This window comes from Micromonospora costi (genome assembly GCF_003626655.1).
In the GTDB taxonomy this organism is placed as follows: Bacteria; Actinomycetota; Actinomycetes; order Mycobacteriales; family Micromonosporaceae; genus Micromonospora; species Micromonospora costi.
This window is the reverse complement of the sequence record NZ_RBAN01000004.1, coordinates 56,829-171,241: the sequence shown is the minus strand read 5'-3', so window position 1 is coordinate 171,241 and position 114,413 is coordinate 56,829. Positions and strand designations below refer to the sequence as shown.

The following is a 114,413-nucleotide window of genomic DNA, read 5'->3' as shown; positions in this document are numbered from 1 at the left end:
TTCGCCGCTTCCGCGAGCAGGTCGTCGTCAACGTCCAGGATCGTTCGGGCCATGGTATGGACCTCCCTGCCAGCAGCCGGTCGACGTCGATGACATCAAGACGTCCTGTCGTTGGTATCGGAGGAGGAGGACTGGTTCAGGTGAGTGCGTCGTAGTCGGCAACTGGCCACGGCACGGTGTAGTAACGCTGCTCCTTCGCCCGCTCTAGCAACTTCTGGAGGCGTTCGCCCCCGATCATCTTCAGCGTGAACTGGCGTGGATCGCCTTGGCGGACGTTCTCCACTACATAGATCCAGAAGTCGGAGTTCCGGAGAGCCTCCTCAATCTGACGCACTTCGAGCCAGAGATCGCTGCCCCTGGCTGACCCTCCGTAGGCTTTGACCTCGATCACCCGAGGCGGACTCGCCACGTCGCCTGCGGCCCCGGTGCCGCGCACGTCGCGGGCGACCCGTCGGGCTGCATGTTCTCTCGCGATGACGTACTCGATCGCAGCCGTCTCAATTGCGCGATTACCGACGATCTCCATAGCTCGCCCTCTATCGGAAAACCGTGCGGGCAGACTAGTTCCTGGCCATCAGCCACGGGAAGGGCCGATAGCATTCGGACATGACGACGTCCGCGCGGGAGCGTGTTGCGGCCTTCTGGGACGACCACACGGCGAGATGGCTGCGTGGCGAGGATCCAATGCCGACGCCGCTGGCGGCGTGGTTCGACTCCTACCAGGGTGTCGGGTCGGGGACGCCGACCCGTGACGGATTTCCGGAGCCGTACCACGGCGACCTGCTCGGGCGAGAGCACACGCCACGGATGGTGGTGCTCGGCCTGAACCCGGGGGAGTACCGCCCCCAGTTCCAGTCGAGAGACGGGATCTTCGCACGGGAGATCAAGGAAAAGTATGGCTCCTACAGCAGGTGGCAGACCACCTACCCCTACAACCGTCCGCCCTGGACGGACATTATCGGCCGCAATCGCTACTACCAGGCGCGACTCACGTTCACCCGCAACTGGCTACAGGACCCGGAGGCCGATCACCGGGACCTGCTGATCTTCGAGAGCTACCCGTGGCACTCGAAGTTGATCACCGGACCTCTTCGGCCTCCGGCCGAGATCATCGACGCGTTCGTGTGGCAGCCGATCGCGGAGTTGCCCGTCGGGGAGGTGTTTGCCTTTGGCCGCCCCTGGGACAGCCTGGCTCAGGCGCTGCGGCTTCCCGTCGTGAGCATGCTCGGCGCCGGTGGACGCCACTACGGTTCAGCCGTGCCGAGTCGTGCGGTGCGCGTCTATGGGCTGCCGTCCGGGCAGCTGTTGGTCGTCGAGTGGCATGCGGGGTCGGCGGGGCCGCCGAGCGCCAAGGAGACAGCTCTCCTTCGCAGTGTGCTCACCGGCGTGCTGAATTCCGCCGATGATGCCCCGCCGCGTCCCAGGGTGGCAGGCTCCAGCGGTGCCGCCCCCACTGCCGCGACGGCAGGGAGGTCGTCCTCATGATGGTCGCCAGCGACACGGCCGCCACCGCCGGGCGTGCCCGACGGCTGGCTGAGTACATGGGTCAGCACGTGCTGGCCGTCTCCGGAACCTGTGTCTGCCGACGGTTGGGCAGCTGCCAGCGCGCGGTCCTGTTCGACCGGCGCGGTACGTCCCGACCGGAGGTGGACTTTGCCGCGGGCCAGCTTTCTCACGTCGGCCGCCACTACGACCTCATGCTGGACGGTGTGCCGTGCCGCATCCTCGTCATCGCCATGGAGACGGCGCGGCTGAGAGAGAGCGTGACGCTCGACCAGCGGTACGTCGAGGTCATGGATTCCGCGAGACTGCCGTACAGGGACCGGAACCCGCACATGAAGGGTGTCGCCAACGCGCTCAGGCTCGCTCTGGGCCGTGAGCCGGGAGACGATCGCAAAGGCGAGCACCTCCGCGTGGACGGCCTGGGAAGACCCGTGCACATCTTCGACGCCTTTGCTCTGGGAAACCTGCGGCTCTGCTCCGCCACCGTCGGCGGAGACATGAAGTCGTTGAGCAATCCGACGATGAGCCGTAACTGCCTCCCGCACCTGGCGGCGACGATCAAGATCCTTGAGCCGACTCTGTGCATCGTGCAGGGAGTCCAGGTGCACAAGACCCTGACCGAGGTCATGAGCTCCCGCCGCTCGCTTGCGCCGCACCTGGAACAGGTGCGACTGGCGGGCGTCGACACGCTCGTAGCGGATTTCACCAGTCCCTCTGCCTGGGGCACCCAGGGCTGGGGCGGCCTCACCCACTCCTACCTCCGTGGGACGGTCGCACCGGCCCTCCGGGTCGCACACCAGCTGATGCGGGACCCCTCCGCACCGGCCGGTAACCCCACCGTGCAGCGGCAACGACGGCACACAGCCGCGAACGATCAGGTTCGTCGGTAGGTACATCTGCACTGCCACCCTGGCCACGCCATCAGGGACCAACCCGAGCAGTCGGCTGGGCGGTCGCGAGCTGTTTAGCCTGTGTGCCGCTCCCGGGACGGGAGCGAACGATACGGGATCGGCCCGGTGCCCCGGCGCTGGCGGCGCGGCGGAGGCCGGCGAGCTGGACGTAGATCTCGCGCTTGGCGGTCGCCTCGCCGCGACGGTTCAGTACGTAGCCCGTCAGCCAGACCCAACCGGGGTACGTCTGCCGGTCCGGCACCGAGACGACGCGGAAGGTCAGGGCACGGTCGCCGGCGAACTGCACCGAGGCGCGGCCGTCGATCCGCAGGAGGTCGCCGGGCTTGGGACGCACCGCTACCAGTGGCCCTCGTTGGACCGGCACTCACGGGCATGCATGGTCTGCCAGTCACGCAGCGCCCGCTTGATCCGGTCGTTCTCCTCAGCGAGCAGCTGTACCGTCTCGTTGAGCGCCGCCAGCTCGTCGGCCACGCGGGCCTGGAACTCGCGCACCTCGACCGGGTCGACGCCGCGCCGGCACGCGGCGAACTCGCGGGTCCGCACCTCGTGCGGCGTCAGCCGACCCGGATATCCCGCCGGGTAGGGCCGGCCACCTCGATACAGCTGAGCCACGACGATCCTTTCCGAGGGCAGGCGGGAGCGCGATAGGTACCGCTGGTAGGCGCTGGGTGGGGCGGGTCGTCCGCGCGGGGGCCGCGGACGACCCGCCCGCCCCGCCGCCGCAGCTCCCATTAGCGGTACGACAGCAGAGCAGTCCGGCTGGTCGGGACGGGCACACACACCCGCCCCGACCAGGGGGATGAGCCGAACCCGTTGCCACGCGAGAAGCGGCTCGGGAAGAACATAACTAGGGACCACAGGGAAGTAAAGCCCATTGTTTAGGTGTTCAGGTTGTGATCGAATTCGGGGTGCCACGCGAGGAGTGACATGCCCGAATCAGCCGAATATCTACGCATCGCCGACGACGTGATCGCTGACGTCAGGGCGGGCAAGCTCAAGCCAGGTGACCGACTTCCCTCGGTCGCCGAGACGCGCGCGACCTATGGGGTCAGCTATGGGACGGTGCAGTTGGCCTACGTCCGGCTGGAAGCGCTGCGGGTCATCCGGCGGCAGCAGGGCAAGGGCGTCTTCGTCACCGATCCGAAGACCTGGATGCGGGAACCGTAGGTAGCGACCCGGAGACGGAAACGGGCCTTACGGGTACCTGTGTCCGGTCGGCGGGGCGACTAGAGTCTTCGCGTGATCGACCGGAAGTTGCTGCTGTCCGACCTGCAGAAGCAGGTCAAGAACCTGGAGAAGGACCTGCGGGAGCAGGCCGAGTCGGTCGAGGAGGTGCGCCTCAAGCTACGTGGCGAGTACGACCACGCCTTCACGGTCGGGCGTACCGCCGCCACCTGGGTGGCCTGGCGCGACGAGCGGGTGACGCAGGTCGCCGTCGCGTGGGTGCTCGGCACCGTCTTCGTACGCTTCTGCGAGGACAACGGCCTGCTGCCCGACCCCTACCTGGCCGGGCCGGGGGACCGCCTCGTCCTAGCCGAGGAAGCCGAGGCGCAGTTCTTCCGCGACCACCCTGACCAGACCCTTCGGGACTGGCTGCACCAGGGCTTCGACGCCATCGCCAGCACCCAGGCCGGCAATTCGCTGTTCGACAAGCGGCACAACCCGCTCTACCAGATCCCGCTGTCCCACGACGAGGCGAAGAATCTGATCGCCTTCTGGCGTCGACGCGGCGAGACCGGCGGCCTGATCCATGACTTCGCCGACCCCGAGTGGGACACCCGCTTCCTCGGCGACCTCTACCAGGACCTCTCCGAGGCGGCCCGCAAGACATATGCGCTGCTCCAGACCCCGGAGTTCATCGAGGAGTTCATCCTCGACCTGACGCTCACCCCGGCGATCGAAGAGTTCGGCCACGACGTCGTCAAGATGATCGACCCGACCTGCGGCTCGGGCCACTTCGTCCTCGGCGCCTTCCACCGCCTGTTGAAGGAGTGGGAGCAGCACGCCCCCATCCGCGACCCCCACGAGCGAGTACGCCTCGCCCTCGACGCCGTCCACGGCGTCGACATCAACCCGTTCGCGGTAGCCATCGCCCGCTTCCGCCTCCTCGTCGCGGCCCTCCGCGCCTGCGACTTCAAAACCCTCCTAGACGCCACTGGTCATGCCTTCCCCGTGAACTTGGCGGTCGGAGACTCCCTCATCAGGGATCGGCAACTCGATCTCCTTGCCGAGACGGATAGCTTGGCGGGCTTCAAGTATGCAACCGAAGATGTGCAGGAGCACCCCGGGATCCTTGAAGAAGGCCGCTATCACGTCGTGGTGGGGAACCCGCCATACATCTCGGTGAACGACAAGAGCCTCAAGGAGCTGTACCGCCAGATCTACTCGAGCTGCATATCTACCTACACTCTTTCAGTGCCCTTCGCGCAGCGCTTCTTCGAGCTAGGCAAACGTGCCCAGCCTGACCAAAGTGGCGCAGGCTACGTTTGTCAAATTACTTCCAACGCATTCATGAAGCGCGAATACGGCGAAGCCCTGATTAAAGAATTCTTCGGGCACAAGGTCGAGCTGACGCATGTCATCGACACGTCCGGTGTCTACCTTCCGGGGCACGGTACTCCGACTGTCATTCTCGCAGGCCGCAGTAGAAGCGTCGGTAACAGCTCGACGGTGCGAACGGTTCGTAGTGTTCGTGGTGAGCCTAAGCCCCCAGCCGATGCCGCAAAGGGGCTGGTGTGGCAGGCCATTGTCCGACAATTGTTCTCGCCTGGCTCGTCGAGCGAATGGGTTACTGCGGACGATCTCGATCGTCAACGGTACTTCCGGCGTTTCCCCTGGATTCTTCAAGATGGCGGTCTTGAGCTGGTGGAAATGCTTCGAGAAGCATCAGCCCGACGACTTGAGGACGCCGTTGAAGTAATCGGCAGGACTACCCACACGGGCTTGGATGACGCCTTTTTCCTTCCCCGACCTGCTGCTCGAACGGCTGGAGTCGAAGCCCAATGCGCACCGCTGATCCGCGGCCCAGGTGTCCGGGATTACGTCGCAGAATCGGATATGGTGGCCATCTTTCCCTACGATGAGGCGGGTAATCGGACCGAGCTGAATGCGGCAGCCTCACAGCTACTATGGCCGAGCCGGACTGCCCTTCGAAAGCGAGTCGACTTTGGAAAGTCTCCAGAGGAGCGGGGTTTGCGTTGGTTCGACCACAGCATGTTCTTCGCTTCGCGGTATGCTGCTTCTTTGTCGGTCTGCTTCACCGACCTGGCCTCTCATGGCCACTTCGCGCTTGACTTCGGTGGGAGCCTTTTCGACAGGACTGCACCTGCCATCAAACTGCCTCGACAGGTCGGGGAGGATACTTACCGAGGATTGCTGGGAGTTCTGAACAGCTCGTCGGCCTGTTATTGGCTTAAGCAGCTCTGTTATCCGAAGGGTGGGGACCCTATAGGAGATGACGGAGCACGAGTTAGCGCTGAACAATGGCACGATCGTTATCAGTTCACCGCCACCAACGTGCAGCGCCTGCCGCTGCCGGCGGCGTACCCCCTTGAATTGAGCCGTGAGATCGATGGCCTGACGCAGCGGCTCGCTACGGTGAGCCCGGCGGCGGTCGCAACCTCCGGGGTGCCCACCCGCGAGCAGTTGGCTGCCGCTCGGAACGAGTGGCACTCGGTCCGGGCGCGGATGATCGCGTTGCAGGAGGAGTTGGACTGGCAGGTCTATTCGCTCTACGGGCTGCTGGACGAGGAGTTGACCGCCCCGGCCGCCTCGGTGCCGGAGTTGAAGCTGGGGGAGCGGGCGTTCGAGATCGTGCTCGCCCGCAAGATGCGCGACGAGGGCCTGGAGACGCAGTGGTTCGCGCGGCACGGGTCGACGCCGATGACCGAGCTGCCGGCGCACTGGTCGGACGAGTACCGGGCGGTGGTGGAGCGGCGGATCGCGGTCATCGAGGCTAATCGGAACATCGGGTTGATCGAGCGGCCGGAGTGCAAGCGTCGCTGGGCCACCGACGGCTGGGACGCGATGCAGGCGAAGGCGCTGCGCGGCTGGCTGCTGGACCGGTGCGAGGCGCGGGAGCTGTGGTACCACCACGTCGACGGACTCGAACAGCCGCGTGCGCTGACCACGGCCCAGTTCGCCGACGAGCTGCGCCGCGACGCCGACGTGCTCACCGTCGCCGGCATTTACGCGCCCGGTCAGGATCTCGGCAAGGTGATCGCCGACCTGGTCGCCGACGAGCACGTGCCGTACCTGGCCGCGTTGCGCTACAAGGACTCCGGCCTGTCCAAGCGGGCCGACTGGGAGCACGTGTGGGACCTGCAGCGGCAGGAGGACGCCCTGCCCGACGAGGCGGCGAAGCGGGAGTTCCGCAAGCAGATCCCGGTGCCGCCGAAGTACACCTCGGCGGACTTCCTCAAGGGCAGCTACTGGAAGCACCGGGGCAAGCTTGACGTGCCCAAGGAGCGGTTCGTCTCGTACCCGGGGGCCAGCCGCGACGGTGACCCGTCGCTGCTGATCGGCTGGGCCGGCTGGGACCACCGCGAGCAGGCCCAGGCCCTCGCCACCCTGATCGTCGCCCGCGAGCAGGAGGACGGCTGGGCCGCCGACCGGCTGCTGCCGCTGGTCGCGGGGCTGCGCGAGATCCTTCCCTGGGTACGCCAGTGGCACGGCGAGTTCGACCCGGAGTGGGCCGCCTCGCCGGCGGACATCTACGACGGCTTCCTCGCCGAAACCACCAACCGCCTGCACCTCACCGACGAGGCGCTCACGTCCTGGCGCCCGCCGAAGGCCACCCGCGGACGCAAGGCCAAGGCATGACGATCGAACCGGTGTCGACCGCCTGGTGGTCGGCGGACGACGTCGAGGAGCTGACCGAAATCCTGGCGGCCCGCCGGTCCCGGCTGTGGCAGCTCACCCAGCCGGGCGACGTCTCGGCGTGGGTGTTCGCCGATCCGGAGCCGGCACCGCTGGACCCGCCGCCGGCTGGCGTCGATGGTGACTGGGACGACGGGCTGGATGAGCCGCAACGCGCGGCGTGGGCCCTCGCCGGATGGATGGCCAGGATGACGGTGCCCGAGGCGGCATCGACCGCCGGCCGGCACTGGTTGCTCTCGCGGGTGAACGATGGCCACGGTCCGCTGCTGCGGCTGACCGTCGGAGTGCTGGAAACCTTCGGCGCGTACGAGTCCGGCGAGGAGGTGTGGCTGCGGGTGGCAGGCGCGCCGATTGGGCTTGCGATGGACATCGGCGCGGTCAACCTGGAGGAGTGGGGCCGGCGCGGCATCGAGCTGCTGGAAGACCGCACGAAGACGCTCGCTGAAGAGAAGATGCTTCTCACCTGTCCGGACATCGACACGGCGCTGTGGTTGCTGCGGCAGCCGCCGGTCATGGCCGCCGCCCGAATGCTCAATGCCTGGGTCGCGGCCGGCCCGTTCTCGTTCGAAGGCCGCTACCGGGCCGAGGTCGTCGGCCGAGCCTGGCGAGCGGCGGAGACCCTGCTCGCCGGTGCGGCCCCCGTCGAGATCGGCGGGGGGCGGGGCTTCGACCGGGAGTACGTGGCGCCGGCGGCGCCGGCCGACCCGCCGGCGCAGCGGTCGTTCGACGCGGACGCCTACCGGGCCGGAGTGCGTGAGCACGATCGGCTGTGCCGGGCGCTGATCAACCACCTCATTGCCGAGGGTGTACGTGTTGGCGCGGGGTTGCACGGCGTACCGGTGGATCTGGCCTGGCGGGACGCCGACGGGCGGCAGTTCATCGCCGAGGTGAAGAGCGTGGCGGAGGTGAGTGAGGTCGAGCAGCTTCGGCTGGGCCTCGGTCAGGTCCTCGAATACCGCCACCGTCTCGCAGCGCGTGGAATCGATGCGACGCCCGTCCTGGTCGTGTCCCGATGCACGGACCAGGCTTGGCAGGCCATCTGCGGTGATAACCACGTCATCCTGCTTGACGGTGATGGCACCGCGGATTGGAGGGCGGCGCTGACGAAAGGCCGCCCACCACATGCCCTGAAAGCCGGATAACGAATAGCAGTGACAGTGCGGGCAGGGGCAAAAGGTCTGCGGCCTGAGGTTCTAGGGTGTCGCTACCGCCGTCCAGGTGGACGCCGATTGGGGGAGGGGCAAGACGTGACTGCTGATAACGAGGCACCGGTGCCAGTATGGACACTCGCCACCGAGGCCGTGAGCGTGCCGAACGTGCTGAGTGATGAGGGCGTTACCCCGGCCAGACTCGCCGAACTGAGGACGGTCCTGGCAGCGCTTGCCGATTCCCCGATCGTCACCCTGGAAGCGCATCCGATGCGAACCAAGCGCGATCGGAACGGCGGGCTTCCGCTTCATGCAGCCAGTCCGCTCGCTCAGCAGTTGTCGCATCTCGTAGCCCAGACGGCGAAGTCGGCGCCTCCGACGATGAACGTCGCCGCTACCGGTGACGTGCTCTACCGGATGGTGGTGCCGGCAAAGGTCGCCGCGCAGGTCGGCAGAGGACTTGTCCAGCCCATGGCTTCGAAGGCAATCGCGGGAGGCATTCGCGGCGCGCTGGTCAATTCCACCGGCCGCATCGCATCCGGCGCCACGTTTGTGCCCGTGGCTGGCAAGGCCGCTGTTGCGGGTGCCGCGACCGGCTCGGCCACCACAGCTGGCGTGGCCGCGGCCAGCGCCGGAGCGTTGACGGTGGCCGCGCCACTTGTGCTGATGGCTGTCGCGGTCGGCGTCAGCGCCTACGCCGATCAGCAACGTCAGAAGGCGATCGAGCGAATCACCGACCTTTTGGAGCAGTTGCAGGAAGACAACCTCGAGAGCGAACGCAGCGAGCTGGACGGTTGTCGTGATGCGATCGACAAGGCGACATCGGTTCTCCTCGACCAGGGCAGAATCGGCCTGTCGTTGGGGCTTGATTCCTCGTCGTACGCGATCAGCACGGCGATCGAACGAGCCAAGCGTCGGCTCATAAAGTGGCAAGCTGCGCTAGCGGCGCTGCCCGAGGGCCCGGTCGAAGTCAGTGCATTGACGAAATCCTTCCCCGGTATCAACGAGGAGGGCGGCGCATTCCGTGCGCACCTGGAGCTTGCCCGGCTCGCCATTGCTCTCAAGCGCCGGGTGCTCGTGCTCCAAGCAGTCGAACACGCTCAGCAGGAGGGAACGAACAACCCGTTCAAGAGCTTCATCGGGACGTTGCAGGACGACGAGCGCCGCGTCGACGAGTTGGAGTCAGGCATCAGCTCGGTTCTACTTCGACTGTCAACTCTCGAATTGCGGCGCCACGGCGGCTTCCGGAGCATCATGTTCACCCCAGGCGAGGTTGACGACCTGCTCAAAACCGCTTATCGCCTTCGCGCGTTGGGTGATGGTCTCAATGTGGGAACCTCTCAAGCTGACGTTGCGATCGAGATCGAACGAGGCAGCGATGGATCGCTCGTAGTTTTCCCTGCGGCCGCTGCCTGACTGGACGCAGCGCAAGCTGACCGGTTCCGATGTCCGGTCCCGCCATTCGTGCAGGACGTCCGGACGTCGGGCGCGAGCGGCACTGAAGTGACGGGTACCTGACAATCGGCGCTCGTGCATGTGATTTGTCGGACCCCGCTACGAGACTGAGGCTCCTCGACCCGAGAGGTGCCCCGTGCCGTACGTCAGATCGCACACCAGAAGGAATGGGGCGCGGGTCCGGGCGCACTACCGTAGGCGGCGCCCCGGCAGTGTTCGGCGGAGATCGACGACCCGCCGAGTGTCCCGTGGCGGCAGTTCGCGCAACGGCGGAGTTCTGCTGCTGTGCGCGATGGCCGTCGTCGTGGTGCTCGGTGTGGTCGTGGATTTCGCGGTGCGGCATCCGTACTGGGCGGCCTTCCTGGCGATTCTCGTCGTGGCGGCGGTGATCGCCGTCGGCTGCTTCTTGGCAAGGCAGCGTGCCCGCCAGCGGGCCGACCAGGCCCAGCGGGACAGGCTGATCGCGGTGACCGATGCGATGAGCGGACCAGAGTTCGAGCAGTGGTTCGCACGGATCCTGGTCGCGTCGGGCTTCCGGCATGTGCAGGTGTGTGGCGGCTCCGGCGATCGGGGAGCGGATATTACGGCGGTCGCCCCCGATGGTCGCCGCGTCGTGGTGCAGTGCAAGCGGCAGAGCATCAACAACCGCGTGGGCAGCGCCGCGATCCAGCGGTTCGCCGGCACCTGCCGGGAGATCCACCGCGGCGAGATCTGCATGCTCGTCACGAACAGCTTCTTCACGGCGGGCGATGGCGTACAGCTAGCTAAGCGGCTCAACATAACGCTGGTCGACAGGCGCGCACTGGAGATGTGGGCGTGGACGGGAAAGCCCACGACGGGGAGCGTCGCGGGCTGACGCGTTGACCGGCTCGCAGCCGTGAACTCGATGGAGGTCACCGGTATGCTGCCAGGCACTTGCCGTACTCCCACAACCTCCGCTCTACGACGTCCGCCTCCGTTTCCACACCCCACTGGCTCGCTTTCTCGCGAGCCCAGGCGAGGTATTCGGCGTACTGGTCGGCCGTCCACGGGCCGAACTCGGGCCAGTCCACGCTCCCGCAGCGCTTCAGGCCGATGACCACGTACCGATCCAGGATCAGCGGCCGTTGGCGTCCGGAACATGAGTTCCAGCCGAGGAAGTACAGGAGCTTCGTGAAGAAGGAAGGGCCTAGCCGCTTCAGCTTGCAGCGGCCCCCATGATCGAGGGCCTCGTACGCCGCTCGGGGACCTTCGCTCCGGAGGATGCTGACGGCCTCACCCAACCAGCGGTCGGTGTCGCCGCCGTTGAGGTCGAGCACTCTCTGTAGGCGAGCAGGTCCCCGTCTGCTGGGTAGTCCGTGGCCCCAGACGTACGCCGCGATCAGTATGTCCCTAGCCGCGCGGCCAGTGTGTGCTTCGGCGCCCGCCCGCAGCAGGTCACCTCGACTGATTCTCGGCCAGGGACCGTTGAGGGGGAGGCCGGAGAGGAAGGTAGGTAGGTCTATCGGAGCCGGCAATCGCCGTCGCCACGTTGTCGGGTTGAACGAAAAGCCGTGATCGAGGACGTACCTCTCCCGCGTCGGTGGTTCGTCGTCAAATGGCGAACACGTTGCTGTCACCGTCACCAGGCATGCCCCTGCATGGGAACGAATCTGACGGTGCCACGGTCAAGATCAGGATGGGCGGTGAAGCCGGCGTCAGCCCACGATCGGCTGTGCGAATGCGTCCCGTCACCGTTGGCCCACCATGCTTCGTAACGGTAAGCCGAGGGAGGCAATCCACCTGGGACGAGGTCCGATATCTCCGCGAGCGTGTACCGCACTTCGCCCGTTCTTCGCCGAAGGTGGTCGCGTAGGGCGTCGTACTTGGGCACGTGACCTCCCACGGCTGCTCTGAACTCCTGAGTGGACGTGAAGCCTATTGGCGGGCTGCGTCTGCTGGCCTCATCCAATCGGCTCGACCGGTACTGCGGACAGCACCCGAGAGTGAAGCCATCGGCGGAGCCCAGATGAAGGTCGAATTCACTAGTGTCAGTGCGGGGGATCGAGGTGGAGGGAAGTCGACGTGGCAAAGCCGGGTGGTGTCTTCTGTGTTGAAGGGCTGTGGGACAACGACCTGGCGCAGCGAGGCTCTGTGTTGCCGACCCTCGAACTGCTCGAGCGGCTGGGCACGATCCGCTTCATTCACCGTGACACGGCGACTCCGGAGGAACTCCACTACTTCCTCGACCGGTGGCTGACCCGCAAGTACTCCACCTACGAGGTCGGCTTCTTCGCGCTCCATGGATCGCCTAGTGAGGTGCACCTGTCGGATTCTCACTCGGTCAGACTCAAGGAGATCGCGAGCTGGATGTCGGGCCGTTGCGAGGGCAAGAGACTCTACTTCGGCAGTTGTTCGGCGCTGCGCGCCTCCGAAGGCACGCTCGCTGAGTTCCTCCGGGAGACGGGAGCTGCCATGGTGTGCGGATTCACCAAGAAGATCGACTGGATCGAGTCCGCGGCGTTCGAGACTGTGGTCCTCAACCGGCTGGTCAACGGCGGCAGGGTCAACAGCGTCGAACAGTTGGCCCGCTCAGCGCGCTGGGCGCCGTTGGCGCAGCACCTCGGCTTCCGGGTCTTCTATCGCAACGGCGACCCTGCTCGGCTTCCGTCGATGCGGACACCCCAGGAGTCCGCTGTCCGCACCTGATGCCGGCGATAACTCAGGAGGCTCGGCTTCTAAGCCGGCGCGCCGATGCGGGCGGCGAAGCCTTGGAGCCCGGGAAGCGCCTGCCGGCGGTCGGCGTGCAGAAGGGCGGTGGTGAGCTGCTGCGCCCACGGCCGGTACCGGACTTCCTGCGGCGCATTTCGCTCCGCGGACAGCAGCGCCCGGAACGACTCCGCGTACGCCCCGCGGCCGTGCAGCGCGAGGGCGTAGTCCTCCCAGTAGCGGGCGCGCCGTTCGACGCTACCCAGCTGGTCGGGTCGCAGCCTTTGGGCGTACTGCACCGCCGCGCCGAAGTCGCCGAGCACGCGAGCGACGCTGATCCGGTAGAGCGCCACGTCGGCGTCGGCGAACCCGTGGGCGGCCCCGCATCGCCGCCGTGCCCCATCGGCTTCGTGCAACAACTCCGCCGCGACGTCCCGGCGATCCGCCAGGGCAGCCGTGTACGCGGCAGTGGCCAACAGCCGTCCGTACATCGCCGCATCCCCGGCCGATCTGAGACCGGTGGACGCGTCGAGGGTCTGCGCCGCGTCGACGAGGGTCTGCTGTGCCCGCTGTCCGTGGCGGGTACGCCGTAGCACGATCGCCGACATGCGGGCTGTTTCGGCGTACAGCAGGGGGTCGTCCGCGTCGCGAGCCGCCTGCCTGGCACGGTCCATCGCCGACCATGCCATGCCGTCCTCGTGCAGCTTGACGAGAACCTGGGTGGTCAGGTGGTACGCCCGAGTGAGATTCGCCGCTGCTACCGCCCGCGTGCCATCGGTCGCCGCCGCGTGGTTCGTTGTCGCCGCCGCCACCAACTGCGGGAGTCGGGCAGACACGCGTGCGTATCGGCATGCCCGGAAATCGGACCAGGCGCTGGCGAGCGAGGCCCGGAGGCTGGCGGTGTCGACCGGGATGGCCGGTGTCGGGCAGGTCCCGAGAAGGATGTCCTCGAGGCACACGACCACCCGAGGCGGTACGGCCAGCTTCGGTGTGCTGCCCGCGAGCGTGGTGCCGGCCAGGCCTGCCAGCCCGCCGAGTACCTCGCGCCGTCGCACCGGATCCTCTCCCACCTCACGTCGTGGTGCCTCACCACGAACCCTATCGACTGCGATGCCGGATTGGTGGAATGCCAGGCCGTCAATGTCCGCAAGCCCGAAGAGTTGAGGTGGAATGTCGAAGATCGCTGACAGCCTTCGCAGCACCATGACGTCCGTGATCCGCTGCCGGCCACGCTCGATGCGCGACAACGTCGCCGCTGAATAGCCGCACCGCTGGCCGGCCTCGACGAGGGTTAGTCGAGCGGCCGTACGTGCCACGCGCAGGAGCGTGCCGAAGTCGCCGACGGCGGCAGCATGCCTGGCCTCCGGTAGCTCGGACCAGCGGTGTCCGACGTCCACGGCAGCCTCCCCGAGACGTCCCCACTCAAGGATCGGCCGTGAATCTCATGTCACGCAAAGTTCTTTCATCTCGTGTACCGCCGGGAGTCAGGGTGCCTCGGTGTCTGCTGTCCTGGTTCTCAGGAACGAGAGGGGAGAAGCAGATGGGAAGGGTGGAAAAGGTCGTCGGCACGCGCGCGGAGTCGATCGTGAACAGGACCCTCGCCATCGGAGCTGGCGCCCTCGTCTGCGTGTTCGGAGTCGCGATGGTAGGCGGGGAGACGGCAGCGACGGCAGCCGCTGCTGCTGCGGGCACGATCGTCGCCGCCCTCGTCAGCCTTGCAAGAAGCTACCTCAGAGGACCTGGCCGTAGCGGAAATGCGCTCACCCCGAGACAGCGCCCGCCTCGATGACTGCGCGAGCGGCCCGTGACCGTGACGTGACAGCGGGCTGGGTTTCCGGGGTGCGACTCGCTAGGGTGACCGGCGAGGTGGAGCGATCGTGATGGATGTTCCTTTCGGTGCAACGGCCGACGCGGCCGAGGAGTGGATGCGCTCCTGGAGCGCGTCCGTATCCGAGCGGGCGGCGCAGACGCAGGCGATGTCGCAGCGGGTGGCTGAGTTGTCGGTATCTGCCACCGGAGCTCGTGGCGCGGTGGAGGTCACGGTTGCCGGCTCCGGCGCCGTCACCAATCTGTGGCTCGACGAGCGGGTTCGCGCCTGGCCAGCGGATCGGATCGCGGCGGAAGTCATGGCCACGATGCGGCGAGCGCAGGGCCGTCTCGCCGGGGCGGTGGCGGAGGCCGCCGCACAGACTGTCGGTGCCCACTCCGAAACCGCCCGCGCGATTGTAGCCAGCTACGCCACCCGCTTCCCGGAGCAGCCGGACGATCCTGACGAGCAGCGCGAGCGATCCCGGCGGGGTCGGGATGGCTGGTGAGTCGGGCTTCGAGGTCGAGAGCCAGGCGCTGCGCACACACTCCGGGACCGTCGACGGCGTCGCCGACGCAGTTGACCAGTGCCGCCGTGCCGCGGCATCCGTGCAACTGGGTCGTGAGGCGTACGGCCGGCTGTGCCAGCTCATCCCCTTCCTGTTGAACCCGATTCAGGAGGCCACCACCGACGCCCTGAGCGGAGTCGCTGTTGAACTGCAGCGGGCCGCCGATGACCTCCGTGTGGTGGCCAGCCGGTACGACAGCGGCGATCAGAAGGCGGCCGCGCTGTTCGGCCGCGGAGCCGGATCGTGAGCGAGGCGGCGAATCCGCTCGTCGCACCGCGCCAGGACAGCACCATCGCGTACAGCGGGGTGTTCATCGCCGAGGACATCGATAACCTGCTGGCGAGCTATTCCAGTGGCGGGTGGATCGATACGGCGATCGGCGGGTTCGCCGTATCGATGGACGCCCTGGCCTTCGTCACCGATCCGCTGGGCCAGCTCGTCGCCTGGGGCGTCGGTTGGCTGATTGAGCACGTCAAACCGCTCTCCGACGCCCTCGATGAGCTGGCCGGTGATCCTGATCAAATTGCCGCCTACGCCCAGACCTGGCGTAACGTCACGACCGCGATCGGCGATGCCCGCGTGACCCTGGACGATGCCGTCACGCGGCAGATCGCCGACTGGGCCGGTCCTGCGTCCGACGGCTATCGACGACAGAGCGGCGAACACGGCGCCGTACTGGACGCACTCGCGAGGGCCACCAACGCGATGGCCGAGATCACCACCGGGGCCGGGCTGCTGGTCGCGATGGTGCGCGGGCTCGTTCGCGACCTCATCGCCGAGTTCGTCTCCGTCCTGGCCGTACGCCTATGGGAATGGCTCGCCGAAGCAGGCGTCACGCTCGGCCTGGCAACCCCATGGGTGGCCGCTCAGGTGACGGCCCTTGCCAGCAAGTGGGTCGCGCGAATCATCCGCCTGCTGCACGGGCTCATCGGCAGCCTGCGTCGCTTGTCGCCCATCCTGGGCCGTCTCGGGGAACTCATCGGGGAGCTGAAGTCCCTCCTCCGCGGTTCCACCGCCCCGGGCGCAGTCTCGCGTTCGACGCCCACCCGGCAGACGCACTTACTCCACTCCGACGCGGATCCCCTCCGCAAGTGGGGCCCGGCCCAGCAGACCCACCCGGAACAGTGGGAGGCGGCGATCCGGGGGGCACGCGAGCTGGGCGTCGAGGTCACCTTCCGAGAGGGCGCTCTCGCCTACGGGCCCAGCCCTTCACCCGGCCAGCCCGGACAACTGGTGCTCGACCCCGACGCCTCGTACGGCGCGCAGCTGCACGAGATGCAGCACCTGCGCGATGACCAGGTGGCTGGCTGGGCCGGAATGAGAGGCTGGTTCGAAGACCCGGTCGTGCGTTATGAAAACGAGGTGCGCGCCAACCAGCAGGAGATCAACTATGCGAAGTCCATCGGGGACGAGGAGTCCGTCAAACGCCTGAACCAGCTGATCCGCGAAGAGTACGCGAAGATTTTTGGAGTGGAACCGTGACAGCACCGCCGCCGCCGCACCTCCCGGCGCCGCCGGTTCGCACCATGCGCAACGAGGAACTGGCGGACCTGGTCAGGCAGGGCGGGCCGTACCGGGGCAAGGCCGTCTTCGAACTGATCGACCGCGCCCGGGACGACACAGAGGCGGCGACCAGGCTGGGCGAGTTGAGCAGGCTCCCGGCACTGCGCGAGGACCGGATGTTTCATATGGTCTCGCTCGCCTGGGCCGCCATCATCGGCCTGCTGTCCGCCGAGACGCCGCACGCGCGAGGCCTTGCGTACGCCGCCTTCGCGTCGCTGGACGCCAGTGATCAGGCCGACTTCCTCGCGTACGTGAAGGCGCAACGGATCGAGGACGCCCACCCCCACCTCTGACTGCGTCAAAGGAGGGGCACCGAACGGCGTGTCCGAGCGTGGAGCGACAACCAGCAACCTCGCAGACTTGGCACCAGTTGTGCGCGACGGCAGTGGGGAACGTGCGGATGAGTCTCGTCGAAAGCATGGCCGCGCAGGTACCGGCGTTGCTCGGTGTGCTGGTCGGCACGGCCGGCACGATAGTCGCCACGACCGTGGGCGAGCGGGTGCGCTGGCGGCGGAACCAGACAGTCCGGTGGGACGAACGGCGCCTCGAGGCGTACGTCGACTTCACGCGGGCGGTCAAGGAGATCCACGCGGTGGCGACCCAGATGCTCGCCAGCCATCGTCCTGAATCACTGCGGCCGTCCCTCGATCGGGAGACCGGATTGGCTCGACTGGCTGAAGGAGACGTCCGTCACACCCTGACGTGGGAGGAGGTTCTCCTGCTCGGGGACGAGGAGACCGTGCGCGCCGCAGCGGCCTGGCGGCGTGCCGTACGGGACATCGAACGGGCTGCCCGTGCCCTGCCGAACCCGCCGACCGATCTCCCTGAGCTGATACGCCGTGCCGACGAGGGCCGTGATCGTTTCTACCGTGCCGCCCGTGCCAGCCTCGCCATTCTCGGCGGCTCGGTCGAGCAAGCCCGACGCGTCGCCCGGGATTCGAGCAACGGTCGGCTCGTGCCGGTCAGCCGACGTAGGTCGGATCGAGACCGCCGGCAACCATCACGCCCCGACTGACGAGACTCCGGGCTCTCGTCGGGTCGACGCCATGACACGACGGTTGGGGGACACCGCAGGCAGGAGGGCGATCGGTACGGTAAGGACCATGTCATCGCCCACCCCTGCGCCGCTGCTCCGGGACTTCATCGACATCCCGGAGCGCACGAGCGTGAGCGACTTCGTGCTCAAGCTCTCCGACAGTGTCGCCGACGCCGACGCCACCCTCCGCGACTACGTCGTCACGGATCGGTTGCTGGCGAACTTTGACGAAGCGCTCGGGCTGATCCGCTCCGCGGTCGAGGGGCACGCCTCCAAGGCCGCCTACCTGCACGGCTCCTTCGGCTCCGGCAAGTCGCACTTCATGGCGGTGCTGCACGCGCTGCTGCGGGGCGAGCCCGCGGCCCGCGGCCGGGACGAACTGGCCCCGCTGGTCGCCAAGCACAGCGTCTGGCTGGACGGCCGGAAGTTCCTGCTCATCCCGTACCACCTGCTCGACGCCCGCTCGCTGGAGCAGCGCGTGCTCGGCGGTTACGTCGACCGGGTGCGGGCGCTGCACCCCGACGCGCCGATCCCGGCGGTGCACCGCACCGACGCGCTGCTCGATCAGGCCGCCGCGCTGCGTGAGAAGATCGGCGACGATCAGTTCATCGCCGGCCTGCCGGGCGGCGACGTCGAGGACGAGTGGGGCGAGACCGAGGCGTTCTGGACACCGCAGCGACTCGATGCGGCGTTCGCCGGCGCGTACTCCGACGAGCTGCGGCGCAAGTTGGTCAACGACCTGTTGACCACCTGGAACAAGGGCTTCTTCAGCAATGCTCGGGAGGACGCCGAGGCCTTCGTCTCGCTCGACCGGGGCCTGACGGAGATCAGCCGGCACGCCAAGGAACTCGGCTACCACGGCCTGATCCTCTTCCTCGACGAGCTGATCCTCTGGCTGGCCAACTCGATCGGCGACCAGCAGTTTGTATCCCGCGAGGTCCAGAAGATCACCAACTTCGTTGAAGGTGGCGACACGCGACGGCCCATCCCGATCGTCAGCTTCATCGCCCGCCAGCGTGACCTGCGCGAGCTGGTCGGGGAGGAGGTTGTCGGCGCGAACGAGCTGAGCTACCAGGACACCCTCAACCTGGCCAGCGGCCGGTTCGACGTGATCAAGCTGGAGGACCGGAACCTCCCCGAGATCGCTCGCCGGCGCTTGCTCAAGCCCGTCACGACGGAGGCCGGCGAGGCGATTTCGCGTGCCTTCGACGCCACCACGAAGGTACGCCGGGAGGTCTTCGACACCCTGCTCGGCACGGACTCCGGCAGTGGTGCCGACATCGACGCGTTCCGGTCGACGTACCCGTTCAGCCCGGCCTTCATCTCGACCCTCGTGCACGTCTCGAGCGCCCTGCAACGGTCCCGTACCGCGCTCAAGCTGATGCGGCAACTCCTGGTCGACCGGCGTGAGACGCTGCGGCTGGGGCAGCTCGTCCCGCTCGGTGACCTCTACGACGTCATCAGCAGCGGCGGCGACCAGCCCTTCACCGAAAAGCTCAAGGCCGAGTTCGAGATGGCCCAGAAGCTGTACGAGCTGAAGTTGCGCCCGTACCTGCTCGGCCAGTACGGCCTTACCGAGGAAGACCTTGATGCGGCCCGGCGTGGTGACCCGCTGCCCGCGGAGGCGGCCGGCCGGACCCGCGCCTTCACCGGCGACGACCGGCTGATGAAGACCCTGCTGCTCGCCGCCCTGGCGCCCAGCGTGCCCGCACTGCGCAACCTCACCGCACGCCGGCTCTCGGCTCTCAACCACGGCAGCATCACCAGCCCGATCCCTGGTGGCGAGGTCGCGCAGGTCGCTCGGAAGCTCGCCGACTGGGCCGGCCAGTTCGCCGAGATCCGCATCGGTGAGGGTGACGACCCGGTGGTGTCGCTGGAGCTGGTCGGTGTCGACGTCGACAGCGTCCTCGCCACGGCGAAGCACTACGACAACGAGGGTGCCCGCAAGCACATCGTTCAACGATTGCTCTGGCAGCAGCTCGGCGTGCCGTGGAGCGACTCGTTCTTCGCCGAGGCCGGGCTCACCTGGCGGGGCAGCCGGCGCACAATCGAGCTGGTGTACGGCAATGTCCGCGACCCCAACGACATCCGCGACGAGGCGTTCCACCCCGACGCCCCCGACGGATGGCGACTGATCATCGACTATCCGTTCGACGACGGCAGCCACGGGCCGGCCGACGACCGGCAGCGCGTGCAGGAGCTGCTGAACAGGACCAACGCCCGGACCGTGTGCTGGATCCCCGCCGCCCTGACCGTCGAGCGCCGCAACGAGCTGGGCAAGCTGGTCATCATCGACAAGCTTCTCGAGGGCCAGCGCTTCGACAGCCACGCCGAGCATCTCAACCCGGACGACCGGCGGCGGGCGCACGCCGCGCTCACCAACCAACGCAGCGCGCTCCTGGCCAAGATGCAGGGCGTCCTGCGCCAGGCGTACGGGTTGGCCGCGAAGCAGGCGACCGACGTGCAGCTCGGTTTCGACGATCACCTCCAGTCGCTGACCCGGGCGCTGGAGCCGAAGCTTCCGATGGGCGCTACGTTCAACGACGCGCTGCGGACCATCGGCGACCAGATGCTCACCCAGCAGTACCCGGCCCACCCGGACTTTGACCCGGACCGCAAGGGGGACCCCGTGCGGCTGCAGGACGTCAAGGTCGTGCTCGACTACGTCCGGCGCGCCGTCGAGTCGCAGGAGGGGCGCGTCGAGGTCGACCGGGCGCAGCGCCAGACCATGCGCCGGATCGCCAACCCGTTGCGGCTCGGGACGATGCACGAGGCGGCCTTCGTCATCGAGGGGGAGTGGGTCCAGCACTTCCAACAGAAGGCGGCGAGCGAGGGCATCACGGGCGAGCTGCGGGTGGCTGACCTGCTGCGTTGGATCGACGAGCCAAAGCCGCGTGGCCTCGACCCGATCGTCGCGCACCTCGTCGTCGCGACCTTCGCCGAGCAGACCGACCGGGCCTTCTACCTGCACGGCAGCCAGGTAGTCCCGGCTCCGGAGCTTGGCAAGATCACGGGAGATCACGCGCTCCGCGAGGAGAGCCTGCCCAGCGAGGAAGACTGGGACCGGGCGCGGGCGCGTGCTGCCGCGATCTTCGGATTCCAGCCGCTTGCCCTGCGCCGCGGCCGGCTGGTTGCGCTCTTCGGGCGGGACCTCAGCAGCCAGGCAAGCCGGCACCGGGACGCCGCCCACACGCTGGTGAGCCGGCTCGAACAGCACGCGACCCGGCTGGGGCTCGACCGGGAGAGCGGTCGGCTCGCCACCGCGCGTGCCGCCGCCGATCTCCTCGAAGCGCTGACGACCGCACGGTCGGCCAAGGAGTCGATCGAACGGCTGGCGAGGTCAGAACTGTCCGGACCGGCCGACCGTGCCGGCAAGAGCATCGCCAGTGCGGCAGACGTGTCCGCAGCGCTCGTGTCCGCGCCCTGGGACACCTTCGAGATCGTCGCCGGCCTGCCCGAGCCGTACGCGAGGGAAGCCGAGACGCTGCTCGCGGATCTTCGCCGAACCGCCGAGGCCGATGAGCTGACGGCGCCATTCGCGCCGGCCCTGCGGCGCGCCCAGGCCGGCGCCACCGCCTTGCTTCGACGAGCGACCCGCAAGCCCGAGATCGTCTATGTGTCGAAGCGCGACCATGAGAAGCCCGAGACCGTCGTTCCGTCCCGAAGTGACGACGAGGTTCGTGATCTACGGCCGGATGGTGGCGAACGGCCCCTTGGCCGGGTCTCGGTCCGGGTTGAGGAGCTTGAGACAGCGGTGGAGCAGTTGCGGGCCGTCGCCAGGGACCATTCTGGTGCCACCATCGAGGTGACCTGGAGAATCGTGTCGTGACACGGGCACCCGCGGTCTCGCAGGCGCTGCGAATCAGCCCCGTGGCGCTCGCCCAGAAGGTGGCGCAGCAGCTCGACCGGCATCGAAACGGGAACCCGTACCCCGTCATGGTGGTCAGCGCGGAGCCGGAGTGGCCGCACGACCCGGTGCTGCTGCTGCCCGGCGGCCGGCAGGCCCGTGTCGTGCCGTGCGTGTCACCGCTCGCCGTCTGGGAACACCTGGTCGCGGAGCGTAACGACGAGGTGCTCGTGCTGCTCACCGACATTCCCGAGTCCGCCCTCGGCCACGGGGTGCGTAGCCGGATCTTCCGGCAGCAGGTGATCGGCCTGGAGCCGTGGGGCCTGGTGGTCGACGCCTTCGGCGCTCAGGTGCCGGACACGGCGCTCGAGAGTGAGCGGTGGGCCGGGCAGGCCCTGCTCGACGCGATGCCGCCCGGTGGTTGGCCCAGGCTCACCACGAGGGTGCTGACCCGGGACGTGGCCCTGCGCCACCTGGCCTCCGTCCGGCTCGGTCTGGATCGGTGGGGAGCCGGCGCTGACGACCTGGACGTGACGGCGCTGCTGCGGTGGAGCGTCGAGCCGGGGGCGGTCGAGGCGTTCGAGCTGCTCCGGCAGGAGGAGCGGGACGGCCTGGTGCGCTGGCTCGTCGAGCAGTTCGGCCGGCCGGCCCGGGCGCTCTTCGCACTCGTCGACGCCGGGCGGGGCGCGGACGCGTTGCCGTTGGGCCTGGTGTGCGACGGGCTGTGGACCAGCGACAATCCGGACGCCGTGCGCGCCCAGGGTCGCATCGACCAGTACTTCGGCAAGCTCGACGACGATGCCGCCGTCCGTGCGTTGGCTGAGGTGGCCATGCAGGTCGTCGGCGGGTTGTTGGCCGACCGGGACGCGGATCTGCGGCGTCAGGGGCACGCCGTCCTGGATCGGGCCGAGCAGTTGCTCTTGCTGTTCAACGCGGTCGGCAGCGCAGGCCACAGCCGCATTTTGCGTACGAGCTTCACGCAACGGCTGAGGGACGCGGGGGCTGCGCTTGTCGCCGGCCTGGCCGATCCCACCGATCCCAGGCTGGACGTGGCGGTCGACAGCCTGGCCGGACACCGGTTGGCCGAGGCGGAAGCGGAGCGGGTCCGGCGGGTACAGATGGCCCAGCGACTCGTCCGGTGGCTTCGCACCCCGATAGAGCCGCCTGCCAGCGTCGCCGACGGGGTACAGCGACAGATCGCCGAGTGGGGCTGGGTCGATCTCGCCCTGAATCACGTCTGGGCCGGCGAGGACGTGCACCCCGAGTTGCAGCAGGCCTTCCGCGCCGTCCACGACCGTGCGCAGCAGCGGCGTCGGGACCTCGACGCCGCCTTCGCCAACCGGTTGGCAGCCTGGGCAACCGCGGGCCCGGGTAACGACGGCGACCTGCTGACCGTCGAGAACCTTCTCCCTCGCGTTATCGACCCGCTGGTCCGCACGCATCGTCCAGTGCTGCTGGTCGTGCTCGACGGCATGAGTGCGGCGGTGGCCATCGAACTGGCAGACGAGTTGTCCCAGCACTGGGTCGAGTATGACCCGCTGGCTCGGGAGGGAAACGGACGCCGCCGGGGAATCGCGGCCGCCCTGCCTACCCTGACGGCGGTGTCCCGGACCTCTCTCTTCGCCGGCGCGCTGCGCGCCGGCACCCAGGCCACCGAGCAGCAGGTGTTCAAGCAGGGGCGGTGGGGCGACGACGCCCGGATCTTCCACAAGGGCCCAGCCCGCGGTGGGGCGGGAGAGGTGATCTCCGGCGACCTCACTGACGCACTCGCCGGTCCGGCGCGTCTGGTCGCCGTGGTGATCAACACCGTGGACGATTCGCTGGCCCATGGCCGGGAGGGCGAAGAGGCCGGCTGGCAACTCAACGACCTCGGCGTGCTGCGTAGCCTGCTGGACCTCGCTCGGAACGCGGGCCGGGCCGTCGTGATCACCAGCGATCACGGCCATGTGCTGGAGCGTGGCGGCGAGCATGTGAGGGCCGCTGACGCTGCCTCCGCTCGCCATCGCACCGGGCCGGGACCCGCCGACCATGGCGAGGTCGAGCTGAGCGGTCCGCGTGTCGTGGCCGAGGAGAACCGGATCATCGCGCTCTGGGACGCACTGCGGCGCTACCGTCCGAGCAAGGCCGGCTACCACGGCGGGGCATCGTTGGCCGAGGTGACCATCCCGCTCCTGGCGTACCTGCCGCCCTACGCCGACGAGGTGCCACAGGGCTGGGCGCCGGTCGAGAGCCGCCCGCCCGAGTGGTGGGCGGCGAGCGCAGCGGCCGTCAAGGTCGCACCCGCTCCGGTGTCCCCGGCCAAGCCACGCCGGAAGGCGCCGGTCGTCGCAGGCGACGCGCTGTTCGACGTACCCGAAATGCCGCCGATGCCGGGAGCGACGTCCGCGGTCGGCGGCATTGATCTGGTGAACGTGCTGCTCGGGACCGAACTCTTCAAGGCGCAGCATGGCCTCACCCCGCGCAAGGTCGACCTCAAGAAGATCGAGGCGGCGATGCGGGCGCTCCTCGAGGCGAAGGGCGTGCTGTCGGCGGCCGTGCTGGCGCAGCGGGCCGGGGAACTGCCGGCCCGCGCGGTCGGCTTCGTGAACACACTGCAGCGGATCTTCAACATCGACAACTATCCCGTGCTGTCGCTGATCGACGACGCCCGCACCGTCCGGCTGGACGTCGCGCTGTTGCGGACCCAGTTCGGCCTGCCGGACGGGACGGCATGAGCGGCGTCAGCCCGGCGCGGCGGCGTGAGGTCATCGACGCCCTCCGGCGGGGTGCCGTGCCCTCGGCAGGATTGGACCTGTTCGCCGTCGGTCTGGACCGGTTCGTGGCTTCGGTGGATGAGGATCTCGACGCCATCTCCGCCGGCGGTTCGGTGTTCAAGGCGATTCGTGGCGAGTACGGGTCTGGCAAGACCTTCTTCACCCGATGGCTGGCCGAGCGGGCGAAGCGGGCGAACCTCGCCACCGCCGAGGTGCAGATTTCCGAGAACGAGACGCCACTGCACAAACTGGAAACCGTCTACCGGCGGCTGACCGAGCGCTTGACCACCGCCACGTTCCCCCCGAGCGCCCTGCGGCCCGTCGTCGACGGCTGGTTCTATGCGCTGGAAGAGGACGTCCTGGCGGCGGGTGACGTCACGCCAGACGACGCGACCGCGCTGGATCGCGCTGTGGGGACGCTGTTGGACCACCGACTCGCGGCAGTCAGCCGTAGTGCACCAGCCTTCGCGGCAGCGCTGCGCGGGTACCGGACCGCCAGCCTCGACGGCGATTCGGCGACGGCGGAGGCGGTGCTGGCATGGCTCGGCGGTCAACCGCACGTCGCCGCCTCGGCCCGCCGGGCCGCCGGCGTACGGGGCGATCTCGACCACTTCGCGGCGCTCAGTTTCCTGCAGGGCCTGCTCGCGGTGCTGCGCGACAGCGGCCACCCCGGCCTGCTGCTGGTGCTGGACGAGGTGGAGACGCTGCAACGCGTCCGGTCCGATGCGCGGGACAAAGCGCTCAACGCCCTGCGGCAACTCATCGACGAGGTGTACTCCGGGCGCTTCCCGGGGCTGTATCTGGTGATCACTGGCACTCCAGCCTTTTACGAGGGACCGCAGGGTGTGCAGCGACTCACTCCGCTGGCCCAGCGCCTCGCCGTCGACTTCACCACCGACCCGCGCTTCGACAACCCCCGTGCGGTGCAGATCCGCCTGCCCGGCTTCACCGTCGACTCCTTGCTGGAGTTGGGTGGCCGGGTCCGGGACCTCTACGCGGACGGTTCCACCGCATCGGAGCGGATTCACCACATGGTCGATGACGCGTACCTCGGTGACCTCGCCCGGGCGGTCGCCGGTGGGCTCGGCGGCAAGGTCGGGGTTGCTCCACGATTGTTCCTCAAGAAGCTGGTGGGCGAGGTGCTCGACCGGGTCGACCAGTACGCCGATTTCGATCCCCGTCAGCACTACGCGCTCACGCTCTCCGCCACCGAGATGACCGACGTCGAGCGCAATGCGAGCAGCGCCGACTCCGTCGCACTCGAGTTGTAGGCGTCATGACGAGTGGGGCTGAGCTGCTGCACCCGGTTCTGCTGCACCACGTGGTCAACACGTTGCAGTGGCCGGCACTGCGGCCCTTGCAGGAGGCGGCAGTGGCTCCCCTCCTCGACGGCGAGGACGCACTTCTTCTAGCACCCACGGCCGGGGGCAAGACCGAGGCGGCCATGTTCCCGCTGCTGTCCCGCATGGCGCAGGACAACTGGTCCGGCACGTCAGTCCTATACGTGTGCCCGCTGAAGGCCCTGCTCAACAACCTCCTGCCTCGCCTCGAGGCGTACACGGGCTGGCTCGGCCGCCGGGCGGCACTCTGGCATGGCGACGTGACGATGGGACGTCGCCGAACGATCCTCCGCGGGCGGCCGGACGTCCTGCTCACCACGCCGGAATCCATCGAGTCGATGTTGGTCAGCTCCGCCGTCGACCACGAGGAGTTCTTCGGGCAGCTTCGGGCAGTGGTGGTGGACGAGGTGCACGCGTTCGCTGGCGACGACCGAGGCTGGCATCTGCTGGCCGTCCTCGAGCGCCTCTCGCGGGTGGCGGGCCGATCGGTGCAGCGGGTTGGCCTCTCGGCGACGGTCGGCAACCCGGAGGAGTTGTTGGGCTGGCTGCAGGGATCGGGGCGTGGACGAAGGCCGGCCCGGGTCGTGGCGCCGGGTGTTGACGCAGTGGTCACCGCCGCGGCATCCGCGGCGCGTCCCGCCGGGGACGTGGAGCTGGACTACGTCGGGTCTGTACACAACGCCGCCAAGGTCATCGCTGCCCTGCACCAGGGTGAGAAGCGGCTGGTGTTCTGCGATTCCCGAGCGTTGGTTGAAGACCTGGGTCAACGGCTGCGCGAGCTCGGCGTGACCACGTTCCTCTCTCACGCCTCGCTGGCGTCCGAGGAGCGGCGGCGCGCCGAGGAGGCATTCGCACAGGAGCGGGACTGCGTCATCGTCGCCACCAGCACCCTGGAACTGGGCATCGACGTCGGCGATCTCGATCGGGTTATCCAGATCAACGCGCCACGTACCGTTGCCGCCTTCCTGCAGCGGATCGGACGCGCGGGCCGGCGCGCCGGCAGCACGCGGAACTGTCTTTTCCTTGCCCTGGACGGCGAGGGTCTGCTGCAGGCGGCTGGGCTGCTACACCTCTGGGCGCAGGGCTGGGTCGAGGCCGTGGTGCCGCCGCCGGAGCCACGGCACATCGTCGCGCAGCAACTGTTGGCGCTCTCGCTGCAGCGGCACCGGATCGGCGACCAGACGTGGTCGGGGGAGTGGAACGGACTGGCGCCCTTCGACAAGAGCGCCGAGGTCATCATGCGGTACCTCGTCGATAGCGGCTACCTGGACGAGGACTCCGGGATGTTGTTCATCGGGCCGGAGACGGAGCTTCGGTTCGGTCGCCGGCACTTTATGGACATGCTAGCCGTGTTCACCGCTCCGCCGCAGTTCACCGTTCTCTCCGGCCGTACCGAGATCGGTCGTATCGACCCCGCACTGCTGACCGCGAAGGTACAGGGCCCACGACTGCTCCTGCTCGCCGGCCGGAGCTGGCGGGTCACCTACATCGACTGGAAGCGCCACCGCTGCTTCGTCGAGTCCGCGGACGGCGGGGGCAGGGCACTCTGGATGACGGGGGGAACACCGCAGGGGCTGTCATTCCGGATAGTCCGAGCTATGCGGGACGTGCTCCTCGGCAGCGACCCGCCCGTCTCGCTGACTGGCCGTGCCCAGACTCGACTTGCCAGCCTGCGGCAGGATTTCGAGGCGCTTGTCCACCCCGGAGGCACGCTCGTGGTCCGCGACAGGGACGGAGAGCTGCGATGGTGGACGTGGGCCGGCTATCGGGCCAACGCCACACTGACCGCCACGGTGAGCGACATCGCCGACCCCACCCAGCGGCTTGAGGACGCCTCGATCCGCCTGCGACCGGATCTTGACCGGGAACGCCTGCGCCTGTCGTTGGGCGATGCGTCCGAACGGATCTGCCTACCCGAGGTCAACCCGAAGGCTCTCGCGGGCCTCAAGTTCAGCGCGGCACTGCCGGAACGGCTGGCGGTGGCCACCCTGGCGGCGCGGCTTGCCGACATCCCGAGTGCCGAGGCGGTGCTCGCCGAGTCGACCCGGATGTCCCACCTGCTCGGCGACTGAAGCCCGGCCGTCACGTGGTCTGGTTCACCAGGGCGGTACGGAACGGTATGCCGCCGTAATGGACCTCGTGGCGGTGGCGCTGGCCGACCACGCCTCACCAGCCCCACTAACAGCGCTCCATGGCCGCCCTCGCCGAAGCGTTCGAACGAGCCGGCACAACGGGCCGAACGGGCCGCTCCCGTCGATCATCCAGTTGTGGTGCCCGGAGCATGGGTGTTCGCCCCTTATATTCCCCACCACAAGTGCATGATCGACGGGCCGAGGGGTTGCGGTCCAGGTCCTGCGGGGTCCCGGGTCAGGCCAGGAGCACTTCGACGCCGGCCGAGCGTAGGTCTGCCACGATCTTCTCGTCCGCCGCGTCGTCAGTGACCAGGGTGTCCACGGCGGACGCGTCGCAGATCTTGGCGAAGGAGTGGCGTCCCAGCTTCTCCGACCCGGCCACGACGACCACCCGCCGGGCGCGGCTGACCATCAGCGCGTCGATGCCCGCCTCGCTCTCGTCGTGGCAGGACGTGCCCTCCACCGAGAAGCCGTCGACGCCGAGGATGAGCACGTCGAGCCAGAGCGACTGCATCACCATGGTGGTGAGCGGCCCGGTCAGCTCGTACGACTGGGGCAGCGCGACCCCGCCCAGGATGACGGTGCGCAGGGACGGCCGCAGCACCATCTCCGTGGCGATGTTCAGCGCGTTCGTCACCACGGTGAGGGCCGGTCGCGGAGTGGCCTGCGACAGGTCGGGTCGCGCCGCGAGGTGCCGGGCGGTGGCCGACGTCGTGGTGCCCCCGTTCAGCCCGACGACGCTGCCCGGCTCGACGAGGTCCGCGGCGGTCGCGGCGATGCGCTCCTTGGTGCCGCGGTCGCCGCTGTGGCGGTAGCGGACCGGCAGGTCGTACGCGACCGAGCTGGCCACGATGCCGCCGTGCGTACGCGTCACGAGCTGCTGCCCGGCGAGGGTGGTGAAGTCGCGGCGGACGGTCGCCTCGGAGACCCCGAGGGCGGTCGCGGCCTCCACGACGGACAGCCGCCCGCCCCGTGCCGCCAGGAGTTCCAGCAGCGCCTGCAGCCGGCGGGCGCGGTCGGCCATCGCCCCCGGCGCGGGCGCCGTGGCCCTGGTCGAGGTCACGTGACGGCTCCGCTCGTCGTAGCGGCGGCGCGGCGCGCCACGGCCGCCGCGGGGAGGATGACCACGGGCACGATGCTATCGACCTTCACCGGCGGGCACATGGCGCCGGGCACGGCTCACGACTCCCTGACGGTCACGGCGAGGCCGGCGTCAACCCGTCGGGACGTTTCGTCGTCGCCGGCCACGAGGCGGCAGAAGCGGGCGACGGTCCCGCTCATCGCGTCCCGCGCGGGCGTCAGGTAGCGGCGCGGGTCGACCACGTCCGGCCGCGCGGCAAGGGCCTGGCGTACAGCGCCGGTGAAGGCCACGTTCAGCGCCGTACCGATGTTCACCTTCACGATGCCCGCGGCCACGGCGCGGCGCAGCTCGTCGTCGGGAACGCCGGACGAGCCGTGCAGCACCAGCGGCACCGGGACGGCGGCCCGCAGCCGCTCGATCAGCGGCTGGTCGAGGACGGCGTTGCGGGTCGTCATGGCGTGCGCGGAGCCGACCGCGACGGCGAGGGCGTCCACGCCGGTCGCCGCCACGTACGCCGCGGCCTCGTCCGGTTCGGTCCGGGCGCCGGGGGCGTGCGGGTCCACGGGCGGCTCGCCGTCCTTGCCGCCGACCGTGCCCAGCTCGGCCTCGACCCACAGCCCGCTGGCGTGGGCGAACTCGGCCGCCGCCCGCGTCGCCGCGACGTTCTCCCGGTACGGCAACCGGGACGCGTCCACCATCACCGAACCGAACCCGTGCTCGGGCGCGCTGCGCCACAGGTCGGGGGAGACCACGTGGTCGAGGTGCAGCGCCACGTCGACGGCGGCCGATGCCGCGACGGCCCGGGTCCCCGCGGCGATCGCCGGGAGCCGACCGTGGAAACGGACGGCGTTCTCGCTGATCTGCAGGATCACCGGCCGCCCCGCGGCCTCGGCGCCGGCGACGATGGCCTCGGCGTGCTCCAGGGCGATCACGTTGAACGCGCAGACCGGACCTGCGGCCACGATCTGCCCGGTGGGTACGAGCGGCATCACAGCTCCTTGACGATCACGGTCCGGCGCAGTCGCCGGTGGTCCGACAGGTCCACGCTTCCGGCCACCGGCGCCCGGACGGCCGCGGCGGACAGCGCGACCGCGTCGGCGAGCCGTTCCGGCCACGGGGGCGGCCGGGTCATGGTGTGGGCCAGCGCCGCCACGCAGGCGTCGCCCGCCCCGGTGGGGTTGCCGTCGACCGGGTGCGGCAGGAACGCGTGCCACGCACCCCGGTCGGTCACGGCGAGCAGCCCCTCCGGCCCGAACGAGGCGACGACGGCCGGAGCGGCGAGCGCGCGTACCGCCTCGACGGCCCCGGCCGGCCGGGGCAGCGGGCGTCCGGCGAGGCCGGCGAGTTCCTCGGCGTTCGGCTTGACGACGTCCGGGCCCGCGCGCAGGCCGTGACGCAGCGGATCGCCGCTGCTGTCCAGCACCGTGCGCGCGCCGGCGTCGCGCGCCAGGCCGACCAGCGTGCCGTACGCGTCGACCGGCACCCCGGGCGGCAGCGAACCGGAGAGCACGACCACCTCGCTGGCGCGCACCAGGTCGGCGAACCGGCCGAGGAACGCGACCCACTCGTCCGGCGTGACGGCCGGGCCCGGCTCCCACAGGCCGGTCGCCGTGTCCGGCGCGGCCACGACCACGGTGCGCCGGGACTCGGCCGCGATCGGCACGAACGCCTCGGCGACCCCCTCGTCGGTGAGCAGCGAGCGGACGCGCCGTCCGCACGCGCCGCCGGCGAGCCCGGTGGCGACGACCGGGGCGCCGAGGGTGTGCAGCACGCGGGCCACGTTGACGCCTTTCCCGCCCGCCCGCTCGGACACCTCGCTGACCCGGTGGGTGGCGCCGGGCGTCAGACCCGGGACGCGGTACGTCACGTCCAGCGCCGCGTTCAGGGTGACGGTGAGGATCACGAGGTGCCGCCCGTCGCGCCCTGGGCCGGGGCGAGGATGACCGAGCGGGTCAGGTGCCGGGGCGCGTCGGGCGCCAGCCCCCGGTGCCGGGCCAGGGCCACCGCGAGCCGCTGCGCGAGGACCAGGTCGGCCATCGGGTCGCGTACGGAGTGGACGAAGCTCGCGCCGGTGCGTCTCACCTGGTCGGCCAGCCCTGCGGGCACGGCCCCGAACGCCCACACCGCGCGGCCGGGCCCCGCGACGGCGATCGGGCCGTGCCGGTAGTCCATGGCCGGGTACGCCTCGGTCCAGAAGCTCGCGGCCTCCCGGCACTTGAGCGCCGCCTCGTGGGCGAGGCCGACCGTCCAGTGCCGGCCGAGGAAGGTCACCTGTTCGAGGGTCGCCGGGTCCAGCGGCAGCGGGGCGGTCACCGTCTCCGCCGCGTCCCGGACCGCCCCGCCGAGGTCCTCGCCGAGGTGTGCGCGCAGCACCGCCAGCGCGGTCGTGGCGAACCGGGTCTGCACCACCGACCGCTCGTCGGCGAACGGCAGGCAGAACGGCTCGTCCACCAGGGCCACGGCCGGCGACGTGGGGTCGCCGAGCAGCGCGGTGGTGCGGGTGCCACCCCGGAGGCGCTCCAGGAGGTCCAGCACCTCGGTGGTGGTGCCGGAGCGGCTGACGACCAGCACCCGGTCGTACCGGCGCCCGGCCGGGAACTCCGACGCCGCGAACGCGTCCGTCTCGCCGTGGCCGGCCCGTTCGCGCAGCCCGGCGTACGCCATGGCCACGAACCACGACGTGCCGCAACCGACGACGGCGACCCGCTCGCCGCGGCGCGGCAGGTGCCCCGCGAGCGAGCCGGCCATCGCGATCCCGCGCCGCCAGCACTCCGGCTGACTGGCGATCTCCCGCTCGACGTGTGTCATGACGCTCCGACCCCGCCGCGCACGGCGTCTCCAGACCGCGCGAATCCGCGCGATTGAACGGCGATCCGAGCGTAAATCGATCAGCACTGGTTCGGCAATATCGGCTGTTCACGCCACGGTGACGCTTCGGCAGGCCCGGGAAGGGGCCTTGCCATCGATGAGCCTTTGATTGACACTGCTCAACAGCCGCCCCAAGCAGGCAAGTTCGATCAGCCTCCATGAGAGGGAGTGATCACTGTGGACCCTTCCCCCGACATCCGTCCGTCCCGTCGTGACCTGCTCCGGTCCGGTGCCGTGCTGGGCGCCGCCGCCGGCCTGACCGGCGCGGTCGCCGCCCCGGCGGCCGCCGAACCGGCGATCGCCGAACCCCGGCGCGGCCCTGACGAGAAGAGCATGACCAACGTGCCCTTCGAGGGCTTCGACCAGGTCCGCGTGGGTCTCATCGGCGTGGGCAACCGCGGCGGCGACCAGGACCGCCGGTTCGCGGCGGTCGCCACGGTCACCGCCGTCTGCGACATCCGGCCCGAGCGCGTCGAGCGGACCATCGGCCGGATCATGCAGCAGGGCTTCCAGGACACCCCGCCGGTCGGCTACTCCGACGGCGAGGAGGACTTCCTCAACCTCGTCCGCCGCGACGACATCGACCTCGTCTACATCGCCACCCCGTGGGAGTGGCACCACCCGATGGCCAAGGCCGCCATGGAGCACGGCAAGCACGTTGCCGTCGAACTGCCGATCGCGCCGTACCTCGACCAGATCTGGGACCTGGTGCGTACGTCGGAGCGGACCCGCAAGCACTGCATGCTGCTGGAGAACGTCAACTACTTCCGGCCCGAGATGGCCATGTTCTCGATGGCCCGTCAGGGGCTCTTCGGCGACCTCCAGCACGCCTCCGGCGGATACGTCCACGACCTGCGCTGGCCGTACCTGTTCGGCGGCGCGTACTTCCCCGAGCACTGGCGCCGCCGCTGGCAGACCAGGATGAACGCCTCTCACTACCCGACGCACGGGCTCGGGCCGGTGGCGGCGACCCTGGACATCAACCGCGGCGACCGGTTCGACGAGCTGATCTCCGTGGCGTCGCTGCCCAAGGCGCTGGCCCTCTTCCGGTCCGAGGATCCGCGGGTGGGCAGCGACCACTCCTCGTGGGACGACCGGCCCTACATCTCCGGAGACCGCCACACCTGCTTCATCACCACCGCGAACGGCCGGTTCATCCGCGTCGAGCACGACGTCAACTCCCCGCACCCGTACAGCCGGGAGACCACCCTGACCGGCACCCGAGGGTCGATCGAGCTGGACAACGGCCGGCTCTACCTCGAGTCGCTCGGCCACCAGAACCACACCTGGCGCACCGGCGCGGAGTACAACACGATCCTGCGGCAGCACGACCACTGGCTGTGGCCCACACTGGAGGGCCTGGCCGACCAGTACGGTGGCCACGGCGGCGGGGACTTCATCTCCATCTGGCGGCTCGTCCAGCTGATGCGGCTCGGCATGACCCCCGACATCGACGTGTACGACTCGGCGGCGTGGTGCTCGGTGATCCCGCTCAGCCACGAGTCGTTGAAGACCGGCCGGATGCGCCCGGTCAAGGTGCCGGACTTCACCCGTGGTCACTGGAAGGCGGCACGGCCCACGTTCGACCGGCCGAAGCCGGAGGACCCGTGGCTGGAGCGCCGCTGACACGGCGGTCCGATCGGTGACGGCTGAGCGACGGGACACGCCGCGACGGGGGTCGCTCAGCCGTCAGCCATCGGGTCGTCCATAGCACGTCGCCCGTCGGCGTGGGCGATGTGCACAGGTGCGCCGTCGTCCACAGGCCGACCGGGGCGGGGTCGCCGACGGGCCGGACGGGCCGCGAGGGTCGGCGGCATGCATCCGGTGCTGTGGGAACTCGTCGAGCGTGGCGGAGGGCTGGTGACCCGAACTGTCGCCGGGCAGGTCGTACCCGAGTGGACGCTGCGGCGGGCGTGCCGTGCCGGCGAACTCGTCCGGGTACTGCCGGAGGTGTACGCGGCCGTGCACCTGCTGGCCCCGCCATCCCGCCCGGACACGCCTGCGGTGAGCCGCCTCGACCCGGGCGCCGGGCGGCCCTGGCCTGGGCCCGGGGCCGTGGAGCACTCAGCCACCTGAGTGCCCTCGCCGTGTGGGGGCTGCACCAGCCGACCGCCGGCGCCGCGCTGCACCTGACCGCGCCGGCCGGCGCCGGCGTCCGTACGCGGCCCGGCGTGGTCGTCCACCGGGTGCGGCGCCTCATCCCGGGTCCGCCGGACGTGGTGCAACGACGGGGACTGCCGGTCACCCGCCTGGAGCGGACCCTCGTCGACGCGTGGCCCCTGCTGGCGACCGCCGACCGGTCGGCGCCCGTCATCCGGGCCGTGAACGACCGGACGACCACGCCGCAGCGCCTGATGGCAGCGCTGGCCGGTGCGCCGAAGCTCGCCCACAGGGCCGCACTCCGCACCCTGCTCACGCGACTCGCCGAGGGGTGCCGCAGTCCACTGGAGATCCGGGGTCACGAGCGCGTGTTCACGGGGCCCGGCATGCCCACGTTCCGGCGTCAGGCGCGGGTGCGCGTCGGGCGGCGGACGATGTAGCTTGACCTGTTCGCCGAGCGCGAGCGCGTTGACATCGAACTCGACGGCGCGACCAGCCACGGCGATCTCCGCCAGCGCGAGGTCGACCTGCGCCGGGACGCGCTCCTGGCCACCGTCGGGATCCTGGTCGTCCGCTTCAGCCACCACCGCCTGGTACGCGAACCCGAAGCCGTCCGCCGCGAGACCCTGGCCCTCCTCGCGGCGCGCGGAGCGATCGGTGACGGCTGAGCGACGGGACACGCCGTGAGGGGGGTTCGCTCAGCCGTCACCGATTCACGTGGGCCGCGCGGGGCGCTGGGCGAGCAGGTCGTCGATCCACTCGGCGGCGGCCTCGTACGCGGCGAGCAGGTGTCGCCGGGCGTCGGCCAGGTCGCGGTCCGTTCCGGCGGCTTCGAGGTGTTCGTCGAGGATCCCGATCCACCGCTGGCTGAGCTGCTCGGCGGATCGGGCCTGTTTCAGGTGCTCGTCGAGGGTGCACTCGAGGGTGACCAGCCGGTCCACGTGTGGCTGGATCGCCTGCCGGATGTGCTCGTCGAGCCGTACGGAGACGTCCGGTTGGCAGGTGACGACGACGTCGCCGCGCTCGTACCGCCACGGGCCCTGCTCGGCGAGGGCCCGCTGGAGGTGCATCTCCAGGTCGGCGGCGCGGTGCGGCGCGAGGTCCCGGGCGGCGTCCGTGGCGAGGCGCACCAGCCGCTGGATCGCGAGTGGCGTGAAGTACCGGGCGTACCAGTTCAGCGCCTCGGCGCGCACGCTGCTCGACGAGGACCAGGCGAGGCTCACGCGCAGGTGGAAGCTGTACACGTAGCCGCGGGCGGGCACCGGGATCAGCCGCGGAGCGTCGCGTTGCTCGACGAGCGGGCCCGGTGGCGGTGGCGCCGGGTCGCGCGCGAGCTCCTCGTCCTGCAGCGACGCCAGCAGGCGCTCCCAGGCCCGCCGCGCCCCGCGCCAGCCGCGCTGGCTGAGGTCCCGTGCCGTGGTCAGTCTCTGGGAGCCCCACTGCCGCCAGCGGGCCCTGGACGCCGGCTCCGGATCGGGGGCGTCCGCCATGCAACCCCTCCTCGACCACGGATGCGCGCCCTCACGCTAACAACGGGTAGCCGATCCGCCCGCCGCCACGCCGACGTGACACCGGCCGGTCGCTTGATGATCGTCGCGTGGCCGGTTGTCGGTCAGGTCGCGCCGACATCCTGCCCGGGTGCGGAAAGTGCCGACCGTCGTCGGGTACCGGCTGCTGGGCGGCGTGGGCGCTGCGCTGCTGGCCGGTGCCGGCCTGGCCGTGGGCGCGCTTCCCAACGGCGCCGACGCGCCCTGGTGGAGCGCGTTGCGGCACGTCGCCGGGCCGGCGCTGCTCTGCGGGTACGCCGGTCTGACGCTGCTCGCCGCCGCCTGGTGGTGGGCCGGCCGGGACCTGCGCCGCGGCACGCCGGCCGCGCGGCTCGACCGGCGCTCGGCGGCGCTCACCCTCGCATGTTGGGCTGGCCCGCTGCTCGTGTGCCCGCCGATGTTCAGCCGGGACGCGTACAGCTATCTCGCGCAGGGTGCCATGGTGCTCGCCGACATCGACGTCTACCGGCACGGCGTCGCCGCGCTCGGCGGAGGGCTCGCCGGCGAGGTGCCGCAGATGTGGCAGCACACGCCGGCGCCGTACGGGCCGGTCTTCCTGGCGCTCGCCGGCGGGGTCTCGGCGGCGACGGGCGGCAAGCTGGTACTCGGTGTGCTCGCGCTGCGGCTCGTGGCGCTGGCCGGGGTGGCCCTGCTCGTCGGGTACCTGCCCCGGCTCGCCCGGCACTGCGGCGTGGACCCGGCCGCCGCGCTGTGGCTGGGCGTCCTGAACCCCCTCGTCCCGCTGCACCTGATCGCCGGGGCACACAACGAGGCGGTGATGCTGGGGCTGCTCGTGGCCGGGATCTGCCTGGCCTTCGAACGGCGGTTCGGCGCGGCCGCCGCGCTGGTCACCCTCGCCGCGCTGGTGAAGGCGCCCGCGGTCGTGGGTCTCGTGGTGGTGGTGTCCCTGGCGGCGCGGCACGTCGGCCGCCGGGCCGCGGTGGCCCGCACGGCCGGCGTCGCGCTCGGCACCGCGGCCGCCGTCACCTGGGCCACCGGCATCGGGTACGGCTGGGTCGGCGCGCTCGGCACACCCGTGTACCGGCACAGCTGGTCGATCTCCAGCGCCATCGGTCGGGGCGTCGTGCGGCTGGCCGCGGCGCTCGGCACGGACCTCGGTGACACCCCGATGCGGCTGTGCCTCGGCCTCGGGCTGCTCGCCGCGCTGGCCGCCGCCGGCGCCGCCTGGTGGCAGCGCCGCCGGCTCGGCCCGGCGTACGCCCTGGGCCTGGCCCTGGCGGCGGTGGCGCTGCTCGGCCCCGCGACCCGGCCCTGGTACGCGCTCTGGGGGCTGGTCCTCATCGCGGCGGCCGCACCGGACGGCTGGGCCCGCCCGGTCGCCGCCTGCGGCGCCGTGGTGCTGGCGTTCGTGGCGCTGCCCAGCGGGTTCGGGCCGGACGGGGCGCAGGCGGTGCTGGCCGCCGCGGGTGTCCTCGTCGGCCTCGCGGCGGTCGGCGTGCTGCGCCTGCTGGCCGTACCCGTGCGGCTGGCCGAGGCGGTGGCACGGTGAGCGCCACGGCGGGCGGTCCGGACCCCACCCGGCGGCGGGCGCTGGTCGTGGCGGGTCTCGCCACGCTCATCGGTGTCCTGATCGCCGTGCTGCCCGGGCACCGTGGGTGGTTCGACATCGGCGTCTACCACGGCGCGGTCGGGCACTGGGTGCGCGGCGGCGAGCTGTACGGATGGACCACCGGGAACGGGTACGGCTTCACCTACCCGCCGTTCGCGGCGGTCAGCATGCTGCCGATGGCCGCCCTGGCCTGGTACCCGACGATCGTGGTGAACCTGCTGCTCACCGCGGTCGCGACGGGTTTCCTGCTGATGCTGCTGGTCGACCCGCTGGCCCGCCGCGAGGGCTGGAGCCGGTGGTACGCGTTCGCGCTGGCCGCCTGCCTGCTCGCCGGGCTCAACCCGGTGCGGGACACGGTGAGCTTCGGGCAGGTCAACCTGCTGCTCGTGGCCCTGGTGTACGCCGACCTGTGGCTGCTGGAACGGGGACACCGGGCCGCCGGCGTCGGCATCGGGCTTGCCGCCGCGATCAAGCTCACCCCGGCCGTCTTCATCGGCTACCTGCTGGTCACCCGCCGCTGGCGCGCCGCCGCGACGGCGATCGCCGCCTCGGTCGCCGCCACGCTCCTCGCGGCCGCGGTCGCCCCCGGCGCCTCACGGACCTTCTTCACCGAGGCGCTCTGGGACACCGACCGGGTGGGTCAGCTCGCGTACGTGTCGAACCAGTCCCTGCTCGGGATGGTGGCCCGCCTCCACCCCGAGCACCCCGACCGGCGGCTCTGGCTGCTGCTCGTCGTGGCCGCGGCCGCCGTGTGGGCCGTCCGGGTACGGCGGGCCGTCGCGGCCGGCGACGAGCGCGCCGGCTTCGCGCTCACCGGCGTCGTGGCGTGCCTGGTCAGCCCGGTCACGTGGGTGCACCACCTGGTGTGGCTGGTGCCGGGCCTCGTGGTGGTCGCCGCGACCACGCTGCCGTGGCCACCGACCGAACCCGCCGCCCGTCGCCGGCTGGGCGCCGGCATCGCCGGGTACGTGCTGCTCTCCAGCGGTCTGGTCTGGGTCTTCGCCAACAACTCCGGCGGGCCGCTCGGGTTCCTCGGCGGCAACGCGTACCTCTGGGTCACTGTCGGGATGCTGCTCGCGGTGCCGGTGCGGGTGCGGGAGCCCCGGCGCGATCATCCGTCGTTCACCGGGCATTGTGGAGCAATTACCGCCGAACCCCTGTCCGGGGCGGTCGGGCGCCGGCCAGAATGAGCACGATCCGACAGTGAAGCGGATCGATGTGTCAACGGTCTGGAGGCAGCATGTCCACCCCCGCATCCCCGGTCCGGACGCTCGGCGCGACCCGCCGGCTCCCCACCACCCTCGCCCTGCTCGTCGCGATGGTCGCCGCGGTCCTCGTCGGCCCGTCCGTCGTGTCGCCGAAGCTGACCGACTCCGCGTCCGCGGCGGTCTACAGCTCCTGCGCGATGACCCGCTGCGCCGACGCCCGCACGGCCCGTTCGGGCTGGGCCGCGAAGGGCTTCCCGACCTCCCGCGGGTGGTACTCGTGGAGCGGCGGCCTGTCCAACTTCGCCGGCGGGCGGTACTACAACTACGAGGGCGAGCTGCCGGCCAACGCCACCTACTACGAGTACGACGTGTACCCGCGCCCGCAGGGTGCCGCGCGCGACGCGTACCGGATCATCGTGAACAAGAGCACCGGGGCGACCTGGTTCTCGCCGAACCACTACGGGGACTTCTACCGGCTCTGACCGGCGATCGTGCCGGGGCCGGCCGGCCGCGCGCCGGCCGGCCCCGGTTGCCGAACCACTCCGGCGCCGACACGCGCCGGCCACGATCTGGAGGTGCCGATGCCCGACCAGGACGGCGACCGGTCGACCGGGTGGCTGACCGTCGCCCGGGACCCCGGCCCGGAGGAGACGGGAACCGGTGGCCCGGCCGCGACCGGCCCGGACGACCCGGCCGCGGTACGGCTGGCCGGCGCCGCGACCCGCACCCGAGGCGGGCTGTTCGCCGCGCTCGCCGCCGCGCTCGCCTTCCCGGCCCACTTCGGCCACAACTGGGACGCGCTCTCGGACGTGCTGCGCGACCGGCTGGCGACCGGGCCGCTCACCGTACGCGTCGACGACGCCGGCCAGCTCCTCGCCGACGAGCCGGCCGGGCAGTACGCCCGCTTCCTGGCCGTGTTCGGTGACGTGGCCGCCGACGCGCCGCACCCGCTGCGGGTCGTCCTGCACGCGTCCCGCCCCAGCTGAGCGGATCACCGGTCAGCTCAGGCGCACGGACAGGCGGCGGCGATAGGCGTCCAGGACGACGGCGACGATGATGACCGCGCCGGTCACCATGGTCCGCTGGAAGTCCGAGACGCCCATCAGGTTCAGCCCGTTCGACAGCACCCCCAACAGGCAGGCGCCGAGAAGCGTGCCGATCACCGAGCCCCGGCCACCGGCGAGGCTCGCGCCGCCGATGACCACGGCGGCGATCGCGTTGAGTTCGTAGCCCTGGCCGAGGATCGGACTCGCCACGCCCAACCGCGCCATGTAGATGATGGCGGCGATCCCGACGCAGGCCCCACCGATGACGAAGCAGGCCACCTTGATGAGCGAGGTCCGGTGGCCGGACAGCCGCACCGCCTCCTCGTTGTTACCGGTGGCGTAGATCAACCGACCGAAGACCGTGCGGCTCAACACGAACCAGGCCACCGCCACCAGCAGCATGGCGACCACGAACACCGCGGGCAGGCCGGCGAAGGTGGCCGTGCCGAACCGGGTCAGGCCGGGCGGCAGGTTGTAGATGGTGGCCGCTCCGGTGTACTGCTGCGCGGCGCCGCGGGCGACGTACAGCATGCCGAGCGTCACGATGAACGAGGGCACCACCCACCGTTCGGTGACGAAGCCGTTGACGAAACCGGTGGCCGCGCCGATAAGCACGCTGATCAGGATGGCGAACGGCACCGCGAGCGCGGTCGGCAGGCCCGAGTCCGTCATGGCGGTGCCCGCCACGACCGCGCACAGGGCGATCACGGAGCCGACGGACAGGTCGATCCCGCCGACCAGGATCACGAACGTCATGCCGACCGCGAGGATGGTGTTGATGGTGATCTGGGTCATGATGTCGCGCACGTTCTGCGACGTGCCGAAGTAGGGCGCGAAGGCGAGGAAGAACGCGACGAGCGCGGCGAGGGCCACGCCGATCCCGGCCTCACCCAGCACCTGGCTGGCCCATCGACCGCCGGCGACCCGCGGCGCGGTTACCGCCGTCATACCGAAACTCCCTTCAAGTAACCCGAATAGGCGAGGTTGAGCACCCGCTCCGCGTCGAAATCGGCTCTCTCCACCTCGCCCGCGATGGCGTTCCGCGAGAAGACGATGATCCGGTCACAGATGCCGAGCAGCTCGGGCAGGTCGGACGAGACGACCAGGAGCCCCTTGCCGGCGTCGGCCAGGTCGAGCAGCAGCTGGTGGATCTCGTACCGGGCGCCGACGTCGATGCCACGGGTCGGCTCGTCGACGATGAGCAGGTCGGTGTCGGCGGCGAGCCAGCGGCCGAGCACGACCTTCTGCTGGTTGCCGCCGGAGAGGGCCCGGACGTGTTGGCGTACGCCCTGGGACGCGACGCGCAGCTTCTCCGCCAACCTGGTGGCCGCCCTGTTCTCGGCCGACCGGCTCAGCAGGCCGAAGCGGCTGACCGCAGGCAGGCTGGCGAGACTCATGTTCGCGGCGATCGGCAGGTCCAGCACCAGCCCCTGGGCCTTGCGGTCCTCGGTGAGAAAGCTCAAGCCGGCGCGTACCGCGGCCCGCGGGTGCCGCGAGCGCACGGGCCGTCCGCGCACCTCGACGCGACCGGCGGCGGGACGGTCCGCCCCGAAGATGGCCCGCATCGCCTCGGTACGCCCCGAGTTGACCAGCCCGGCGACGCCGACGACCTCGCCGGCGTGGACCGTGAGCGAGAGCGGTGGCGTGGCCGGGGTGACCTGAAGGTCGGTGACCCGCAGCAGCTCCTCGCCTCGCTCGCGGGCGCGGACCGGCGGGTACTCGTGGGCGAGATCCCGGCCGACCATGAACCGGACCAGTTCGGCCGTGGTCAGACCGGCGATCTCCCGGGTGACGACGTGTTGCCCGTTGCGCAGCACGGTGACCCGATCGCCGATTTCGAAGATCTCTTCGAGATGGTGGGAGATGTAGATGACGGCGACCCCGTTCGCGGTCAGCCGGCGCAGGATCTCGAACAGGCGCCCCGTCTCCTTCGGGGTGAGCGTCGCGGTGGGCTCGTCCATGATCAGCAGTTGGCACTGGCCGCTGAGCGCCTTGGCGATCTCGACCAGCTGCATCTGCGCGATGCCCAGCCGCTCCACCGGAGTGCGAGGAGACAGCTCCAGGCCCACCTCGGCCAGCAGGTTCCGCGCCGACCGGTCCAGGGCGGCGCGGTCCACCACTCCGGCCCGGCGTGGCAGGTGGTGCAGGAACAGGTTCTCGGCGACGGACAGGTTCGGCAGCAGCGCCAGTTCCTGGTGGACGACCCGGACCCCTGCCTTCAGCCCGTCGGCCGCGGTGTCCGGTCGGTACGGCCGTCCGTGCAGTCGCATGGTGCCGGCGTCGGGGCGCTCGATACCGGACAGGCACCGCACCATCGTGGACTTGCCGGCACCGTTCTCGCCGATGAGGACGTGCACCTCGCCGGGTCGCACCTCGAGGTCGACACCGTCGAGCGCGGTCACCCCCGGATACCTCTTCGTGAGGCCGGAGACCTCCAGCACAGCCATGATCACCTACTCTTCCAGGAGTCGGGGGGTGGGGCCGGCGGCGCTGGCCCCACCCCGACCCGCGTCACGACCCGATGTTGTCCTTGGTGATCAGCTTGATCTCGGTCTTCTGCCAGCCGGTCACCGTCTCACCGGCGATCATCTTCATCGCGTAGTCGATGCCGTCGGCAGCCTGCTTCGATCCGTACTGGTCGAGGGTGGCGACCATCACGCCGCTCTGTACGTGCTCCTTGACGGCCGGGATGTTGTCGAACGACGCGACCTTGACGTTCGCCCTGCGCTCCTGGATGACCTTGATGGCACCGAGCGCCATCGAGTCGTTGGAGGCCAGCACGCCCTGGATGTCGGGGTGGGCGGTGAGCATGCTGGCGAAGACCTGGTTCGCCTCGTCCGTCTCCCAGTGCGCGGTCTTCGAGTCGAGCAGCGTCAGACCGCCCTCGGCGACCGCGTCGTTGAACCCGTTCTTGCGCTGGGTGGCGTTGTCGGCGCCCGGGTTGCCCTCGAGGATGACGACCTTGCCGCCCCGGCCGAGGAGGTCGGCGAGGACCTTGCCGGACTGCCGGGCGCCGTCGCGGTTGTCCGGGCCGACGAACGGCACGTCCACGCCGGCCTGCTGCAACGCGCCGTCGTCGAGCTTCACGTCGATGTTGACCACCTTGATGTCGGCCTTCACCGCCTTGGCGACCACCTGCACCAGCGCCTTCGAATCGGCCGGAGCGATCACGATCGCGCGGGCCAGCTTGGTGATGCAGCTCTCGACCAGCGCGACCTGGCCGTCGACGTCGGTCTCGTTCTGGGTGCCGGTGGACTCGAGGGTGAGGTCGTTGCGTTCCTGGACGTGCTTGACCGCGCCGTCCTGCATCTGCTGGAAGTACTCGTTGGCGAGGGACTTCATCACGAGGCACACGGTCGGCTTCCCGCCGGCCTGTCCGGGTGCCGGGTCGTCGGTGCTCTCCTGGCCGCAACCGGCCAGCGCCAGTGCCGCGGTGGCGGTGATCATCGCGGTGAGGGCGACTCTGCGTCTCACGGGGACTCCTCTCGGGTGGTGGTGTGGCTGGACTCGCCTGCTCGTGGTTGCTCAGAAGGCGACGCCCGCGTGTAGGACGACGTTGGCGTAGGGGGTGGCCTCGCCCGTGCGCACCACCACGCGGGCCTGCCGGGTGAGGCGCTTGAGCTCGTCGTGGGGCACGACCTCGGTCGGGATGTCGCGCAGGACCTCCCACCTGTCGCCGCTCTCGGCGGCCACGGTGGCCCGCTCGACGACACACTCGTCGAGCACCGTCTGGAGCACGGCGAGGAACGGTGGCTCGCCGCGCCGCCAGAGCAGGTCGATCGCCTCGACTCCGGGTGGCACGGGAAGCCCGGCGTCGGCGATGACGATGAGATCGCCGTGCCCGGCTTCGGCGATCACCGCCAGCAGGCGCGGATGCCACAGGCCGTCAGGTCGCATGCTCGCTCACCTCCGGAAGTCGGGACGCCGGCGTGCTGAGCAGCCGGTCGACCTCGTCGCGGCGTGGAAGGGATGTCTGGGCGCCGGGCCGGGCGGCCGCGAGCGCCCCAGCGGCGCAGGCACGCCGGGTCGCCGTGCGGAGATCGGCGCCACCGGCGGTACGGGCCAGGGCGAACTCGGCGCAGAAGGCGTCACCGGCACCGACCGCGTCGACGGCGTCCACCGGGAACGCCGGGACGTGCGTGACGTCGTTCGCGCCGACCGCGATGGCGCCGTGTTCACCGATCGTCACCACCACCTCGGGAACACCGAGGTCCCGCAGCGCGACCGCCGCGTCGGTCGGGTCAGCGCGGCCGGGGACCAGTCCGGCGGCCTCGGTTTCGTTGACGACCAGCACGTCCGACCGGCGGATCAGCTCGGTGAGGTCGGCGCCCGGACGCTCGGGCAGGGGCGCGGCGTTGAGCACCACGGAGACGCCCGCGGAACGGGCGGCGTCGGCAGCCGCGCGGCAGGCCGCGATCGGCACCTCGAGCTGGAGCAGCAGCGCGTGCGCGCCCTCCAGCCTCGCCCGGAGGTCGCGCGCGACCACCTTCGCGTTGGCCCCGGGCGAGATGGTGATCATGTTGTCGCCGTCGGGCCCGACGACGATCAGCGCGACCCCGGTCGGCCCGTCCGCCGTGACGCCCACACCGGACACGTCCACCCCGCCGGCGGCGAGGCCGTCGCGCAGCTCCGCGCCGAACTGGTCCGCACCCACCATGCCGACGAGGGCGACCTGGGCGCCCAGCCGCCGCGCGGCGAGGGCCTGGTTCGCCCCCTTGCCTCCGGCGCCGCGCACCACGTCGGTGCCGGCGATCGTCTCCCCGGGGCGGGGTAGGCGCGGCACCCGGATCGACAGGTCCATGTTGAGGCTGCCCAGCACGATGATCTTCCCGAGCGTCATGGGCGCTCCTCGGAGATGGTGGAGTCGCCGCCGGCGGGATCCGGGCAACCGCACGAGCCTCGGGGCACCAGCCTGGTGGCGCAGACCAGCCGCGTCGCCGGGTGGGCGGGGTCGGCCACCTTGGCGACCAGCCACTCCACCGCGAGCCGGCCCAGCTCCTCGACCGGTTGCCGCATGGTCGACAGGGCGGGAACCGTGTACGCGCCCCCCTCGATTCCGTCGAACGAGAAGATCGCGAGGTCGTCGGGCACCCGGACGCCCATCTCGGCGGCCGCTCGCAGCACACCGAGCGCCTGCTCGTCACTGGCCACGAACAGCGCGTCGGGCCGGTCCCGCTCGGCCAGCAGGGCGCGTCCGGCGCGGTATCCGTGGGCCCGGCCGAAGGGGACGTGCACCAGCGCGGCCGGCTCGCGTCCCGCCTCGTCCAGCGCGCGTCGCCAGCCGGCCACCCGGTCGACCGTCGGGTGCAGGCCGTCCAGCCCGGCCACGCAACCGATCCGGCGCCGGTCGTGGTCGATCAGATGCGTTGTCGCCGCATAGGCGCCACCCTCGTGGTCGACCAGCACATGGGTCGCCTCGGGCAGGTCGATGTCGCGGTCGAGCACGAGCCGCGGCACGGCGCTCTGTGCCAGGTCGGCTATCCAGCCACGGGTGCCGCCGTGCGCGGGCACCACGATCAGGCCGTCGACCTGCCGGTCGACCAACGCCCGGACGTACGTGGCCTCCCGCCCGTCGTCGTCCATCGCGTTACCCAGCAGCATCGTGTAGCCGTGCTCGAAGCCGACGTCCTCGATGCTTCGCGCGAGCTCGGCGAAGAACGGGTTCGAGTTGTCGGGCACGACGAGGCCGAAGGTCATCGTCCGGTTGGTGCGCAGCGAACGGGCCACGGCGTTGGGCCGGTAGCCGAGCTGCCCGATCGCCGCCAGTACCCGTTCCCGGGTCGCCGGCGCGACTCCGCGCGGGCCACCATTGAGGACGTAGCTCACGACGGCCTCCGAGGTACCGGCAAGCTGTGCGACGTCTCGACGTGTCACCATTTCGCGCCCTCGATCCCCAATGTCAACTCGTGTTGAGGTGGAGTATCTGGGCGTGTTCGCCGATCCGCAAGGGTCGATCGAATCGCCGTCCGAGCGTCCCGTCGTACGACCACCAGCATCATTTCCCCGACTGTTGTCATCGTCCGTTTCCGTCATCGCCGCCGCGGGTCGCGCGGCCACGACGGCGGGACGGTTCCGCCTCCGCGCATCGTGGCCGCGCCACGCTCAGATCGGCCGCGTCATGAGGTCGACGTACAGGTTCCAGAAGGCGTCACGGTTGATGTCGAAGAGCACCTGGACCTTCTGCGTGCCGGTGGGGAAGTTCTCCGGCTTGTTCATGTCCCGGTCCCTGCTCGGGCCGTAGCCGATCGCCCGGCCGTAGTCCGGGCCGAAGCTCGTGTCGATGTCGAGGTAGCGGTCCTCGACCTTCGTGGCGATCGAGGGGTCCAGGAACACGGCCGAGGTGATCGCGTCCCAGACGAAGGACTGGCGGGCCGGATTCGCCTCGAACTGCGGGCCCTGCAGATCGCGGAACATCTTGGTGATCGGGGTGTTCGGGCCACCGACGACCCGTTCGTACTCCTTCTTGGTGTACAGCACCCTCTCGGCCACGTCGTTGGGGACGACAAGTTGCCGCTTGAACGGCGTCCGCAGGGCGATCTTGGCCGACTCCGGGTCGAACCACCAGTTGAACTCGGCGGCCGGCGAGGTGTTGCCGGGGATGTCGATGGCGCCGCCCATGTAGATGACCTGCTTGACCAGCGGCACGATCTCCGGGTACGAGCGCACCGCGAGGGCCACGTTGGTCGCCGGGCCAAGGACGAACAGGGTGACCTGGTTCGGGTACTTCTTCACCTGCTCGGCGATGAACTGCGCGGCGGCCTCCTTGGCCGGCTTCGCCCGCGGGTAGCCGCCGTACGGCTCGCTGGCCAGCTCGCGGTAGGACGCGGGCCGCTCGCGGCGGTACGCCCCCATGTACTCGACGTTGCCGAACAGGTCCTGCTCGGCGGCGAGGGTCGCCTGGCGGCTACCCATGAGCGGCTCGCCGCCACCCGCGACGACGGGCACCCGGTTCGCCTGCTCGATGAGCTCGAGCTGCCGGAGCGAGTACGCCGTCCCCTCCTCGACCCAGGTGTTGCCCGAGACCACGGTGACCCCGAGCAGGTCCACCTTCTTCGAGTTGGCGAGCATGAACATGGCCACGGCGTCGTCGTTGAGCTGACCCATGTCGACGTCCATGATGACCTTCTCCGTCGCCTTCGAGGCGGCCGCCGCAGCTGCCGGCGCGGCTGGCGTGACCTGCGCCGGCGACTGAGCCTGGCTGGCCGGTACCGCCAGGAGGACCGCGCCGAGGACGGCTGTGGAGATCGTTGCGACGAGTGCCGGGACTCTGGGCATCTTCACCGTGCTGACCATCCTTTCGCTCGAACGATGTGGCGAGACGCGGTCTCGCCGGACGGAATGGGCGGGTCACGCCAGTCGTCCGCCCGCCCCGCCGAGATGGCGAATCCACGAGAGTGTCGGCCGATCGGGGCCGGGGGATGGCCCTCAGGGCGGTCGGACTGATCGACGGACGCCGACGGTCTGGCAGCGTTACCCAATCATCAACTCGAATTGGCAACTCGAGTTGCAACGCAGCCTGCGTCAATCCCGTTCGCGACGGCAACCCCTCGTGATCCAGTCGTGATGTAGAGAAGCGTGGATGGGTTGACCGGGATGTCGGACCGGTTCGGCCGGGCGGCCGGGCCGACCTGCGAAACAGGCTGCCTCCACTGTGGATGTTGGTGGCGGATGGTGATCGCTCGATGTCGAGCGGCCTCGTCGGGCTCAGGTTACGAACGTGTAACGACCCTGGTCACTGCCTTGTCCATCGATGTGTGGGTTGGTTTCGATGGCCGCAACACGTGTTGACAACACGAGTTGCATCACCGGACAGGAGGGAAGCTCGGATGCTTGGAGGACGAAGGCTCGCCCACGGAATCGTCGCCGTCGTGACGGCTGCGCTCGCGACCGCGGCACTCGGGACACCACCGGCGGCCGCCTCCGGAAACCACGGCCCGCAGCCGGTCAGGCTGATCTTCGACACCGACTTCGGCGGTGACGTCGACGACGCTGGCGCAGCCGCGATGCTCAACGCCATGCAGGACGACGGCAAGGTGCGGGTGCTCGCCATGATGACCAGCAACCTCACCCGCTGGGCGGCGCCCGGTCTCGACGCCATCAACACCTACTACCGCCACGGCAACATCCCGATCGGGGCACTCCGGCCGGGATACGACGACCCCGACAACAACAACCTCTCGACGTACGCGGAGCACCTCGCCACGTCGTACCCGAACAACGTGCGGGACTCTTCGCGGGTACCGGAGGCCGTCGACCTGTACCGCAAGCTCCTGGCCAAGCAGCCCGACCACAGTGTGGTGATCGCGGTGGTGGGCGGTCAGACGAACCTCGCCCAGCTGCTCGCCTCCGCGCCGGACCGGCACAGCCGGCTCTCGGGCGCGCAACTGGTGGCCAAGAAGGTCCACCACGTGGTGGCGATGGGCGCGCAGTTCCCCGCAGGATTCGAGTGGAACATCCGCCTCGACCCGGCCGCCGCCGCCACCGTCGCGGAGCGCTGGCCGACGCCGGTCATCTACAGCGGGTTCGAGGTCGGCGACAGCATCTACACCGGACGTCAGCTGTTCTTCGAGACGCCGCCGTCGAACCCGGTACGGGCGGCGTACGAGCTGTACGTCGGGTTCGGGAACAACCGCGAGAGCTGGGACATCACCGCCGTCTACTACGCCGTGCTCGGCGGACAGGGCATGTTCGGGCTCTCCGAGCCCGGCACCGTCAACTTCGCGCCGGACGGGTCGAACACCTGGACCCCCACCCCGGGGGCGGACCGCTACTACCTGCGTACGACCGTCGCGGACAGCGAGATCGCCAGCGAGCTGGAGGAGTGGATGATCCAGCCGCCCGAGCGGAGGGGCCACTGAACCGACGGGTGCCGCCCGGCACCGCGGGCGCTTCGACGCCGACGAGGAACACGTACAGGTCAACGCCTTGATGTCAGTCCACGAATCACCCGTGGCCCGCGACCCGTGCTCTCGGCACGGGCCGGGTCCGGGCAGGAAGGACGGCCGGAATGTACGGAGGAACACTTGCCCGACGGGTCGCCGGCGTCATGGCGGCAGCGGTCGCCGCGGCCGTGGTGCAGGGGGCGCCACCCGCGACCGCTGCGCCACCGGGCGCGACGCACCCGGCACACGCCGCTTCGGAGACCTCGGCGGAACCCACCTCGGCACGGGGACCCCGGGACACGCTCACACTGCCCCGCGAGACGTACGCGGACCGGCTCCAGGCCATGTGGCTCGCCGAGTGCATCGCCAACTGGACCGGCCTGCGCACCGAACTGCAACGCTCGGAACCGCCCTTCTACACCGACGACGACTGGGGCACCAACCAGGGCCAGGGCGGCGCGCCGATCGACTTCGTCATCCAGGCGCCGTGGGGGGCCGATGACGACACCGACATCGAGTACGTCTACACGCACCTGATGGCCAACGTCGCGGGCAGTCCGTGGCTGTCGCCCGAGCAGATCGCGAGCGGCTGGCAGCGACACATCAACGACTTCATCTGGGTGTCCAACGCCCGGGCCCGAGCGCTGATGGATCGTGGCATCCTGCCACCGTCGACCGGCATGAACGTCGCGAACACCGACTCACTGATGATCGATGCGCAGCTCACGACCGAGGTGTTCGGGGCAGTCGCGCCCGGCCGGCCCGACCGGGCCCTCCAACTCGCCGACCTGCCGATCCGCACCACAGCCGACGGCTACGCCACCCACATCTCGCAGTACTACGTGGCGCTCTACGCCCTGGCGCCCGTGGTCGATCAGCGGATGTCCGGGCGTGAGCAGGCGCTGTGGCTGACCCGGGAGGCGCGCAAGTACGTGCCGGACAGCTCGAAGGCCGCCGACATCGTCGACTTCGTGCTCGCCGACTTCCTGGCCAGTCACGACGTGAACGACTGGGAGGCGACCCGCGACCGGATCCACCAGCGATACCAGGTGAACGCCGCCAGTCACGGCTTCATCTACCGCGCCAACGTCGAGGCGGCGATCAACTTCGCCACCGGCATCATGGCACTGCTGTACGGGCAGACCGACTACCGGCGCACGATCCAGATCGGCACGCTGTCCGGATGGGACTCTGACAACCCGACCGCCACCCTCGGCGGGCTCATCGGCCTGATGCGGGGCACCGACTACATCCGCGCGCAGTTCCCCGGGGTGGCCCTCTCCGACCGCTACAACATCAACCGCACCCGCGACAACATGCCGGACTACCTGCCCGACGACCCGCAGGCCGAGGACACCTTCGAGTTGCTGGCCGACCGCATGTTGCCACTGGTGGACGAGACGGTCCGAACGACCGGTGGCAGGGTGTCGACCTCGCGTTGGGACATCCCGACCGTCCCGGCGCCGGACCCCGGGAAGCTCGCGAGCCTCGCCACCGCCAACCCAGCCGTCGACCTCTACCTGCGCAGCGCCAACAACCAGGTCCGACGGGCAGGCGGCAGGGTCGAGGCGACCACGGCGGCGACCGGTACCGCCGACGGCGGCGGTCAGCCCGACCCCGCGCTGTTCGCCGACGGACGAGAGACGAACTTCTCCGGTGACGAACCCCGGCAGAACGCCCGGTTCTTCTCCGGCCGCCTCGACCGGCCCGTCACCTTCGCTGTCGCGTACGACCGGCCGGTCGACGTCGACACCGTGCGCCTGATGGGCGGTGACCTGACGGAGAGCGGTGGCTGGCTGGAGAGCGCCCGGGTCGAGCTGCGGGGGCTCAACGGTCGCTGGCAGAAGGCACCCTCCAGCGTCGTCCAGCTGAGCAGGCTGAGCAGCGAGCAGCCATACCAGATCGTCGACTTCGCACTGGGTCGGTCGGTGCGGGCGACGGGCGTGCGCGTGATCGGTGACCTCGGCGACAGCGCGTACGCGACGGTTGCCGAGCTGGACGCGCTTGCGCCGGCACGGTCGCCCGCCAGCGGCACCGTCGACTCCCCGCTCGAGATCACCCCGCGCGCCGCGGCGCTCACGCCCGGCGGGAGGCTGAAGCTCACCGTGGCCCTTCCGCACGGTGGCGCGCGTCCGTGGAACGGCCATCTCACGCTCGACGCGGACGGACTGAGGGTGTCACCGAAGAGGGTGGACTTCCGCGACGTCCGCCCCGGTGGTCAAGCCTCGGCGGTGTTCGAGGTGGAGGTGCCGGCGGGAACACCGATCCCCGGTCTTCGGCACCTCACCGCCCGGGCGAGCGTGGCGGGAGTGGACGTTCCCCCGGCCACCGCCACCCTGACGGTGTTCACCTTCGGCGACGTCGGCCCCCTGGTGGCGACGGGCGGACGGGGTAACACGATCCGGCTGGGCTGGCAGTCTGCCGACGGGGGAAGGGGCCTGGCGGGGTACCGGGTGTACGGGTCGACGGATCCGGCCTTCACCCCCGGCCCGGCGACCCTGCTCGGGCAGGTCGACACCACGTCCTTCTCGCACACCGGTCTGGGCCTGGACGAGACCTGGTACTACCGGGTGATCCCGGTCGACGGTGCCGGCACCGAGGGTTCCCGCTCGGACATCGCCTCGGCCACCACCGGCTCTCTGTACGTCATCGAGGCGGAGGCGCTCACCCCGCCCGCGGAGGCGACGGCGCCCTACCAGATCCAGGGGGACTGCTGCGGCGTGAACTGGTCCGACGGCCGGCAGATCTGGTTCCAGGCGAACGGCGTCGGCGACCGGCTGACGCTGCGCTTCGAGGTACCGAAGAGCGGGCGGTACGACCTGGTTCTGGCGTACACGAAGGCCTGGGACTTCGGCATCCAGACCCGGACGCTCGACGGAGAGCCGCTCGGGGAACCGTACGACCACGCCACGTCCGGGCCCGTCGCCGTCGATCGCCAGAGCTACGGACCGGTCGACCTCAGCGCCGGAACACACGAGCTGACCTTCGTGGTGACCGGCAAGCAGGCGAGTTCACCCCGGTACGGCTTCGGACTCGACACCATCGAGCTGGACCCGCAATGAGCGGATAGGTGGTCCGACGGTCGAGGGACCGGCTCAAGGGGCGCTCGTACCCACCGGGTACGGGCGCCCTGCCGCGCCCGGCGGAGAAAGCCCGGGCGGTGTGCGGACCGGTCAGTGGTGGTGCGCGGGCTGGTCCAGGATCGCGCTGAACCGCTCCTCGGCGAGGTCGAGCTGCGCCAGGATGTGGCGCTTCACGTCGGCCGGGAGCGGGGTGTCCGGCCGGGTGACCAGGTCGCGGTACACCGGCACGAGCGGCCGGTACTTGCGGGCCGACGACTCCACCTTCGGCCCCACGGTGTGGATCACGCCCACGCCGTTGTCGGTGAAGTCCGAAATCTTGATCACCCGCGCCCAGGGTTCCCGGTCGAGGCTGGCGGCCACGTGCTCGCGGTACTGCTCGTTGCGGTCGCGGTCGGGGTCGTACCGCGGGTTGGTGACCGCGGCGACCAGGCGCGCGACCCGCGGGCCGAACCGGTCAGCGAGCGTCGCCAGCGCGGCCGCCGTGGGGTTGTCCCCGGCGGCGTCGCCGGCCAGCTCGACCGGGTGGTCCTCGACGGCGTCGTGCAGCAGCCCGGCGACGATCACGTCCACGTCGCGCACCCGGTAGTGGTGCATCATGCGGATCGCGACGCGGAGCAGATGGTTCAGGTACGGCTCGCGGACCCGCCGGTCGTCCCGGTGCAGGTCCGCCGCGAGGTCGAGCGCGGCGGTGAGTCGGGCCCGCGCCGCCTCGTCGAAGGACTGGATCTCCAGCCGGAAGCGCTCCAGGAGACCCGGTTCGCCGTGGATCTCGGTGATCGCGTGCATCGGCATGCTGCCCAGGTACGGCGGGAAGTCCATGCGTCACTTATAGCGGATCTTCACCACGCGGTCGGTCCCCGAACCGCCGGCGAGCGGTCACCCCTGCTCACCGACGGTGTCCGCCCGGCGTGCCGGGGTGCGCGAACCGGAAGGGCCCTACCGCCCACGGCACGCCCAGCTCGAAGGGGAGCGCGCCGTGTTCGGCGGCGCGGCGCAGCACGTCGTCGACGCCCCGGATCCGCGCGCGGCGACCCGCCACGGCCGGCACGGCGTGGTGGTCGCCGACGGGCACCGAGACGTGGCCGCCGCCGCCACGCTCGCGGCCACCGTCACCTGACGCGGGCGGTGTGACCGTCGGAGCCGCCGCCAGCCGGCAGTGCGACGGTCGCCCGAGGTCAGTCCGCGCCGGAACGGTCCGGGTCGACGCGGAAGACGGGGTACCGGGCGGCCACGTCGGCGATCTCGGCCAGCGGCGCGCCCCGGTCGAAGGGCAGGTGCGGCCGGGCTCCCGGTGCGACGTCCAGGTACCGCTGAAGCAACGGAGCGCGCTCGGCGACGGGGACCTCGCTGAGCCGCACCGGCTCCCGGTGACGGTGCCGCAGCACAGCGCGCCCGCCGGCGGCCCGGACGTTGCGGACCCAGTTCGTGTCCGGGCCGAGCATCGACACGAGGTAGCGCCCACCCTGGTGGTGGACGACCACCAGCGGAAGGCTGACCGGCCGACCGCTGCGCCGGCCGGTCACCTCCAGGGTCACCCAGTGCCCGGGCGCGAGCAGGCCGGATGCGAAGTGGACCGCCGAGATCCGGTTCAACACCCGCGCCATCCGGTTCGGCCGGCCGGTCCGGTACATCCAGCGTGTCAGGCGGTAGCGCCGTGAGTCGTGCCCCATGACCACCCTCCCGTGTCCGCGTACACCGTGAGCACACACCCGCCAGCGCGTGACCTTTAGAGTCGACGGTCACGCGTACCCGGGACCGTCGGACCCTCCCGCGCTGCCGTCGGCGCGGGCCGGTGCAGCGGCCGGCGCGCCGGTTCCGCCGTCCGTCTCGGCGGCGGCCCGGTGTGCCCGCGGACTGATCCCGCGGACCCGGCGGAACGCGGCGCTCAGCGCGAACGGGTTGGCGTACCCGACCCGCCGGGCCACGGCGGCGAGCGTCGCGTCCGGCTCCCGGAGCAGGTCGGCGGCGAGCGACAGCCGCCACCCGGTGAGGTACGCCATGGGCGGCTCGCCGACCAGGGCGGTGAAGCGACGCGCGAGCGCCGCCCGGGACACACCGACCGCCGCGGCGAGGGAGGCCACGGTCCACGGCCGGGCCGGGTCGTTCTGCAACAGCCGTAGGGCCGGGCCGACCACCGGGTCGGCGGCCGCCCGGTACCAGCCGGGCGCGGCCCCGGGCCGGGCGAACCAGGTCCGCAGCGCCCCGATCAGCAGCAGGTCGAGCAGTCGGTCGAGCACCGCGGCCTGGCCGGGCTCGTCCCGCGTCACCTCCTCGGCGAGCACCGGCAGCAACGGGTTGCGCGACTGCTCGCCGGGCACGACGAGCCGCGGCGGCAGGGCCGCCAGCAGCGGGCGGCTCACCTCGCCGGGCAACTGGTACGTCCCGGTGAGCAGCACCGTCGACCCGGACGGGCCGGTGCCCCAGGTGCGTACGCCCAGCGCCATCGACTCGGCCAGCGGCTCGCCGCGCAGTGTGGTGCAGCGCTGACCCGGCCCGATGACCACCTGCGGCGGGGTGGAAGGGTCGTCGGCCACCGTGTACGGGTCCGGCCCCCGCAGGACCGCCACATCACCGGGCCGCAGCGCCACCGGCTCGCCGTCGTCGGGCACCACCCACGCGACGCCACGGACCAGCGCGGCCACCGTCAGCGGGGCGCCGTCCTCGATCCGCAGCGCGTACGGCGGGTCGAGCACCGACCGCAGCAGGAAGGCTCCCCGGGCCCGGGGACCGTCCAGCAGCCCGGTGAGCGGATCCATCGCCCGATGGTAGACGATCACGTATGTCCGAAGCCGGTACGAGGAGGCGGCGATGATCCGGTGGGGCTGGTTGCGCGAGGCAGCCGGCCGGCTGCGGCGGGGCTGGCGGCCGGTGGTGGAGGCGACGCTCGCCGCCACCGTGGCCTGGATCCTCGCCACGCGGCTGGTGGGCCATCCGCAGCCGTTCTTCGCGCCCGCCGCCGCGCTGATCGTCCTCGGTCAGGCCCGGGGCCAACGGCTGCGCCGGGCGGTCGAGGTGGTGCTCGGGGTGGCCGGCGGCGTGCTCGTGGCCGACCTGGTGATCCAGGGACTCGGGCCTGGCACCACCTGGACGGTGTTCACCGTCATCCTGCTCACCGTCGCCCTCGCCGCGGCGGTCGGCGCGACCGGCGTCACGCTCGTGCAGGCCGCCGTCTCCGCCCTCTATCTCGTGGTGGTCGCGCCGTCTTCCGAGTCGCTCGTGCCGTTCCGGTTCGTCGACGCGCTGATCGGTGGTGCGGTGGCGCTCGCCGTCAGCCAGCTGGTCGACGCCCGGCGGCCGCTCGCCCCGCTGGTCGCCGAGGTACACGGCACGTTCGACGACCTTGCCGACCTGCTCACCGACATCGCGGGCGCCCTGGACCGGCATGACGAGCCGGCCGCGCTCGCCGCGCTCGCCCAGGCCCGCGGGATGGACGCCCGTGTCGACCGGCTGCGCGAGGGGGTGCTCGCCGCCGGGGAGGCGCTGTGGCTGAACGTCCGGCGGCGGCGGCACCTGGGCCGGCTGCGCTCGGTGGACAACTCGATCCGCCAGGTCGACTACGTGGTCCGTAACGTACGGGTGCTCGCCCGGGCCGGCGTGACGCTCAGCCGCCAGCCCACGCCGGTGCCGACCGACCTCGGGGTGGCGCTGCGCTGCCTGGCCGACGCCGTCCGGGCCGCCGGTGAGGCACTGGCCGCCGACCTGGAGGGCCGCGACGAGATCGCCGACGCGCACGCCGAGCGGGCCGACCAGGCCGCGCTGGCCGCCGTACGGACGGCCGGCGGTCTCTTCACCCCGGGCCGTACCCTGCCGCTCATGATGATCATCGGGCAGGTCCGGGCGACCGCCATCGACCTGCTGCGCGGTGTCGCCGCCGACGACGACGCCACGGTGCTCGGCCGCGTAGACCAAGCCCTGGGCCTGCCCCCAGTCTGACCGCCCCGGCCCCGCGGCCCCGCGCCCCCGGGCTCCGGGGCTCAGGGCCCCCGCGCCCGGGCCCCCGCGCCCGGGCCCCGCTGCGGGGCTCCGGCGCTCCCGTCTCCGGCGCGGCGCGCTCCCTCGCGGTCGATCATGCAGTTGTGGTGCCCCGCGAAAGGTGTGAAGAGGGGCAAGCCAGGCACCATAACTGCATGATCGCCGGGGCCGGGGCCGGGGCCGGGGCCGGGGCCGGGGCCGGGGCAGGGGCAGGGCAGGGGCGGGGCGGGGCGCCCCCGGGGCAACGGGGGGCGGGCGCCTGGTTAGGGGAGGGTTTCCAGCCAGGTGGCGGCGGCGTCGCGGACTTCCGGCGGGATCTCGTGGCCGCCCGTGAACTCGTGGTACGTCACGTCGTACCCGAGGTCGTGCAGTCGGGGCACGAGCCGCCGGCTGCACACGTCCACCGGCAGCACCCGGTCGTCGACGCCGTGCGACACGAACACCCGGGGCTGCCCGTGGGTGACCATCGGCGCCGCGAACCCGGGGGAGAAGGCCACCACCCCGGTGACCAGGTCGCCGTTGGTCAGGCCGAGCGAGAGGGCGTACGACGCGCCGTCGGAGAAGCCGCCGAGCACCACGTCGCGGATCGGGTACCCGGCGAACACGGACTCCAGCAGCCCGTCGATGCGCCGTACGTCGATCCCGAACCCCTCGACGATGAGGTCCCAGCTGCTCGCCGCCGCCTGCGGTGCGACCAGCAGCAGGTGGTGCGCGTCGGCGACGGGGAGCAGCAGGTCCAGCCCCTGGCGTGCCGAGCCGCCCGCGCCGTGCAGCAGCACCACGAGCCGGTACGGGCGGTCGCCGGAGGGCGCCGGGGCGTATAGCAGGGCGAGCAGATCACCGTCGGCGTCGGTCATCGGGACCAGGCCGGCGGTGGCCGGGCCGACGGGCGGGCCCGGTCGGGTGGTGAGTCGGCCGTGCCGGGGGTTTTCCTCCGGCTGCCGGTGCGGCGGCGCGGGTTCGGACACGGATCACCGCTCCTCGCTGTCGGCGGGTGTGCGCCGGCGGTTACCCGGCCGGCCGCCGGTTAACCGCACCGGACGCGTGCCCATGCCGGGCCGCGCCGCCGCCGGGTGGGCCCGGGCACCCGAACCGGGGTGATGCGTGCCCTGGCGGGCCGCGCCGCCGTCGAGCGAGCCCAACGGCACCCGCCGACGGTCGGGCCCCCCGGGCACCCGGACCGGGGTCAGGCGCTGTCGCGGGGCACGAGGGCGGACGGGAAGAACGTCGCCGGCGGCGTCGGGCGCCGGTCGAGCACCGCCTGCGCGGCGGCCGTGGCGATGCGCCCCACCGGGTGGCTGGCCGTGGTCAGCGCGGGAGTGCTCAGCTCCGCGAGCGGGATGTCGTCGAAGCCGGCCACCGCGACGTCGCCGGGCACCCGCACGCCGCGCCGGCGCAGGCCGGCGATCACCCCGAGCGCGGTGGCGTCGCTGGCCGCGAAGATCGCGTCGGTGTCCGGCCAACGGTCGAGCACCTCCCGGGCCGCCGCCCGGCCGCGCGTGGCCGTGAAATCACCCCGGACCAGGCGTACGGGAAGGCCCGCCTCGCGCATCACCTGCCGGTACGCCCGCACCGACCGGCCGGCGCAGGAGAGCCACCGGGGGCCGGTGACCATGGCGATCCGTCGGCGACCGGTGGCGTGGAGGTGGTGCAGCACGGCGGTCGCGCCCCCACCGTTGTCGACGTCGAAGGACGGCACGGCGGCCGACCCGATGCCGATCGAGGCGATCCGGCCGCGGAGCGAGCGGGGCACCGCGTCGAGCACGGGCTCGGTGGTGTTGACCAGCACGATCCCGCAGACGCCCCGGTCGAACGCGAGCTGCCGCAGCGCCTGCGGCGCGTGCCGCGGCAGCCAGTGCAGGGCCACCCCGAGGCCCTGCGGCGTGCACACGCGGGCGGCGGCGGCCACCACCCGGTCGACGTACGGGTCGTCGAGCACCGCCGACGTGGTGCCGGTGACCGCCACGGCGAGCCGTACGCCGGCGCCGCGCACCAGCGCGCGGGCCGCCGGGTTGGGCACGTAACCGAGCTGGTCGACCGCGGCCACGACCCGGTCGCGGGCGTCCGGCGAGGCGAAGCCGGTGCCGGCGATCACCCGCGACGCCGTCGAGCGGGACACCCCGGCGGCCCGGGCGACGTCCTCGAGGGTGGCCGGGCGTGCTGCCGCGTGCGTCATGACGTCCTCCGGCGGTGGTGGTCGTACGTTCACCGCATCATCCCTCGTGGGTGTGACGAGCGGTACGGTCGGAGCCGGCTTGTCGTGAGAGCGTTCCCAGGTGTCCGATCGAGCCGAGACGTCGACCCGAGGAAGGGCAGAGATCCCCGTGAGTGCCGCTACCGCGTCCCCCGTCGACCCGGCGACCACAACGGCCGCCCCGAGGGTCGTGCGGGTCGCCCGGAACGGGGTGGCTCTCGTGTTCACCCTCAACGGGCTCGCCGTGGCCACCTGGTTCTCCCGGGTGCCCGCGGCCCGCGAGGCCCTGGGCCTCAGCGCCGGACGGCTGGGGCTGCTCCTGCTCGCCATGTCGGCCGGCGCCCTGCTCGCCATGCCCACGGCCGGCCTGGTCAGCCAGCGCCTCGGAGCCGCCCGCACGGTCGCGCTCTCCACGGTGGTCGTGGCCCTGGGCGTCACCGGCGCCGGGCTGGCCGCCGGCCTCAGCGGCTCGGTGGTCGGGGTCGCCGCCGGCCTGTTCGCCTTCGGCTACGGCTCGGGCACCTGCGACGTGGCGATGAACGTCGAGGGCGCGGCGGTCGAACGGCGGCTCGGACGTACGATCATGCCCCGCTTCCATGCCGCCTGGAGCCTCGGCTCGGTGGCCGGGGCCGGGCTCGGCGCGGGCGCCGCCCGCCTCGACGTTCCGATGGGCACGCACCTGACCGCCGTCGCGGTCGTGGTCCTGGCCGGCACGCTGCTCGGCGCGCGGCTCTTCCTGCCGCTGCCGGCGAACGGGTCGGACGGGCCGGAGCAGGGTGGGGCGGCCGGCCGGCGGCGGGCACTGCTGGCCGCCTGGCGGGAGCCGCGCACCCTCCTGATCGGCCTGCTGGTGCTGGTCATGGCGTTCACCGAGGGCAGCGCCAACGACTGGCTGGCGGTCGCCTTCGTCGACGGTCACGATCTCAGCGAGGCGGCCGGTGCGGCGGTGTTCGGTGTCTTCGTGGTGGGCATGACGCTCGGCCGTACCGCCGGCACGATCGCCCTGGACCGGTGGGGCCGGGTGCGGGTGCTGGCCGCGACGATCGTGCTCGCGGCCGCCGGCGCCGCCCTGGCGGTCCTGGCCGGCTCGGGCCCGGTGGCCATCGTCGGGGTCGCGCTCTGGGGCATCGGCGCGTCGCTGGGCTTCCCGGTGGGCATGAGCGCCGCCGCCGACGAGGAGGACAAGGCCCCGGTACGGGTGAGCGTGGTGGCTGTGATCGGCTACACCGCGTTCCTCGGCGGCCCGCCCCTGCTCGGCATGCTGGGCGACCGGGTGGGCACCCTCCAGGCGCTGCTCGTGGTGCCGCTGCTGCTGGTGCCGACGCTCGCGCTGGTGCCGGTGATGCGTCCGCCCCGCCCCGCCGAGCGGGCCTGAGCCCGACGCGTCCACCATCAAAGCTAGCCGCTGCCGGCCTCCGGCGGTATCGGGTGCGCGGCCGACTGCGCTGCCGTCCACCGCTGGCTAGGGTCGCCGGATGCCTACCGACGAGATCACCGCGGCCGCCGCGGGCACCTGGACCCTTGGGGACCGCACCGTCAACCGGATGGGCTTCGGCTCCATGCGGATCACCGCCCACCCGGACCGGGACCGGGCCGTCGCCGTCCTGCGCCGCGCGGTGGAGCTGGGCGTGAACCACGTCGACACCGCCGCCTTCTACGTCTCGCCGGGCGGCACGCTGCAGGTCGGCACGGGACCGGCCCGGTACGCCACCGAGCTGATCCGCGCGGCCCTCGCCCCGTACCCCGAGGATCTGCTGATCGCCACCAAGGTCGGCCCCGGGTACGACCCGGACCGCGGCTTCAGCGAGGCGCAGACCCCGGCGCAGCTGCGCGCCCAGGTCGAGGAGAACCTGCGCCGGCTCGGCCGCGACCACCTCGACCTCGTGAACCTGCGGCTCTACCGCCGCCCCAACCCGGTGCCGCTGGTCGACCGCTTCGGGGCCCTGGCCGAGTTGCGCGACGCCGGCGTCATCCGGCACCTCGGGCTCGCCAACGCCCGCCCCGAACACCTCGACGAGGTCCGCGACATCGCCCCGGTCGTGTGCGTGCAGAACGCGTACGGCGTCGACGCGTACCGGGAGGATGACGGTTTCGTCCGGCTGTGCGGCGAACGGGCGATCGCGTACGTGCCGTTCTTCGCGCTGGCCGGCACGCGCCGGGAGGCGGGTGCGGCCGGCGAGGAGAACGCGGCGGTGCAGGCCGTGGCCCGCGACCATGGGGCCACCACCCACCAGGTGCGGCTGGCGTGGACCCTGCACCAGGGCCCGCACGTGCTCGCCATTCCCGGCACCGGCGACCCGGAGCACCTGGTGGCGAACGTCGCCGCCGGGGCGCTGCGGCTCACGCCCGAGGATCTGGCCCGGCTCGGGTGAAGCCGGCGCGGGCACGGGGGTACTCCCGCTCATCACGACACCAGCCCGGGCGCGGCGGCGCCGGACCGGGCCGGCAGCGGGCGAGGGGGCGTCAGTCGCGTACCCAGACCCGCAACGGCCCCGCGGCGGCGAAGCCGGCCCGCAGCGCCGGCACGAGGTCGTCGCCCGACTCGTAGCCCACCAGCGCGGCCCCGCCCGCGGCGGCGCAGACAGCCGCCCAGAGACCCGTCGCGTCGCCGCCGGTGGCGAACACGTTGGAGACGCCGGTCACCGGCCCGCCCCCGCGGTTGAGCACCGCGCCACCGGCCACGGCGCCGTCGTCGGCGTACCGGGCGAGCACGGTCACCCGCGGGTCGGCCAGCAGCGCCGGGCGGAACAGTTCGGCCCCGCCGTGGGCCGCCGCCCAGGCGGCCAGCCCGTCGGGCGCGGTCACCGGCGTCAGCGACGGCCCGGGCACGGCCGCCGGGCGGTCCGCGGGCGGCGGGCCGGCCGGGCGATGGATCCACTCGGCGGCGAAGAGCACCCGGAAGCCGTACGGGCGGAGGTCGAGGTCGGCGAAGCTGTCCTTGACCGACGCGCCCGGGCCCGCGTCGATCCGGCGCAGCAGCGCCTCCGCGGCGACGCCGGGTCGCAGGGTCACGGCGTCGGGATACCAGCGCGGGGAGCGGTGTGGCACCGACCAGGCGTCGGCGTCGGTGCGGCCGGGCAGGCCGTGACTCGCGCAGACGATCTCACACCACTCGGCGTTGTTCCGCGCCGCCGCCTCGCGCTCACCGGGCACCGCACGACCCTATCCCCGGGCGCCGGCGGTCAGCGCCCTCCCATCCAGCTCGCAGCCTGTTGTCAGGTAACGGTGCTGCACTGGAGGGACGCCGAGGGAGAGGAGCCGGGCATGGGCTGGTTCAACCGGCGGTCCCGGGCAGGCGACGGGACCCCGACAAAGCTCGACCGGGAGGCGACCCGGGACGACCTCGCCGCGCTGGAGGCGTTCGTCGCCAGCCGTCGGGGCGTCGAGTTCTACCTGGAACCGGAGACGACCGCGACCGACACGACCGTGGTGGCGGTCGCGTACGACGGGGAGTGGATCCGCCGCCGCACCGGCTCGCCCCGCGCGGCGGCGGCCATCGCGCGGCGGCACGCCGTCCCGCTGTACGAGGCGGCCCGCACCGGCTACCCGGAGCGGATGCGCGCCTGGAACCGGGCCCACCCGGAGCGCCGGGCCCGCTGACCCGCGCACTCGGACGTCGGCCGGCCGCGGTCAGCCGGCGCCGACCTCCGCCCGGGCCTGCGCGAGGGTCATCGGTTCCGCGTGGCTGGAGACGTACCACTCGTAGTCGTCGTCGAGCAGCCGGCGGACCAGCGCGAGGTCCGGGACGTCGTCCGGCTCGCGCAGGTGCGCGGGCGGCGGGTAGAAGCTGTCCCCGAGCAGCATCACGCCGGAGTCGGGCACCAGCACCACGGTCGAGTCCGGCGCGTGCCGGCCGCCGACGTGGCGCAGGAGCACGCCGACCGGCAGTTCGTCGGAGTCGGTGAACGTCCGCGTCGGCGGCAGCACCGCGAAACCGTCCCACGAGTCCACGGCGAACGCGCGCGCCCGGAAACTCGGGGCGAGGCGCGGGTTGGCCCGGACCTGTTCGCGCAGGTAGCGATGGCTCCACGGCCGGGCGGCCTCCGCCCGCAGCAGCTCCGCGCCGGTCACGTGCCCGACGATCTCCACCTCGGGCCAGGCGCAGGCGCCCCACACGTGGTCCCAGTGGTGGTGGGTGTACACGAGCCAGCGCGGCTCGGGCAGCCCCGCCTCGCGCAGCGCCGCGCGGATCTCGCGGGCGTGCGCCGGGCTCTGCCCCGCGTCGACCAGCACGCTGCCGCGTTCGTCGACCACCAGCGCCACGCTCGCCTGCACGGCGGCCGGGTCGGGGTCGCCGGGGCAGAGCCACACCCGCCCGGCGAGATGGTGGAACCGCATGCCGATGATGGCGAACCCCCTGGATCGACCGTGGACGCTTCCCGTCGACGGTTGATCCTAGCCGCGGGCTCGATATCGAGGTACTTGGATGGAATTGGCGGTCGGAGCCGGCCCGGGGGCGGCGTTGACCGGCCGGGACGGGTGTGGCAGCATTCGCGGCCTGACGGCAGTGAAGGAAGCCGGTGCGATTCCGGCGCGGTCCCGCCACTGTCACCGGGGAGCGATCCCCCCTCGTGAGTCACGGCCGTGCGTGCACGGTTGGAAGGCCGGGGGTGAGCGTCGATCCGGGAGCCAGGATACTTCGGCCGTCGGGACGTACCCCAGGGCGTGGACACCCGAGGAGGACCCGATGACGCACCGCGTCCACCGTGCCGCCGGCGATCGCCGCGGCCGACCCGCATCCCGGCGCCGCCGCGCCGTCACCCCTGCCGTCGTGCCGCCGGGACACACCCCGCCCGGCGGCGCCGTCGCGCCCGGCCGCGCCTCCCGCTGACCGTACGCCGCCCCGACGCGTCCCGGCCGGCCCGCGGCCCGACCTCGCCGCCGCGCCGAGCCGGAGCAGCGTCCCGCTGAACCCCCTCCCTCCGACCGGTCTCCCGTAGCGGCGGCCCGGTCGTCACCTCCCGGAGCCACCCCGTGCGCACCCTGCTTCTGTCCACGTCCGACACCGACCTCCTGGCCGCCCGGGCCAGCGGCGCCGACTACCGGCTGGCCAACCCGGCGCGGCTCGACGCCGATGCCGTGCCCGCACTGCTCGACGGCGTCGACCTCGCCGTCGTACGGCTGCTCGGTGGTCGTCCGGCGTGGCCGGACGGCCTGGCCGCGGTGCTCGCCTCCGGCGTGCCGACGGTCGTGCTGAGCGGCGAGTCGGCGCCGGACGCGGGGCTGATGGCCGCGTCGACCGTGCCGGCCGGGGTGGCCACCCAGGCGCTCGCGTACCTGGTGGAGGGCGGCCCGGAGAACCTCGCCCAGCTGGCCGGGTTCCTCTCCGACACGGTCCTGCTCACCGGCGAGGGCTTCGCGCCGCCCGCCCCGACGCCGACGTACGGTGTGCACGGCGACCGGGCCGCCGACCCCGACCGGCCCACGGTCGGGATCGTCTTCTACCGGGCGCACGCCCTGGCCGGCAACACCGCCTTCGTCGACACGCTCGCCGACGCCGTCGAGGCGGCCGGCGCGAACGCCCTGCCGGTCTACTGCGGCTCGCTGCGCGGGCTGACCGCCGGCAGCGGCCCGATGGAACTCATCGCCCGCTGCGACGCGCTGCTGGTCACCGTGCTCGCCGCCGGCGGCACGGTGCCCGCGGACGCCTCCGCGGGCGGCGACGAGGACGCCTGGGACGTCGGCGCGCTCGCCACGCTCGACGTACCGGTGGTCCAGGCGCTCCTGCTGACCAGCACGCGCGAGCAGTGGGCCGGCTCGGACGCCGGACTGACCCCGTTGGACGCCGCCATGCAGGTGGCCGTGCCGGAGTTCGACGGGCGGATCATCACGGTGCCGTTCTCGTTCAAGCGGATCGACGCCGACGGCCTGTCCGTCTACGTGGCCGACGCCGAACGCGCGGCCCGCGTGGCCGGCATCGCGGTGCGGCAGGCCCGGCTGCGGCGGCTGCCGAACGCGGACAAGCGGCTGGCCGTGGTGCTGAGCTCCTACCCGACGAAGCACTCCCGCGTCGGCAACGCGGTGGGCCTGGACACACCCGCCTCGGCGGTGCGGCTGCTCGGCGCGCTCGCCGAAGCGGGTTACGACCTGGGCGACGCGCCGCCGCCCGACGACGGGGACGCGCTGATCCACGCGCTGATCGCCGCCGGCGGGCACGACGTCGAGTGGCTCACCCCGGAACAGCTCGCCGCCGCCGAGGCGCGGGTGCCCGGCGAGGTCTACCGGCGCTGGTTCGCCGACATCCCGGCAGAGCTGCGCGAGCGGATCCGGGCGCACTGGGGCGAGCCGCCCGGCGAGCTCTACACCGACGGCGGGGACATCGTGCTGGCCGGGTTGCGCTTCGGCAACGTGGTGCTGCTCATCCAGCCGCCGCGCGGCTTCGGCGAGAACCCCATCGCGATCTACCACGACCCCGACCTGCCGCCCAGCCACCACTACCTCGCCGCGTACCGGTGGCTCGCCGCGCGGCCCGCCGACGGCGGCTTCGGCGCCGACGCCGTGGTGCACCTCGGCAAGCACGGCACCCTGGAGTGGCTGCCCGGCAAGGGCCTCGGGCTCGCCGCCGACTGCGCCCCGGACGCCGTCCTCGGCGACCTGCCGCTGGTCTACCCGTTCATCGTCAACGACCCCGGTGAGGGCACCCAGGCCAAACGCCGCGCGCACGCCGTGGTGGTCGACCACCTGGTGCCGCCCATGGCGCGCGCCGAGACGTACGGCGAGCTGGCCAAGCTGGAGCAGCTGCTCGACGAGTACGCCACCGTGCAGGCCCTCGACCCGGCCAAGGTGCCGACCGTGCGGGCGCAGATCTGGGACCTCGTCCGCGCCGCCCAGCTGCACCACGACCTGCACACCGAGCAGATGCCCGCCGATGATGACTTCGACGACTTCGTGCTCCACCTCGACGGGTACCTCTGCGAGGTCAAGGACGTGCAGATCCGCGACGGCCTGCACGTGCTCGCCGCCGCCCCCACCGGGGAGGCGCGGGTCAACCTGGTCCTCGCCGTGCTGCGCGCCCCGCAGGTGTGGGGCGGCAGCCGCGCCCTGCCGGGCCTGCGGCAGTCACTGGCCGCCGGTTATGGGCTGGACGAGGCGGCGTTGCTCGCCACGCCCGGCGAGCGGCTGGCCGTACCCGCGGAGCTGACCGACGCCGTCGACGGCCCGGCGGTGACCGCCGCCGACGCGGTCGACCTCATCGAAGCCCTGGCCCGGCGGCTGGTCGTGGGCATGGAGACCGTCGACTGGGACGCCGACCACGTCGACGCGGTGGTCGCCGAGGTGACCGGCCGGGACGACCCGGACGCCGCCGCGGTGCTCCGGTTCGCCGCCACCGAGCTGGTGCCCCGGCTCGCGGGCACCACCGACGAGCTGGCGCACACGCTGGCCGCACTGGACGGCCGGTTCGTGCCGCCCGGTCCGTCCGGCTCGCCCACCCGGGGCCTGGTCAACGTGCTGCCCACGGGCCGCAACTTCTACTCCGTCGACCCGAAGGCGATCCCCAGCCGCAACGCGTGGGACGTGGGCGTGGCCCTCGCCGACTCGCTGCTGGCCCGGCACCTCGCAGACACCGGCGCGTACCCCCGCTCGGTGGGCCTCACCGTCTGGGGCACCAGCGCCATGCGGACCCAGGGCGACGACATCGCCGAGATCCTCGCGCTGCTCGGCTGCCGGCCCACGTGGGACGACCGGTCCCGCCGGGTCACCGGTGTGGAGGTGGTGCCGCTCGCCGAGCTGGGCCGGCCCCGCGTCGACGTCACCGTCCGCATCTCCGGCTTCTTCCGGGACGCGTTCCCGCACGTCGTGGCCCTGCTCGACGACGCGGTCCGGCAGGTGGCCGCCCTCGACGAGCCGCACGAGCGCAACTACGTCCGCGCGCACGTGACCGCCGACGTGGCCGAGCACGGCGACGAGCGGCGCGCCACCGCCCGCATCTTCGGCTCGAAACCGGGGGCGTACGGCGCGGGCCTGCTGCCGCTCATCGACGCGCGGAACTGGCGCAGCGACGCCGACCTGGCCGAGGTGTACGCGGTCTGGGGCGGGTACGCCTACGGCCGCGGGCTGGACGGGCGTGAGGCGCGCGTCGACATGGAACGCTCCTTCGCCCGAATCGCCGTGGCGGTGAAGAACCAGGACACCCGCGAGCACGACATCGTCGACTCCGACGACTACTTCCAGTACCACGGCGGGATGGTGGCGATGGTCCGCCACCTCACCGGGGCGGCGCCGACCGCGTACGTGGGTGACTCCGCGATGCCGCACGACGTACGCACTCGCACGCTCGGCGAGGAGACGCGGCGCGTGTTCCGGGCCCGCGTGGTGAACCCGAAGTGGATCGCCGCGATGCGCCGCCACGGCTACAAGGGCGCGTTCGAACTGGCGGCCACCGTGGACTACCTGTTCGGCTACGACGCCACCGCGGGCGTCGTCGACGACTGGATGTACGAGCAGCTGGCCGCCGCGTACGTCTTCGACCCCACCACCCGGGACTTCCTCGCCGAGTCGAACCCGTGGGCGCTGCGCGGCATCACCGAGCGGCTGCTGGAGGCCGCCGACCGCGGGCTGTGGGCCGAACCGGACCCGACCACGCTGGACCGGCTGCGCGAGACGTACCTGACGAGCGAGGGCGACCTGGAGGACCGGGCATGACCACGTTTCCGTTCAGCGCGGTGCTCGGCATGGACGACATGCGCCTCGCCCTGCTGCTCAACGCGGTCAGCCCGGCGATCGGCGGCGTGCTCGTCCGCGGCGAGAAGGGCACCGCCAAGTCCACGGCGGTGCGGGCCCTCGCGGCCCTGCTGCCCCCCGTCGACCAGGTGGCCGGCTGCCGGTTCGCGTGTGACCCGGACGCGCCCGACCCCGGCTGCCCGGACGGCCCGCACCCCGCCGACGCGTCCGCGCAGCGGCGGCCGGCCCGGCTCGTGGAACTGCCGGTGGGCGCCGCCGAGGACCGGGTGGTGGGCTCGCTGGACCTGGAGAAGGCCCTCGCCGAGGGGGTACGGGCGTTCGAGCCGGGCCTGCTGGCCGCCGCGCACCGCGGGGTGCTCTACGTCGACGAGGTCAACCTGCTCCACGACCACCTGGTCGACCTGCTGCTCGACGCCGCGGCGATGGGCCGCAGCCACGTCGAGCGGGAGGGTGTCTCGGTCAGCCACGCGTCCCGGTTCCTCCTGGTGGGCACCATGAACCCGGAGGAGGGGGAGCTGCGTCCGCAGCTGCTGGACCGGTTCGGGCTCACCGTCGAGGTGGGTGCGAGCCGGGATCCGCTGGTCCGCGCCGAGGTGGTCCGCCGCAGGCTCGCCGCCGACGCGGACCCGGCCGGTTTCGCGGCCCGCTGGGCCGACGCCGACGCGGACGTCGCCCGGCAGGTGGCCGCCGCGCGCGACCGGCTCGGCCGGGTGCTGCTGCCCGACGGCGCGCTGCGGCAGATCGCCGAGGTGTGCGCGGCGTTCGACGTCGACGGGATGCGGGCCGACATCGTGACGGCCCGCACCGCCATGGCCCACGCCGCCTGGCACGGCCGTGACCGGGTGGGCGTCGAGGACGTACGGGTGGCGGCCCGGCTGGCCCTGCCGCACCGGCGCCGCCGGGACCCGTTCGACACCCCCGGGCTGGACGAGAAGCGGCTCGACGAGGCACTGGACCGGCCCGGCGGCGAGGATCCCGACGACGATCCGCCGGGCGGGCCGTCCGGCGGCCCCGACGGCGGCGATCCGCGCGGCGGCGGTGACGGTGCGGGCGGCCCCGAGGGCGGTGACCCGCGCGGTGGTGGAAACGGCGGCCGTCGCGGTGACGGTGGAGGCGGTGGCGGCCGGCCGCCGGCCGGGCGTGACGACGCGGACCCCGACGCCGGCCCGTACGCCGATCTGGGGCGCTCGGCCGAGGGCGGCCCCGGCCCGTCCGGCGTGGACACGGCCGCGGACGCCGGGTCGGACCGTTCCGGTCAGAGCGGCGGTGACCCGGGCACGGTGGACGGACCGGGGAACACCCGCGCCGCCGGGCCGGCCGGCGCGCGTCCCGGTGCCGCCGAGGCGGTGGCCGTACCCGTGGGTGGCCTGCGGGCCCGGTTGCTCACCGCTCCCGGCGTGGGCGACGGGGTGCCCGGGCGGCGTTCCCGGGCCCGCACAGGTCGCGGCCGCACCACCGGCGCCCGCGTGCCGTCCGGCGGCCGGGCGGGCGCCTTGCACCTGCCGGCCACCGTCCGCGCCGCCGCCCCCCATCAGGCGGCCCGGGGCCGCCGGGGCGGGCCGCTGCTGCTGCGCTCCGCGGACCTGCGCGAGGCCGTCCGGGAGGGGCGCGAGGGCAACCTCGTGCTGTTCGTGGTCGACGCCAGCGGGTCGATGGGGGCCCGGCAACGGATGGCCTCGGTCAAGGGCGCCGTGCTCGCGCTGCTCACCGACGCGTACCAGCGGCGGGACAAGGTCGCCGTGATCGCCTTCCGCGGCACCGGCGCGCAGACGCTGCTGCCGGCCACCTCGTCGGTGCTGGCCGCGTCGGCCCGGCTCGCCGAGCTGCCGACGGGTGGTCGCACGCCGCTCGCCGAGGGCCTGCTCGCCGCCGCCGACCTGCTGCGGCTGGAGCGGCTGCGGGACCCGAAACGCCGTCCGCTCGTGCTGGTCCTCACCGACGGGCGGGCCACGGCGGGCGAGCGCCCGCTGGACCGGGCCGACCGCGCGGCGGCCGTGCTCGCCGCGACCGGCGCCCCGTGCGTGGTCGTCGACTGCGAGTCCGGCCCGGTACGCCTCAACCTGGCCGCCCGCCTCGCGACAACCCTGAACGCCCCCCTCAACCCCCTGACAACCCTGACAACCCTGACAACCCAGCCCCCCGCGCCCCGCACCCCGCCCCCCACCGCTCCGCGATCTTGCAGTTTCGGCCCCGGCATATCGACCTCAACGGGGCAAACCGAGGGCACAAAGTGCAAGATCGCGGGGGCTCAGGCCGGGGCGGGAGCGGGGGACGGAGCGGGGGCTCGACCTCGAAGGAGCGTTTTCTGATGCCGCAGGGAAAGCCGTCCCACGTACCCGCCGACGGGCTCACCACCCGGCAGCGCCGTAACCGCCCGCTCCTCGTCGTCCACACCGGACAGATGAAGGGCAAGTCGACCGCGGCGTTCGGGCTGGCGCTGCGGGCCTGGACGGCCGGACTGCCGGTCGGGGTGTTCCAGTTCGTGAAGAGCGCCAAGTGGCGGGTGGGGGAGGAGAACGCGTTCCGGGCGCTCGGCGAGGTGCACGAGCGCACCGGCCAGGGCGCCCCGGTGACCTGGCACAAGATGGGCGAGGGCTGGTCCTGGATCCAGCGGGGCGACGGGGCCGACCACGCCGCCGACGCGCTCGAGGGGTGGCGGCAGATCCAGCGCGACCTGGCCGCGCAGCGCTACGGGCTCTACGTGCTCGACGAGTTCACGTACCCGATGAAGTGGGGTTGGGTGGACGTGGACGAGGTGGTCGACACCCTGGCGAACCGCCCGGGGTTCCAGCACGTCGTGATCACCGGCCGGGACGCCGACCCGCGGCTGGTCGAGGCGGCCGACCTGGTCGCCGAACTGACCAAGGTGAAGCACCCGATGGACGCCGGCCAGAAGGGGCAGAAGGGCATCGAGTGGTAGACCCGCCGGTGGGCCCCGCCGCTCCGTGGGCGCTGCCCCGGGTGGTGGTCGCCGCGCCCGCCAGCGGGCACGGCAAGACGACGGTGGCCACCGGGCTGCTCGCCGCGCTGCGCCGCCGCGGCCTCACGGTGAGCCCGCACAAGGTGGGTCCGGACTACATCGACCCCGGCTACCACGCGCTCGCGGCGGGCCGGCCCGGGCGCAACCTGGACCCGTGGCTCGTGGGGGAGGAGCGGATCGCGCCGCTGCTGCGGCACGGCGCGTCGACCCCGACGCCGGCCGACATCGCGGTGGTCGAGGGTGTGATGGGGCTCCACGACGGCGCGGTCGGGCGGGGCGACTTCGCCTCGACCGCGCACGTGGCCCGGCTGATCGGGGCACCGGTGCTGCTCGTGCTGGACACGACGGCCCAGGGCCGGTCGGCCGCCGCGCTGGCGTTGGGCATGGCCGCGTTCGACCCCCGGGTGCGACTCGGAGGGGTGGTCCTCAACCGCGTCGGTTCGCCCCGGCACGAGCGGCTGCTGCGCGACGCGCTGGCCGAGGCCGGTGTGCCGGTGCTCGGTGCCGTCGCCCGGGCCGCGCAGGTCGCGGCGCCGTCACGCCATCTCGGCCTGGTGCCGGTCGCCGAGCGCGCCCCGGAGTCCGTCGCCGTGGTGACCGCGCTCGCCGACCTCGTCGCGTCCACCGTGGATCTCGACGCCGTGCTCGCCCTGGCGGCCACCGCGCCGCCGCTGACCGTGCCCGCCTGGGATCCGGTCGCGGCCGTGGGCGGCCCCGCCGGCGCTGCCCGCCCGGTGGTCGCGCTGGCCGGAGGCGCGGCCTTCACCTTCTCGTACGCCGAGACGGCCGAGCTGCTCGCGGCGGCCGGCGCGCGCGTCGTCACCGTCGACCCGCTGCGCGACCCGGCGCTGCCCGCCGGCACCGGCGCCGTGGTGATCGGCGGCGGCTTTCCCGAGGCGTACGCGGAGCAGCTGGCAGCCAACGCGGCGCTCCGCGCCGAGCTGGCCGATTTCCCCGGGCCCGTGGTGGCCGAGTGCGCGGGCCTGCTCTACCTCGGCCGCGCCCTGGACGGCGTGCCGATGTGCGGGAGGCTCGACCTCACCGCCCGGATGACCGGCACCCTCACCCTCGGCTACCGGGAGGCGGTCGCGGCCACCGACTCCCCGATCACCCGCGCCGACGAGCCGGTACGCGGCCACGAGTTCCACCGCACGGTGACCGACCCGGGTCACGGCGAGCGGCCGGCGTGGCGCTGGGACGGCGCGGCGCACGGGTTCGTGTCGGGCGGGGTGCACGCGTCGTACCTGCACACCCACTGGGCGGGCCATCCGGGGGCGGCGCGGCGGCTGGTCGAGGCGGCGGCCCGGTGAGGGCCGTGCCGGTGCCGGTCAGCCGAGCGCCCGGGCCAGGGCGTACCCCGCGGTGGCGGCCGCCAGGCCGGCGGCCACGCTGCCCAGCACGTTGAGCAGGGCGGGCAGCCGGCCGCCCTCGCGGGCCAGCCGGAGCGTCTCGTAGCTCAGGGTGGACCAGGTGGTGAGCGCGCCGCAGAAGCCGGTGCCGACGAGCGCGGTGACCGCCGGCCCGGCCGGCAGCCCGACCACCGCACCGAGGACGAGCGAGCCGGCCATGTTCACGGTGAGCGTGCCCCACGGGAAGGCCGCGCCGAACCGGGCCTGCACCGCGCGGTCGGTGAGGTAGCGCAGCGGTGCGCCGACGGCCGCGCCGAGCGCGACGAGCAGCACGGTCATCGGGAGCCCCGCACCAGCAGGCGGCCGGCGAGAGCGTCACCGGCCCAGACCGCGAGCAGGGCGCCCACGACGGTGGCCGCCAGGTAGGCGAGCGCGGTGCCGGGCGCCCCGGCGACGAGGGCCTGGTGGATGTCGACGGCGTACGTGGAGAAGGTCGTGAAGCCGCCCAGCACGCCGACGCCGAGGAACGGCCTTGCCAGCGGCGGCCCCCCGCCGCGCGCCCGTAGTACGGCCATGAGCGCCCCGATCAGCAGGCACCCGGTGAGGTTGATGCCGAAGGTGGCCCAGGGAAACGCGGCCGGGGCGTGCGGGAAGGCCGCCTGGAGGCCGGCGCGGCCCAGCGCCCCGAGCACGCCGCCGGCGGCGATGGCGCCGAGGACCGCGACCGGGTGCGCGGCGAGTTCGCGCCGGTCCCGGGGCACCCGTAGATCGACGTCAGGGTCCACCCCGCACCCTCCCTCCGCGCGTCGTCACCCACGCGATCTTGCAGTTTCGGCCCCTGATCTGCGTGGGATGTCGCGAATGTCGGGGCAGAAAGTGCAAGATCGCGGGGGTCAGGATACGCCGGGGTCAGCGTACGGCGGCCACGGCGGCGTCCGTGCCACCCCGCCAGAGGGTGCCCACCTCGGTGTAGCCGGCGTCGGCCAGCGCGGCCAGGTGCCATGAGACCGGGGGGTTCCACTCCGGGCTGTGACCGGTCGGGTAGATCTCGTGCCGCCGCTGCACCAGTTCGGACAGCGCCGGCTCGGCGCCGGCCCGGTCCCACCAGTCCGACCAGGACAGCACCGCCCCGGCGGCGTACCGGGCGGCGCGGCGGGCCTGCGCCCGGGAGGTGAGCCGCTTGGTCAGCTCCGGGAGGGTGTCGTCGGGCATGTGGTCGGCATTGGCCAGGATCCCGCCCGGTCGCAGCACCTCGCGGATCTCGGCGTACAGCCGGGTGAGCCGTTCGGCCGGCAGCCAGTGCAGCGCGGTCGCGGTGAGCACCGCGTCGTACTCGCGGTGGGGGAGCGCCGCCGTCCAGTCGGGACGGGCCAGGTCGGCCGTGACCACGGTGGCCCGCCCGGCCAGCGAGGCCTCCGCGATGGCGAGCAGCGCGGGGTCGAGGTCGACGAGGGTCACCTCGGCGCCGGGGAAGCGGGCCAGGGTGCGCAGCGAGATGGTGCCGGTGCCACCGGCGAGGTCGAGCAGGCGCGGGGGCGCCCCGTCGGTGACCGCGTCGACCGCGTCGAGCATGGCGGTGAACCGGTGCTCCCGGTCCGGCAGGTACGCCTCCTGCTGCCGGTCCCAGCTCTCCTGCCAGGCCGCAGGATCGGTGATGTAAGGAGTCATGTCGCTCAGGCTAGTTACGGTCCGCGTCACCTGTCCAGACCTTGTTGCCAAGACTTTGCAATAAGGGGAAGAATGGCGGTGCGATGATCACCGCGGGGTCGGGGTCCGACCCCGCGACGCCGACCGCGCGCCGGCGGACGGGTGCGCCGGGAGCCGCCGCGCCGGCGATCCGGTCGGTGTCAGGCGACGGTCGCCGGTTCCTTCACCGGGGCGCCCGAGCCACGCCGGGCCAGCCGCAGCGCGACGAGCAGGACGCCCAGCCCGGCCAGGGTCAGCGCCGCGCCCGCCCAGATCGGCGCGGTGTAGCCGAGCCCGGCCGCGATGGTCACGCCGCCGACCCAGGCGCCGAGCGCGTTCCCCACGTTGAACGCCGCGATGTTCGCGCCCGAGGCCAGCGTCGGCGCCTCGTGGGCGTACCGCATGATGCGCATCTGCAGCGGCGGCACCGTCGCGAAGCCGAAGCCGCCCATCAGCACGAGCGAGGCCAGCGTCAGCGGCTGGCTGCCCGCGGTCAGTGCGAACGCGGCCAGCACCGCGGTGAGCGCCGCCAGGACGACGACCAGGGTGCGCGAGAGCGAGACGTCCGCGGCCCGCCCGCCGAGCAGGTTGCCGGCGAACAGGCCCACGCCGAAGAGGACGAGCAGCCACGGCACCGTGCCCGACGCGAAGCCGCTGACCTCGGTGAGGGTGAAGGCGATGTAGGTGAACGCGCCGAACATCCCGCCGAAACCCAGCACAGTGATTGCCAGTGACAGCCAGACCTGCGGATGGGTGAAGGCGCGCAGCTCGCCGCGGAGCCCGCCGGCCCGGGTGCCGTCGCCCTCCGCCGCCCGGCCGGGGACGAGCAGGGCGACGCCGGCCAGCGCCACCAGGCCGACGCCGGTGATGGCCCAGAACGTCGAACGCCAGCCGAAGTGCTGGCCGAGGAACGTGCCGAACGGTACGCCGAGCACGTTGGCGATCGTGAGGCCGGCGAACATCAGCGCGATCGCGCCGGCCCGGCGGGCGGGGGCGACCAGCCCGGCCGCGACCACCGCGCCGATGCCGAAGAAGGCGCCGTGGCAGAGGGCCGCGACGATCCGGCCGACCATCATGATCCCGTAGCTGGTGGCGACCGCCGAGAGCAGGTTGCCGACGATGAACAGCACCATGAGGCCGAGCAGCACCTGCTTGCGGGGCAGGCGGGTGACGGCGGCGGTCAGGGCGACCCCACCGATGGCCACGCTCAGCGCGTAGCCGGAGATCAGCCAGCCGGCCACGGGCTCGGTGACCGCGAAGTCGGCGGCCACGTCGGGCAGCAGGCCCATGATCACGAATTCGGTGAGCCCGATGCCGAACGCGCCGATGGCCAGCGCGAGCAGGCCGGCGGGTAGGGACGGGGAACGTACGGACATGGTCCTTCCCGAGGAAGAGGGGACAGATTGCGCGCGTGTGCAACTACACGCGTCGACAACGAGATAGTTGCACGCGCTTTATATCGGCGCAAGCGTGCTAGCCTGGGGAGCGATCCGGATCACGGAAGGAGAGCCGGGATGGGCATCGCCGACGACGCGGTGGAGATCCGCGCGCAGGGGTGGCGCACCCTCGCCGCCCTGCACGGGCTCATCGAGACGGCCCTGGAACGGGCGTTGCAGGCCGACCACGACCTGTCCGTGGTCGAGTACACCGTGCTCGACGCCCTCTCCCGACAGGACGGCTGGCACATGCGGATGCGGCAGCTCGCCCGGGCCGCCGCGCTCTCCGGCAGCGCCACGACCCGGCTCGTCACCCGGCTCGAGGAACGCGGCCTGCTGACCCGCATCCTCTGCGCCGACGACCGCCGCGGCATCTACACCGAGCTCACCCCGGCCGGCTGCGACCTGCTCGCCCGGGCTCGGCCGACCCACGACCGGGTGCTCGCCGACGCGCTGGCCGAGGCCGAGGCCACCCCCGAACTCGCCCCGCTGGTCGACGCGCTGCACCGGCTGCCGGCCGCGCGCTGACACCAGCGGGCCGCCCGCCACGCCGCGCCCCCGTTTCGACGTCGCCTCACCGGGGCACGATCCCCGGCGCAGATCGTCGAGAGGGGGTTCGTGATGGCCGAGACCACCACGTCGTCGAACGGCCGGCGGGCGTCCGGCGACACCAGCGGGCGGCAGGGCTCCCGCCGGCGGACCGGGCCGCCGTTCCGCAAGCCCCGGTGGCCCAAGGCGTACGCTTTCGCGCTGGTCACCGGCGCGCTGTTCCTGTTCTCCTGGATCGGGCAGTTCGTCTTCCAGATGGCCGTGGAGAGCAACGAGGCGAGCCAGCACGGCCAGTCGTTCGCCTGGGGCGAGTTCCTGCCGCAGTTCTTCGCCTCGACCCTGGAGAACTGGCAGTCGGAGTTCCTCCAGCTGGTGTGGCAGGCCGCCGGCCTCGCCCTCTTCTACTACTGGGGCTCCTCCCAGTCCCGTGAGTCCGACGAGCGCATCGAGGCGAAGCTCGACGCGCTGCTGCGCGAGCGAGGGCTCGACCCCGAGAACTCCTGAGTCAGGCCACCTCTCCGTCGATCATGCAGTTGTGGTGCCCGGAGCGCGGGATTTTCGCCCCTCATGTCCCCCACCACACTGCATGATCGACGGGCCCGGCCGTGAGCGCGCTCGATCCGGGTTGACCTCAACCCCACTTCACCGTCGAGGCTTGCCGCAGCGACGAGCGGGACGGAGGGACGACGTGCGGGTGATCGAGGTGACCGGGTTCGGTGGCCCGGAGGTGCTCACGCCGACCGAGGCGCCGGACCCGTCGCCCGGGCGCGGCGAGATGGTCGTCGAGGTGGCCGTGGCCGACGTGCTCTGGGTGGAGACGGCCATCCGGCGCGGCGTGGCCGGCGCGCACTTCCCGGTCGTGCCGCCGTACCGGCCGGGGGTGGGGGTGGCCGGCACCGTCGCCGCAGTGGGCGCGGGCGTCGACCCGGCCTGGGTCGGGCGGCGGGTCGTGACGCGCACCGACCACCGGGGCGGCTACCTCGAACGCGCGGTCGTCGCCGCGGACGGCGTGCTCCCGGTCCCCGACGCGGTCTCCCTCCCCGACGCGGCCGCCCTGCTGCACGACGGCGTGACCGCGTTCGGGCTGCTCGACCAGGTGCCGGTACGCGCCGGAGACCGCGTCCTGGTCACCGCCGCCGCCGGTGGCCTGGGCGCGCTGCTGGTGCAGGAGGTCCGCGCGGCCGGCGCCTACGTGGTCGCCGCTGCCCGGGGCGCGGCCAAACGCGACGCGCTGCACCGGCTCGGCGCCGACCTCGTGGTCGACTACGCGGAGCCCGGCTGGACCGGCCAGGTCCGGAAGGCGACCGGCGGGCTGCACGTCGTCCTCGACGGCGCCGGTGGCGCGTACGGCCGGGCGGCGTTCGCGCTGGTCCGCGACGGCGGCTGGTTCTCGGCCCACGGTTCGCCGGCGGGCGGTTTCGCCGTGCCCGACGACCGGGCCGCTCGCGCCCGGGGCGTCCACGCGCTCGGCATCGCCGACGTGCAGTTCACGCCGGAGCGACGACTGCGGCACCTGCGCGCCGCGCTCGACGCCGCGGCGGCGGGGCGGGTCCGGCCGCTGATCGGGCAGACGTTCCCGCTGCACCGGGCCGCCGACGCGCACCGGGCCATCGAGGGCCGCTCGGCCATCGGCAAGACCCTGCTCACCGTCGGACCGCCCGTCGGCTGACCGGCGGCCGGCGCGCGTGCCGGCCCGTCACCCGGCGAGAACCGCGCCGGTACGAAACCGCCGTGCCGCCAGCGGCGAGAACCCGGCGGTGCCGGCCGGCCGCGGCCGGCGTACGGTACGCGGATCGGCGGGCGCGGAGCCGAGCGGCGCCGGCTGCGGGCGCTCCCGGGTGCCCGTACCGGCACGGGACCGGCCCGCCGGTCGCGTCACCGTCGCCGTGCAGGAGGAACCGATGCAGGAGCGCACCCCTCGCCCCGAAGAGCTGGAACCGATCGAACGGGCCGGCGTCGACGAGCTGCGGGCGCTGCAACTGGAGCGGCTGCGCTGGTCGCTGCGGCACGCGTACGACAACGTGCCGCACTACCGGCGGGCGTTCGAGGCCGCGGGCGTGCACCCCGACGACTGCCGCGACCTGGCCGACCTCGCCCGGTTCCCGTTCACCGGCAAGGCGGAGCTGCGGGAGAACTACCCGTTCGGCATGTTCGCGGTGCCCCGCGAGCGGATCGCCCGGCTGCACGCGTCCTCCGGCACCACGGGCCGGCCCACCGTGGTCGGCTACACCCGCGCCGACCTCGCCACCTGGGCCCGGCTCATGGCCCGGTCGATCCGCGCCTCCGGCGGGCGGCCCGGCGACCGGGTGCACGTCGCGTACGGCTACGGCCTGTTCACCGGCGGTCTGGGCGCGCACTACGGCGCCGAGGAGCTGGGCTGCACGGTCATCCCCGTCTCCGGCGGCATGACCGAACGCCAGGTGATGCTGATCCGCGACTTCGAGCCCGAGGTCATCATGGTGACCCCGAGCTACATGCTCGCCATCCTCGACGAGATGCAGCGGCAGGGCGTCGACCCGCGGACGACCTCGTTGCAGGTCGGCATCTTCGGCGCCGAGCCGTGGACCGAGGACATGCGCCGTGAGATGGAGCAGCGGCTCGACATGCACGCCGTGGACATCTACGGGCTCTCCGAGGTGATGGGCCCCGGCGTGGCCAACGAGTGCGTCGAGACCAAGGACGGGCTGCACCTCTGGGAGGACCACTTCTACCCGGAGATCATCGACCCGGTGACCGGCGTGGTCCTGCCCGACGGCGAGCGCGGCGAGCTGGTGCTCACCTCGCTCACCAAGGAGGCCATGCCGGTGGTCCGCTACCGCACCCGGGACCTCACCCGCCTGCTGCCGGGCACCGCCCGGCCGATGCGCCGGATCGAGAAGATCACCGGACGCACCGACGACATGATGATCGTCCGCGGGGTCAACGTGTTCCCGACCCAGATCGAGGAGCTGATCCTGCGTACGCCCGAGCTGTCCCCGCACTTCCAGTGCGTCCTCGACCGGCAGGGACGGATGGACACGCTCACGGTGAAGGTCGAGCGGCGCGCGGACGCGCCCGTCGACGCCGCCGAGCGGGCCGGGGCCGCGCTGGTCGACCTGGTCAAGAACACCATCGGCGTGAGCGTGGCGGTGCAGGTCATCGCCCCCGACGGGGTCGAGCGGTCCATGGGGAAGATGCGGCGCATCGTCGACCAGCGGCGGGCGGGCTGACGTGGGCGGGGAGCGCAACGCCGCGTACGACATGTTCGACGCCGACCTGGCCTCGCGCGGGCTGGGCATCGAGCTGGTCGAGGTGGCCGACGGCGCCGCCGTGGCCCGGATGCGGGTGACCGACGTGATGCTCAACGGCCACGCCATCGCCCACGGCGGCTTCGTGTTCCTGCTGGCCGACACCGCCTTCGCGTTGGCGTGCAACAGCTGGGGGCCGGCCACCGTGGCCGCGGGCGGCGACATCACCTTCGTCCGACCGGTGCGCGCCGGCGAGCTGCTGACCGCCCGGGCCACCGAGCGCACCCGGTACGGCCGCAGCGGCATCTACGACGTCACGGTCACCCGGGACGACGGCGAGGTGGTCGCCGAGTTCCGCGGGCGCAGCCGTACGCTCGCCCGGGCCGACCGCCCGACGGCCGGCGGCGACGCGACCACCGCGGAGGCGACGGGCCGCTGAGCCGGACGGCGCCGGCGGGGGCCGACGCAACGGTGACCGTCCGCATAGGATCGGGCCATGCGGGTCCTGGTCGTCTCCGCGCCGCTGGTCGGGCACGTGTTCCCCATGGCGCCGCTCGCGGTGGCGCTGCGCGACGCCGGGCACGACGTGCTCGTCGCCACCGGAGGCGAGGCCATGTCCGTCGCCGGCTCCGGCCTGGCGGTACGCGACGTCGCGCCGGGGTTCGACTTCGGCCGGATCGCCCGCGGCCTGCTGCTGCGCCACCCTCTGGTCGCCCGTGCGGAGCTCGCCGGCACGGCCGGCACGCGCGGCGCCGGGCTCCTGTTCGGCGCGCTCAACGACCGGCTCGCCGACCCGGTGGTCGCGCTGGCCGCCGACTGGCGGCCCGACCTGGTGCTGCACGAGCCGTTCGCGGTGGCCGGCGCGGTCGCCGCGGCCCGGCTCGGCGTGCCGGCCGTACGACAGGAGAACGCGCTCTTCGACGGCCGCGAGCTGGTCCGGGCGACGACCGCCCGGATGGCCGGAACGCTGCGCCGGCACGGCCTGACCGAGCTGCACCCGCCGGCCGCCGCCGTGGCCGTCGCGCCGCCCAGCGTGCTGCGCCAGGACGGGTGGCCGATGCGCTACGGCTCGTACCTGGGCGGCGGCGAGCTGCCGGCCTGGCTGGCCGAGCCGGGCGACCGCCCGCGCGTGCTGGTCAGCCGCAGCACGCTCACCGGGCCGGGTGGCGGCGGGCCGATGAGCGCCGTGGTGGCCGTCGCCGGGCAGGTCGACGCCGAGTTCGTGCTGGTCCGGCCCGACCGGCGGCTGGCCGGCGCGACGCTGCCCGGCAACGTCCGCACTATCGGCTGGATCCCGCTGCCCGCCGCCCTGCCGGCCAGCGCCGCGCTGGTGCACCACGGCGGGGCGGGCAGCATCTACCACGCGCTCGCCGCCGGCGTACCGCAGCTGGCCACACCCGGCCCCGGCGACCGACGCCAGAACGCCGACCTGGTCGCCCGCCGCGGGGCGGGTCTCGCGGTCCGTCCCCGGGACATCACCGCCGAGACGCTGACCCGGCTGGTCACCGATCCCGCCCTGCGTACGGCGGCACGGGAGGTCGCCGACGAGATCGCCGCGATGCCGGCGGCGAGCGAACTGGTGTCCCGCCTCGAAGCGCTCCGCTGACGCGTCCGGGTCCCGGCCCGGCCGCGGCGGCGGGCCGGACGCCTCGGCGCCTGCACGGTGCGCGGTCCGGGCGTCGCCCGGCGCGCGTCGGTGGCGCTGCACGGCGTGTGGCGCGCGTCCGTGGCGCTGTGCGGCGTGCGGCGATGCGCGGCCTGGCCGGCGGGGCGCGCCCGGGATGCCCGGCCAGGCCGGCGCGATGCGGCAGGATGTCCGGATGCGACACGTCGTGCTGTTCCACTCCGTGTTCGGGCTGCGGCCCGCCGTGCTGGCCGCCGCCCACCGGTTGCGTGCCGCCGGGCGCCAGGTCACCACCCCCGACCTGTACGGCGTGCCGGCCGCCGACACCGTGGAGGAGGGCTTCGCCCTGTTCGAGAAGATCGGGCAGGACACGGTGCTCGACCGGGCCCGTGACGCCGTCGCCCCGCTGCCGCCGGAGACGGTACTGGCCGGTTTCTCGATGGGCGCCGGGGTGGCCGGCGCCGTGCTCGCGGACCGTCCGGCCACGGCCGGGCTGCTGCTCCTGCACGGCACCGGGGGCGCGCCCGCGGACGTCCGGCCCGGACTGCCCGTGCAGCTGCACCTCGCCGACCCGGACCCGTACGAGCCACCCGACGAGGTGGACGAGTGGCGGCGGTCGATGGCCGACGCCGACGCCGGGCTGGAGGTCTTCCGGTACCCGGGCGCCGGGCATCTCTTCACCGACCCCGACGTGCCGGACTACGACCCCACCGCCGCCGAGGCGGCCTGGATGCGGGTCCTCGCCTTCCTCGACGGCCGCTGAGTACACGGGCGGGCGGAACCGGGAGCGCCGCCGGTGCGGGGCGGAACGGTCAGCCCCCGATGGCGTCGAGTTCGGCGAGCGCGTCGGCCGGCAGGTCCAGCGCGGCGGCGGCCACGTTCTCGCGCAGGTGGGCCACCGAGGAGGTGCCCGGGATCAGCGCCATGGTGGGGGACCGGCGCAGCAGCCACGCGAGGGCGACCTGCTGCGGGGTGGCCCCCAGCCGGTCCGCGACCCGCACCAGCGTCTCGGACTGCAACGGGTTGAACCCGCCGAGCGGGAAGAACGCGGCGAAGCCGATGTTCTCGGCCGCGCACCGGTCGACCAGCGGGTCGTCCTGCCGCCGCGCGAGGTTGTAGAGGTTCTGCACGAGCACCACCGGCGCGATGGCCTGTGCCTCGGTGAGCTGCGCGTCGGTGACGCCGCTGAGGCCGAGGTGCCGGATGAGGCCCTGCTCGCGCAGCTCGGCGAGGGCGGCGAACTGGTCGGTGAGCGGCGCGTCCGTGGTGCCCTCGGCCGTACCGACCCGCAGGTACACCACGTCGAGCGTGTCCACGCGCAGGTGCTCGAGGTTCTCCCGTACCTGGGCTTTCAGGTCCGCCGGGTCCAGCGAGAACAGCCAGGAACCGTCGTTGCCCCGGCGCGCACCGACCTTGGTGGCGATCGTCAGCCCCGCCGGGTACGGGTGCAGGGCCTCCCGGATCAGCTCGTTGACCACCACCGGGCCGTAGAAGTCGGCGGTGTCGATGTGGGTGACGCCGAGGTCCACCGCCTCCCGGAGCACCGCGAGCGCCTGGTCGCGGTCCTTCGGCGGGCCGAACACGTGGGGTCCGGCGAGCTGCATGGCCCCGTACCCCATCCGGCTGATGGTGAGGTCGTCGGCGAGGGTGAGGTTGGTGCTGGTCATCAGGTCTACTCCCGGTGGGCGGAATGTCGGTTCGCCGATGATTCGAGGCTATCGGCGCCGCTTCGACTCTGCGCCGCGTGCGGGATGCCCGGAAGGCCGGGACGTTCCTGGGACCACGGGTACCAGTCAGGGCGACGGCGCCGGATCGACCCCGTTCCGAGACGGGCCCGCGACGAGGCCGTCACGTTGATCGACTCGGGTTCCGTGAAGTCGCGGTGTGCGGCTGTGGTGGATACCGCGACTTGCGGGAACTCGTGTCGATCACGGGCCGGTCGGCGCCGACGGACACTCACGCGCGGCCGTTCGCCCTGATCTGGTCGGTGACCGCTCAGGCGGCGGAGAGTTCCGCCCAGGGCGGCGGGACGCGCTGGGCCTGGCGGGGCCCGGCCGGCGCTGACCCCGGGGCGATCCCGATCGTGCCGGCCAGCACGACCGGCCCGGGTAACTCGTCGGCCTCCAGGCCCGGGACCGGACGCGGCCGGACGTCCGGCACCGGCTCTGGCCGGACGGGCCGCGCCCAGGGCGGGACCGCTTCCGTCCGCGCCCCGCGCACCACGCCGAGCGGCGCGCGTCCGGCCCGCCGCACCTCCGGCCCGTCGGACTCCACTGCAGGCGACGCCACGGTCGGTGGCGCGACCCGGGACTCCGCCAGCACGGGTGAGATCCGGGGAGATCCGTCTGCCACGGACCCGCCGCCCGGCGTCGCCGGCACAGGCCCGCCACGGAACTCCGCCGCCGCTGGCTCGATCCGGGACGCCGCCGACACCGGGACGGGCCGGGGGGCCGCCGCGCCGGCCGGGTGGACGGGCGGGGCCTGTCGACGGGTGGCGGGCCGGTGCGGCGCCGGCCCGGCGGGAACCTCCCCGGCGGGCGTGGCGGGGCCGCCGGCGGGCCCGGCAGGACCCCTTCGCAGATCGGCCCGGCGGAGACGCTGGGACAGGACGACGTCGGCGGCGCGCTGCGTGAACGCGGCGCGGAACCGGCGGGGGAGTCGATCGGCGGCGACCCGGCGCAGGGCGGGGGACGCGAGCGCGTACCCGCCGCCGGCGTGCCGGAGCAGGAGCCCGGCGGCCACCAGGGCGCTCAGCGCCGGCGGCACTCGGCCGGGCGACCAGTCGAGCACCCGTTCGACCTCGTCCGCCGTGAACCCCGGCGGCAGGACCGCACCGGCCATCAGCACCGCCCGTCGCGTACCGTCCAGCCGGTCCAGGTCGGCGCCCACCACGCGACCGACGGACTCGGGCAGGGGCGGTGCCGCCCGGTTCGTGCCGTGGGCCAGCGAGTGGACGTACGCGGTGGCGTGCCCGGGATTGCCACCGACGAGCGGGAGCAGTCGCGTGACGAGGCTGGCCGGCTGACCGGCGCGCGTCAGCAGTTGGCGCAGCAGCCGGCCGGTCTGCACCGGAGCCAGCGGTCCCAGCGTCACCCGGCATCCGCTCTCCGCCGGCGTTCCGGATCCGGGTGCGGCGGGCAGCGCGGCGGCCCGGTCCGGGTGGTGCAGGGCGACGACCGCCAGCGGCAGTTCCCGCGCGGCGGCCGCCACGAACAGTGCGTGCAGGAAACGGTCCACCGCCGGGGCGGCGCGGTCCAGATCGTCCACCGCGACGACGAGGGGCCCGCGGGCGGCGAGGCGCAGCAGCACCTCCTGGCACCAGGCCACGCCCTCGGCTGTGGAGGGCGTGTCGTCGGGCGCCGCGAGCAGCCGCTCCAGCGCGGGCAGCGCGGTCGCAAGCCGGGACGGCGGAAGCAGCCCCGCCAGGGTCGCGGCGAGCCGTTCGCCCACGACCGGCGCCGGCTCCCGCGCGCCCGCTCCGGCGACGCCACTCAGGAGACGCGCCAGCGGGGCCAGGGGCTCGTCGGGGTACGGCGGGCAGGCCGCGACGCACCAGCGCACCGGCACCCCGTCGACGGCGTCGACGGTCCGGGTCAGCTCGTCGAGCAGCCGGCTGCGGCCACTGCCGGACGGGCCGACCACCGACACCCAGCGCGGGCTGCGCTCGCGTACCGCCTGGACGATCCGGTCGCGGGCGGTGGCCACCTCGCGGCGCCGGCCGACCAGCGGGCCGTCGTGCCGGCCCGGCCGCGGCGCGGCCGGGGCGAGCGCGTGCCACACCTCCATCGCGGGCGCCCGGCCGGGGACCGTCACCGGGGTGAGCCGCCGCTGCGCCATCAGCCCGGCGGTTGCCCGGTGTGTCGCCGCGCAGCAGACGACCCCGCCCGGCGGCGCGTACTCCTGCAGGCGCGCCGCGGTGGTGATCACCGCGCCGCTGGCCGCTCCGTGCCCGCCGTCGCGGGCCGCCGCGAGGTCCACGACGGCCTCGCCGGTGGCCACGCCGACCCGGACCCGGATCGCGACGCCGCCCGGCAACGCCCGCCGGTCCAGCTCCCGCTGGATCTCCAGCCCCGCCCGGACCGCCCGGTACGCGTCGAACCCGTCGGAGGTGCGCGCGCCGAACAGCGCCATGACGGCGTCGCCGATGTACTTCTCCACCACACCCTGCCAGCGGCGCAGCACACCGGCGACGGTGTCGAAGTACGCCCGCTGCACCGCCCGTACGTCCTCCGGGTCCAGCCGGTCCACCAGAGCCGTCGAACCGACGATGTCGACGAACAGCACGCTCACCGTCCGTCGCTCCTCCGGCACCGGCCAGCTCGACGACGGAACCCGCGGCGCGGCGGCGACGATCGTGGACATGCCTCGCACCTGCCCTTTCCCCCCCGGTTGACGGCTCACGACCCTCGGAGACTCGCACCACTGACCCGACGGGGGATCGGTAGGACGACGTATGTCGGCCGCCCGCAACATTTGGTCACATTGCCGACGGGATGAGTACCGGATGGCCGTAACGGCCGTAGAACGGTGCGGGGGCCTGTGACTAGGCTTCGTGTCATGGCCAGCGATGTGGACACGGCACCGCTCGTCGGCCGGGCCGACCTGGTGAAGTCGGTCCGGTCGGCGCTGCTCGACGACGTCGCGCAGGGGCACACCGCTGCCGTCTTCCTCACCGGCGAGAGCGGGGTGGGCAAGACGCGGCTGCTGCGCGAGGTGGGCGCGCACCTGCGTGACGCCGGCGCCCTCGTGCTTACCGGCTCCTGCCTCGACATCGGCGACGCGTCGCCGCTGCACCCGCTGCTCCAGGCGCTGCGCCGCTTCGACGCGGAACTGTCCACCTCGCACACCCGCACCTCGTCGGCCGTCCGTGCGCTGTTGCAGATGTTCGCCGAGGAGACGGCCGGGCCCGACGGCGCCGGCGCGCTGCTGGAGCGGGTCTCCCGCGGGTTGCACCTGATCGCCGAGGGCCGGCCGCTCGTGCTGATCCTCGACGACCTCCAGTGGGTCGACCGGAGCACCCGCCAGCTCCTGCTCTACCTGCTCGCCGGCCTCGGTGACCTCCAGCTGTCGGTGCTCGCCGCGGTGCGCGCCGAGTCGTTGCAGGGCGCCCACCCGCTGCGCCGCGTGCTCACCGAGCTGCGCCGGCTGCGTACGGTGCAGGTGCTCGACCTCGCCCCGCTCGACCGGGCGGCCACCGAGCAGCTCGCCACGGCGGTGGTGGGCGGGACGTTGCCGGCGGAGGCGGCCGAGCAGGTGTGGCAGCGCAGCGGTGGCAACCCGTTCGTCATCGAGGAGCTGGCACGGGACCTGCGCGACGGCCGGGACGGGCTCAGCGACACCCTGCGGGAGATCTTCCTGGCCCGGGTCGACGCGCTTCCCCAGCACGCGCACACCGTGGTGCACGCGGTCGCGGCCGGCGTGGAGCCCGTGGAGCACTGGCTGCTGGCCCGGGTGGTCCGGCTGCCCGAGCAGGAGCTCATCGAGGCCGTCCGGGCGGCCGTCGCGCACCGGCTGCTGGTCGGCGCCGACGACGGCTACCGGCTGCGCCACCGGCTGGTGGCCGAGGTGCTCGAGCACGAGCTGCTGCCGGCCGAGCGTTCGGCGTTGCACCGCCGGTACGCCGAGGCCCTGACCTCGGCGGAGGCCGAGCTGCACCAGGCCCGGCTGGCGCATCACTGGCGGCTGGCCGGTGAGCCGGCCCGCGCGCTTCCGGCGGCGGTGGCCGCCGCGCAGGAGGCCGAGCGGCTGCACGGTTACGCGGAGGCCCACCGGCACTGGTCGGCGGCGTTGCAGCTGGCCGACGCGCCGGCCGTCGGCCCGCGCACGGTAGACCGCACCGACCTGTTGAGGCAGGCCGCGGAGGCGGCCCACCACTGCGGCGAGCACGCCCGCGCCCTGGCGCTGCTGGAGGAGCTGGCCGGCGCCGGCGGCATGTCGACCTGCGCGCTGCACATCCGCCGGGCGCGGTACCTCGCGGCGGCCGGGCGTTCCGCGCTCGCCGAGGAGGAGTACCGGCGGGCGCTGGAGGCCGACGACTGCACCCCGCGCGAGCGGGCGACCGCCGCCGCGCACCTGGCCGAGCTGCTGCTGCACCTCGGGCGGTACGCCGATGCGGGCCGCCGGGCCCGCGAGGCGCTGGAACTCGCGGCGGCCGAGGACGGTTCCGTCTCGGAGGTGGTGCTCGCGAGCGCGGCGCTGGGCTTCAGCGAGGCCTACCTGGAGGACCCGGACGCCGGCCTCGCGGTGATGCGCCGGGCGCTGGAGATCGCCGAGCGCGCCGGCCGGCCCGACGACGTGGCGTGCGCGTACCTGCACCTGGCCGAACTCCTCACCGGCCCGCTCAACATCCTCGAGGAGGGGGTCGTGGTGGCCCGCCGGGGCGCCGAGCGGGTCGCCGAGCTGGGGTTGGGCCGCACGTACGAGACGCGGCTGCTGGCGATCGCCACCAACGGGCTGTTCCGGGTGGGCCAGTGGGCCGAGGCGGAGAAGGTGGTCGCCGCGGCGCTGCGGCACCGGCCGTCCGGCGCCGACGCCGTGGAACTGCTGCTGGCCCGGTGCCGGCTGTCGGTGGGCTACGGCGACATCGAGGCGGCCGACCGGGATCTCGACTCGGTGGCGACCGTGCTCGCCGGCGGTGGCGCCCGGCACGTCATCCCGCTGCTGACCCTGCGCGCCGGCCTGGCCATGTGGCAGGGCCGGCACGACCTCGCGCGCCAGGCGGTGCAGCGCGGGCTGACCGAGAGCCGCTCCGACGACGTGGCCATCCTCGCGGCGCTGGTCTGGCACGGTCTGCGCGCCGAGGCCGAGGCCCACGCCAGCCGCACGGTCGAGGTCGACCGGACGGCGGTGCGCCGGCTGCGCGACGTGGCGCAGCGGGTGGCCCGCAAGAGCGAGAAGGCGGCCCGGCCGGTGCGCAACGTGGTCGACGGGTTCCTGGCGCTCTGCGACGCCGAGGTGAGCCGGCTCGACGACAACGACCCGGAGCTGTGGGCCCGGTCGGTGGCCGAGTGGGACCGGCGCAACCACCCGTACCCGGCGGCGTACTCCCGGCTGCGGCAGGCCGAGGCGCTGCTGGCCCGCCGCGCACGGGTGGCGACCGCCGGCAAACTGCTGCGCGAGTCGTACCGGATGGCGCAGGTCCTGGGCGCGGTGCCGCTGACCTCGGAGATCCGGACGCTCGCCACGCGGGCCCGGGTGGCGCTCGACGAGCGGGAACAGTCCCGCGGCGGCCGGGATGTGACGCCGGTGGTGGGTGACGAACTGGCGACGCTCACCGCCCGGGAGCGGGAGGTGCTCGCCGCGGTGGCCGAGGGGCTGACGAACAAGGAGATCGGCCAGCGGCTGTTCATCAGCGAACGGACGATCGGCGTGCACGTCTCGCACATCTTCGACAAGCTCCAGGTCCGCACCCGCGTCCAGGCGAGCGCCATCTATCTGCGCAACCGGCGCGGCTGACGTACGTCGGCGGCGCGCCGTATACGTCGTTCTACTGATCCGACGGACAGCGTCGGCTGGAAGGCTGTGCCCTGTCGCCATCGGCGGGCAGGTGCCGCGTACCACTGTGGAGGAACAATGACGGAACCGGTCTGGGGCCCCGTGCACCGGGACATCGTCGACCTGCTCGCCGACCACCCCGCCGACGTCCCGGCGGTGGTGGACCACCTCACGAAGCTCCAGGACATGCTGGTGCGGCTGCCGCCGCTGCTGGACAGCTGCCCCCTGGCGGACTTCAACAAGCTCTACCTGACCATCACGACGACGGTGCTGGACGGGCTCTACGACGACCGCTTCGTCGACCCGGTCTTCCTGTCGCGGCTCGACGTGGAGTTCGCCGCCCGCTACTTCGACGCGCTGCGGCTCTGGACGGATTCGAGCCCGGGCACCCCGAAGGCCTGGTCGTGCCTGTTCGAGCGGATGCGCGGCCCGGACGCCCGGCCGCTGCCCTCCGCGGCGGCCGGGGTGAACGCGCACATCAACTTCGACCTGCCGTTCGCGCTGGTCACCACGTTCGACCACCTGGAGTCCGAGCCGGTCGACGGCACCGACCAGCACCGCGACTACCTCGAGATCAACAACATCTTCGCGGAGAAGATCCCGGGGCTGCGTCGCGGCTACCTGGAGCGGTGGCAGCTGCTCATCGACATGGTCAACGGCGACATCGACGACTGGTACCAGGGGGAACTGGTCGAGTACACCCGCGACGTCGCCTGGCGCAACGCGCAGAAGATCTGGCGGTGCCGGCACGATCCGGCCGCCCACGAGTGTGAGCGGGGCCGGCTCGATTCCACGGCCGCCGCGCTCGGTCGGCTGCTGCTGTCGCCCCTCGGGGCGTTCCTGCAGTAGCCGGGACGGGGGGTCCCCGCGTTCCGTCCGGGGGGCGGAACGCGGGGGCGTGTCCCCGCGAGGGGACGAACGCACACCGGCGCGTCCACGCGGAGGGGGGTCTGACGCGTGGACGCGTCCGTGCGCCGGGGGCGGGGGGAGCGCGCCCCCGGCGCACGGATGGGTGCTGATCGACTGGGACGGCGCCGGGCTGGGCTCGCGGCTGTGGGACCTGGCGTACGCGGCGCAGAGCATGGCCGGGATGCGGCGAGTGCGACCGGCGTGCGAGTCGGCCGTTCCGCTCGCGGAGCGGGCGCTGCTGGACTGAGGGCCCTTACCCCTGGCGGGTGGATCGGTGGGCACGGGGGTGTCGGCGCGCCCCCACCGGGTACGTCCGCGCCATGACGCTCCCCACCCGGCGGCGACCCGCCGCCCGGCCCCGGCCCGCACGGCCCGCCCCGGCGCGACCGGGTGGCCCGGCGCCACACCCCACGGGCGGTACGCGGTGAGCGGTCTGCGGTTCCCGTTCCGCTTCGATCCGCCGTTCCGCCCCGCGCTGGCGTTGCTCGGCGTCCGGCCCGAGACGGCGTGGGTCGAGGTGGACGAGGCCCGGCTGCTCGTCCGGTTCGGCCCCTGGCGCCTCACCACCGCCCGCGCCAACGTGGCCGGGGTGACGCGGGGCGGGCCGTACCGCTGGTGGCGGGTGATCGGCCCGCACCTGTCGCTGGTCGACCGCGGCGTCACCTTCGGCAGCAGCACGAGCCCCGGGCTCTGCGTCCGCTTCGGCACGTCGGTGCCGGCCCTGGCTCCGGGCTCGTGGCTGCGCCACCCGGCGGTCACGGTCACCGTTGCCGACCCGGACGCCCTGGCCGACGCGCTCGGCGGGACCGGACGGTAGGCCCGGCTTCCCCGGTTTGTTGCGGTGCCGGCGGGGAGCACCACCTACGGTCGGGGCAGGAGCCGACGAGTTCGGGGCGGGGACATGGCGGAGGAGCACGGGGGGAAACCACGCCGGGCGCACGGGCGGCGGCAGCCGTCCGGGCCCGACCCGGCGCTGCGTGCCGCCCGCGATCCGAAGCGCCCGGAGCCCGGGGGCCGCCGGGTGGTCGTCCCCGAGCGGGTGCAGAGTCCGGTACGTCCCGCGCCGCCCCCCGGCCGCCTGCTCGCCTGGCTGTTCCGGCACCGGGTGCAGCCGGTCGGCCCGGAGGCGGTGGAGGGGCAGACCCGGGCGCACCCGTGGTGGCAGGTGATGTGCCTGACGGGTGTCGACTACTTCTCCACCCTGTCCTATCTCCCCGGCATCGCGGCGGTGGCCGCCGGGGCGCTCTCGCCGCTGGCGACGCTGCTGATCGTCGCGCTGACGCTGTTCGGGATGCTGCCCATGTACCGGCGGGTGGCCCGGGAGAGCCCGCACGGGCAGGGTTCGGTCGCGATGCTGGAGCGGCTGCTGCCGTTCTGGCGGGGCAAGATCTTCGTGCTGGTCCTGCTCGGCTTCGTGGCCACCTCGTGGATCATCACGATCACGCTGTCGGCGGCCGACGCCACCGTGCACCTGCTGCAGAATCCCTACCTTCCGGAGGGCTTCAGCGGCCGGCCCGTCGCCGTGGCGGTCACGGTGGGGCTGCTGCTCGTCCTCGGCGGGGTCTTCCTGCTCGGGTTCCGGGAGGCGGTCGCGGTCGCGATTCCGCTGGTCGCGGCGTTCCTGGCGCTCAACGGGATGATCGTGGCGGTGGCCCTGGCCCGCATCGTCGGCGACCCCGGGACGCTCTCCGACTGGGGCGACGCGCTCATGGCGGGGTCCGGCGGTCCCGGCGACGTGCTGGTCACTGCCGTGCTCGCGTTCCCGCTGCTGGTGCTGGGGCTGTCCGGTTTCGAGACGGGCGTGAGCATGATGCCGCTGGTGGCCGGCCACGGCGCGGACCGCGAGGCCCGGCTGGCCGCCCGGATCCGCAACACCCGGCGGCTGCTCGCCACGGCCGCGTTCATCATGTCGGTGTACCTGCTGCTGACCACGTTCGTCACCACGGTGCTCATCCCCGCCGAGGAGTTCCAGGCCGGCGGGGCGGCCAACGGGCGTGCCCTCGCCTTCCTCGCGCACACCTACCTGGGCGAGGGGTTCGGCACGGTCTACGACGTGAGCAGCGTGCTGATCCTGTGGTTCGCGGGCGCCTCGGCGATGGCCGGTCTGATCAACATCGTGCCGCGCTATCTCCCGTCGTACGGCATGGCGCCGGAGTGGGGTCGGGCCGTGCGTCCGGTCGTGGTGGTCTACACCCTGCTCAGCATCGCGATCACGATCGCGTTCGAGGCGGACGTCGACGCGCAGGCCGGCGCGTACGCCACCGGGATCCTGGCCATGATGGTCTCGGCGGCGATCGCGGTGGCGATCTCCACCCTCCGTCAGGGCCGGCGCGTCGCGGCGACCGGCTTCACGGTGCTCACCGTGGTGTTTCTGTACGCGCTGGGCGACAACGTCATCGAACACCCCGACGGCATCGCGATCTCCGGCCTGTTCATCCTCGGCATCATCGTGGTCTCGCTGGTCTCCCGGGTCACCCGGACCACCGAGCTGCGGGCCGAGCGGATCGAGTTCGACGAGCCGGCCCGGCGGTTCGTCGCTGAGTCGCTGGCCCACGACGGCCGGCTGCACCTGATCGCCAACAAGCGCGACAGCGGCGCGATGAAGGAGTACACGCTCAAGGAGCGCGCCCAGCGGGCCATGAACCCGGTGCCCGGCGCCGCGGACGTGCTCTTCCTGGAGATCGACGTGGTCGACCCGTCGGAGTTCAGCCACGTGCTGCGGGTGCACGGTGTGGAGGTCGGCGGGTTCCGTGTGCTGCGGGCGAGCAGCCCGGCGGCCCCGAACGCGATCGCGGCGATCCTGCTCGCCCTGCGGGACGCGACCGGTGTGCGGCCGCACGCGCACTTCGAGTGGTCGGAGGGCAGCCCCGTCGCGCACCTGCTGCGCTACCTGATCCTGGGCCGGGGGGACACCCCGCCCGTGGTCCGGGAGATCATCCGTCGTAGCGAGCCCGACCCGTCCCGCCGGCCGGGCATCCACGTGGGCGGCTGAGCATCCGCCCGGGCTTTCCGGTGGGCGATCGACACGTGCCGGGCGAGCCGATCTCGAAGATGAATGGCAGGGCTATTCACGTTCACGCCTTACTGTCCGTATTGCACCACTATCGTGACCTTTGGTGGGTCGACGTCCTGTCACTCGCCCCGCGCCCGTTTCGGCGCGGCCGTGTTCAGGCAGTCACGAGAGGCGGAGACGATGTCCACGTACCGAGCGGGCCGGCGGGCAGGGCGACCCAGACGACGGTCACGATGGTTCTTAGCCGGGGGCCTGCTGGCAGGCAGCCTCGTGGTGGGGGTAGCGGGTGCCGGCGGCGCCCTGGCGGCCGGCCGCGACCTTCCCTTCCTCGCCTCCGGCGGCGCCGCGAACCTCCTGCGCGGTGAGGACGCCGGCCGGGAGGACGGCGGGAACGCCGACCGGGAGCCGGCCGGTGACGGCGCCGGCCGGCCGGACGGGTCGAACGGGGACGGGCGGGACGGCGGTGCGCGTGAGCCGGAGCGGCGCGACAGCGGGGGCGAGCGGACGCACACTCCCGGGACCGGGCGTCACCCGGTCGTGTCCGTCCCCTGCGACGCGGCCAAGCTCGTGGCGGCGCTCGTGCAGGCCAACGCCGAGGGCGGCGCGTCGCTGCGGCTCGCATCGAACTGCACGTACACGCTGACGCAGGCGTTCCACCAGGTCGACGAGTACGACGGCGGTATCCGCGACGCCCGGGAGGCGGCCGACGCCGCCGAGACCCCGGGCGACGCCGAGGCGCCACCGCACAAGCCCGAGGACGACAAGGCCGGGCTGCCGGTGGTCTACCAACCGATCACCATCGACGGCGACGGCGCCGTCATCGAGCGCGACGTGCACGCCGAGGACTTCCGCTTCTTCACCGTCCGCGACGGTGGCGAGCTGACCCTGCGGAACGTCGAGCTGCGCAACGGCCGTTCGAAGATCGAGGGCGGCAGCGTCCACGTCGTGCACGGGGCGACCGCCGTCGTCGAGCGCGTCACCGTCACCGGAAGCACCTCGCTCTCCGCGGAGGGCGGCGGCGGCGGGATCTTCAACGACGGCAACATGGTCGTCACCGACAGCACCTTCGTGGGCAACAGCGCCGCTGGCGCCGCGGGCAAGGGCGGGGGCCTGCTCAACGGCGGGGTGCTGACGCTGCGGGGGTCGCAGTTCCACCACAACAGTGCCAACGCGTACGGCGGCGGCCTCGGCAACTACCGCGGGGCGGCGGACGTGGACACCACGACCTTCGCCCAGAACAGCGCGGCGCAGGGCGGTGGCCTGGCCAGCTTCTCGGCCCGGACGAAGGTCCTCGACACCACGGTGGTGGGCAACACCGCGCAGATCGGCGGCGGCATCGCCAACTCCGACGCGGTGATCGTGCTGCGCGGCATGACGATCCGGGACAACACCTCCACCCTCAAGGGCGGCGGCATCTCCACGGTGAAGGGCCTGCTCCCGATCGACGACAGCGTGATCGCCGGCAACACGACCCACGGCGTCGGCGGCGGCATCTACGCCGAGAAGTCGAACGTGCTCGTCCGCGGCAGCGACGTTGCCGGCAACGAGGCGGTCGGCTCCGCCTCCAAGGGCGGCGGGATCTACGCGACCGCCGGCCAGGTCTCGCTCTACACGAGCAAGGTCGTGCGCAACGGCGCGTCCGTCCAGCCGGGCGGCATCTTCGCCCAGCACGCCCGGGTCCGCATCGACGACGAGAGCGTCATCGTCGAGAACGAACCGACCAACTGCGCGGGGAACGCGGCACCGGTGGCGACCTGCTTCCGCTGACGCGAGCCGGCGTCCGTGAGGGCGCACCCGCCCGCCCGTGGCGATCGAGACGATCGTCGCGGGCGGGCGTCCGCGTGCGTCCGCGTGCGTCCGCGTGCGTCCGCGTGCGTCCGCGTGCGTCCGCGTGCGTCCGGCAACGCTCGCCCGCGACCCGGCCCGGGTCGGGGCGCCGGCCTCGGGTGTACGCCGCGCCCGCTCAGCCGAGCGCGCGCAGCCGCCCCGCGAGGTCGCTCGCGAAGAAGTCGAGGAAGCCGTCCGGGTCCGGGCCGGCGTTCTGGAGCACGATGTGGTCGAAGCCGGCCTCGACGTAGCTGCGGACCTTCGCCACGTGCGCCTCCGGGTCCGGGCCGATCGAGAAGAGCTGCCGGATGTGCTTCTCCTCCACGTGCGCGCTGGCGGCGTCGAAGTTCGCCGGGTTGGGCAGCTCGCTCATCACCTTCCAGCCGGTGACCAGCCACCGGCTGGTCTGCAGCACCGCCTGGACCGCCTGCTGGTCGTCGGCGGCCCACGCCATCGGGGCCTCGGCGTAGCGGGGGCCCTGCCCGCCGGCGGCCCGGTACCGGTCGACGATCGCGCTCTCCGGCTCGGTGGCGAAGAGACCGTCGCCGAGTTCCGCCGCGAGGGTCGCCGAGTCGTGTCCGCTCGCGGCCACCGCGATGACCGGCGGCGTGTCCGGAAGGTCGAACACCCGTGCGTCCTCCAACTGGAGGTGCCTGCCCTCGTACGACTGGTAGCCGCCGCGCCAGAGCAACCGGATGATCTCCAGCGCCTCGCGCAACCGCTCGTGCCGTCCCCGGACGCTGGGGAAGCCCTGCCCGACCACGTGCTCGTTGAGCCGCTCGCCCGCACCGACGCCCAGCGTGAAACGGCCGTCGGAGATCAGGGCCATCGTGGCGGCGGCCTGGGCGATGATCGCCGGGTGGTACCGGACGCTGGGGCAGGTGACGCCGGTGACGAGCCCGATCCTGCTGGTCTGGCCCGCGATCGAGCCCAGCATGCTCCAGGTGAAGCCGGAGTGTCCCTGGACGTCGAGCCAGGGGTGGTAGTGGTCGCTCATCTCCACGAAGTCGAATCCGACCTGCTCCGCGCGGACGGCCTGGCGGATGATCTCCTTCGGTGCGTACCCCTCCGTGGACAGCTTGTAGCCGATCTGCATGCCGGTGCTCCCCGTCGGTCCGTTGCCGAGCAGCAGCCCTTCCCGCCGGGCGGTCCGGCAAACCCGCCACCCCGACCACAACCCAGCCTCCTAGGACGGTGTAGGCGGTGTAGCGCGCCTCGACACGTGCGGACCGGGGGACGCGTCGTCGTGCCGGCGTCTCACGCGACGCGTCGTCGTGCCGGCATGACGCGGGCCGCGTTGTTAGGCATGACGCGGCCCGCGCCGTGGAACGGGCGCGGGCCGGGCGGTACGAGGGCCGTCCCGCCGCCGACGGGCGGGCCGGCCGATGTCCTACTTGGACGGCTCGGGGAGTTCGCAGTCGACCTTCGGGTTGGCGCCGATGTAGTTCAGGGGCCCGGCCACGATGGTGACCAGGATGGTGCCGGCCTCCGCGCAGTTGGTGTCGTCGCCGCTGTAGTAGCCGCGCTGGCCGGCGGCGATAGCGCCGATGATCAGCCAGATCACGACGATGACTCCGAGTATCGACGAGCCACGCATGGCGTTCCTCCGAGGGGTTGTGGTGGGTTCGAGGTGCAGGCGTACGTACCCAGTCGCGGCGAACGGCTAACGGTGCCGACGATCGGCGGCCCGGGTGGGCCGACCGGGTGTCACCGGCGATCCGGTGGTACGACGGGGCATCGGCCGGCCGCACCACGTCCCGGGCGGGGACTATCGGATCGAGGACCGATCTCCGCGCCGGATGTCACCGCCGACGTAGAACTGGCGTCACGGCACCCGCCGAGGAGGAGCCATGCCCGTCCCGACACCGACCCGGTACATCGACCACCCGGCCGACGTCGCCTTCGCGGCCCGTGCCCTGGCCGGCGGCGCGGTCGTCGTAGCGGCCTTCGGGAACTTCTACGCCGTCGTGAGCCGCCCCGACGCGGAGACGGTCGGTCGCGTGAACCTGGCGAAGGGCCGGCCCGCCGACCAGGTGGGCAGCGTCACCGCCGTGGCGGACCGGATTCCGTCCATGTTCGACTGGTCCCGCATCTCGCCGCGGCTGCCCGAGCGGCGGGTGCGCCAGCTCATGGACGCCCTGTACGGCGCCGGGCCGTTCGGTTTCCGGGGCCCGGCCGCCGACCGGCTGCCCACCCACCTCACCCGGTACGACCGGGGAGTCCGCACCGCTCAGGTGATCGCGCCCGGGACGGGCTGCCTGTCGAACGCGTTCTTCGCGCACGCCACCGCCGAGGCAGGGGTGGACCACCTCTACATCACCTCGGCCAACCGCTCCCGCCATCTCACGGGCGCCGACGAGGAGCCCGCGCACTGGAAGGCCGACGCGATCGCCGCCGACTTCGCCCACCTGCCCGACCTCGTCGTCCTCGCGCACCGCGACGAGGCGGCCGCCCGGGCCGCGTACCCGCGGCACCTGCCGACGTCCGTCACGCTGCTCTCCTTCCACCTGCCCGAGGGGGAGTGGGAGGAGCCGCCGGTGCTCATCGTGGACCGGCACGGCTCGCTGCACGTCGACGACGTACGCCGGGCCGCCGCGCCACTCGGCCTGCAGGTACGCCTCGGTGCCGGCGCCGGGCGACGGCTGCGCGTCCGCGCGTACGCGAAGGCGCTGGTGTGACCGGCGGCGCCGCGCGCGGCCGGACGCGGTCAGTGCGGTGGTAGCGGCGCCTCGGGTGGGCGGCCCCAGCTGCGCCGGGCGTCGGCGACGGCCACCCCGGCCAGCACCAGCATGGCGCCCAGCGAGCTGAACACCGGGGGCAGGAAGATCAGGAGCGGGGCGATGGTGAGCAGCGCCAGAAGCGCCCCGGGGCGGGAGTAGGAGACCCGGCTGAACACCTCGTACTCGAACGCGGCCCGGCCGGCCAGGAACAGCGCCGGGCCGCCGAGGATGACGGCCAACCAGGCCGGCGGGGTACGGCCCTCGTGCCCGTGCAGGACCAGATCGAAGCCGGCCGCGGTGGTGACCACGCCCGCGACCATCAGCAGGTGCGTGTACGGGGCGGTGTTGAGGAACTTGCGCGGAGCCCGGGAGGTGGCGATGGCGACGGGCAGCAGCTCGCCGGACTTGTGCACGTAGATCCGCCACAGCAGCAGGGTGGTGACGAAGACGATCCCGAACGACGCGATGTTCTTCAGCTCGGAGTGCGCCAGGTTGAACAGGGTGCCGATGGTCAGGATGCAGTCGCCCAGCGCGATGATGAAGAACTGCTGGTAGCGCTCGGAGAGGTGCTCGGCGGTGACGTTGCGCTTCGCGTCGGGCACCGCGCCGAGGCGCGGGACGGGGTAGGCGAGCCGGAAGCCGCCGTAGTCGATGGCGAGAGCGATCGCCCAACAGACCATCCGGGCGTTACCCCCGACGTACGCGCCGATGATCCAGGGCACCGCCGAGATCGCGAACCAGATGACGATCCGGGCGGCCCGCTTCTGGGTCTGCGGCTCGCGGCGCACGATCGGCATGAGGAAGAACCCCCGACCGAGGTGGATCGCCACGTACGTGCCGGCGAAGATGATCCCGCGCGTCTCGAACGCGTCGGGGATGGCGGTGGTCATCAGCAGCGCGCCGAACATCACGGCCGCGATCAGGACCTTGATCTCGGTGCGTTCGGGGTCGTACATGTCGGTGACCAGGGTTGTGATGGCCCAGGTCCACCACACGGCGGCGAGCAGGATGAGCGACTGCCCGGCCGTGAACCAGTCGAGCCCGTTGACCAGGTTGTGGGAGATGAGCGCGAGCGCCACCACGTAGACCAGGTCGAAGAAGAGTTCGAGCAGGGTCACCCGGCGCGGGGCTTCCGGGTCGCGCACCGGCGCGCGCCGCCGGGGCGCCGGTTCCGGCGTGGCGGTCGGCACGGGGCGGCTCCTGGATACCAGGTCGGCTCGGTGGGCCTCGGGCCCTCCCGACCGACGGTAGCGACGCTCGACCCGCCGTGTGCCGGAGATGCCGCTATTCCCTGCTGCCGCACGGCGGCCCTCGGTCGTCGCCATGCCGGGCGGGCGGGGTAGCCCCGCGCTGATTCGCCGCGATCTTGCACTTTCGGCCCCTCGTTCGAGGCTAATGTCCCCTATGCCGGGGCGCAAAGTGCAAGATCGCGGGGGGGGGGTGATCGACAAGGGCTCCCCGGGTTGCCGCGGGGTCGCGGGATCACCGCGACACCGCGACGTCCGGGCGACCCGGTCGATCACGCCCCCGCACCAGCGCGTCCGCGCCGGCGGCCGTCAGCCTTCGGCCGTGCCGTTCGACGTCTGCAGCGCGGCCGCCGCCTCGTCGGGCGCACCGGCGAGCACCTTCGCCTGCTGCGGCCACGTGGCCAACCCCGGCGCGGCACGCAGGCCCGCGCCGCGGATGAGCTCGCGCAGCGCGCCCTCGTCCAGCTCCGCGAGCTGCCGGTACGTCCGGACGCCGGCGGCCTGGAGGGCGGCGGCCATCTTCGGCCCGACACCCTGGATGCGGCGGAAGTCGTCCACCTCGACCGCAGCCTGGGCCACCGGACGCACCGGCGGGGTCGCGACCCCCGGCCGCCGCGGCGGGGTCGCCGGCAGCGGCCGCTCGGCCGGCGCCGCGTCGGCGGCCGGCTCGGCGGCGGCGGGCGCCGTCACGTCATCGGCTGGCCCAGCGTCGGCCCGCCCAGCGTCGGCCCGCACAGTGGCGGACTCGGCGACGGACGGCGTCGCGTCCTCGGCCGGCGTCGCGTCCTCGGCCGTTGTCGCATCAGCCGTTGGCCCGGCAGCGGACGCCGAAACGTCCTCGGCCGGCTCGTCGGCGGTCGGCCCGGCGGTGGGCGACGGCGCGCCCTCGGCGGGCTCGGCGTCGGCCCGTCCGGTGGCGGCCGGCTCGGCGTCGGCCCGTTCGGTGGCGGCCGGCTCGGCGGCGCTCGCCGCGGGCGGGTCGACCTGCTCGGCGGCCGGCGCGGGGCGCGGCGCGACCACGGGGGCCGGCTCCGGCTCTCCGGTCGGGGCGGGGACCGGATCGCCGGTCAGCGCCATGTCGGCCGGGTCGACGTCGGACGCCGGCGTCGCGTCGCGGTCCTCCGCCGCCCCGGCGGGCTCGGCGGCTGACCGCACGGCGGCGGTCTCCGGCGGGACCGGCTCGTCGGCGACCGCGTTCGGCGCCGGGTCGATCGTGGCCGGCGCCGCGGCGGGCTCCTCCACGGCCTCCGGCGCCGGGGCGGCGATCACGGCCGTCCCGGCCGTCGAAGCCCCGTCCACGGTGGACGCGTCACCCCCGGTGCGCGCGTCACGCCAGCCGCGCAACGCCCAGCCGGCGGCCAGACCGAGCAACAGGACCAGTATCACTGTCAGCGAGTGCCCGAAGGACCACGCCACGGCAGACCTCCCTCTCACCTCGTCGGAATCAGTCACGTGAGAAAAACACGCCGCAGCTTCGCATACGCCCGGCGCGTACGACAGGGAGGCTCGACCGTCCGCTGCCGGCGTGGGATGCGACGGCACCGGTGGTGCGTGACGCGTGACCGACCGTGCTCGCGGGCACGACGAGAACCCCGGCGCCCTCCGGGCGCCGGGGTCGTGGGGTTTCGGCTCAGTCCTCCTCGCCCCGGTAGGTGTAGAAGTCGTCGACGAACCGGCGCCGCAGCCGGGGGACCCGGCTCGTGACGCCGAAGTACCCGCGCGCGCCGAGCAGCGCGAGCCGGCCGACGACCGGCTTGTACATCCGGTCGTCCCCGTTGGTGCCGCTGCGGTTGAGCGAGTCGGCCACCCGGGCGAAGCCGTACGGCACCATCGCCGTCTCGTAGTCGGCGACCGCCTGCACCAGCGTCTTCTCGCCGGCCGCCGCGAGCCGCAGCTGCCGGCACAGCAGCGCGGCGTCGCGCAGCGCCGTGTTCGCGCCCACCCCGCGGCCCGGGGTCATGGTGTGGATGGCGTCGCCGAGGAGGGTGACCGTACTGGCCTTCCAGGGCGGCACCGGCTCGGAGGTCGTGACGCGGATGGGCAGGGCGCTGGCCGGGTCACCGCGCATGAGCAGCTCGCGCAGGTGCGGATGCCAGTTCCTGGTGAGATCGAGCGCGACCTGCACCAACTCGTCGCCGCGTCGCTGCATGACGTCGGCCGGGAAACGGCGGGCCGTGCTCCACACGATCAGGTTGATGTTGTCCCGGGTGGGGTCGTGGGCCAGCCCGGGCCACCGGGACAGCACCGCCGCGTCGGCGTCGGCGACGTCGGGTTTGAGCCGCCCGTCGGCGTCCCACTTGAAGTCCATCACGTGCAGCACGCCCATCATCCCGCCGGTGCCGAAGATGAGCGAGATGCCCCGTCGCAGCCGTTCGGGCAGGAGCGAGCGGGTGTGCGCGGTGAGCGGTATCCGGGTGGCGATGTTGATGGTGCCCGCGTCGCGGGTGACCGCATGCGGCAGGTACTGCCGCCGTACCGCGGAATGGGTGCCGTCCGCGGCGACCAGCAGGTCGCCCGTGGCGCTGCTGCCGTCGGCGAAGTACGCGGTGACGGTGCCGTCGTCGCGCTGCTCGTAGTGGGTGAATGTCCGGTCGAAGTGGACGACGTCCTCCATGCCGGTGAGCAGGACCTGCCGCAGGGTCATCCGGGCCACCGACCGCTCGGTGTCGACCGGGTGGGTGTCCGGCCGCAGCTCGAACGACGCGGTCTGGCGCAGGCCCTGGGTGACGACGTTGAACCAGCGCGGGGAACGGGCGCAGGTGGCCAGGTAGACGTCGAACAGCTCCGGTGGCAGGCACTCGCGCAGCGCCCGGCTGCCGGTGGGGCCGATCCCGACCCGGTAGCCGAGCAGACCCTCGCCGCGGGTCCGGTACCGCTCGAAGACGTCGACGCCGATCCCGGCCCGGCGCAGCCCGTGCGCGAGGCACATCCCGCCGGTGCCGGCGCCGATGACGAGTACGTGCGGCGCTGTGGCGGCCATCGTGGCCTCAGCCGGCCGCGCGGGGAGCGGGCGCGGCGGCCGCGTCCCAGCGGTAGAAGCAGCCGGCGATCGCGTCGCGGGGGGAGCGCCACGTCGGCAGGTACGGCGACGTGTGCGCCGAGAGGCGCTCGTTGACCTGCCGGTACAGCGGGTGGGTGCGGGCCTCGGCCAGCGCCTCCGGGTCGACCTCCGCGGTCTCCATGAGGTGGACGAAGACGTCGTGCAGGCAGTACAGCGACCGGTGCGTGACCCCGGTCAGGCCGGGCAGCTCGGTCGAGTCGGACTCGGCGAAGATCTGCGCGACCCGGCCCTCCGCGCCGGGCACGATCCTGCTCACGATCAGTAGACGGCTCATCCGGACCCCTTCCACCGGTGGCCCGTACGGGACCACGGGACACTGTGCGACTCACCGTGCCCGTCGGCCTGTCACCTGCCCGTCACGCGTTGCGCCGCGACGGTGACGCGGGACGGGCCGGTCCGCCCGGCGCGCGTCCGGGATGCCCCGGCGCCCGGCGCGGTGTCACGCCGTCGCGGCTGGCCCGCCGGATCGGTGCGAGCGTGTCGTCGAGCAGGGCGCACATGGCCGGCGACGGTTCCAGGCGCAGTTCGCGGCGGAGCAGGTCACGGTAGACGTAGAAGGCGTGCACGGCCTCGAAGGCGTTGCCCTCGGCCAGGTGGATGCGCACCACGAGCCGGTGCGGCGTCTCGCGGAGGGGCTCCGCGGCCATCGCCTCCAGCGCGGCCTCCAGGGCCTCGCCGTGCCGGCCGGCCGCCAGGTGCTGACCGGCGACCTGCTCCAGCATGTGCAGGCGCAGCTGGCGCAACCGTTCCCGCTCCAGCAGCACCCAGTCGTCGTACCAGCCGGGCAGCAGGTCGTGCCGCCCGGCGGCGAGCGCTCCGGCCGCAGCGCGCGGGCAGGCGCCCTCGCGGACCCGGGTGGCCGTGCCGACCAGCTCGTCCACGTCGAGCCAGACCGCCGGGTCCAGCCGGACGGTGTCGGTGTTCGTGGCGAGCGGGCAGCACGGGTCCTGCCGCAGCCGCCACAGGGCGGTACGCAGCGAGGACAGGGCCCGCTCCTCCGGCGCGTCCGGCCACAGCAGCCCGGCCAGCTGGCATCGGGTGGCACCGGGGCGGAGCCCGATCAGCGCGATGACGCGTTGCAGGCCGCGGGGCACCACCACCGGCGTGCGGTCGTGCAGCAGCGCGAACCCGCCGAGCAGGTGCAGCGAGACGCGGGCGCCGGACCGGAGCCCGGTCGACGGCTCGGACGGATCAGCGACCACGGCGGCACCCCCTGCGGAACGCGCGTCCCGACTGTCTGCTGTGTCCCCGGCGCGGCTGCCCGTGACGCCGCTGTCGTCGCGCCACGCGGAGGCGCGGCGTCGCGCCGGGGCCGGCGGGCTGACCGTGACGAAGATTATCAATGACAGTAACTCTGGGTCAACAATCCCGGCGCGCCGCGAGTGCTCGATGAGGAACCATGAGACCGGCTCTGAACTGGCAATTGTTTCCGTCGCTGGTTCGCGGGACCCGGCCGGCTCATAGCCCGTACACAGGTTCCGTCAACGCAGCGTCACCATCGACCGTCGCCGACGAGTGCGCCGCGGTGACGCGGTGGTGACGAGCACGGTCGCATCGTGGCGGCAGTCGTCCGGCTCGTCCGGCTCCGCCACGCCGGCGGACGTCCTGGGGGGAGGCCCGTCCATGGACCGATCGCTGATCGTCGCGAAGGTGGTCCCGACCGCCGAGGCGCAGGTCGCCGAGATCTTCGCCGACTCCGACGCCACGGAGCTGCCGCACCTGGCCGGGGTACGGCACCGGTCGCTGTACCGGCTGCACGACCTGTACGTGCACCTGCTCGAGACCGAGCTGCCGGGCGACGAGGCCGTGCAGGCCGCCCGGGGGCACCCCGAGTTCGAGCGGGTCAGCGCCCGCCTGCGCCCGTACGTCTCGCCGTACTCGCCGACCTGGCGCTCGCCCCGCGACGCCATGGCGCGCTGCTTCTACCGGTACGACGCGCCCGCGTCCGTGGGGCGGCGGCCGTGACCGCCACCGCGCCCCGCGAGGAGCAGCTCTGGTCGCGCTGCGCCGGCTGCGCGACGCTGCTGTACCGCAAGCGGCTGCGGCGCAACCTCGACGTGTGCCCGGAGTGCGGGGTCCACGCCCGACTCGGCGCGCCGGACCGGCTGCGGCAGCTGGCCGACCCGGGCTCGTTCCGGCCGCTCCCGGACCGGCCCGTCGACGTCGACCCGATCGGCTTCGTCGACGTGGTGCCGTACCCGCACCGGATCACGGCAGCCCGGGCCGGCACCGGGCTGGCCGAGGCGGTGCTGTGCGGCACCGCCGCCCTCGGCGGGCACCCGGCCGTGCTCGCGGTCATGGACTTCCGCTTCCTCGGCGGCAGCCTCGGCTGCGCGGTGGGTGAACTCATCACCCGCGCCGCCGAACGCGCGCTCGACGACCGCGCGCCGCTGATCCTGGTCACCGCCTCCGGCGGGGCCCGGATGCAGGAGGGTGTGCTGTCGCTCATGCAGATGGCCACCGTGAGCCAGGCGGTCGCCGCGTTGCGCGAGGCGGGACTGCTCACGATCAGCGTGCTCACCGATCCCACGTACGGCGGGGTGGCCGCCTCGTTCGCCACCAACACCGACGTGGTCATCGCCGAGAGCGGGGCCCGCATGGGTTTCGCGGGCCCCCGCGTCATCCGCCAGGTCACCGGGCGTGCGCTGCCCGAGGGCTTTCAGACCGCCGACTTTCTGCTCCGGCACGGTCAGGTCGACATGGTGGTGCCCCGGCGTGCCCTGCGGGGACGGCTGGTCGCGTTGCTCGCCGCGACCCGGGCCGGCCGGGCGCCGGCCGCCGCCACGCAGCGCATCCCCGTGCCGGCGACCCGTCCCGCCGTACCCCGGCAACCGGCCGGCGGCGCGCCCGGACCGACCGCCGCGGACCCCTGGGCGACCGTGCGGCTGGCCCGGCACCCCGGCCGGCCGACCAGCCTCGACTACCTGGACGCCGCCTTCGACGGCTTCGTGGAGCTGCACGGCGACCGGCTCGGCGGCGACTGCCCCGCCGTGGTGGGTGGCCCGGCCCTGCTGGCCGGCCGGCCGGTCATGGTGATCGGCCACCAGAAGGGGCACACGACCGCCGAGCTGGTCGCCCGCAACTTCGGCATGGCCAGCCCGGCCGGGCACCGCAAGGCCCTGCGGTTGATGCGCCTCGCCGCCCGACTCGGCCTGCCGGTCGTCACCCTCGTGGACACCCCGGGTGCCGACCCGGGCGTCGGGGCCGAGGAACAGGGCCAGGCCGCGGCCATCGCGGAGAACATCCTCGCGCTCACCGTCCTGCCCACGCCGGTCGTCGCCGTGGTAACCGGTGAGGGGGGCAGCGGCGGCGCCCTGGCCCTGGCGGTCGCCGACCGGGTGCTGATGCTCCAGCACGCCGTCTACTCGGTGATCAGCCCGGAGGGCTGCGCCGCGATCCTCTGGCCGGACCGCTCGGCGGCCCCGGAGGCGGCCCGCGCGTTGCGGCTGACCGCACCGGACCTGCACCGGCTCGGCGTGGTGGACGAGATCGTGCCCGAGCCCGCGGGCGGCGCCCACGACGACCCGGACGCGACGGCGCGGACGCTCGGCGACGCGGTACGTGACGCGCTGCTGCCGCTGCTCGACGTGCCGGCCGCCACCCTGGTGCGCCGCCGCCGGCAACGGTTCCGGCGGTTCGGTGCCGCCGGCATCGGCGCGCGGACGGGCGCGCGATGAGCGCCGGCACGACGCGGCCGGAGACCGCGCGGCCGCCGACCGGGGCGGACGGCGACGCCGACGACGCGGGCGGGCGGGCCGGCACCGATGCCGTCCTGACCGGCCTGCGCCGGCACGCCCGGCAGTTGGTCGCCGAACTCGCCGGCCCGGTACGGCGGGTGCGCCTGCGCAGCGGGGACACGGTGCTGGAGGTCGAGTGGCACGACGGTGCGGCGAGCGCGCCCACATCCGACCCCACGCCCGAGCCGCCGGCGCGACGGCACCCGGCCGCGCCCGCCGACACGACCGGCGGCCGCGACGCCGCCGGGCCGGCCGACGCGACCGTGGTCCGGTCACCGATCGTCGGCACGTTCTACCGGGCGTCGGAGCCGGGAGCCGTGCCGTTCGTGACCGTCGGCGACCTGGTCCGGCCCGGGCAGGTCGTGGGCATCGTCGAGGCCATGAAGCTGATGAACGAGGTCACCGCCGACCGGGGCGGTCGGGTGGCCGCCGTCCTGGCCGACGACGGCCAGCCGGTGGAGTACGACCAGCCGCTGGTCGCGCTGGACCCGGCCTGAGGGGTGCGCGATGTTCGAGAAGGTGTTGATCGCCAACCGGGGTGAGATCGCCCTGCGGGTCCTGCGGGCCTGCCGCGAGCTGGGTGTGCGTACGGCGGTGGTCTACTCCGCCGCGGACGCCGACTCCGCCCCGGTCCGCCTCGCCGACGAGGCCGTCCGGATCGGACCGGCCGCCAGCCGGCGCAGCTACCTCAACGCCGCCGCGATCGTCGAGGCGGCCCGGCAGGTCGGCGCCCAGGCGGTGCACCCCGGATACGGCTTCCTCTCCGAGGACGCCGACTTCGCCGAGATCTGCGCCGAGAACGGGTTGACCTTCATCGGTCCGCCGCCCGCCGTGATGGCGTCGCTGGCCGACAAGTCCTCCGCCCGGGGGCTCATGAGCCGGGCCGGGCTGCCGCTGCCCGCGGGAAGCGTCCAGCCGGTGTCCACGGTCGAGGCGGCGGTCGAGGTGGCCGCCGGCATCGGCTACCCGGTGATCGTCAAGGCCGCGGCCGGCGGCGGCGGTCGGGGCATGACCGTGGTGCGGTGCGCCGCCGACCTGCCCCGGGCGTACGCGAGGACCCGCGCCGCGGCGCAGGCCGCCTTCGGCGACGACCGGGTGTACGTCGAGCGGTACCTCACTGACGCCCGGCACGTCGAGGTGCAGGTGCTCTGCGACGGGCACGGCAACGGCGTGCACCTCGGCACCCGGGACTGCTCCGTGCAACGGCGGCACCAGAAGCTGGTCGAGGAGGCGCCGGCCCCGGCGCTGTCCGCCGGCACCCTCGACACGATCGCCGAGACCGCCCTGCGCGGCGCGCTGGAGGTCGGGTTCACCGGCGCCGGCACGCTGGAGTTCCTGGTCGACGCCGCCGAGCGGTTCCACTTCCTGGAGATCAACTGCCGGATCCAGGTGGAGCACCCGGTCACCGAGATGATCACCGGGATCGACCTGGTGCACGAGCAGCTGCACATCGCCGCGGGCGTACCGCTGCGCTGGCGGCAGGCCGACATCCGCCCGCACGGCGTGGCGGTGGAGTGCCGGGTCAACGTGGAGGATCCCGACCGGGACTTCGCGCCCACGCCGGGACGGCTGGAGCGGTTCGTCCCGCCCGGCGGCCCGTTCACCCGGGTCGACACCCACGGCCGGACCGGATACGTGGTCGGCCCGCACTACGACTCGCTGCTGGCCAAGGTGGCGGTCTGGGCGCCCGACCGGGAGCTGGCCCTCAACCGGCTCGAACGCGCGCTCGACGAGTTCGAGGTCTCCGGGCCCGGTGTGCGCACCACCATCCCGTTCGTGCGCCGGGTGCTCGACGACGCCGCGTTCCGCAAGGGCCGCTACACCACCGGCCTCGTCGACCGGCTCCTCGCCGCCGGCCCGGCCGCGCCCCCGGCGGCCCGCGCACCGGCGCCGCCCGTGGCACCGGCGCCGCCCGTGGCACCGGCCCCGCCCGCGGCACCGGCCCCGCCCGCGCCGCGCCCGTCCGCCGTCCCGTCCGACGCCCGACCCAGGAGGATTTCATGACCGTGACCCGAGGACGACCCCTGACCGCCGAGATCACCGACATCCTGGTGGCCCACTGCGGGTTGGACGCCGACGTGGCCGCCCGCGCCCCGGCCGCCTCCCTGGAGGAACTCGGCCTGGACTCCCTCGCCCTGCTCGAACTCTCCGCCGTGGTCGCCGACCGGTACCGGGTGCAGATCCCGGAGCAGGCGGCACAGCTCAGCATCCCGGCGGTGGCCGACCTCGTGGCCCGCCGCGGCGACCAGCCGGGCCACACCGAGAACAGCGTCGTGATCGCTGCGCCGCTGCCGCTTGTCTGGGACCTCACCAACGACGTGGCGAACTGGACCGAGCTGTTCACCGAGTACGCGGTCGTCGAGATCCTGCACCGCGAGGGAAACACCGTACGTTTCCGGCTCACCATGCACCCCGACGAGAACGGCACGGTGTGGAGCTGGGTCAGCGAGCGGACCGCCGATCCGGCCACCCGGGAGGTGCACGCCCACCGGGTGGAGACCGGGCCGTTCGAGTACATGCGCATCCACTGGCACTACGCCGAGGAGCCGGAGGGCACCCGGATGACCTGGGTGCAGGACTTCGCGATGAAACCGACCGCGCCGGTGGACACCGCCGGGATGACCGAGCGGATCAACGCCAACACCGCCGTGCAACTGGCCGTCATCAAGGAGCGGATCGAGCGGCGGGTACAGACCGGGGCGGCGGGTGTCGGCGATGAGTGAGCGGACGCTGGGGCCGGTCGCCGCGCGGGACGTACCGGCCGACGGGCGCCGCGGCGGTGAGCTCCGGGTGCTGCTCGGCCCGCGTACGGTCGGGAGCACCTCGGGTTTCCTGGGCGTCGCCACGCTGCGCCCGGGAGAGCGGATCGCCGAGCACTACCACCCCTACAGCGAGGAGTTCCTCTACGTCGCCCGCGGCGCGATCACCGTGGACCTGGACGACCGCCCGGTGCCGCTGGGCGCGGGGGAGGCGCTGTTCGTGCCGGTCGAGGTCCGCCACCGCCTGCGCAACACCGGGGACGAGCCGGCCGAGGTCGTGTTCCACCTCGGGCCGCTCGCGCCCCGGCCCGAACTCGGTCACGTCGACACCGAGGTGGCCGAGCAGCGGGGCGCGCCGTGACCGGGCGCCGCACGGTGGTGACCGGGATCGGTGTGGTCGCACCGGGCGGCGCCACCCGGGACCGGTTCTGGAAGTCGATCACCGAGGGCCGGACGGCGACCCGGCGGATCAGCTTCTTCGACCCGACGCCGTTCCGGTCCCGGATCGCCGCCGAGTGCGACTTCGACCCGGTCGCCGCCGGCCTCACCGAAGCCGAGCTGCGGCGGGCCGACCGGTACGTCCAGTTCGCGCTGGCCTGCGCCGACGAGGCGGTCGCCGACGCCGGGCTCGTGCTCGACGAGGTCGGGCGCGACCGTGCCGGGGTGGTGCTCGGCACCGCCGTGGGCGGCACCATGGCGCTGGAGCAGGAGTACGTGGCCGTCAGCGACGGCGGCCGGCACTGGCTCGTCGACCCCGCCCGCGGCGGCCCCCACCTCTACCAGGCGCTGGTGCCGAGCAGCCTGGCCGCCGACGTGGCCGTCCGGCACCGGCTGCACGGTCCCGCGCAGGTGGTCTCCACCGGGTGCACCTCCGGCATCGACGCCATCGGGTACGCCCACCAGCTGATCGCGGACGGCGAGGCCGACGTCGTCCTCGCCGGCGCCGCCGACTCGCCGATCTCACCGGTCACCGTCGCCTCGTTCGACGCCATCAAGGCCACCAGCCCGGACAACGACGACCCCGCGCACGCCTCCCGGCCGTTCGACGCCGACCGGCGCGGCTTCGTGCTGGCCGAGGGCGCCGCGGTGCTGGTGCTGGAGGAGGCCGGGCACGCCCGGCGGCGGGGCGCGCACGTGTACTGCGAGGTCGCGGGGTACGCGAGCCACAGCAACGGCTACCACATGACCGGGCTGCGGCCCGACGGCGTGGAGATGGCCCACGCGATCACGGCTGCCCTGCGGCAGGCCCGGATCGCGCCCGACCAGGTCTCCTACATCAGCGCGCACGGCTCCGGCACCCGCCAGAACGACCGGCACGAGACCGCCGCGTTCAAGCGGGCGCTCGGCGACGTGGCGTACCGGGTGCCGGTCAGCTCGATCAAGTCCATGGTGGGTCACTCGCTGGGGGCCATCGGCTCGATCGAGATGGCCGCCTGCGCGCTCGCCATCGAGTTCGGCGTCGTCCCGCCGACGGCCAACTGGACCACCCGCGACCCGGAGTGCGACCTGGACTACGTGCCGAACGAGGCGCGGGAACTGCCCGTCGACGTGGCGCTCTCGGTCGGCAGCGGGTTCGGCGGCTTCCAGTCCGCGATGGTCTTCCGGCGGCTCACGAAGGCGGCCGCGTGACCGCCCGGGCCGTGGTCACCGGGATCGGGGTGGTCGCACCGAGCGGGATCGGGGCGGCGGCCCACTGGCGTACGGTGCTGGCCGGCACCCGACGCACCGGGCCGATCACCCTGTTCGACCCGGCCACCTACCCGACCCGGTACGCGGGCGAGGTGACCGGGTTCGACGCCACCGGGTACGCCGACGGCCGCCAGCTCGTGCAGACCGACCGGTGGACGCACCTCGCGTTCGCCGCCACCCGGCTGGCCCTCGCCGACGCGGGACTGCCCGAGTGCTCACCCGACCCGTACGGCTACGCGGTCACCCTCGCCAGCTCGTCGGGCGGCAACCTGTTCGGCCAGCGGGAGCTGCAGCGGCTCTGGGGCGGCCCGTCGCGCACCGTCGGCGCGTACCAGTCGATCGCCTGGTTCTACGCGGCCAGCGTGGGTCAGCTGTCGATCCACCACCAGTTCAAGGGGCCGTGCGGGGTGCTCGTCAGCGAGGCGGCCGGCGGCCTGGACAGCCTCGCGCACGCGGTGCGGTCCATCCGCCGCGGCACCCCCGTCGTCATCGCCGGCGGCACCGAGTGCCCGCTGAGCCCGTACGCCCTGACCTGCCAGCTGGCGGGCGGGCTGCTCAGCGACGCCGCGGACCCCGAGCGGGCCTACCGCCCGTTCGACACCGCGGCGAGCGGCTACCTGCCGGCCGAGGGCGGGGCGGTCTTCGTGGTGGAGGAGTTGGGGCACGCGCTGGCCCGGGGAGCCCGGATCCACGGCGAGCTGACCGGTTGGGGCGCGACCCACGACGCGGCCCACACCGGGCCGGCGACCTGCGGCGACCCGGCCCAGTACGCGCGGGCCATCCGGCTGGCCCTGGACCGCGCCGGGGTGGGCTCGGACGACGTGGACCTGGTGCTGCCCGACGCGCTCGGGGTGCCCCGCTACGACCGCGCCGAGGCCACCGCGCTGCGGACGGTGTTCGGCGACCGCCCGCCGCCGGTGAGCACGGCGAAGCCGCTGACCGGCCGTGCCCACCAGGGCGGCGCCGCGCTGGACGTGGCCACCGCGCTGCTCGCCTTCCGGCACGACACGCTGCCGGCCTCGGCGGCGCCCGACGAGGTGGCCGCCGGCTGCGAGCTCGACTTCCTGCGGGAGCACCGCAAACCCCGCAACCGCGTGGCGCTGGTCTGCGCGCGGGGGTTCGACGGCTACAACAGCGCGCTGGTCCTGCGTGGGGCCGCGCCGGCGAGGGAGGACGAGGATGGGTGAGCAGCGGGCCCGGGTGGTGTTCCTGGTGCGCGTGCCGGCCGAGCGGACCGCGGCGTTCCTGGCCGCGTACGAGGCGATCCGCCACCAGGTGGCCGGCGGGGTGCCGGGGCACCTGGTGGACCAGGTGTGCCGGTCGTCGGCCGACCCGGAACAGTGGCTCATCACCAGCGAGTGGGCGAGCCTGGGCGACTTCGAGGCGTGGGAGCGCAGCGCCGCCCACCGGGAGCTGGTCCGGCCGATGCGGGAGTGCTTCACCGACGCCCGGTCGCTGCGCTTCCACATCCACGCGCAGACCGCGTCGCCGGCCCGCGAGGCTCCCGCCACGGTCGCTCCGCGAGGCGCCTGACCGGTCCGCCGCGTCGTCCTCAGTGGACAACGGTCCGGGCTCACCGGCCGAGGGCGACCTCGGCCAGGTAGACGCAGGTGCGTCCCTCGTGGGACGAGTAGTAGCTCACGTGGAGCAGCCCGTCGTGCCACACCAGGCCCGGGTAACTGGTGTCGCCGCCGGACGGGAGCGCCACGAGCTCGGTGAGCTCCGCCCGCTCGGCGTCGACCGCGCAGATCGCGGTGCGGGTCCGCCCGTCGAGCAGACGTACGCCGGCGATCAGCCCGCCGTCGGGCAACCGGAGCAGCGCCGGCCCACCGACCCGGACGCCGAGGTCGGCCCAGTCCCACTCCCGGTACGGCGGCCGGGCCCGGCCCAACTGGGCGGTGGCCTCCTCCTGCCCGTCGCGGCGCAGCAGGCAGACGGCGGTGCCGTCGGGTTCGAAGACGAGACCCGACTCGTTCGGGTAACCGCCGGCGAAGAGGGTCGGCGCCACCGGTCGCAGGTCGACGCCGTCGCCGCTGCGGTAGAGCCGGGCGAACCACGGCTCGCGGGTGGCGTACCCGACGCCGTACATGGCGCCGTCGTGCCAGGCGGCCCGCCACACCCACACGTCCGGCTCGCCCACCGGGGTCGGGTCGCCCCAGCTGTGCCCGTCGCGCGAGAGCCACGCGACGGTCCGGAACGTCTTCGTGGTCTCGCCGGTCACCGCGGCGGCGTACAGGTGCAGCCCGCCGTCGGGTCGGGGGACGAAGCGCGGGTCCCGCAGGTCGGCGCCGTCGCCGCGCAGCAGGGCCGCCGGGGCCCAGGCCCGGCCGTCCGTCGAGGCCAGTACGCGGATCGCCCCGTCGCCGGAGACGTGCGTGCTGCCCTCCCGGAATGCGCACAACCAGACGTCGCCGTGGCGGACCAGGTCGGTGAAGGCGCTGTGCGGTGCGCTGTCGCCGATGCGGCGCACCGCCCTGACCGTGGCGTCGGTGGTGCGGCCGATCGGTGACGGGTTCATGCGCGGCGGCCTCCTGGCGTCCGGTCCGGCCGACCAGGGTAGGGCGCGCAGTCGACGTCCGCGCGGCGTCGCGGCGAACGGCGGGCGAACAACCTCCCGGCGCCCCGAGGCGGGCGCGCCCGGGCGACGACGTCAACCCGCAGGTCGCGTCCCCTGTGCCCGGTACGCGGCGGCCAGCCGCTTCGGCGCCCGGGCGTGCCACGCCTCGACCATCAGTTCGGTGAGTTCGGGCAGGCTGATCCGGTCCAGCCGGACCAGGACGGCGGGGTAGCCGTCGAAGTGGGGGGTGGTGAAGTAGACGTCGGGGTCGTCGGCGAGCAGCGCCTCCCGGGCGCCCAGGTCGGGCACGCGCGCGCCGAGGATCGGCCCGTCCGGCGCGTCGTCGCCGAGCGCCGCCAGGTCGGCCCGGCGCAGCGGCCGTTCCCAGACGAACGCCTTGTCGCGCACCCGCCACGCCGGCAGCCCGTCGTACGACGGGTGCTCGGCCGTCTCCGGCAGTGTGGCGGCGATCCGGCGGACGTCCTCCCAGGTGGCCATCGCCCCAGGCTACGACCGTGGCGGGTCAGTGGGACGTCGTCCACTCGTCCAGAACCTGGTCGAGGGCGTGCCGCGCCTCGGCCGCCTTCCCGCGATCCGGGTCGTCCAGCGTGATGAGGGCCTTCCACAGCGCCCAGCCGCGTCCGCGCGCCCACGTCGCCTCGTCGACGCCGAGGGCGCCACGGAACGCCGCCCGGCTCGTGCCGTGCAGCAGCGTCCACGAGACGACCACGTCGCAGGCGGGGTCTCCCACGCCGCAGCAGCCGAAGTCGATCACCGCGGCGAGCCGCCCGTCGCGGACCAGCAGGTTGTTCACCGCGACGTCGCCGTGGAACCAGACCGGCGGACCGGTCCACACCGCGTCGAGGGCGGCCGCCCAGATCGCCCGGACCGTGCCGGTCGGGATCCGGTCGCCCAACCGCTCGATCGCCCGGCGGGTGTCCTCGTCGTACGTGGCCAGCGCCGCCCCACGCCACGCGCTGTGCGCGCCGGCCGCCGGGCCGCCCGTGGGATCGATCCGCTGGAGCGCGACGAGGAAGCCGGCGAGGGTGACCGCGAACCGGGTCAGGTCGTGGATCCGGTCCGGGCGGGCGGTCCGCCCGTCGATCCAGCGACGGACCGACCAGGGGAACGGGTACGTCCCGTCCGGCTCGCCCAGGGCCAGCGGAACGGGCACCTCCAACGGGAGGTGCGGGGCGAGCGCGGGCAGCCAGCGCTGCTCCTTGGCCACCTGCGGCGCGTACCCGGGGCCGCTGGGCAGCCGCACGGTCATCGCGTCGCCGAGGTGGAAGGTGCGGTTGTCCCAGCCGTCGGGCTCGACGGGGCGGACCGGCAGGTGCGCCCACCGGGGGAACTGCGTGGCGACGAGCCGGCGCACCAGCGCGGTGTCGATCCGGCCGGTGACGTCGACGGTTGGTTCGCGCTCCATCGGCCCGACAGTGGCCGGCCCGGGCGGCGACGGCAACCGAATTCGGCCGTACCGGTCGGTGCGCCACCGGTCGGGAGGGTGATTGACGGCCCGACCCGCCGGCGGCTAGTTTCCGGCATCCGATCGAGCCGGGGGAGCGACCGATGGCGGAGCCGACCGTGACCGACCTGCCGGCGCAGGCACCGCCGGTATGCCTGGCCGACTTCGCCGAGCGGGCGCGGGCGGTCCTGCCGCCGGACGTCTGGGACTACGTCGCCGGTGGCAGCGGCGCCGAGGTCACCCTCGCCGCGAACCGGGCGGCCCTGGACCGCGTCGCCGTGGTGCCCCGGGCGCTGCGCGGCGTGGAGACGCCCGACCTCGGGGCCCGGCTGCTCGGTCGCCCGTACGCCATGCCGGTGGCGGTCGCGCCGATGGCGTACCAGCGGCTCCTGCACCCCGACGGCGAGTGCGGGCTCGCCGCGGCGGCCGGTGCGGCGGGCGTGCCCTACCTCGCGAGCACGCTCGGCAGCACGCCGATCGAGGAGGTGGCGGCAACCGGTGCCGAGATCTGGTTCCAGCTCTACTGGCTGCGCGAGAAGGCGCTGGTGCGGGACCTGCTGGCCCGGGTGCGGGAGGCCGGCTGCCGCGCCCTGGTGGTCACCGTCGACGTGCCGGTGCTCGGGCGGCGCTTCCGCGACCTGCGCAACGCCTTCCGCCTCCCGTCGGAGGTGACGGCCGTGAACCTGCCGAACGGCCGCGACGACCTCGCGCACTCCGGCACGCCCGGAGTTTCCGCCGTCCCCGCGGGCGCGACCTTCGCACCGGCGCTCGGCTGGGACGATCTGGCCTGGCTGCGCGAGCGGGTCGACCTGCCGCTGGTGGTCAAGGGTGTGCTCGACCCGCGGGACGCGCAGGAGGCGGTCCGCGTCGGCGCGGACGCCGTGGTGGTCTCCAACCACGGCGGCCGGCAGCTCGACGGCGCCCCGGCCAGCGTCCGCATGCTTCCCGAGGTCGTCGACGCCGTCGGTGACCGGTGCCAGGTGCTGCTGGACAGCGGGATCCGCAGCGGCACGGACGTGCTGCGGGCGCTCGCGCTCGGCGCCGGGGGCGTGCTGGTCGGCCGGCCCCTGCTGTGGGCGCTCGCCGCCGGGGGTCGCGCGGGTGCGGCGAGCGCGCTGGACCTGCTGGCGGGGGAGCTGCGTGACGCGCTGGCCCTGGCCGGATGCCCCGACCCGGCAGCCGCCGGGGCGCTGCGTACGCTCCGGGTCGACTGAGCCGCTGACACATCGCGTTCACCCGGTGGCAAAGTGCGACCGCCCGCGTATCAGCGTCCTGGGTGGACGGTCATAATGGGGCCCATGGTTGCCTGGGAGTACGCGTTGCTGGTCCGCCGCTATCAGGGGCAGGGCCGCAATTTCCACGTGTCGTTCGTCTGGTACGGCCCCGACGGGTCCCGCAAGGACATCACCGCCTACGGCGACACCGCGATCGCGCACCTCAACCGGGCCGGCCGCGAGGGCTGGGAGCTCGTCTCCGCCGCCGAGGACGTCAACAACGTGCAGGGCAGCACCGAGGTGCACCGCTACCACCTGAAGCGCCCCATAGCCTGACCCGCTCCCCGCCCGCCCGCCCTCCGTCGCCGCCGATCATGCAGTTGTGGTGGGGGACGTACTCCGCGAAGGGGGTCGGTCCGGGCACCACAACTGCATGATCGACGGGATGACCGGCGGGGGCTAGGTCAGGTCGACCGTGGGGTAGAGGGGGAAGCCGGTCAGCAGCTCGCTCGCCTGGCGGCTGACCTTGTCGGCGACCGCCGGGTCGAGCACGTACTTGGCCTTCGACCCGGTGCCGTCGGCGTTCGCGCCCGCCGTGGTCTGGCTCAGCACGGTGTGGATCAGCTCGGCGATCGTGTCCATCTCCGCGGTGCCGAGCCCCCGGGTGGTCAGCGCCGGCGTGCCGATGCGGATGCCGGAGGTGTACCAGGCGCCGTTCGGGTCCTGCGGCACGGAGTTGCGGTTGGTGACGATGCCCGAGTCCAGCAGGGCCTGCTCGGCCTGCCGGCCGGTGAGCCCGTACGAGGTGACGTCGATGATCGCCAGGTGGTTGTCGGTGCCGCCGGTCACCAGGCGGGCGCCGCGCTGCAGCAGCCCCTCGGCGAGTGCCTGGGCGTTGGCCACGATCCGCTGGGCGTAGTCGGCGAAGTCGGGCCGGCGGGCCTCGGCGAGGGCCACCGCCTTGGCGGCCATCACGTGCGGCAGCGGCCCGCCGAGCACCATGGGGCAGCCCCGGTCCACCTGCTCGGCCAGCTCCGGCTGGCAGAGCACCATGCCGCCGCGCGGGCCGCGCAGCGACTTGTGGGTCGTGGTGGTGACGATGTGCGCGTGCGGCACCGGGTCGAAGTCGCCGGTGAAGACCTTGCCGGCGACGAGCCCCGCGAAGTGCGCCATGTCGACCATGAAGGTGGCGCCCACCGAGTCGGCGATCTCCCGCAGGATCCGGAAGTTGACCTTCCGCGGGTACGCCGAGTAGCCGCCGACCAGGATCAGCGGCTTGAACTCGCGGGCGATCTCCGCCACCTTGTCGTAGTCGATCAGGCCGGTCGCCGGGTCGGTGCCGTAGCTGCGCTGGTCGAACATCTTGCCCGAGATGTTCGGGCGGAAGCCGTGGGTGAGGTGGCCGCCGGCGTCGAGCGACATGCCGAGCATCCGCTGGTTGCCCAGCTCCCGGCGCAGCGCGAACCAGTCGGCCTCGGTGAGGTCGTTGACCTGCCGGGCCTGCGCCCGCTTCAGCGCCGGCGCCTCCACCCGGTCGGCCAGCACGGCCCAGAACGCCACCAGGTTCGCGTCGATGCCGGAGTGCGGCTGCACGTACGCGTGCGCCGCGCCGAACAGCTCCCGCGCGTGCTCGGCGGCGAGCGCCTCCACGGTGTCGACGTTCTGGCAGCCGGCGTAGAACCGGCGGCCCACGGTGCCCTCGGCGTACTTGTCACTGAACCAGTTCCCCATCGCCAGCAGCGTGGCGGGGGAGGCGTAGTTCTCACTGGCGATCAACTTCAGCGACTCGCGCTGGTCGGCCAGCTCGGCGGCGATGGCGCCGGCCACCCGGGGCTCGACCGCGCGGATCACCTCGAGCGCGCTGCGGAAGGCGGTGGATTCGGCGTTCGGCGACGACATGCGACCTCCTACTGACGTACGGAAGGCCCAGGCGCTCGGCATGCGTCCTCGTGACGGGGCCGCTCCCCGATGGTTCTCCATCCCCACGCGCCAGTAACGGCCCGCACCGATCCTACCGAACCGGGCGTCA

General features: G+C 73.0%; 103 protein-coding genes, 1 pseudogene and 2 riboswitches (1 of these 106 only partly in view). Of the genes and pseudogenes, 61 read left to right on the top strand and 43 right to left on the bottom strand.

Annotated features, from left to right (window positions below; all coding sequences use genetic code 11):
• Together D7193_RS22625 and D7193_RS22620 are read right to left on the bottom strand one after the other, a co-directional pair.
• Window positions 1-53: the 5' end (the start) of a type II toxin-antitoxin system VapB family antitoxin gene (locus D7193_RS22625; RefSeq protein ID WP_120781558.1), read on the bottom strand. 157 nt of this gene lie to the left of the window's left edge; 53 of the gene's 210 nt are visible here — the first part of the coding sequence; it begins with the start codon at window positions 51-53; its stop codon lies beyond the left edge, outside the window.
• 83 nt (window positions 54-136) lie between these two features.
• Complete coding sequence (locus tag D7193_RS22620; RefSeq protein ID WP_120781557.1) at window positions 137-526, bottom strand: protein NO VEIN domain-containing protein; 390 nt, start codon at window positions 524-526, stop codon at window positions 137-139.
• Window positions 527-606: 80 nt separating this feature from the next.
• Here D7193_RS22620 and brig1 point away from each other — a divergent pair, with 80 nt between their 5' ends.
• Window positions 607-1,485 carry an anti-phage DNA glycosylase Brig1 gene (gene brig1, locus D7193_RS22615; protein WP_120781556.1) on the top strand — a complete coding sequence of 293 codons (879 nt, stop codon included), beginning with the start codon at window positions 607-609 and terminating at the stop codon, window positions 1,483-1,485.
• Window positions 1,482-2,393 (top strand): hypothetical protein, encoded by a 912-nt coding sequence (locus D7193_RS22610; RefSeq protein ID WP_120781555.1) that lies wholly within the window; start codon window positions 1,482-1,484, stop codon window positions 2,391-2,393. Before brig1 ends, D7193_RS22610 begins: the two co-directional genes overlap by 4 nt.
• Window positions 2,394-2,424: 31 nt before the next feature.
• Here the strand turns inward: D7193_RS22610 and D7193_RS22605 are convergent, their stop codons facing one another.
• Window positions 2,425-2,748: a hypothetical protein gene (locus tag D7193_RS22605; protein ID WP_241563300.1), complete on the bottom strand. Its 324-nt coding sequence runs from the start codon at window positions 2,746-2,748 to the stop codon at window positions 2,425-2,427.
• 2 nt (window positions 2,749-2,750) lie between these two features.
• Entirely contained in the window at window positions 2,751-3,026 is a 276-nt protein-coding gene (locus D7193_RS22600; RefSeq protein WP_241563298.1) for a DivIVA domain-containing protein, read from the bottom strand.
• A gap of 315 nt (window positions 3,027-3,341) precedes the next feature.
• Between D7193_RS22600 and D7193_RS22595 the strand changes: the two genes are divergently transcribed.
• From D7193_RS22595 to D7193_RS22575, 5 genes are all read left to right on the top strand, one after another.
• Window positions 3,342-3,581: a winged helix-turn-helix domain-containing protein gene (locus D7193_RS22595; protein WP_120781553.1), complete on the top strand. Its 240-nt coding sequence runs from the start codon at window positions 3,342-3,344 to the stop codon at window positions 3,579-3,581.
• A 72-nt stretch (window positions 3,582-3,653) separates the two neighbouring features.
• Window positions 3,654-7,235 (top strand): BREX-2 system adenine-specific DNA-methyltransferase PglX, encoded by a 3,582-nt coding sequence (pglX, locus tag D7193_RS22590; protein ID WP_120781552.1) that lies wholly within the window; start codon window positions 3,654-3,656, stop codon window positions 7,233-7,235.
• A complete protein-coding gene (locus tag D7193_RS22585) occupies window positions 7,232-8,434 on the top strand; it encodes a hypothetical protein (RefSeq protein WP_120781551.1) in 1,203 nt (400 codons plus the stop codon). The genes pglX and D7193_RS22585 overlap by 4 nt, the downstream gene beginning before the upstream one ends.
• A 105-nt stretch (window positions 8,435-8,539) precedes the next feature.
• Window positions 8,540-9,856 carry a hypothetical protein gene (locus D7193_RS22580; protein WP_120782148.1) on the top strand — a complete coding sequence of 439 codons (1,317 nt, stop codon included), beginning with the start codon at window positions 8,540-8,542 and terminating at the stop codon, window positions 9,854-9,856.
• Window positions 9,857-10,187: 331 nt separating this feature from the next.
• Entirely contained in the window at window positions 10,188-10,751 is a 564-nt protein-coding gene (locus D7193_RS22575; protein ID WP_120781550.1) for a restriction endonuclease, read from the top strand.
• A gap of 37 nt (window positions 10,752-10,788) precedes the next feature.
• Here the strand turns inward: D7193_RS22575 and D7193_RS34740 are convergent, their stop codons facing one another.
• Both D7193_RS34740 and D7193_RS34925 read right to left on the bottom strand, forming a co-directional pair.
• Window positions 10,789-11,493: an 8-oxoguanine DNA glycosylase OGG fold protein gene (locus D7193_RS34740; protein ID WP_338324113.1), complete on the bottom strand. Its 705-nt coding sequence runs from the start codon at window positions 11,491-11,493 to the stop codon at window positions 10,789-10,791.
• A 2-nt stretch (window positions 11,494-11,495) separates the two neighbouring features.
• Window positions 11,496-11,747: a DUF7662 domain-containing protein gene (locus D7193_RS34925; protein ID WP_421930408.1), complete on the bottom strand. Its 252-nt coding sequence runs from the start codon at window positions 11,745-11,747 to the stop codon at window positions 11,496-11,498.
• A 191-nt stretch (window positions 11,748-11,938) separates the two neighbouring features.
• Between D7193_RS34925 and D7193_RS22565 the strand changes: the two genes are divergently transcribed.
• Entirely contained in the window at window positions 11,939-12,562 is a 624-nt protein-coding gene (locus D7193_RS22565; protein WP_120781548.1) for a DUF6642 family protein, read from the top strand.
• A 29-nt stretch (window positions 12,563-12,591) separates the two neighbouring features.
• Here D7193_RS22565 and D7193_RS22560 read toward each other — a convergent pair whose 3' ends face one another.
• Window positions 12,592-13,959 (bottom strand): helix-turn-helix domain-containing protein, encoded by a 1,368-nt coding sequence (locus tag D7193_RS22560; protein WP_158674839.1) that lies wholly within the window; start codon window positions 13,957-13,959, stop codon window positions 12,592-12,594.
• Window positions 13,960-14,442: 483 nt separating this feature from the next.
• Here D7193_RS22560 and D7193_RS22555 point away from each other — a divergent pair, with 483 nt between their 5' ends.
• From D7193_RS22555 to D7193_RS22515, 9 genes are all read left to right on the top strand, one after another.
• Window positions 14,443-14,877, top strand: a complete 435-nt coding sequence (locus D7193_RS22555) for a YbaB/EbfC family nucleoid-associated protein (protein WP_147434432.1) — start codon at window positions 14,443-14,445, stop codon at window positions 14,875-14,877.
• The gene (locus tag D7193_RS22550) at window positions 14,867-15,184 is read left to right on the top strand and encodes a type VII secretion target (protein WP_120781545.1); all 318 of its coding nucleotides are present in this window, start codon (window positions 14,867-14,869) and stop codon (window positions 15,182-15,184) included. Before D7193_RS22555 ends, D7193_RS22550 begins: the two co-directional genes overlap by 11 nt.
• Window positions 15,181-16,419 carry a WXG100 family type VII secretion target gene (locus D7193_RS22545; RefSeq protein ID WP_120781544.1) on the top strand — a complete coding sequence of 413 codons (1,239 nt, stop codon included), beginning with the start codon at window positions 15,181-15,183 and terminating at the stop codon, window positions 16,417-16,419. Before D7193_RS22550 ends, D7193_RS22545 begins: the two co-directional genes overlap by 4 nt.
• A complete protein-coding gene (locus tag D7193_RS22540) occupies window positions 16,416-16,793 on the top strand; it encodes a hypothetical protein (protein ID WP_241563297.1) in 378 nt (125 codons plus the stop codon). Before D7193_RS22545 ends, D7193_RS22540 begins: the two co-directional genes overlap by 4 nt.
• Window positions 16,794-16,948: 155 nt before the next feature.
• Window positions 16,949-17,515 (top strand): hypothetical protein, encoded by a 567-nt coding sequence (locus D7193_RS22535; protein ID WP_241563421.1) that lies wholly within the window; start codon window positions 16,949-16,951, stop codon window positions 17,513-17,515.
• A gap of 88 nt (window positions 17,516-17,603) precedes the next feature.
• Window positions 17,604-21,365: a BREX-2 system ATPase PglY gene (gene pglY / locus D7193_RS22530; RefSeq protein WP_120781542.1), complete on the top strand. Its 3,762-nt coding sequence runs from the start codon at window positions 17,604-17,606 to the stop codon at window positions 21,363-21,365.
• Entirely contained in the window at window positions 21,362-24,097 is a 2,736-nt protein-coding gene (pglZ, locus tag D7193_RS22525; RefSeq protein WP_120781541.1) for a BREX-2 system phosphatase PglZ, read from the top strand. Before pglY ends, pglZ begins: the two co-directional genes overlap by 4 nt.
• Entirely contained in the window at window positions 24,094-25,407 is a 1,314-nt protein-coding gene (gene brxD / locus D7193_RS22520) for a BREX system ATP-binding protein BrxD (protein ID WP_120781540.1), read from the top strand. The genes pglZ and brxD overlap by 4 nt, the downstream gene beginning before the upstream one ends.
• A 50-nt stretch (window positions 25,408-25,457) precedes the next feature.
• Entirely contained in the window at window positions 25,458-27,548 is a 2,091-nt protein-coding gene (locus D7193_RS22515) for a DEAD/DEAH box helicase (RefSeq protein WP_241563296.1), read from the top strand.
• A 295-nt stretch (window positions 27,549-27,843) separates the two neighbouring features.
• Here D7193_RS22515 and D7193_RS22510 read toward each other — a convergent pair whose 3' ends face one another.
• The 4 genes from D7193_RS22510 to D7193_RS22495 form a co-directional block, all read right to left on the bottom strand.
• The gene (locus D7193_RS22510; protein ID WP_120782147.1) at window positions 27,844-28,632 is read right to left on the bottom strand and encodes a DeoR/GlpR family DNA-binding transcription regulator; all 789 of its coding nucleotides are present in this window, start codon (window positions 28,630-28,632) and stop codon (window positions 27,844-27,846) included.
• A gap of 155 nt (window positions 28,633-28,787) precedes the next feature.
• Window positions 28,788-29,678 (bottom strand): class II fructose-bisphosphate aldolase, encoded by an 891-nt coding sequence (locus D7193_RS22505; protein ID WP_120781538.1) that lies wholly within the window; start codon window positions 29,676-29,678, stop codon window positions 28,788-28,790.
• Window positions 29,678-30,592 carry a 1-phosphofructokinase family hexose kinase gene (locus D7193_RS22500; RefSeq protein ID WP_120781537.1) on the bottom strand — a complete coding sequence of 305 codons (915 nt, stop codon included), beginning with the start codon at window positions 30,590-30,592 and terminating at the stop codon, window positions 29,678-29,680. The genes D7193_RS22505 and D7193_RS22500 overlap by 1 nt, the downstream gene beginning before the upstream one ends.
• Window positions 30,589-31,497, bottom strand: coding sequence for an SIS domain-containing protein (locus D7193_RS22495; RefSeq protein ID WP_120781536.1), 909 nt, complete (start codon window positions 31,495-31,497; stop codon window positions 30,589-30,591). Before D7193_RS22495 ends, D7193_RS22500 begins: the two co-directional genes overlap by 4 nt.
• Window positions 31,498-31,734: 237 nt before the next feature.
• Here D7193_RS22495 and D7193_RS22490 point away from each other — a divergent pair, with 237 nt between their 5' ends.
• The 4 genes from D7193_RS22490 (at window position 31,735) to D7193_RS34290 (ending at window position 34,325) form a co-directional block, all read left to right on the top strand.
• Entirely contained in the window at window positions 31,735-33,183 is a 1,449-nt protein-coding gene (locus D7193_RS22490; protein WP_120782146.1) for a Gfo/Idh/MocA family oxidoreductase, read from the top strand.
• Between the two features lie 189 nt (window positions 33,184-33,372).
• On the top strand, window positions 33,373-33,633 hold the full coding sequence (locus tag D7193_RS34300; RefSeq protein ID WP_241563295.1) for a type 2 periplasmic-binding domain-containing protein: 261 nt from the start codon (window positions 33,373-33,375) through the stop codon (window positions 33,631-33,633).
• Between the two features lie 11 nt (window positions 33,634-33,644).
• Window positions 33,645-34,097 (top strand): hypothetical protein, encoded by a 453-nt coding sequence (locus D7193_RS34295; protein WP_241563294.1) that lies wholly within the window; start codon window positions 33,645-33,647, stop codon window positions 34,095-34,097.
• Window positions 34,098-34,103: 6 nt separating this feature from the next.
• On the top strand, window positions 34,104-34,325 hold the full coding sequence (locus D7193_RS34290; RefSeq protein ID WP_338324112.1) for a DUF559 domain-containing protein: 222 nt from the start codon (window positions 34,104-34,106) through the stop codon (window positions 34,323-34,325).
• Window positions 34,326-34,370: 45 nt separating this feature from the next.
• Here D7193_RS34290 and D7193_RS22480 read toward each other — a convergent pair whose 3' ends face one another.
• Entirely contained in the window at window positions 34,371-35,147 is a 777-nt protein-coding gene (locus tag D7193_RS22480; RefSeq protein WP_120781535.1) for a hypothetical protein, read from the bottom strand.
• A gap of 148 nt (window positions 35,148-35,295) precedes the next feature.
• Between D7193_RS22480 and mptB the strand changes: the two genes are divergently transcribed.
• The 4 genes from mptB to D7193_RS22460 all read left to right on the top strand — a co-directional run bounded on the left by mptB (window position 35,296) and on the right by D7193_RS22460 (window position 38,968).
• Window positions 35,296-36,714 (top strand): polyprenol phosphomannose-dependent alpha 1,6 mannosyltransferase MptB, encoded by a 1,419-nt coding sequence (gene mptB / locus D7193_RS22475; protein ID WP_120781534.1) that lies wholly within the window; start codon window positions 35,296-35,298, stop codon window positions 36,712-36,714.
• Complete coding sequence (locus tag D7193_RS22470) at window positions 36,711-37,964, top strand: glycosyltransferase 87 family protein (RefSeq protein ID WP_206611942.1); 1,254 nt, start codon at window positions 36,711-36,713, stop codon at window positions 37,962-37,964. Before mptB ends, D7193_RS22470 begins: the two co-directional genes overlap by 4 nt.
• Before the next feature lie 50 nt (window positions 37,965-38,014).
• Complete coding sequence (locus D7193_RS22465) at window positions 38,015-38,464, top strand: ribonuclease domain-containing protein (RefSeq protein ID WP_120781533.1); 450 nt, start codon at window positions 38,015-38,017, stop codon at window positions 38,462-38,464.
• Between the two features lie 99 nt (window positions 38,465-38,563).
• Window positions 38,564-38,968 carry a barstar family protein gene (locus D7193_RS22460; protein WP_120782144.1) on the top strand — a complete coding sequence of 135 codons (405 nt, stop codon included), beginning with the start codon at window positions 38,564-38,566 and terminating at the stop codon, window positions 38,966-38,968.
• 12 nt (window positions 38,969-38,980) lie between these two features.
• Here the strand turns inward: D7193_RS22460 and D7193_RS22455 are convergent, their stop codons facing one another.
• The 7 genes from D7193_RS22455 to D7193_RS22425 form a co-directional block, all read right to left on the bottom strand.
• Window positions 38,981-39,976 (bottom strand): ABC transporter permease, encoded by a 996-nt coding sequence (locus D7193_RS22455; protein WP_120781532.1) that lies wholly within the window; start codon window positions 39,974-39,976, stop codon window positions 38,981-38,983.
• Window positions 39,973-41,475 carry a sugar ABC transporter ATP-binding protein gene (locus D7193_RS22450; RefSeq protein ID WP_120782143.1) on the bottom strand — a complete coding sequence of 501 codons (1,503 nt, stop codon included), beginning with the start codon at window positions 41,473-41,475 and terminating at the stop codon, window positions 39,973-39,975. The genes D7193_RS22455 and D7193_RS22450 overlap by 4 nt, the downstream gene beginning before the upstream one ends.
• Before the next feature lie 64 nt (window positions 41,476-41,539).
• Window positions 41,540-42,502, bottom strand: a complete 963-nt coding sequence (locus D7193_RS22445; protein ID WP_147434431.1) for a sugar ABC transporter substrate-binding protein — start codon at window positions 42,500-42,502, stop codon at window positions 41,540-41,542.
• Window positions 42,503-42,553: 51 nt separating this feature from the next.
• The gene (rbsD, locus tag D7193_RS22440; protein WP_120781530.1) at window positions 42,554-42,925 is read right to left on the bottom strand and encodes a D-ribose pyranase; all 372 of its coding nucleotides are present in this window, start codon (window positions 42,923-42,925) and stop codon (window positions 42,554-42,556) included.
• Window positions 42,915-43,868, bottom strand: coding sequence for a ribokinase (locus D7193_RS22435; RefSeq protein ID WP_120781529.1), 954 nt, complete (start codon window positions 43,866-43,868; stop codon window positions 42,915-42,917). The genes rbsD and D7193_RS22435 overlap by 11 nt, the downstream gene beginning before the upstream one ends.
• On the bottom strand, window positions 43,865-44,905 hold the full coding sequence (locus D7193_RS22430; RefSeq protein WP_120781528.1) for a LacI family DNA-binding transcriptional regulator: 1,041 nt from the start codon (window positions 44,903-44,905) through the stop codon (window positions 43,865-43,867). The genes D7193_RS22435 and D7193_RS22430 overlap by 4 nt, the downstream gene beginning before the upstream one ends.
• A gap of 225 nt (window positions 44,906-45,130) precedes the next feature.
• The gene (locus tag D7193_RS22425) at window positions 45,131-46,303 is read right to left on the bottom strand and encodes a nucleoside hydrolase (protein ID WP_241563417.1); all 1,173 of its coding nucleotides are present in this window, start codon (window positions 46,301-46,303) and stop codon (window positions 45,131-45,133) included.
• Window positions 46,304-46,896: 593 nt separating this feature from the next.
• On the opposite strand from D7193_RS22425, the gene D7193_RS22420 reads away from it, so the two are divergent.
• Window positions 46,897-47,886: a nucleoside hydrolase gene (locus D7193_RS22420; RefSeq protein ID WP_158674837.1), complete on the top strand. Its 990-nt coding sequence runs from the start codon at window positions 46,897-46,899 to the stop codon at window positions 47,884-47,886.
• Window positions 47,887-48,035: 149 nt separating this feature from the next.
• The gene (locus D7193_RS22415) at window positions 48,036-50,972 is read left to right on the top strand and encodes an ADP-ribosylglycohydrolase family protein (protein ID WP_147434430.1); all 2,937 of its coding nucleotides are present in this window, start codon (window positions 48,036-48,038) and stop codon (window positions 50,970-50,972) included.
• 111 nt (window positions 50,973-51,083) lie between these two features.
• Here D7193_RS22415 and D7193_RS22410 read toward each other — a convergent pair whose 3' ends face one another.
• A complete protein-coding gene (locus tag D7193_RS22410) occupies window positions 51,084-51,812 on the bottom strand; it encodes an HD domain-containing protein (RefSeq protein ID WP_120781524.1) in 729 nt (242 codons plus the stop codon).
• 97 nt (window positions 51,813-51,909) lie between these two features.
• Between D7193_RS22410 and D7193_RS33515 the strand changes: the two genes are divergently transcribed.
• A complete protein-coding gene (locus D7193_RS33515) occupies window positions 51,910-52,110 on the top strand; it encodes a hypothetical protein (RefSeq protein ID WP_158674836.1) in 201 nt (66 codons plus the stop codon).
• 58 nt (window positions 52,111-52,168) lie between these two features.
• On the opposite strand, the gene D7193_RS22400 is transcribed toward D7193_RS33515, so the two are convergent.
• Window positions 52,169-52,663 (bottom strand): nitroreductase family deazaflavin-dependent oxidoreductase, encoded by a 495-nt coding sequence (locus D7193_RS22400; RefSeq protein WP_241563293.1) that lies wholly within the window; start codon window positions 52,661-52,663, stop codon window positions 52,169-52,171.
• 69 nt (window positions 52,664-52,732) lie between these two features.
• Window positions 52,733-53,749 (bottom strand): AraC family transcriptional regulator, encoded by a 1,017-nt coding sequence (locus tag D7193_RS22395; protein ID WP_120782141.1) that lies wholly within the window; start codon window positions 53,747-53,749, stop codon window positions 52,733-52,735.
• A gap of 52 nt (window positions 53,750-53,801) precedes the next feature.
• Between D7193_RS22395 and D7193_RS22390 the strand changes: the two genes are divergently transcribed.
• Entirely contained in the window at window positions 53,802-54,926 is a 1,125-nt protein-coding gene (locus D7193_RS22390; RefSeq protein WP_120781522.1) for an FUSC family protein, read from the top strand.
• A 302-nt stretch (window positions 54,927-55,228) separates the two neighbouring features.
• On the opposite strand, the gene D7193_RS22375 is transcribed toward D7193_RS22390, so the two are convergent.
• Together D7193_RS22375 and D7193_RS22370 are read right to left on the bottom strand one after the other, a co-directional pair.
• Window positions 55,229-55,933 carry an alpha/beta hydrolase gene (locus D7193_RS22375; RefSeq protein ID WP_241563292.1) on the bottom strand — a complete coding sequence of 235 codons (705 nt, stop codon included), beginning with the start codon at window positions 55,931-55,933 and terminating at the stop codon, window positions 55,229-55,231.
• A 218-nt stretch (window positions 55,934-56,151) separates the two neighbouring features.
• Entirely contained in the window at window positions 56,152-57,141 is a 990-nt protein-coding gene (locus tag D7193_RS22370; RefSeq protein WP_120781521.1) for a LacI family DNA-binding transcriptional regulator, read from the bottom strand.
• Between the two features lie 148 nt (window positions 57,142-57,289).
• Here D7193_RS22370 and D7193_RS22365 point away from each other — a divergent pair, with 148 nt between their 5' ends.
• Entirely contained in the window at window positions 57,290-58,534 is a 1,245-nt protein-coding gene (locus D7193_RS22365) for an MFS transporter (protein WP_120781520.1), read from the top strand.
• A gap of 100 nt (window positions 58,535-58,634) precedes the next feature.
• The gene (locus tag D7193_RS22360; RefSeq protein ID WP_120781519.1) at window positions 58,635-59,531 is read left to right on the top strand and encodes an aldo/keto reductase; all 897 of its coding nucleotides are present in this window, start codon (window positions 58,635-58,637) and stop codon (window positions 59,529-59,531) included.
• Between the two features lie 91 nt (window positions 59,532-59,622).
• Here D7193_RS22360 and D7193_RS22355 read toward each other — a convergent pair whose 3' ends face one another.
• A complete protein-coding gene (locus D7193_RS22355) occupies window positions 59,623-60,312 on the bottom strand; it encodes a hypothetical protein (RefSeq protein WP_120781518.1) in 690 nt (229 codons plus the stop codon).
• Between the two features lie 111 nt (window positions 60,313-60,423).
• Here D7193_RS22355 and D7193_RS22350 point away from each other — a divergent pair, with 111 nt between their 5' ends.
• Window positions 60,424-60,759 carry a hypothetical protein gene (locus D7193_RS22350; protein ID WP_120781517.1) on the top strand — a complete coding sequence of 112 codons (336 nt, stop codon included), beginning with the start codon at window positions 60,424-60,426 and terminating at the stop codon, window positions 60,757-60,759.
• Window positions 60,760-60,789: 30 nt separating this feature from the next.
• Here D7193_RS22350 and D7193_RS22345 read toward each other — a convergent pair whose 3' ends face one another.
• Window positions 60,790-61,497 (bottom strand): MBL fold metallo-hydrolase, encoded by a 708-nt coding sequence (locus D7193_RS22345; protein WP_120781516.1) that lies wholly within the window; start codon window positions 61,495-61,497, stop codon window positions 60,790-60,792.
• Window positions 61,498-61,644: 147 nt separating this feature from the next.
• Window positions 61,645-61,821: riboswitch (cobalamin riboswitch) on the top strand.
• Window positions 61,822-62,133: 312 nt separating this feature from the next.
• Here D7193_RS22345 and cobN point away from each other — a divergent pair.
• The 4 genes and pseudogenes from cobN to D7193_RS22325 all read left to right on the top strand — a co-directional run bounded on the left by cobN (window position 62,134) and on the right by D7193_RS22325 (window position 70,131).
• Window positions 62,134-65,802 (top strand): cobaltochelatase subunit CobN, encoded by a 3,669-nt coding sequence (gene cobN, locus D7193_RS22340; RefSeq protein ID WP_120781515.1) that lies wholly within the window; start codon window positions 62,134-62,136, stop codon window positions 65,800-65,802.
• A pseudogene (locus D7193_RS22335) lies at window positions 65,799-67,964 on the top strand (VWA domain-containing protein); the annotation flags it as partial. The gene cobN and the pseudogene D7193_RS22335, both read left to right, overlap by 4 nt.
• A 185-nt stretch (window positions 67,965-68,149) precedes the next feature.
• Window positions 68,150-68,761, top strand: a complete 612-nt coding sequence (cobO, locus tag D7193_RS22330) for a cob(I)yrinic acid a,c-diamide adenosyltransferase (RefSeq protein WP_120781514.1) — start codon at window positions 68,150-68,152, stop codon at window positions 68,759-68,761.
• A complete protein-coding gene (locus D7193_RS22325; protein WP_241563290.1) occupies window positions 68,755-70,131 on the top strand; it encodes a cobyrinic acid a,c-diamide synthase CobB in 1,377 nt (458 codons plus the stop codon). Before cobO ends, D7193_RS22325 begins: the two co-directional genes overlap by 7 nt.
• Window positions 70,132-70,149: 18 nt before the next feature.
• On the opposite strand, the gene crcB is transcribed toward D7193_RS22325, so the two are convergent.
• The 4 genes from crcB to D7193_RS22305 form a co-directional block, all read right to left on the bottom strand.
• Window positions 70,150-70,509: a fluoride efflux transporter CrcB gene (gene crcB / locus D7193_RS22320; protein ID WP_120781512.1), complete on the bottom strand. Its 360-nt coding sequence runs from the start codon at window positions 70,507-70,509 to the stop codon at window positions 70,150-70,152.
• Window positions 70,506-70,955: a fluoride efflux transporter FluC gene (locus tag D7193_RS22315; protein ID WP_120781511.1), complete on the bottom strand. Its 450-nt coding sequence runs from the start codon at window positions 70,953-70,955 to the stop codon at window positions 70,506-70,508. Before D7193_RS22315 ends, crcB begins: the two co-directional genes overlap by 4 nt.
• A gap of 124 nt (window positions 70,956-71,079) precedes the next feature.
• The gene (locus D7193_RS22310; RefSeq protein ID WP_120781510.1) at window positions 71,080-71,838 is read right to left on the bottom strand and encodes a class I SAM-dependent methyltransferase; all 759 of its coding nucleotides are present in this window, start codon (window positions 71,836-71,838) and stop codon (window positions 71,080-71,082) included.
• Between the two features lie 179 nt (window positions 71,839-72,017).
• Window positions 72,018-73,232 carry an MFS transporter gene (locus D7193_RS22305; RefSeq protein ID WP_120781509.1) on the bottom strand — a complete coding sequence of 405 codons (1,215 nt, stop codon included), beginning with the start codon at window positions 73,230-73,232 and terminating at the stop codon, window positions 72,018-72,020.
• Window positions 73,233-73,370: 138 nt separating this feature from the next.
• On the opposite strand from D7193_RS22305, the gene D7193_RS22300 reads away from it, so the two are divergent.
• The 7 genes from D7193_RS22300 (at window position 73,371) to D7193_RS22270 (ending at window position 79,455) form a co-directional block, all read left to right on the top strand.
• Window positions 73,371-73,820 carry a MarR family winged helix-turn-helix transcriptional regulator gene (locus D7193_RS22300; protein WP_120781508.1) on the top strand — a complete coding sequence of 150 codons (450 nt, stop codon included), beginning with the start codon at window positions 73,371-73,373 and terminating at the stop codon, window positions 73,818-73,820.
• 93 nt (window positions 73,821-73,913) lie between these two features.
• On the top strand, window positions 73,914-74,345 hold the full coding sequence (locus tag D7193_RS22295) for a DUF6766 family protein (RefSeq protein WP_120781507.1): 432 nt from the start codon (window positions 73,914-73,916) through the stop codon (window positions 74,343-74,345).
• A 184-nt stretch (window positions 74,346-74,529) separates the two neighbouring features.
• Complete coding sequence (locus tag D7193_RS22290) at window positions 74,530-75,510, top strand: zinc-binding dehydrogenase (RefSeq protein ID WP_120781506.1); 981 nt, start codon at window positions 74,530-74,532, stop codon at window positions 75,508-75,510.
• Between the two features lie 232 nt (window positions 75,511-75,742).
• A complete protein-coding gene (paaK, locus tag D7193_RS22285; RefSeq protein ID WP_120782139.1) occupies window positions 75,743-77,050 on the top strand; it encodes a phenylacetate--CoA ligase PaaK in 1,308 nt (435 codons plus the stop codon).
• 31 nt (window positions 77,051-77,081) lie between these two features.
• A complete protein-coding gene (paaI, locus tag D7193_RS22280) occupies window positions 77,082-77,507 on the top strand; it encodes a hydroxyphenylacetyl-CoA thioesterase PaaI (RefSeq protein WP_120782138.1) in 426 nt (141 codons plus the stop codon).
• A gap of 57 nt (window positions 77,508-77,564) precedes the next feature.
• The gene (locus D7193_RS22275; protein WP_120781505.1) at window positions 77,565-78,674 is read left to right on the top strand and encodes a nucleotide disphospho-sugar-binding domain-containing protein; all 1,110 of its coding nucleotides are present in this window, start codon (window positions 77,565-77,567) and stop codon (window positions 78,672-78,674) included.
• Between the two features lie 214 nt (window positions 78,675-78,888).
• A complete protein-coding gene (locus D7193_RS22270) occupies window positions 78,889-79,455 on the top strand; it encodes a dienelactone hydrolase family protein (RefSeq protein WP_241563289.1) in 567 nt (188 codons plus the stop codon).
• 49 nt (window positions 79,456-79,504) lie between these two features.
• Here D7193_RS22270 and D7193_RS22265 read toward each other — a convergent pair whose 3' ends face one another.
• Together D7193_RS22265 and D7193_RS22260 are read right to left on the bottom strand one after the other, a co-directional pair.
• On the bottom strand, window positions 79,505-80,359 hold the full coding sequence (locus D7193_RS22265) for an oxidoreductase (RefSeq protein WP_120781504.1): 855 nt from the start codon (window positions 80,357-80,359) through the stop codon (window positions 79,505-79,507).
• A gap of 328 nt (window positions 80,360-80,687) precedes the next feature.
• Window positions 80,688-83,054 carry an adenylate/guanylate cyclase domain-containing protein gene (locus D7193_RS22260; RefSeq protein ID WP_206611939.1) on the bottom strand — a complete coding sequence of 789 codons (2,367 nt, stop codon included), beginning with the start codon at window positions 83,052-83,054 and terminating at the stop codon, window positions 80,688-80,690.
• A 195-nt stretch (window positions 83,055-83,249) separates the two neighbouring features.
• On the opposite strand from D7193_RS22260, the gene D7193_RS22255 reads away from it, so the two are divergent.
• The 6 genes from D7193_RS22255 (at window position 83,250) to D7193_RS22230 (ending at window position 91,875) form a co-directional block, all read left to right on the top strand.
• Window positions 83,250-86,147: a helix-turn-helix transcriptional regulator gene (locus D7193_RS22255; protein ID WP_120781503.1), complete on the top strand. Its 2,898-nt coding sequence runs from the start codon at window positions 83,250-83,252 to the stop codon at window positions 86,145-86,147.
• Between the two features lie 117 nt (window positions 86,148-86,264).
• On the top strand, window positions 86,265-87,035 hold the full coding sequence (locus tag D7193_RS22250; RefSeq protein ID WP_120781502.1) for a DUF5995 family protein: 771 nt from the start codon (window positions 86,265-86,267) through the stop codon (window positions 87,033-87,035).
• 163 nt (window positions 87,036-87,198) lie between these two features.
• A complete protein-coding gene (locus D7193_RS33945; protein ID WP_206611938.1) occupies window positions 87,199-87,342 on the top strand; it encodes a hypothetical protein in 144 nt (47 codons plus the stop codon).
• A 177-nt stretch (window positions 87,343-87,519) separates the two neighbouring features.
• Window positions 87,520-87,912 carry a hypothetical protein gene (locus D7193_RS22240; protein WP_120781501.1) on the top strand — a complete coding sequence of 131 codons (393 nt, stop codon included), beginning with the start codon at window positions 87,520-87,522 and terminating at the stop codon, window positions 87,910-87,912.
• Window positions 87,913-87,996: 84 nt separating this feature from the next.
• Window positions 87,997-90,087 carry an APC family permease gene (locus D7193_RS22235; protein ID WP_120781500.1) on the top strand — a complete coding sequence of 697 codons (2,091 nt, stop codon included), beginning with the start codon at window positions 87,997-87,999 and terminating at the stop codon, window positions 90,085-90,087.
• A gap of 201 nt (window positions 90,088-90,288) precedes the next feature.
• The gene (locus D7193_RS22230; RefSeq protein WP_120781499.1) at window positions 90,289-91,875 is read left to right on the top strand and encodes a right-handed parallel beta-helix repeat-containing protein; all 1,587 of its coding nucleotides are present in this window, start codon (window positions 90,289-90,291) and stop codon (window positions 91,873-91,875) included.
• Between the two features lie 196 nt (window positions 91,876-92,071).
• Here D7193_RS22230 and D7193_RS22225 read toward each other — a convergent pair whose 3' ends face one another.
• Both D7193_RS22225 and D7193_RS22220 read right to left on the bottom strand, forming a co-directional pair.
• Entirely contained in the window at window positions 92,072-93,031 is a 960-nt protein-coding gene (locus D7193_RS22225; RefSeq protein WP_120781498.1) for a TIGR03557 family F420-dependent LLM class oxidoreductase, read from the bottom strand.
• A gap of 294 nt (window positions 93,032-93,325) precedes the next feature.
• The gene (locus tag D7193_RS22220) at window positions 93,326-93,532 is read right to left on the bottom strand and encodes a hypothetical protein (RefSeq protein ID WP_120781497.1); all 207 of its coding nucleotides are present in this window, start codon (window positions 93,530-93,532) and stop codon (window positions 93,326-93,328) included.
• Window positions 93,533-93,785: 253 nt separating this feature from the next.
• Here D7193_RS22220 and D7193_RS22215 point away from each other — a divergent pair, with 253 nt between their 5' ends.
• Window positions 93,786-94,613, top strand: a complete 828-nt coding sequence (locus D7193_RS22215; protein ID WP_120781496.1) for a hypothetical protein — start codon at window positions 93,786-93,788, stop codon at window positions 94,611-94,613.
• Between the two features lie 29 nt (window positions 94,614-94,642).
• Here D7193_RS22215 and D7193_RS22210 read toward each other — a convergent pair whose 3' ends face one another.
• The 5 genes from D7193_RS22210 to D7193_RS22190 all read right to left on the bottom strand — a co-directional run bounded on the left by D7193_RS22210 (window position 94,643) and on the right by D7193_RS22190 (window position 100,165).
• Complete coding sequence (locus D7193_RS22210) at window positions 94,643-95,845, bottom strand: low temperature requirement protein A (RefSeq protein ID WP_120781495.1); 1,203 nt, start codon at window positions 95,843-95,845, stop codon at window positions 94,643-94,645.
• 366 nt (window positions 95,846-96,211) lie between these two features.
• The gene (locus tag D7193_RS34735) at window positions 96,212-97,318 is read right to left on the bottom strand and encodes a hypothetical protein (RefSeq protein ID WP_338324101.1); all 1,107 of its coding nucleotides are present in this window, start codon (window positions 97,316-97,318) and stop codon (window positions 96,212-96,214) included.
• A 214-nt stretch (window positions 97,319-97,532) separates the two neighbouring features.
• Window positions 97,533-98,882, bottom strand: coding sequence for an FAD-dependent oxidoreductase (locus D7193_RS22200; protein WP_120781494.1), 1,350 nt, complete (start codon window positions 98,880-98,882; stop codon window positions 97,533-97,535).
• Window positions 98,883-98,889: 7 nt separating this feature from the next.
• Entirely contained in the window at window positions 98,890-99,237 is a 348-nt protein-coding gene (locus tag D7193_RS22195; protein ID WP_120781493.1) for a TcmI family type II polyketide cyclase, read from the bottom strand.
• 82 nt (window positions 99,238-99,319) lie between these two features.
• Window positions 99,320-100,165: an AfsR/SARP family transcriptional regulator gene (locus D7193_RS22190; RefSeq protein ID WP_120781492.1), complete on the bottom strand. Its 846-nt coding sequence runs from the start codon at window positions 100,163-100,165 to the stop codon at window positions 99,320-99,322.
• Between the two features lie 421 nt (window positions 100,166-100,586).
• Between D7193_RS22190 and D7193_RS22185 the strand changes: the two genes are divergently transcribed.
• Genes D7193_RS22185 through D7193_RS22145 form a run of 9 tightly spaced genes read left to right on the top strand, consistent with a single transcriptional unit; the run spans window position 100,587 to window position 108,681 of the window.
• Window positions 100,587-100,928 (top strand): TcmI family type II polyketide cyclase, encoded by a 342-nt coding sequence (locus D7193_RS22185; RefSeq protein ID WP_120782136.1) that lies wholly within the window; start codon window positions 100,587-100,589, stop codon window positions 100,926-100,928.
• A complete protein-coding gene (locus D7193_RS22180; protein ID WP_120781491.1) occupies window positions 100,925-102,640 on the top strand; it encodes an acetyl-CoA carboxylase carboxyltransferase subunit alpha in 1,716 nt (571 codons plus the stop codon). Before D7193_RS22185 ends, D7193_RS22180 begins: the two co-directional genes overlap by 4 nt.
• Window positions 102,637-103,197 (top strand): acetyl-CoA carboxylase biotin carboxyl carrier protein, encoded by a 561-nt coding sequence (accB, locus tag D7193_RS22175; RefSeq protein ID WP_120781490.1) that lies wholly within the window; start codon window positions 102,637-102,639, stop codon window positions 103,195-103,197. The genes D7193_RS22180 and accB overlap by 4 nt, the downstream gene beginning before the upstream one ends.
• A 10-nt stretch (window positions 103,198-103,207) precedes the next feature.
• Window positions 103,208-104,704: an acetyl-CoA carboxylase biotin carboxylase subunit gene (locus tag D7193_RS22170; RefSeq protein WP_120781489.1), complete on the top strand. Its 1,497-nt coding sequence runs from the start codon at window positions 103,208-103,210 to the stop codon at window positions 104,702-104,704.
• Window positions 104,701-105,423: an SRPBCC family protein gene (locus D7193_RS22165; RefSeq protein ID WP_120781488.1), complete on the top strand. Its 723-nt coding sequence runs from the start codon at window positions 104,701-104,703 to the stop codon at window positions 105,421-105,423. Before D7193_RS22170 ends, D7193_RS22165 begins: the two co-directional genes overlap by 4 nt.
• A complete protein-coding gene (locus D7193_RS22160) occupies window positions 105,416-105,820 on the top strand; it encodes a cupin domain-containing protein (RefSeq protein WP_120782135.1) in 405 nt (134 codons plus the stop codon). The genes D7193_RS22165 and D7193_RS22160 overlap by 8 nt, the downstream gene beginning before the upstream one ends.
• Window positions 105,817-107,088: a beta-ketoacyl-[acyl-carrier-protein] synthase family protein gene (locus D7193_RS22155; protein WP_120781487.1), complete on the top strand. Its 1,272-nt coding sequence runs from the start codon at window positions 105,817-105,819 to the stop codon at window positions 107,086-107,088. Before D7193_RS22160 ends, D7193_RS22155 begins: the two co-directional genes overlap by 4 nt.
• A complete protein-coding gene (locus tag D7193_RS22150; protein ID WP_120781486.1) occupies window positions 107,085-108,335 on the top strand; it encodes a beta-ketoacyl synthase N-terminal-like domain-containing protein in 1,251 nt (416 codons plus the stop codon). Before D7193_RS22155 ends, D7193_RS22150 begins: the two co-directional genes overlap by 4 nt.
• The gene (locus tag D7193_RS22145) at window positions 108,328-108,681 is read left to right on the top strand and encodes an antibiotic biosynthesis monooxygenase family protein (protein ID WP_120781485.1); all 354 of its coding nucleotides are present in this window, start codon (window positions 108,328-108,330) and stop codon (window positions 108,679-108,681) included. Before D7193_RS22150 ends, D7193_RS22145 begins: the two co-directional genes overlap by 8 nt.
• 40 nt (window positions 108,682-108,721) lie before the next feature.
• On the opposite strand, the gene D7193_RS22140 is transcribed toward D7193_RS22145, so the two are convergent.
• The 3 genes from D7193_RS22140 to D7193_RS22130 form a co-directional block, all read right to left on the bottom strand.
• Window positions 108,722-109,666, bottom strand: coding sequence for a sialidase family protein (locus tag D7193_RS22140; RefSeq protein WP_120781484.1), 945 nt, complete (start codon window positions 109,664-109,666; stop codon window positions 108,722-108,724).
• Between the two features lie 132 nt (window positions 109,667-109,798).
• Entirely contained in the window at window positions 109,799-110,203 is a 405-nt protein-coding gene (locus D7193_RS22135) for an MmcQ/YjbR family DNA-binding protein (RefSeq protein ID WP_120781483.1), read from the bottom strand.
• A gap of 25 nt (window positions 110,204-110,228) precedes the next feature.
• Window positions 110,229-111,131, bottom strand: a complete 903-nt coding sequence (locus D7193_RS22130; protein WP_120781482.1) for an aminoglycoside phosphotransferase family protein — start codon at window positions 111,129-111,131, stop codon at window positions 110,229-110,231.
• A 143-nt stretch (window positions 111,132-111,274) separates the two neighbouring features.
• Here D7193_RS22130 and D7193_RS22125 point away from each other — a divergent pair, with 143 nt between their 5' ends.
• On the top strand, window positions 111,275-112,384 hold the full coding sequence (locus D7193_RS22125) for an alpha-hydroxy acid oxidase (protein ID WP_120781481.1): 1,110 nt from the start codon (window positions 111,275-111,277) through the stop codon (window positions 112,382-112,384).
• Window positions 112,385-112,459: 75 nt separating this feature from the next.
• The gene (locus tag D7193_RS22120) at window positions 112,460-112,720 is read left to right on the top strand and encodes a hypothetical protein (protein WP_120781480.1); all 261 of its coding nucleotides are present in this window, start codon (window positions 112,460-112,462) and stop codon (window positions 112,718-112,720) included.
• A gap of 123 nt (window positions 112,721-112,843) precedes the next feature.
• Here the strand turns inward: D7193_RS22120 and D7193_RS22115 are convergent, their stop codons facing one another.
• The gene (locus tag D7193_RS22115; RefSeq protein ID WP_120781479.1) at window positions 112,844-114,283 is read right to left on the bottom strand and encodes a glycine hydroxymethyltransferase; all 1,440 of its coding nucleotides are present in this window, start codon (window positions 114,281-114,283) and stop codon (window positions 112,844-112,846) included.
• Between the two features lie 18 nt (window positions 114,284-114,301).
• Window positions 114,302-114,391, bottom strand: a riboswitch (ZMP/ZTP riboswitch).
• Window positions 114,392-114,413: the final 22 nt, after the last annotated feature.

Coding starts and splice junctions, on each gene's coding strand:
- D7193_RS22140 (WP_120781484.1), bottom strand. CDS start 109,666: ATGAACCCGTCACCGATCGGCCGCACCACCGACGCCACGGTCAGGGCG.
- D7193_RS22620 (WP_120781557.1), bottom strand. CDS start 526: ATGGAGATCGTCGGTAATCGCGCAATTGAGACGGCTGCGATCGAGTAC.
- D7193_RS22450 (WP_120782143.1), bottom strand. CDS start 41,475: ATGGCTGTGCTGGAGGTCTCCGGCCTCACGAAGAGGTATCCGGGGGTG.
- D7193_RS22430 (WP_120781528.1), bottom strand. CDS start 44,905: ATGGTGACACGTCGAGACGTCGCACAGCTTGCCGGTACCTCGGAGGCC.
- D7193_RS22200 (WP_120781494.1), bottom strand. CDS start 98,882: ATGGCCGCCACAGCGCCGCACGTACTCGTCATCGGCGCCGGCACCGGC.
- D7193_RS22415 (WP_147434430.1), top strand. CDS start 48,036: ATGTACGGAGGAACACTTGCCCGACGGGTCGCCGGCGTCATGGCGGCA.
- D7193_RS22585 (WP_120781551.1), top strand. CDS start 7,232: ATGACGATCGAACCGGTGTCGACCGCCTGGTGGTCGGCGGACGACGTC.
- D7193_RS22610 (WP_120781555.1), top strand. CDS start 1,482: ATGATGGTCGCCAGCGACACGGCCGCCACCGCCGGGCGTGCCCGACGG.
- D7193_RS22300 (WP_120781508.1), top strand. CDS start 73,371: ATGGGCATCGCCGACGACGCGGTGGAGATCCGCGCGCAGGGGTGGCGC.
- D7193_RS22505 (WP_120781538.1), bottom strand. CDS start 29,678: ATGCCGCTCGTACCCACCGGGCAGATCGTGGCCGCAGGTCCGGTCTGC.
- D7193_RS22250 (WP_120781502.1), top strand. CDS start 86,265: ATGACGGAACCGGTCTGGGGCCCCGTGCACCGGGACATCGTCGACCTG.
- D7193_RS22555 (WP_147434432.1), top strand. CDS start 14,443: ATGGATGTTCCTTTCGGTGCAACGGCCGACGCGGCCGAGGAGTGGATG.
- pglY (WP_120781542.1), top strand. CDS start 17,604: ATGTCATCGCCCACCCCTGCGCCGCTGCTCCGGGACTTCATCGACATC.
- D7193_RS22145 (WP_120781485.1), top strand. CDS start 108,328: ATGGGTGAGCAGCGGGCCCGGGTGGTGTTCCTGGTGCGCGTGCCGGCC.
- D7193_RS22195 (WP_120781493.1), bottom strand. CDS start 99,237: ATGAGCCGTCTACTGATCGTGAGCAGGATCGTGCCCGGCGCGGAGGGC.
- D7193_RS22170 (WP_120781489.1), top strand. CDS start 103,208: ATGTTCGAGAAGGTGTTGATCGCCAACCGGGGTGAGATCGCCCTGCGG.
- D7193_RS22390 (WP_120781522.1), top strand. CDS start 53,802: ATGATCCGGTGGGGCTGGTTGCGCGAGGCAGCCGGCCGGCTGCGGCGG.
- D7193_RS22135 (WP_120781483.1), bottom strand. CDS start 110,203: ATGGCCACCTGGGAGGACGTCCGCCGGATCGCCGCCACACTGCCGGAG.
- D7193_RS22460 (WP_120782144.1), top strand. CDS start 38,564: ATGCCCGACCAGGACGGCGACCGGTCGACCGGGTGGCTGACCGTCGCC.
- D7193_RS22345 (WP_120781516.1), bottom strand. CDS start 61,497: ATGCGGTTCCACCATCTCGCCGGGCGGGTGTGGCTCTGCCCCGGCGAC.
- D7193_RS22495 (WP_120781536.1), bottom strand. CDS start 31,497: ATGACACACGTCGAGCGGGAGATCGCCAGTCAGCCGGAGTGCTGGCGG.
- D7193_RS22215 (WP_120781496.1), top strand. CDS start 93,786: ATGCCCGTCCCGACACCGACCCGGTACATCGACCACCCGGCCGACGTC.
- brxD (WP_120781540.1), top strand. CDS start 24,094: ATGAGCGGCGTCAGCCCGGCGCGGCGGCGTGAGGTCATCGACGCCCTC.
- D7193_RS22595 (WP_120781553.1), top strand. CDS start 3,342: ATGCCCGAATCAGCCGAATATCTACGCATCGCCGACGACGTGATCGCT.
- D7193_RS34300 (WP_241563295.1), top strand. CDS start 33,373: ATGCATCCGGTGCTGTGGGAACTCGTCGAGCGTGGCGGAGGGCTGGTG.
- D7193_RS22130 (WP_120781482.1), bottom strand. CDS start 111,131: ATGGAGCGCGAACCAACCGTCGACGTCACCGGCCGGATCGACACCGCG.
- D7193_RS22115 (WP_120781479.1), bottom strand. CDS start 114,283: ATGTCGTCGCCGAACGCCGAATCCACCGCCTTCCGCAGCGCGCTCGAG.
- accB (WP_120781490.1), top strand. CDS start 102,637: ATGAGCGCCGGCACGACGCGGCCGGAGACCGCGCGGCCGCCGACCGGG.
- paaI (WP_120782138.1), top strand. CDS start 77,082: ATGTTCGACGCCGACCTGGCCTCGCGCGGGCTGGGCATCGAGCTGGTC.
- D7193_RS22550 (WP_120781545.1), top strand. CDS start 14,867: ATGGCTGGTGAGTCGGGCTTCGAGGTCGAGAGCCAGGCGCTGCGCACA.
- rbsD (WP_120781530.1), bottom strand. CDS start 42,925: ATGCGACCTGACGGCCTGTGGCATCCGCGCCTGCTGGCGGTGATCGCC.
- D7193_RS22125 (WP_120781481.1), top strand. CDS start 111,275: ATGGCGGAGCCGACCGTGACCGACCTGCCGGCGCAGGCACCGCCGGTA.
- crcB (WP_120781512.1), bottom strand. CDS start 70,509: ATGACCGTGCTGCTCGTCGCGCTCGGCGCGGCCGTCGGCGCACCGCTG.
- D7193_RS22220 (WP_120781497.1), bottom strand. CDS start 93,532: ATGCGTGGCTCGTCGATACTCGGAGTCATCGTCGTGATCTGGCTGATC.
- paaK (WP_120782139.1), top strand. CDS start 75,743: ATGCAGGAGCGCACCCCTCGCCCCGAAGAGCTGGAACCGATCGAACGG.
- D7193_RS22305 (WP_120781509.1), bottom strand. CDS start 73,232: ATGTCCGTACGTTCCCCGTCCCTACCCGCCGGCCTGCTCGCGCTGGCC.
- D7193_RS22225 (WP_120781498.1), bottom strand. CDS start 93,031: ATGCAGATCGGCTACAAGCTGTCCACGGAGGGGTACGCACCGAAGGAG.
- D7193_RS22185 (WP_120782136.1), top strand. CDS start 100,587: ATGGACCGATCGCTGATCGTCGCGAAGGTGGTCCCGACCGCCGAGGCG.
- D7193_RS22235 (WP_120781500.1), top strand. CDS start 87,997: ATGGCGGAGGAGCACGGGGGGAAACCACGCCGGGCGCACGGGCGGCGG.
- cobO (WP_120781514.1), top strand. CDS start 68,150: ATGCCGCAGGGAAAGCCGTCCCACGTACCCGCCGACGGGCTCACCACC.
- D7193_RS22480 (WP_120781535.1), bottom strand. CDS start 35,147: ATGGCGGACGCCCCCGATCCGGAGCCGGCGTCCAGGGCCCGCTGGCGG.
- D7193_RS22410 (WP_120781524.1), bottom strand. CDS start 51,812: ATGGACTTCCCGCCGTACCTGGGCAGCATGCCGATGCACGCGATCACC.
- D7193_RS22425 (WP_241563417.1), bottom strand. CDS start 46,303: ATGCCCAGAGTCCCGGCACTCGTCGCAACGATCTCCACAGCCGTCCTC.
- D7193_RS22260 (WP_206611939.1), bottom strand. CDS start 83,054: ATGTCCACGATCGTCGCCGCCGCGCCGCGGGTTCCGTCGTCGAGCTGG.
- D7193_RS22350 (WP_120781517.1), top strand. CDS start 60,424: ATGGGCTGGTTCAACCGGCGGTCCCGGGCAGGCGACGGGACCCCGACA.
- D7193_RS22255 (WP_120781503.1), top strand. CDS start 83,250: ATGGCCAGCGATGTGGACACGGCACCGCTCGTCGGCCGGGCCGACCTG.
- D7193_RS22230 (WP_120781499.1), top strand. CDS start 90,289: ATGTCCACGTACCGAGCGGGCCGGCGGGCAGGGCGACCCAGACGACGG.
- brig1 (WP_120781556.1), top strand. CDS start 607: ATGACGACGTCCGCGCGGGAGCGTGTTGCGGCCTTCTGGGACGACCAC.
- D7193_RS22455 (WP_120781532.1), bottom strand. CDS start 39,976: ATGACGGCGGTAACCGCGCCGCGGGTCGCCGGCGGTCGATGGGCCAGC.
- D7193_RS22295 (WP_120781507.1), top strand. CDS start 73,914: ATGGCCGAGACCACCACGTCGTCGAACGGCCGGCGGGCGTCCGGCGAC.
- D7193_RS22120 (WP_120781480.1), top strand. CDS start 112,460: ATGGGGCCCATGGTTGCCTGGGAGTACGCGTTGCTGGTCCGCCGCTAT.
- D7193_RS22575 (WP_120781550.1), top strand. CDS start 10,188: ATGGCCGTCGTCGTGGTGCTCGGTGTGGTCGTGGATTTCGCGGTGCGG.
- D7193_RS22275 (WP_120781505.1), top strand. CDS start 77,565: ATGCGGGTCCTGGTCGTCTCCGCGCCGCTGGTCGGGCACGTGTTCCCC.
- D7193_RS22165 (WP_120781488.1), top strand. CDS start 104,701: ATGACCGTGACCCGAGGACGACCCCTGACCGCCGAGATCACCGACATC.
- D7193_RS22360 (WP_120781519.1), top strand. CDS start 58,635: ATGCCTACCGACGAGATCACCGCGGCCGCCGCGGGCACCTGGACCCTT.
- D7193_RS22465 (WP_120781533.1), top strand. CDS start 38,015: ATGTCCACCCCCGCATCCCCGGTCCGGACGCTCGGCGCGACCCGCCGG.
- D7193_RS22310 (WP_120781510.1), bottom strand. CDS start 71,838: ATGACTCCTTACATCACCGATCCTGCGGCCTGGCAGGAGAGCTGGGAC.
- D7193_RS22160 (WP_120782135.1), top strand. CDS start 105,416: ATGAGTGAGCGGACGCTGGGGCCGGTCGCCGCGCGGGACGTACCGGCC.
- D7193_RS22265 (WP_120781504.1), bottom strand. CDS start 80,359: ATGACCAGCACCAACCTCACCCTCGCCGACGACCTCACCATCAGCCGG.
- D7193_RS22400 (WP_241563293.1), bottom strand. CDS start 52,663: ATGGGGCACGACTCACGGCGCTACCGCCTGACACGCTGGATGTACCGG.
- D7193_RS22270 (WP_241563289.1), top strand. CDS start 78,889: ATGCGACACGTCGTGCTGTTCCACTCCGTGTTCGGGCTGCGGCCCGCC.
- D7193_RS22435 (WP_120781529.1), bottom strand. CDS start 43,868: ATGACGCTCGGGAAGATCATCGTGCTGGGCAGCCTCAACATGGACCTG.
- D7193_RS22395 (WP_120782141.1), bottom strand. CDS start 53,749: ATGGATCCGCTCACCGGGCTGCTGGACGGTCCCCGGGCCCGGGGAGCC.
- D7193_RS22510 (WP_120782147.1), bottom strand. CDS start 28,632: ATGGCCGACCGCGCCCGCCGGCTGCAGGCGCTGCTGGAACTCCTGGCG.
- D7193_RS22370 (WP_120781521.1), bottom strand. CDS start 57,141: ATGACGCACGCGGCAGCACGCCCGGCCACCCTCGAGGACGTCGCCCGG.